Source organism: Bacillus sp. PAMC26543 (assembly GCF_014250375.1).
Classification (GTDB): Bacteria; Bacillota; Bacilli; order Bacillales; family Bacillaceae; genus Bacillus; species Bacillus halotolerans.
The window spans coordinates 180515-295857 of sequence record NZ_CP060193.1; the positions used below are offsets into that span (position 1 = coordinate 180515).

Here is a 115343-nt window from a genome sequence, read left to right on the forward strand (position 1 = left end):
GAATGCCGATTTGGTGCTCATGGCAGTACTGCGTGTACTCGTCATCTAACGGCTGAGAGGTCACAATACAGTGCAGTCTGTCAAAGGGCGCATAGGTCAGCAGCGTTGATTTTCCGAATTTTGAATGGTCGGCCAATAAATACACTTCTTTCGCTTTTTCAGAAATCCTCTTTTTAATGTCATACTCGAGCAGATCCGAATTGGTCAGTCCGTGTGTCAGTGTTGTTCCGGTTGCAGACATAAAGGCTTTATTGATATTGTACTTCTCCAAAGTGCCCGGATCATCCATGCCGACAAAGGAGCGTGTTTTTCTTTTATAGTTGTTTCCGATAATGATTAGGTTGATATTCTTCATAGCCGATGCCGCATTGATAATGTCCAAGCTGTTGGTTAAAATGGTGACATTTTTGTTGGGATCAAGCGTATCGAGAATCGACTTGGTTGTTGTTCCTGAGTCAATGAAGATTAAGTCATGGTCTTCAATAAACCGGGAAGCATAATGGGCAATTTTTGTTTTCTCATCTTGGTGCTGGATGGTGCGATTCTCAAAAGGAACAAGTGCGGTTTTCTCAATTGATGTTACGCCGCCGTATACTTTTTCGATCGCACCTTTTTCCGTCAGCTTGTTGATATCGCGTCTGACTGTGTTTTTTGAGACATTGAAAACCTGGCACAGCTCATCTAAGGAAACAGTGCCATGCGATAAAATGTACTCCTCCATTTCCTGTATCCGCATCAGTTTCATACAAAAAACTCCTTCTTGAATCTTAAAGTAATGTAAATATATAATAAAAACCAAAAGTTAATCAATAGTTGCTTAAAAAATGATAACATTGGTATGTATCTTTTGCAAGATTCGCCGGACTTCCAGGCGGTCTCTTGCATTACTGAAAGATTAGTATAATAAAAATAATGAAAAAATTTAGTGTTTGTGATTGACTTATGGGTATTATACGATTAGAATATAACCAAGAAATGACCAAGAAGTAACCTGCCGTGTGTGATTTCAGTGATGATATGGTTGCTTACATAAAAAGTGTATCTAACCATTGATTTTTTTTGTTTTTTTTGAAAGCGGTTAATTCTTATCTTATGAATCTATCCTGAACCATCCATACAAGTGTATGTGTTTACTAATGAAGGAGGCAATAAGAATGGCAGAAATCAGAAAATTAAAAAACTATATCAACGGTGAATGGGTTGAAAGCAAAACGGATCAATATGAAGACGTTATCAATCCGGCTACGAAAGAAGTGCTGTGCCAAGTGCCGATTTCTACAAAAGAAGATATTGATTACGCGGCTCAAACAGCGGGTGAGGCATTTAAAACATGGTCGAAAGTGGCGGTTCCGCGCCGTGCGAGAATTCTATTTAACTTCCAGCAGCTGCTGTCTCAGCATAAAGAAGAACTTGCTCATCTGATTACCATCGAAAACGGCAAAAACACAAAAGAAGCTCTGGGGGAAGTGGGACGCGGGATTGAAAACGTTGAGTTCGCAGCCGGTGCGCCTTCTCTGATGATGGGTGACTCACTTGCTTCTATTGCGACGGATGTGGAAGCGGCCAACTACCGCTACCCAATTGGAGTTGTCGGCGGAATCGCACCATTTAACTTCCCGATGATGGTTCCTTGCTGGATGTTCCCAATGGCCATTGCACTCGGCAACACATTTATTTTAAAACCGTCTGAGCGTACGCCGCTGTTAACGGAGAAATTGGTTGAGCTCTTCGAAAAAGCGGGCCTTCCTAAAGGTGTTTTCAACGTCGTATATGGTGCACATGATGTGGTAAACGGCATTCTGGAGCATCCTGAAATTAAAGCGATTTCATTTGTTGGCTCTAAGCCTGTTGGCGAATACGTCTACAAAAAAGGTAGCGAAAACTTAAAACGTGTTCAATCTCTGACAGGCGCGAAAAACCACACGATTGTCCTGAATGATGCGAATCTCGAAGACACGGTCACAAACATCATCGGAGCAGCCTTCGGTTCAGCTGGAGAACGCTGCATGGCTTGTGCGGTTGTGACAGTTGAAGAAGGTATCGCTGATGAATTCATAGCGAAGCTGCAGGAAAAAGTGGCTGAGATTAAAATCGGAAACGGCCTTGATGACGGCGTGTTTTTAGGACCGGTTATTCGCGAGGACAACAAGAAACGCACGCTCAGCTATATTGAAAAAGGATTGGAAGAAGGCGCGAGACTCGTTTGTGACGGACGTGAAAACGTATCTGACGACGGTTACTTTGTCGGCCCGACAATCTTCGATAACGTCACGACAGAGATGACGATCTGGAAAGATGAAATTTTCGCTCCGGTATTATCCGTCATCCGCGTGAAAAACCTGAAAGAAGCCATTGAGATTGCCAACAAGTCTGAGTTTGCGAACGGCGCCTGCTTGTTCACATCGAACTCAAATGCCATCCGCTACTTCCGTGAAAACATTGATGCGGGAATGCTCGGCATCAACCTGGGTGTGCCGGCACCGATGGCGTTCTTCCCATTCTCAGGCTGGAAATCTTCATTCTTTGGAACGCTGCATGCGAACGGAAAAGACAGCGTCGACTTCTACACGCGTAAAAAAGTGGTGACAGCAAGATACCCGGCACCCGATTTCAACTAAACGACGAACAGCCGAACGGCGTGTCTCGGCGCTGTTCGGACTCATTCTTACCATAGAAAGAGGAGGGCTTAACCATGAGTCATTTGTTGCGTAAGCCGCAGTCGAATGAAGTATCAAAAGGCGTCAAACTTGTGCATGAAGTAACGAAATCAAACTCAGATCTTACCTATGTAGAGTTTAAAGTGTTAGAACTCGCATCCGGTTCAAGCTATACAGAAGAATTGAAAAAACAAGAAATCTGCATTGTGGCAGTGACGGGAAAAATCACAGTGACGGATCATGAATCTACGTTTGAACATATCGGTACGCGTGAAAGCGTATTTGAGAGAAAACCGACAGACAGCGTCTATATCTCCAATGACCGTGCCTTTCAGATTACGGCAGAGAGTGATGCGAGAGTGGCGCTTTGTTATTCGCCATCAGAGAAACAGCTTCCGACAAAGCTGATCAAGGCGGAAGACAACGGGATTGAACATCGCGGAAAGTTTTCCAACAAACGGACCGTTCACAACATTCTTCCGGATTCAGATCCTTCAGCTAACAGCCTCTTAGTGGTTGAAGTGTATACAGACAGCGGAAACTGGTCCAGCTACCCGCCTCATAAACACGATCAAGACAACCTGCCGGAGGAGTCCTTCTTGGAAGAAACCTACTACCATGAATTAGATCCGGGCCAAGGCTTTGTATTTCAGCGCGTTTACACAGATGACCGCTCCATTGACGAGACAATGACTGTAGAAAATGAAAACGTTGTCATCGTTCCTGCGGGATATCACCCGGTAGGTGTGCCGGACGGATATACGTCCTACTATTTAAATGTCATGGCAGGACCGACACGAAAATGGAAGTTTCATAATGATCCGGCTCATGAGTGGATTTTAGAACGCTAACAAGTGAGGAGTGGCTGTTTACGATGAAGTATACATTCAACGAAGAGAAGGACTTTGATATTGTTGCCATCGGCCGGGCGTGTATTGATTTGAACGCGGTTGAATACAATCGCCCAATGGAAGAAACGATAACATTTTCGAAATACGTCGGCGGCTCGCCTGCGAATATCGCGATCGGCAGCTCAAAGCTCGGCTTAAAAGCGGGCTTTATCGGCAAAATTCCAGATGACCAGCATGGCAGATTCATAGAGTCCTATATGAGAAAAACCGGCGTAGACACAACACAAATGGTCGTTGATAAGGAAGGGCATAAAGCCGGTCTCGCATTTACTGAAATTCTGAGTCCGGAAGAATGCAGTATCTTAATGTACCGCGATGACGTGGCCGATCTTTATCTTGAGCCTTCAGAGGTAAGCGAGGACTACATCGCAAATGCGAAAATGCTGCTCGTTTCCGGGACAGCGCTCGCTAAAAGCCCGTCACGGGAAGCGGTGTTAAAAGCCGTTCAATATGCGAAAAATCACCAGGTAAAAGTCGTGTTCGAACTGGATTATCGCCCATATACATGGCAGTCAGCCGATGAAACAGCTGTTTACTATTCTTTGGTCGCTGAGCAGTCCGATATCGTCATCGGAACACGGGATGAATTCGATGTCATGGAAAACCGCACAGGCGGCAGCAATGAAGAGTCTGTCGATTATTTATTTGACCATTCAGCCGACCTCGTCGTCATCAAGCATGGTGTAGAAGGCTCGTACGCATACAGCAAATCCGGCGAAGTCTTCCGCGCCCAAGCGTACAAGACAAAAGTGCTGAAAACCTTCGGAGCCGGTGACTCGTATGCTTCGGCCTTTATCTACGGACTTGTCAGCGGCAAAGACATTGAAACGGCATTGAAATACGGAAGCGCCTCAGCCTCCATTGTTGTCAGCAAGCATAGCTCATCGGAAGCCATGCCGACAGCGGAAGAAATCGTACAGCTTATTGAAGCACAGTCATAATTGAAAAAGATCGAGTAAAGGTGGGATCGTTTGTGGGTAAGAAAATTCGCTTAACAACAGCACAAGCGCTGATTACATTCTTAAACCAGCAGTACATCCATGTTGATGGCAAGGAAGAGCCTTTCGTAGAAGGGATTTTCACGATTTTCGGTCATGGAAATGTTTTAGGGATTGGGCAGGCGCTTGAGCAGGATGCTGGCCATTTAAAAGTGTACCAAGGGAAAAATGAACAGGGAATGGCGCATGCCGCAATGGCGTACAGCAAGCAAATGCTGAGAAGAAAAATTTACGCGGTCTCAACATCTGTCGGACCGGGAGCGGCCAACTTAGTGGCGGCAGCCGGCACTGCATTGGCAAATAATATTCCTGTTCTCTTCATTCCGGCAGATACATTTGCGACAAGACAGCCCGACCCTGTACTGCAGCAAATGGAGCAAGAGTACAGTGCGGCGGTTACAACAAACGATGCATTGAAGCCTGTATCGAGATACTGGGATCGCGTTACACGCCCTGAGCAGCTGATGAGCAGCTTGCTTCGCGCTTTTGAAGTCATGACCGATCCGGCAAAAGCGGGTCCGGCGACCATTTGCATTTCTCAGGATGTGGAAGGCGAAGCGTACGATTTCGATGAAAGTTTCTTCGTCAAACGGGTTCACTATATTGATCGCATGCAGCCGAGCGAGCGTGAACTTCTAGGTGCGGCGGAGCTGATCAAAGCCAGCAAAAAACCTGTGATCCTCGTAGGCGGAGGCGCGAAATATTCCGGTGCGCGCGATGAATTAATAGCCATATCTGAGGCCTATGACATTCCGCTGGTTGAAACACAGGCAGGCAAATCGACTGTGGAAGCTGATTTTCCGAACAACTTGGGCGGAATGGGCATCACAGGAACCCTCGCGGCAAATAAGGCGGCCCGCCAAGCAGATTTGATTATCGGTATCGGCACAAGATATACGGATTTTGCGACATCCTCTAAGACCGCTTTTGATTTTGATAAAGCGAAGTTTCTGAACATCAATGTCAGCCGAATGCAGGCGTATAAACTCGATGCGTTCCAAGTGGTGGCGGATGCGAAAGTGACGCTTGGCAAACTGCACGGCCTGCTTGAAGGCTATAGGAGTGAATTCGGTTCAACGATCAAGGAGCTGAAGGACGAATGGCTCGCTGAACGCGACCGCCTCAGCAAAGTGACATTTAAGCGGGAAGCATTTGATCCGGAAATCAAACATCATTTCTCTCAAGAGATTCTAAACGAGTACGCTGACGCGTTGAATACCGAGTTTCCGCAAACAACGGCATTGCTGACGATTAACGAGACCATTCCTGAAGACAGTGTGATTATCTGTTCGGCAGGCTCTCTTCCGGGAGATTTGCAGCGTTTGTGGCACTCCAATGTCCCGAATACGTATCACCTGGAGTACGGATATTCCTGCATGGGCTATGAAGTGTCCGGCACACTGGGGCTTAAATTGGCTCACCCAGACAGAGAAGTGTATACGATTGTCGGAGACGGCAGCTTCCTGATGCTTCATTCCGAACTGATCACAGCGATTCAGTATAACAAGAAGATCAATGTGCTGCTTTTTGACAACTCAGGATTCGGATGTATCAACAACCTGCAAATGGACCACGGAAGCGGCAGCTACTACTGTGAGTTCCGCACAGATGACAACCAAATCTTGAATGTCGATTACGCGAAAGTCGCTGAGGGTTATGGCGCGAAAACGTACCGTGCTAACACAGTAGAAGAGTTAAAAGCGGCGTTAGAGGATGCGAAGAAACAAGACGTATCAACGTTGATTGAAATGAAAGTGCTGCCAAAAACAATGACTGACGGCTATGACAGCTGGTGGCATGTCGGAGTGGCTGAAGTATCTGAACAAGAAAGCGTTCAAAAAGCATATGAAGCAAAAGAGAAAATGCTCGAATCTGCAAAGCAGTATTAGAGGGGAGGCATCATGATGGGCAAACATGAAATCCTGTGGGGGATCGCTCCCATTGGGTGGCGGAATGATGATATGCCTGAAATCGGAGCGGGAAATACACTTCAGCATTTGTTAAGTGATATAGTTGTCGCGCGTTTTCAAGGTACGGAAGTCGGGGGCTTTTTCCCCGAGCCTTCCATTCTTAATAAAGAGCTTAAGCTTCGGAATTTACGCATTGCGGGAAAATGGTTCAGCAGTTTTATTTTGCGTGACGGACTTGGTGAAGCGGCGAAGGCATTTACCCTGCATTGTGAGTATTTGCAGCAAGTCAATGCGGATGTTGCAGTTGTCTCTGAACAAACCTACAGCGTGCAAAGTCTGGAGAAAAACGTGTTCACAGAGAAACCGCATTTTACTGATGAGGAATGGGAACGGCTTTGTGAAGGATTAAATCATCTTGGGAAAATTGCCGATCAGCATGGCTTAAAGCTGGTATATCATCACCATCTCGGCACCGGCGTCCAAACAGCGGCTGAAGTGGACCGCCTGATGGAGGGAACAGACCCTGCACATGTGCACCTCCTCTACGATACGGGTCATGCGTATATTTCTGACGGCGACTACATGGGCATGCTGAAAAAGCATATCGATCGCATTAAACATGTCCATTTTAAGGATGCCCGTCTGAACGTTATGGAACAATGCAAACTCGAAGGGAAATCGTTTCAGCAATCGTTTTTACAAGGCATGTTTACGGTTCCCGGTGACGGCTGCATTGATTTTAGAGACGTATATCAGCTGCTGTTAAAGCACAATTATTCCGGATGGATTGTCATTGAAGCTGAACAGGACCCCGATGTCGCAAACCCGCTTGAGTATGCATTGATCGCGAGAAACTATATTGATGAGCAGTTGCTGGATCTGGCGTAATGGGGACTGAATATATGGGCCATACCAATGCAGATTCGGCCTTCAATAAACGGACAATCGCGGCAGCATTGGCTAACTATATAGATGCCGGTTCGATTGTGGCTGGATCTGCTGGTTTATCGTTATGGGTCAGTTACCTGAAGCTGTCAGATACCCAAATCGGATTGCTCGGCGCATTGAGTGCGAATGCCATCTCTGCCGCTGTCGGTGCTTTGCTTGGGGGATTTTTGGCGGATAAAGTCGGGCGAAAAGCTGTTTATACGAACAGCATGCTGATTTATGCGCTGGGGATTTGTTTCGTCCTGTTTAGTGTTAACTTTCCCATGCTGTTAAGCGGTTACATGATTATCGGGCTATCAGTTGGCGCTGATATCACCGCCTCATGGACGATCATCGCGGAAAACGCGCCTAAGAAAAACCGGGCCCGCCACTGCGGGGTGGCACAGGTTGCGTGGGCCGCAGGGGCAGTCGCTGTTCTGCTTCTCTCTGTGTTGGTCGGTGATTTAGGTCTGTTGGGAAATAAAATCGTATTTGCCCATCTGCTTGTCATTGCGCTTATTACGTACGTCCTCAGAATCAGGCTTCCTGAGTCAGACGCGTGGCAGCAGAAAAATAAGCCCGCAGACACACAGGCGGCAGAGAAGCCGGCTGTATTACACAAAACCTCGTATTTTGATTTGCTCAAGCCTAAGTATGTAAAAAGCATCCTGTTTTTAATGGGTGTGTACTTGGTTTGGAACTTAGCCGCCGGCGTTATGGGCTTCTTTATGCCTTACATTTATCAGCAGGTCGGCGGGGTATCTGCCAACATGGCAAATCTTTTGCAAATGGGCCTGTTTATCTTTACCGGCCTGGGGGTCGCTCTGATCTTTATGCCCTTTGCAGATCAATATAGAAAAACGGTTTTTGGAATCGCTGCTTTTATGGCCGTCATCGGCTGGACGCTGTTTCTGCTCCCGGTTGAAGGACTGCCGGTCCTGCTTCTGTTTATCGTGGTGATGGGGATCAATAACGGAGCCGGCCAGCAAGCGAACTATCAATTATGGGCCAGCGAAATTTTTCCTACTCAATACCGTGCTTCCGCACAAGGACTGATGTTTTTCCTTGTTCGTATCTCAATAGGGATTTGGAGTCTGTTTGTCCCAATGATTATCAGCCATTTCGGCATTGGAACGATGGCTGCAATTCTCCTCGGGTGTGTGACGGCCAGCATGATGATCGGGCTTCTTTTCGCGCCGAATACATCTGGCAAGTCGCTTGAACAAATTCAAGAGGAACTCTACGGATCGCCTCACAATCATGTAAAGCAAGAAACTGAAAGCAAAATGATGTAACAAACAGAGGGAGTGGCTGTCAATGAGTTTACGTATTGGTGTTATTGGAACTGGAGCAATCGGAAAAGAACATATTAACCGCATCACAAACAAACTGTCCGGCGCAGAAATTGTAGCTGTAACGGATGTGAATCAAGAAGCCGCACAGAATGTCGTCGAGCACTACCAATTAAACGCAGCAGTATATCCTGATGATGACAGCCTTCTGGCAGATGAAAATGTAGACGCTGTCCTAGTGACAAGCTGGGGGCCTGCGCACGAATCGAGTGTGTTGAAAGCGATTAAAGCCCAGAAATATGTATTTTGTGAAAAGCCGCTTGCGACAACTGCTGAAGGATGCATGCGCATCGTCGAAGAGGAAATGAAAACGGGGAAACGCCTTGTTCAAGTCGGCTTTATGCGCCGTTATGACAGCGGTTACGTACAGTTGAAGGAAGCGCTCGACAACAATGTCATCGGCGAGCCGCTCATGATTCACTGCGCGCACCGCAACCCTACTGTGGGAGACAACTACACAACGGATATGGCCGTAGTCGACACGCTTGTTCATGAAATTGATGTGCTGCACTGGCTCGTCAAAGATGACTACGAGTCCGTTCAAGTTATCTATCCGAAAAAATCAAAAAATGCCCTGCCGCACTTAAAAGATCCGCAAATCGTAGTCATTGAAACAAAAGGCGGTATCGTCATCAATGCTGAAATCTATGTGAACTGTAAATACGGTTATGACATTCAATGTGAGATCGTCGGAGAAGACGGCATCATCAAGCTTCCTGAACCATCAAGCATCAGCATGAGAAAAGAAGGCAAATTCAGCACAAATATTCTGATGGATTGGCAGAGACGCTTTGTGGATGCGTACGATGTGGAAATCCAAGACTTCATTGATTCGATCCAGAAAAAAGGCGAAGTCAGCGGGCCGACGGCTTGGGACGGCTATATTGCTGCCGTTACGACTGACGCGTGTGTAAAGGCCCAGGAATCTGGACAAAAAGAAAAGGTTGATTTGAAGGAAAAACCGGAATTCTATCAATCCTTTACAACAGTGGAAAACTAGGAATATGGAGGAGTGAAAAAAATGAAATTAGCATTGGATCCATCGATGTATCGAGATGATTTAACGTTGGAGGAAATGGTCTATAAAACGGCAGAGCTTGGCTATGAATATATCGAGTTGTCGCCGCGTGAGGATTTTTGTCCATTCTATAAATATCCGAAAGTCGATTCAGCAAAGATCAAACAATTAAAGCGGCTTTTAAGGGATACAGGTGTTAAGCTTTCATCACTCCTTCCGCTTTACCACTGGGCGGGTCCTGAAGAAGACCGCCGCCAGGCTGCGGTGCGCAACTGGAAAAGGGCAATCGAAATTGCGGTTGAACTTGAAGTGGATTTGATGAACAGTGAATTCAGCGGTTCAAAATATGATCCTTTAACAAGCGAAGAAAAATTTATCAAATCCATGGATGAACTTCTGCCAGTCTTTGAAAAAGAAGGCATTAAACTCAATCTTCAAGCCCATCCGTACGATTTTATCGAAACGCACAAAGGTGCGATGGATATGATCCGCGCGCTCGACAAGGACTGGATCAACCTTGTCTACTCGACTGCGCATACGTTCTTCTATGATGACGGAAAAGGCGATATCGAGACAATGTTTGACGAAGCCGGCGACCGCCTCACACATGTTTTATTTGCAGATACCTTTAATCATAAAGCGGCTCATGGCCTGCGCTACATCGTCAATCCGCCTGACGCGAAAGTAACGGTTCACCAGCATTTGGACATTGGTCAAGGCGAGGTTGATTTTGATACGATTTTCAGAAAACTGAGAGAGATGAAGTTCGACGGAATTGCGACGAATGCCGTGTTTGCTTGGGTCGACGAAAGAGCGGATGAATCAAGCCGATTTATGCTTAAAAAAATGAAAGAAGAATTAGGTCTGGCATAAGCTGAGCATGGAGTTCGGCGGGATATGGCGAACAGCCTTCCTGCCGAACTCCCTTCATATCTAAAACGCAGATGGGGGAGTCTGACATGAAACTGTGTTTCAATGAAGCAACAACATTGGAAAACTCAAATCTTAAACAGGATTTAGAGCTATGTGAAAAGCATGGCTATGATTATATTGAAATCCGCACAATGGATAAGCTGCCGGAGTACTTAAAAGACCATTCATTGGCCGATCTTGCGGAATACTTTCAAACCCATCACATTAAACCGCTTGCCTTAAACGCACTCGTTTTCTTCAATAACCGTGATGAAAAGGGCTATCAGGAGATCATTGCTGAATTTAAGGGCATGATGGAAACCTGCAAAACCCTCGGTGTGAAATATGTGGTGGCCGTTCCGCTTGTGACGGAGCAGAAAATCTTAAAAGAAGAGATCAAAAAGAGCTGTGTAGAGGTACTGACTGAGCTTTCTGATATCGCCGAACCGTACGGCGTAAAAATCGCCCTTGAGTTTGTCGGCCATCCGCAATGTACAGTCAATACATTTGAACAGGCGTATGACATCATCAATACTGTCAGCCGCGACAATGTCGGGCTTGTCTTTGACAGCTTCCACTTCCATGCGATGGGATCAAATATTGAAAGCTTAAAGCAGGCGGACGGGAAGAAAATCTTTATTTATCATATTGACGATACGGAAGATTTCCCAATCGGCTTTTTAACGGATGAAGATCGCGTATGGCCCGGCCAAGGGGCGATTGACTTGGATGCCCACTTATCAGCCCTCAAGGAAATCGGCTTCTCTGATGTGGTATCCGTTGAGCTGTTCCGGCCTGAATACTATGAGCTAAGTGCTGAGGAAGCCATTCAAACAGCGAAAAAAACAACGGTTGATGTCGTATCGAAATACTTCAACATGTAACGGATAAAGGAGGGGTGAACATGGCTTTTGTATCGATGAAAGAGCTTCTTGAAGATGCAAAGCGGGAGCAATATGCGATTGGCCAGTTTAATATCAACGGTTTGCAGTGGACGAAGGCGATTTTGCAAGCGGCGCAAAAGGAGCAATCACCAGTCATCGCCGCGGCTTCCGATCGCCTTGTCGACTATTTAGGCGGATTTAAAACGATTGCCGCCATGGTCGGCGCGTTAATGGAGGAAATGGCGATTACCGTTCCCGTGGTGCTTCATCTTGATCACGGAAGCAGTGCGGAACGCTGCAGACAGGCCATTGATGCCGGATTCAGCTCAGTGATGATTGACGGCTCTCATCAGCCGATTGACGAGAATATCGCGATGACAAAAGAAGTCACCGATTATGCCGCAAAGCACGGCGTGTCAGTAGAAGCCGAAGTCGGCACGGTCGGAGGAATGGAAGACGGGCTGGTCGGCGGGGTCCGCTATGCCGATATCACGGAATGTGAGCGGATCGTCAAAGAAACCAATATCGACGCGCTAGCCGCTGCCCTCGGCTCTGTACACGGCAAATATCAGGGTGAGCCGAATCTCGGATTTAAGGAAATGGAGGCTATCTCCCGCATGACTGATATTCCCCTCGTTCTTCACGGGGCATCCGGGATTCCGCAGAATCAGATCAAAAAAGCCATCACGCTCGGCCACGCGAAGATCAATATCAATACGGAATGTATGGTAGCCTGGACAAACGAAACACGCCGCATGTTTCAGGAAAACAGCGATCTGTACGAACCGCGCGGCTATATGACACCCGGCATTGGAGCCGTGGAAGAGACAGTGCGAAGCAAAATGAGAGAGTTCGGATCAGCCGGTAAAGCAGCTAAGCAGCAGGTCGGCTGAAGAGACCTGAAACCGCCGAGATGGCGGTTTTTTTGTGCGGTGTTGCGTCCGTACCCCCGAAACGATTATGATGATGGCAGCAGTGTAAGAAACGGGAGTGGTTCAGTTTGAATAAAATCATGATTGTAGAAGACAGTGAAGACATTCGCGGACTATTGCAGAATTATCTTGAAAAATACGGATACCAAACCGTGGTCGCCGCGGATTTCACGGCTGTTCTTGATGTCTTTTTGCGAGAAAAGCCTGATGTGGTGCTGCTTGATATCAACCTGCCGTCCTATGACGGCTATTATTGGTGCCGCCAGATCCGCCAGCACTCCACAAGCCCGATCATTTTCATTTCAGCCAGAAACGGGGAAATGGATCAGGTGATGGCGATTGAAAACGGCGGAGACGATTATATCGAAAAACCGTTTTCCTACGATATTGTGCTGGCGAAAATCAAAAGCCAGATCCGCAGGGCATACGGAGAGTACGCCGCAAAACAGGGGGAGAAAGTGGTTGAATATGCCGGCGTGCAGCTCTTTGTGGAACGGTTTGAACTGCGCTTTCATGACGAAAAAAGCGAGCTTTCTAAAAAAGAAAGTAAGCTTTTGGAAGTGCTGCTGGAGCGGGGAGAAAAGGTGACGGGAAGAGACAGGCTCATGGAAAAAACGTGGGACACCGACATTTTCGTCGATGATAATACACTTAACGTGTATATCACGCGGCTCAGAAAAAAACTGCGGGAGCTGAATGCGCCTGTTTCGATTGAATCGGTGCGGGGCGAAGGCTACCAGCTGAGGGCGCAGTCATGAAGCTGTTTCTCCGGTCTCATACAGTGCTGATTCTGCTTTTTCTCCTTCAAGGGCTGTTTGTCTTCTTTTATTACTGGTTTGCGGGTCTTCATTCTTTTTCTCACTTGTTTTACATATTGGGCGTGCAGCTTCTTATTTTGGCGGGTTATCTTGCCTATCGCTGGTACAAAGACCGCGGCGTGTATCATTGGCTCAGCTCGGGACAGGAAGGGACGGACATCCCGTATCTCGGTTCTTCAGTGTTTTGTTCAGAGCTGTATGAAAAGCAGATGGAGCTGATCCGGCTGCAGCACCAGAAGCTCCATGAGACCGAAGCCAAGCTTGACGCGCGCGTGACGTATATGAATCAATGGGTGCACCAAGTAAAGACGCCGCTGTCGGTCATTAATTTAATCATTCAGGAAGAGGATGAGCCCGTTTTTGAACAAATCAAAAAAGAAGTCCGGCAGATTGAATTCGGGCTGGAGACGCTTCTTTATTCTTCAAGGCTCGACCTGTTTGAACGGGATTTTAAAATCGAAGCGGTTTCCCTGTCCGAGCTTCTCCAATCAGTCATTCAAAGCTATAAACGATTTTTTATTCAATACCGCGTTTATCCGAAAATGAACATTTGCGATGATCATAAGATTTACACCGATGCAAAATGGCTCAAATTTGCGATCGGCCAAGTGGTCACAAATGCGGTCAAGTATTCAGCGGGCAAGAGTGACAGAATTGAGCTGAATGTCTCCCGCGATGAAGACAGGACGGTGCTTGAAGTCAAAGATTACGGTGTCGGCATTCCCTCCCAAGACATCAAGCGGGTGTTTGACCCTTATTATACCGGTGAAAACGGACGGCGTTTCCAAGAATCTACTGGAATCGGCCTCCACCTCGTCAAAGAAATTACGGACAAGCTCAATCATACGGTGGACATCAGCTCGTCTCCCGGTAAAGGGACATCGGTTCGATTTTCATTTCTTACAAAAATGTAAGGCTGCGTTAAGAAAACAACATAGCTCGTTTTGTTTCCCCTTGATAACATGGATTTACGTCAAGGGGATTTTTATGTTAAATGCCCCGGCACTACATGAAAGCAGCCCAGACCAACAAGAATAAAACCATAAGGAGGATTTTCATGGCGAATATGCTTGAAGTCAAACATATAAATAAAACCTATAAAGGACAAGTGTCCTATCAAGCCTTAAAGCAAATTTCATTTTCAATAGAAGAAGGTGAGTTCACGGCGGTGATGGGGCCGTCCGGCTCCGGAAAAACAACTCTTTTGAATATCATTTCAACGATCGACCGTCCGGATTCAGGCGATATCCTGATTCACGGAGAAAACCCGCATCGCCTGAAGCGGACAAAGCTCGCTCATTTCCGCCGAAAGCAGCTCGGATTTGTGTTTCAGGATTTCAACCTTCTGGACACGCTGACGATCGGTGAAAATATTATGCTGCCATTAACGCTTGATAAAGAAGCGCCGTCTGTAATGGAAGAAAAACTGCAAGGCATCGCGGAAAAGCTCGGAATCGAAGACCTGCTCAACAAACGGACGTTTGAAGTGTCCGGAGGCCAGCGCCAGCGGGCCGCCATCGCAAGAGCGGTCATTCATAAGCCGTCACTCATCCTGGCCGATGAACCGACGGGAAACCTTGATTCCAAAGCGTCAAAGGACGTCATGGAAACGATGCAGAGCCTGAATCAGGATGATCATGTCACGGCTTTGATGGTGACCCACGATCCTGTTGCGGCAAGCTACTGCCGCCGCGTCATCTTTATAAAAGACGGCGAACTGTTTAATGAGATTTACCGCGGGGAAAACCGCCAAGTATTTTATGAACAAATTCTTGATGTGCTGTCTATGCTGGGGGGAAACGCAAATGACCTTTCTTCAGTTCGCTTATAAAAACGTCACGAGAAACAAAAGGGCCTATCTTGCATTCTTTTTAAGCAGCGCCTTTTCCGTTTTGATTTTCTTTACCTTTGCGATGTTCCTGTTTCATCCGGCATTAAAGGAAGGCTACCTGAATAACATCGCCAAAAAAGGATTAACCGCCGCGGAATGGATGATCTTTGTTTTTTCTTTCTTATTTGTTCTGTATTCGGTTAATGCATTTTTGAAATCGAGAAATAAAGAATTCGGCATCCTGCTCATGCAGGGCATCACGCCGGGGCAGCTAAGAAAGCTCATTACTGCGGAAAATATGATCATCGGCGTCATGTCAATTGCAGCCGGCATTATCGGAGGATTCATTTTTTCAAAGACGTTCTTTACGGTCGGCGCTTATATTTTAGAAATGGACGCGCTGCCTTTGTATATGCCTTGGAAAGCGCTCGGTATTACGGCTGGCGGATTTCTGCTCTTATTTTTCCTTTTATCGCAGTTTACGATCCTTTTTGTCAGATCAAATACGGTTATCAAATTAATAAAGGGCACTGACAAGATTAAGCCGGAGCCAAAGCCGTCCGTGCTACTGTCCTTATTCGGCATCGCCTGTCTGTGCGGCGGGTACGGCATGGTCCTTAAAGGCAATGTCCACGGGACCGAACCGTTTATCATTTTACTGCTCACCGTTATCGGAACGTATTTCTTTTTCAGCCAAAGCAGCATATGGATTCTGCGCGTGCTGAAGAAGTGGAAAACCTTTTATCTGCGCGGGAAAAATATCATTTGGGTTTCTGACCTTGTCTATCGTTTAAAAGACAACGCCCGCCTGTTCTTTATTGTCAGCATGATTTCCGCGGTTGCGTTTACGGCTACGGGCGTGCTCGTGATGTACAAATCGACCGTCGGGGCGGAAGAGTCCGCTTATGAGATGGAGTATATATCTTACAGCGGCAATCCAAAAGAACAGACTCATTTGAAAAAAATTGACCATGAACTGAAAACACACGGCTTTACGTATAAGAAAGACGAAATAGATGTTTCTTATGTTCGCTATCAGGAAGGAGAAACTGTTCCCCCTGTTTACATGATCAGCGAATCGGATGTATCAAAATACTTCCATGTCAAGCTGAACGGCCTGAAAAATGGTGAGGCTGTCTTTTTCCCGGGCACGTATGACCGCAATTTCAAAAACGAAGCGCCGGATCAGCTGAAGCTGCTGAACCAAAAAGGCAAGCCGTCTGACCAAAAACTGTCGGTAAAAGAAGTCAAAAAACCGCTGATTTCATTAAATGCCATCATCGCGGTGAACGATAAAACCTTTGATCAGCTCAAATCACTCGGTGATAAAGCGACATTATACGGCTACAGGTATGATCATTGGAAAGACGGTCTTGGGTTCAGCCAATCCTTGAAAAATGAGATTTACGGCAATTATATCGACGTGCATTCTGATTTTATGGCAAAAGCCGGGACTTACTATGATACGGTGCAGCTGCCGAGCTTAAGTTTATTCATCGGCCTGTTTATCGCGATCGTCTTCTTTATCGCGGCAGCAAGTTTCTTATATTTCAGGCTGTTCACCGATTTAGAAGAAGATCGGGAGCGTTACCGTTCGCTGGCCAAAATCGGTTTGAGTGAGCGTGAGATGTCACAAAGCGTGACGATACAATTGGCGATTCTCTTTTTCTTTCCATTTGTCATTGCTGTCATGCATACGCTGTTTGCCTTGAGAACATTGGCCGTGGATGGCTATTCCGTTGTAGCGGGACCGCTCAGTCTCACCATCGGAGGGTTTTTCCTTTTTCAGCTTCTGTTCTTCCTCGCGGTGCGGTCAAGCTATTTGAAAAAAATGAACAAGTAAGGGGAGTGCAAAGATGAAAAAAGCAATGGCATTCCTGGCCGTCTTGGCGGCTGCTGCCATAATATGCGGGCTTCTCTTTTTTCATAACGATGTTACAGACAGATTTAATCCGTTTATTCACCAGCAAGATGTCTATGTGCAGATTGATCGAGATGGCAAACATCTTAGCCCAGGCGGTACTGAGTATACATTAGACGGATATCATGCATCCGGAAAAAAAGAAGAAGTGACCTTTTTCGCCGGTAAAGACCTTCGGAAGAACGCGTATTTGAAGGTGAAGGCAAAAGGAAAGTATGTCGAGACTTGGGAAGAAGTCAGGTTTGAAGATATGCCGCACTCCGTACAGTCAGCATTAAAGTGAATCATAAAAAACGGCACAGTGTCATAACTGTGCCATTTTCTTTATTTTTTATTTTCTTCGGCCCGTTTGATCAGCATGTCGGTGATGATATCCACCTGTTTGCTGACAGAAATCGGATCGTACGGGTAGAACGTGTCAAAGTCATTGATAAACACGCGATTATGTTTCACAGCGTCTAGGTTTTTCCAAATGGAGGAGTCCTCCAGCTTGTCGAGTGTTTTGCTTTCGCCTTTCGGATTGTAGTCCGTAATGAACATATAATCTGCGGCATACTCAGGAATGACCTCTTGAGAGAGCTGTTTCATCTCTCCTTTTTTGATGACATCTTGTTCAATTTTTTCAGGCGCTTTTAACCCAAGCGCATTGTATACAGCTTGGCCGCCACGTCCGCCATTGTCATTGAAGACCCAGAATTCGCCCTTGTCCGTGTTTTCATAAATGCCGAAGGTCGCATCTTTGTCGATGACGCCGGCTATTTTCTTTTTGGCTGCTTCCGCTTTTTTGTTAAAGTCAGCCATAAATGCTTTTGCTTTATCCTTGGCACCCGCAATATCTCCGAACATTGCAACGGTATCTTCGACGTTTTTCGCGGTGTTATAAGGAACGACAACGGTTGGAGCGATTTTCTTTAATTTATCGACATTCTCTTCATTCATGACAACAATTAAGTCAGGCTGAAGCTCCATGACTTTCTCAACGCTGATCGGATCACCGACATCCTTTACATCTTTCAGCTTTGATTTTAAAAATGGATTATCAAATGACCATGAGCCCGAGCCGACCACATTTGCCCCGACAGACAGCAATTCCCCGGCATAAAAATCAGTGACGATGCGTTTCGGATGTGCAGGAATGTTGACGTTCCCTTTTGTTGATTTGTATGTTCTCATTTCTGTCTTTTCGGAAGCTGAATCACCTGAGCTTCCTTTCGAAGCCGTGCCGCTGCAAGCACTGACAAACATGAGGAGCAGCACCAGCATGCCCACGAGCAATGTGTTCTTTTTCATCAAGAACCCTCCAATATGTATTTTGATCCATTAGTAATGATTATCATTATCAATTAATAATATAGCAAGAAACCTGTGCCCCGTCTATCACTATTTTAAAAGGAGAAAGTTTTTGTTATACAAGTGACGCGGTATTCTTAATCGATTATTATAGGTAAATAGGAGGAGGAAAATATGGAAATCACAAAAAGAGGTGCCGCATGGGAATGGCTTCATAGCTGGTGGATGCTGTTTATTTTCATGCCTTTTGCCATTACCAGTTTTTTTGCCTTTTTATTTATTGGCATCAAGGTTAGAAATAAAAAGTGGATCATATACGGAATCATTTATTTTTTCGTATTTGCGTTTGCTTTCGTGCTGCCTGATCCGCCCGGATTACTTATTGTGCTCCCGTTGTGGGCTGTGACGATTATTCACGGTTTTAAAGTGCGACCGCTGTATCTGATTCAGCTGGATGTCTACAAAGACAATGTGGAGGCACGGACCTTTGCTGAGGCAAGAAGTGAAGCCGAGAGCAGATTTCATGCGCCGAAACAGTCTATTCAAGATATACATATTCGCAAAGAACGGTAAGAAAAAAGCTCAACACTAAACATTGTGTTGAGCTTTTTAAATGCTACTGCTGATAGGTATGCTGCTGGAATGGTGTGTTTTGGCCGAATGGAAGTGTAGACACATTCGTATTCATCACGCTTGATTGTCCAGTGATTTCTTGTTGCATTTGGTTGCACATGTTGACAACCTGCTGGCACTTTTGAATGGCCATGTCGTGTCCGTGCAGCGCTTGCTGAATGGTATGTGCAGCTTGTTGTTCGTGGTTTAGAATCTGTTGCAGCATTTGAATGTTTTGCTGCTCCTGATGAAGCATTTGACGATATTGGTTGCTGCTTTGCTGTGTTTGCTGAATAAGCTGCTGAGCTGTCTGGCGGCACTGGTTCAGCTGCTGCAGGCTGTGTTGCGTATTGTGCATAAATGACCCCTCCGTATGTTCAATTGACATTTGTCGGTATTATCATGCGACCCTAACCAAAAGAAATTCTGCAAAAGGGGAACTACAATTATTTTCCTTACCCCCTCTATCTTTGAATGAAATCGGCAAAGATTGTATACTTGTAAAAACCCTTTTTATGTAAATGTCCCGCTCTGCACATAAGAATAGCGGAAAACGAAACTCCGAAATCTGGAGAATCGTATTCCGCTTTTTTCTTTTCTTGCTTCAGAAACCGCCTTCGCCCGCAGTAAATGGGATGTTTAATCTGTTTTCTACGGCGCGGAGGCGCTGATTGAGACGGTTTAAGCGGCGTGTATGGCGTTCAACAGTCTGGCTTAGCTGATTGACCTGATCGGCCAATCTTGCAATTTCCCGGTTTTGACGGCGATCCTCATTCGACAGACGGGTTAATTCTCTTGTCTGCTGTTCGTTTTGCCGTTCAAGAGCAGCGACTCTTCTTTCCAATGCCGGCTGTCTGTCCGTCTGGTATGGCTGGTATACATCCTGCTGCGGATATGGATTGTATTCATATTGGCTATAGTAGGGTTCCTGCTGAGGGAGCTGCGGGCTGTAATATTGATAAGGGTTCATGTAATCAATCTCCTTAAAAAGAAATGTGGGTGAATTCCTTATAATCTATGTAGTCATTGGCACAGTGCCACGGCATTCGCCTAAAAAAGTAAGAAAGGACGGTGATGACGCTGAGCAGAAAAGGACCTGTTATTGTGTTTCTGTCTGCTGTATGTCTCATCATTTCGGGCTGCCAAAAGCCAAAAGACGAGACGCCGTTTTATTACGGAACTTGGGATGAGGGCATTATCCCCGGTCCCATGGATGGCGTGAAATCAGCAACGGTCACATTTACCAAAGACAAGGTGCTGGAGACGGAGGTGATTGAAGGGAGAGGAGAGGTGCAGCTGCCCTTTATGGAATACAAGGTGATATCTCAAAGCGCTGACGGTTCCATTGAGATCCAGTACCTTGGCTCCTATTATCCGCTCAAAAGCAAACTGAAAAGAGGGAAAGACGGGACGTTGATATGGGAGCAAAATGGTCAGGAAAAAACGATGACAAGAATCGAGTCAAAGGCCGGCAAGGAGGAGCAACATGAGAAATAAAAAAGCGGAAAGACTGGTGTTAACAGGCCTTATTTTACATATCATTCAGTGGTTGTTGGTATTATGGGCTTTTCTCAAAATCAAACATGTATTTAGTGACTATACGATCTACAATCCGAATGTCATAAACGGAACAATGCAGTCGTTATCGTTTATGCAAATGCTGCGTTCTATGATGTACTCGGGCGCCATGGTGAATTATGTTCTGTTTTTTGTGATTGCATTGCTTATCTATTGTTTAGTGCTTCATGCGGTCATGATTGTTCTGGAAATGGCTGCTTATGTGATGATCAGACGGAATCCTTCATCTTCATGGGCATATTTTTTGACGGCGGCGGGTGTGAAGCTTGCAATCTTAAATATCACGGGTATTCCATTTTTAGCTGCCGGCTTCCTGCTGATGAAACAGAAACAAGCAGAAAGCGGCGAAAAGGGTGCAGAACCAAAGCGAAAGCCGCGCACGCGGATCCGGAGACAAGGCAGACGTCTAAACAGAAACAGGAGAAAATCATCGCTTTCAGTTGAATATCAAAAAGAAAAAACGATATGATGGGACTATAGCCTGAAAACGACACGAAGGAGATGCAGGATGTACAAATTAATAGCAATTGATATGGACGGAACACTTTTAAATGATCATCATGAAGTGACGGGGGAGGTCCGCGACGCACTGCATGCCGCAAAAGCGGAAGGGGTAAAAATTGTCCTTTGCACCGGCCGGCCTATCGGAGGTGTTCGGAGATACTTAGATGAACTCAATTTAATTGAGGAAGGCGACTATGTCATTGCCTATAATGGGGCGCTTGTTCAAAATACGCATACAAAAGAAGTGGTGACGGAATTGTCTCTAGGATATGATGATTTGGCATCATTATATGATCTGAGCTTAGAGCTGAAGACACCGATGCACTTCTTCGACTCAGCCAACCTGTATACGCCTAACCGTGATATCAGCGAATTTACCGTATATGAGTCGTACGTGACACAGGTGCCGCTTCATTACCGCAAGACTGAGGAGATGCCTAAAGACATTCTCATTCCGAAAGTGATGTTTATTGATAAACCAGAGCACTTAAGCCGCGTCATTACATCGATACCGAAAGACGTGAGAGAAAAGTATACGATGGTCAGAAGCGCTCCTTTCTTTTACGAAATTCTGCATCCGGAAGCAAGCAAAGGAAACGCTGTGCGTCAGCTGGCGAATCTGCTCGGAATCGAGCAGGCTGAAGTCATGAGCATAGGCGACAACGGCAACGATCTGACAATGATCGAATGGGCCGGCTGCGGCGTTGCCATGGCAAACGCCATTCCGGAAGTGCTTGAGGCCGCAAACTTTCAAACGCGCTCCAATAATGAACATGGCGTTGCGCATGCGATTCACGAGCTTGTTTTGGCTAAATAAAAAATCCAGCCTTTTAAAGGCTGGATTTTTTCGTTTTATTGATATAATGTCAATTCTTTGACGAATCGATTTGACTTTCGTTATGCTGATAAAACCAATTCGTTCACAATATGTATGATATTAATCTGAATTGAAAAGGGGACTGATCAGATGTGCACAAGTCTTACATTGGAAACTGCTGACCGTAAACATGTATTAGCGAGAACAATGGATTTTGCATTTCAGCTGGGGACAGAGGTGATTCTCTATCCGCGCCGTTACAGTTGGAGTAGTGAAGCTGACGGAAAGGCCCATCAGACACAGTACGCTTTTATCGGTATGGGGAGAAAACTTGGTAATATTTTATTTGCAGACGGCGTTAATGAAAACGGTTTATCGTGTGCTGCACTTTATTTTCCGGGCTATGCGGAGTACGAAAAAACGATACGGGAAGACACCGTACACATTGCCCCGCATGAGTTTGTGACATGGGCGCTGTCAGTCTGTCAGTCTTTGGATGACGTGAAAGAAAAGATTCGATCTTTAACGATTGTAGAGAAAAAATTAGATCTATTGGATACGGTTTTACCGCTTCACTGGATATTGTCAGACCGGACGGGACGCAGCCTGACGATAGAACCGAGAGCAGATGGCCTCAAAGTCTATGACAATCAGCCTGGTGTCATGACGAACAGCCCCGACTTTATTTGGCATGTAACCAATCTGCAGCAATATACAGGAATCAGACCGAAGCAATTAGAGAGCAAAGAGATGGGCGGATTAGCCCTTTCCGCTTTTGGCCAAGGCTTAGGAACTGTAGGCCTGCCGGGGGACTATACACCGCCTTCCCGGTTTGTCAGAGCTGTGTATTTGAAAGAACACCTAGAGCCGGCGGCCGATGAAACGAAAGGTGTAACAGCCGCTCTTCAAATTTTGGCAAATATGACGATACCCAAGGGCGCAGTGATAACGGAAAAAGACGAAATTCATTATACGCAATATACTTCCGTGATGTGTAACGACACGGGAAACTACTATTTCCACCACTATGACAATCGGCAAATCCAAAAAGTAAATTTATTTCATGAAGACCTTGACTGTTTGGAGCCTAAAGTGTTTTCCGCTAAAGCAGAAGAAAGTATTCACGAGCTTAATTAATTCACATCAATCAGCTGATTCCGGTTTGAATCCGGAGTCAGCTGTTTTTTTATACGATCGTTACGGCGTCTGAATGGATAGGCAGTTTGCTAAAAGCGAAAGCAAAGGCAAGGAAATGGCGAAATCTTATATAAAAACTTAGTCTTTGCTTCATCAGATTCAGTTTTCTTGCCGATATAGAGGTTATTGCACTAGTTGAATGAACCAATGCCGTTCCATTATGGTTACGCAAGGGTCTTTTCAGCTTAAATAGAAAAAATTAATCTCAACTCATTGACAAACTCGCAATACAAATGTACATTTTGATTTATTCATATTAAACGACTAGGAATATAGGAGTTTATTTTTCGGACTTTTCAGCCTAAAAAACATTATAAAAGGAGTAACGTCATGACAAGCAAAAAGAAGCAAATCAAATTAGGAGTTTTTCTTGCGGGGACCGGACATCATGTTGCGTCTTGGCGGCATCCGGACGCGCCTGCGGATGCGAGTATGAACTTGGATTATTTTAAAGAGCTGGCGAGAACAGCGGAGCGGGGCAAGCTGGATATGCTGTTTTTAGCAGACAGCCTGTCAATCGACAGCAAATCTCATCCGAATGTGCTTACAAGGTTTGAGCCATTTACTTTGCTCTCAGCTTTGGCGCAGGTGACTTCAAGAATTGGCCTGACAGCGACAGCTTCTACTACTTATAGCGAGCCGTTTCACATTGCCAGACAGTTCGCCTCACTGGATCACCTGTCCAACGGCCGTGCCGGATGGAATGTCGTGACCTCATCCATTGAGTCAACAGCGCTGAATTTCAGCGGGGAAAAGCATCTCGAACACCACTTGCGCTATCAGCGGGCAGAAGAATTTGTCGAGGCCGTAAAGGGGCTTTGGGATTCATGGGAAGAGGACGCCTTTATCCGCAATAAAGAAACAGGTGAATTCTTCGATAAAGAAAAAATGCACGAGCTCAACCACAAAGGAGATTATTTCTCAGTCCGCGGGCCTCTGAACGTTTCAAGAACGCCGCAGGGCCAGCCGGTCATTATTCAGGCGGGCTCATCAGGGGATGGGAAAGCGCTGGCTGCCAAAACGGCTGAAGTGATTTTTACGGCGCAAAACCATTTAGAATCGGCACAGGAATTTTATCAATCAATTAAAAAGCAGGCAGCCGAGTTTGGCCGCGATCCTGAGAAGATCGCGATCATGCCGGGCATTTTTCCGGTCATCGCAGACACTGAAGAAGAGGCGCGGGCTAAATATCAAGAGCTTCAAGATTTAATCATTCCATCTGTCGGTCTGCAAATCCTTCAGAATTATTTAGGCGGAATTGATTTGTCTGCATATCCGCTTGACGGGCCGCTGCCAAAGCTTGACGCGGATGCATCAAACGCGGTGAAGAGCCGATTTAAGCTTGTTCAAGAAATGGCTGAACGAGACAATATGACAATACGTGAGCTTTACAAATACGTTGCAGGCTCCAGAGGCCATCACATTTTTGTCGGAACGCCGGAACAGCTTGCCGACAAGATGCAGGAATGGGTGGATCATAAAGCTTGTGACGGATTTAATATCATGCCTCCGCTCCTTCCGGAAGGAATTGAACTGTTCGTTGACAAAGTGGTTCCGATTTTACAGGAGCGCGGCGTGTTCAGAAACGAATATGAAGGCACAACATTGAGAGAGCATTTTGGTTTAGAAAAACCGGTAAACCGTTATGCGAAGTAAGGAGGAACGCTCGATGAAGACGCAATATCGCCTCGCAGCTGAACGTGATGCCGAACAGCTTCTCGAGCTGACATGGCGCGCCTACGAACCGATTCGAAAGCTCGGCATTCGTTTTGCCGCGGCCCAAGCGGATCTGGATCTGGTCTTAAACAATATCCGAAAAAACGCCTGTTACGTCATGGAAGAAGACGGGCGGATCATCGCGACCATCTCCTTACGAATGCCTTGGGGACAGCAGCCTGGACCATATGGCGTTCCTCATATCTGGTGGTTCGCTGTTGATCCTGAAACCGGGCAAAAGGGAGTCGGGACAAAGCTGCTTCAATGGCTTGAGCAGACCATCCTGCGCGATACGTTAAAGGTTCCGTTTGTATCGCTAGGAACAGCGGATAAGCACCCGTGGCTGATCGAGATGTATGAAAGAAAAGGATATGTCCGAGCAGGCGAGAAGGATCTGGGCAAAGGACATATGACAGTCTATATGAAAAAACAACTGCGACATGACCTATAAAAGATAAAAGGCGGGAAAATCAAATGAAAATGAAAAAATGGACTGTGCTGTTAGTTGCTGCGTTATTAGCCGTGCTATCAGCTTGCGGCAATGGAAACAGCAGCAGTAAAGAGGATGACAACGTACTTCATGTGGGTGCGACCGGACAGAGCTACCCGTTCGCTTATAAAGAAGACGGAAAGCTGACAGGTTTTGATGTAGAAGTAATGGAAGCTGTTGCAAAGAAAATCGGCATGAAACTGGACTGGAAGCTGCTCGAATTCAGCGGTCTGATGGGAGAGCTTCAAACAGGCAAGCTTGACACCATTTCCAATCAGGTAGCGGTGACAGATGAACGCAAGGAAATGTACAACTTCACAGAACCGTACTCTTATGCAGGAACACAGATTGTCGTCAAAAAAGACAACAACGACATCAAATCAGCAGACGATTTAAAAGGAAAGACAGTAGCTGCTGTTTTAGGTTCAAATCACGCGAAAAATCTTGAAAGCAAAGATCCTGACAAAAAAATCAATATCAAAACATACGAAACACAAGAAGGCACGCTGAAGGATGTCGCATACGGACGTGTGGACGCTTACGTAAACAGCCGAAGTGTGCTGATCGCGCAAATTAAGAAAACAGGCTTGCCGTTGAAGCTTGCCGGAGATCCGATTGTGTACGAGCAAGTCGCATTCCCATTTGCCAAGGATGACGCGCACGACAAGACCCGTAAAAAAGTCAATAAAGCGCTCGATGAACTGCGCAAAGACGGAACACTTAAAAAGCTTTCAGAAAAATATTTTAACGAAGATATCACAGCAGAACAGAAGCATTAAGAAACGGCGGTGAACCACCAGAATGAATACGATTGATTGGGAATTCATGATCTCTGCATTCCCGACTTTAATTCAGGCCCTTCCGATTACATTGTTTATGGCTGTAGCAGCTATGATTTTTGCGATTATCGGAGGACTTATTCTCGCACTCATTACAAAAAACAAAATTCCAGTGCTTCATCAGCTGTCAAAGCTGTATATCTCATTTTTCCGGGGCGTGCCGACACTTGTGCAGCTGTTCTTAATTTATTACGGGCTGCCGCAGCTGTTTCCGGAGATGAGCAAGATGACAGCTCTCACAGCTGCCATTATCGGTTTAAGTTTAAAAAACGCCGCCTATTTGGCAGAAATCTTCCGCGCCGCCCTTAACTCTGTTGATGAAGGGCAGCTGGAGGCGTGCCTGTCTGTCGGTATGACGAAACTTCAGGCTTACAGACGAATTATCCTTCCGCAAGCAGTCAGAAATGCGATACCGGCAACGGGTAATACATTTATAGGCCTCCTAAAAGAAACCTCATTGGCATTTACTTTGGGTGTCATGGAGATGTTTGCGCAAGGTAAGATGTATGCATCTGGAAATCTGAAGTATTTTGAAACCTATTTGGCGGTTGCGATTGTCTACTGGGTTCTTACAATCATTTACAGCATCCTGCAGGACTTGTTTGAACGCGCCATGAGCAAGCCATACCGGACTTAGAGGTGAAATCAGTTGATAAAAGTAAAAAATATTCGCAAAGCGTTTAAAGATCTGGTCGTGCTGGACGGAATCGACCTTGAAGTAAAACGCGGAGAAGTGGTAGCGATCATCGGTCCGTCCGGTTCCGGAAAATCAACGCTTCTTCGGTGCTTGAATCTATTGGAGCGCCCCAATCAAGGCATCATTGAAATTGGAGAAGCCAAACTGAACGCGGAAAAGTTTACACGCAAGGAAGCGTACCAGCTCCGTCAGCAAACGGCCATGGTCTTCCAAAATTACAATCTGTTCAAAAATAAAACCGCCCTGCAAAACATTACTGAGGCTTTACTCACGGCTCAAAGAAAATCACGAGATGAAGCGAACCGCATTGGGATGGAGATTCTGAGGCAGGTCGGTTTAGAGCATAAAGCTGACAGCTACCCGATCACAATGTCCGGAGGCCAGCAGCAGCGAATCGGCATCGCGCGGGCACTTGCGGTCAATCCGCATGCGATTTTGCTGGATGAACCGACTTCGGCGCTTGACCCGGAGCTCGTGGCGGGTGTGCTTCAGGTCATCAAATCGATTGCGGAAAAACAAACAACAATGATCATCGTCACCCACGAAATGGCATTTGCAAGAGAGGTTGCTGATAAAGTGATTTTTATGGCAGACGGCCATATTATCGAGCAGGGAACGCCTGAAGAACTGTTTGACCATCCGAAAAACGAACGGACGAAACGATTTATCAAGCAAGTGGGAGAGCCTGCAGAGCTTATATAGAAGGGAAGAAGAAGAATGGCCGAAGAAACGTTTCATACACGTTTAATCAATATGCGGCGTGACCTTCATGCACACCCTGAACTTTCATTTGAAGAGTTTGAAACGACAAAAAAAATCCGCCGCTGGCTCGAGGAAGAACATATAGAGATTCTTGAGGTTCCTCAATTAGAAACAGGTGTAATTGCGGAAATCAAAGGGCAGTCAGACGGACCTGTGATCGCGATACGAGCGGACATTGATGCGCTCCCGATCCAAGAACAAACGAACCTGCCGTTTGCCTCTAAGATTGACGGCGCGATGCATGCGTGCGGGCATGACTTTCATACAGCTTCCATTATGGGCACAGCCATTTTGCTGAATAAAAGAAGAGACGAGCTGAAAGGCACGGTCCGCTTTATCTTTCAGCCAGCGGAAGAAATCGCCGCAGGAGCAAGGAAAGTCATAGAAGCAGGCGTGCTGGATGATGTTTCTGCCATTTTTGGCATGCACAATAAGCCTGATTTGCCTGTCGGCACCATTGGGATAAAGGAAGGTCCGCTCATGGCAAGCGTTGACCGGTTTGAGATTGTTGTGAAAGGAAAAGGCGGACACGCCGGCATTCCCAATAACAGCATTGATCCCATAGCAGCGGCAGGCCAAATGGTCAGCGGTCTGCAATCTGTGGTCAGCCGCAACATCAGCTCACTGCAAAACGCGGTCGTCAGTATCACAAGATTACAGGCAGGCAGTTCATGGAACGTGATTCCGGACCAGGCTGAAATGGAGGGCACCGTTCGCACCTTCCAAAAAGAAGCGAGAAAGGCCGTTCCGGAGCATATGAAACGAGTGGCTGAAGGAATCGCCGCGGGCTACGGGGCACAGGCCGAATTCCGGTGGTTTCCTTATTTGCCGTCCGTTCAGAATGACGGCACGTTTTTGAACGCGGCGTCAGAAGCTGCGGCCCGGCTTGGCTATCAAACGGTTCATGCGGAGCAATCTCCGGGCGGAGAAGACTTCGCTCTGTACCAAGAGAAGATCCCGGGATTTTTTGTGTGGATGGGAACGAACGGTACAGAGGAGTGGCATCACCCGGCGTTTACATTGGATGAAGACGCACTGCAAGTTGCATCCAGCTACTTTGCTGAGCTGGCTGTTATTGTACTGGGGTCAATCAAATGATCCAAACAGAACTGACAGCAGGTCTTGCTGAGGCCGTAAGATTATCACAGCCTGAGAACGCCACTGACGCGATGCGTGAAGCCAAAAAGGGATTGCTCGATTTTACAGCCGCATCATTTGCCGGAAAAGAAGAAAACGGCATTCAAAAGCTTTTGCATCTGATCGAAGAGGAAGGCGGCACGCCCCTTGTCCCTATTATCGGACAAGGGAAAAAGGCAGCGCCATTACAATCTGCGCTGCTCAATGGATTTATCGCCCATGCGCTGGATTTCGATGATGTCCATTCCGATGTAAGGGGACATCCGAGTGCAGTTATTTTGCCGGCACTCATTGCTTCAGCTGCCGCTCGAGAAAGTGACGAGCGGCTTCTTGGCGCTTATATTGTCGGTGTGGAAGTAATGGCAAGGCTTGGGGAGTCGATTGGCAGCCCGCACTATGAAAAAGGCTGGCACAATACGGGAACGCTCGGAGCCATAGCCGCCGCCTGTGCTGTAGGATACGCGGAGGAACTCACTCAAGAAGAACTGGAAAAAGCAATCGGCTTTGCCGCAACGCAGTCTGCCGGAATGAGGGTGCAATTCGGCACAGAAATGAAACCGCTGCACGCAGGGCTGGCAGCTCAATCAGGCTTGCTTGCTGTTAAGCTGGCCCAATCTGATGTTGGAGGCTCTCGTACGGCACTGGATGGAGAAAAAGGTTTCTTCAGCCTATACGGTGATGTAGACAAGGCTCAAACCACACTGTTAAGCCATTGGGGCGAACCTTGGAGAATCGTGAAGCCAGGTTTATGGTTTAAAATCTATCCATTTTGTTCTGCGGCGCACCACGCGGCAGATGCCATTCGCGAGCTTATCTCTCAGGAAGCCATTTCTGCTGACAATACAGAACGGATTGAAGTCGTTTTTCCGCCTGGCGGAGATGCTGCATTAACGGCAAGATCACCAAAAACAGGAGAGGAAGGCCGCTTCAGCGTTGAATATGTCATTGCCCTTGCCCTGCACGGACAGAAGCTGATTGCTGACCATTTCAACAGCGAGCCAATACCAAATCATATGCAGGCCGCAATGCGTCATATTCAGCGTGTGTATGACAATCGCATTCAGCCAGCCTCTCAAGCGGTTCCGAAAGGCCGTTTCACCATTGTTCGGGCGTTTTTATCAGATGGACGCATATGTGAAGCGCGGGTGGACTGCCCGAAGGGAGCTCCCGGAAACGGTCTGTCTGAAGAAGATGTAAAAGAAAAATTAAAATCAGCGCTGCCAAGTGATGTGCAAAAAGCATCGCATATCATAGAGGCCATTGAGTGCGCTGACATGAAAGAATTTATATCGCATTTAGATTAGAACCCGCCTCTCATCCCCGCCTTCAGATGATATGATAAAGCCAAATCATACGTTTGAAAAAGGAGAAAGGCCATGACGGTAAATGATGCGGTTGTATGTATTCTGGCAGTTTTTTTATTATTGGGAGCAGCCGATTATTGCTTGGGAAACAGGTGGGGGCTTGGCGAGCGGTTTGCGGAAGGCTTTAAGGCCATGGGGCCGCTTGCGCTGTCAATGGTCGGGATTGTGTCGCTGGCGCCAGTGCTTGCGGCCATACTGATACCCGTCGTGTCTCCGGTCTATGCCGCCATTGGCGCAGACCCTTCCTCCTTTGCCAACACCATTTTGGCCATTGATATGGGGGGCTATGCGCTGGCACAAGAAATGGCGAAAGATCCGGACGCCGGCTTGTTTTCATGGGTATTTCTGGGGACAATGATGGGGCCGGCGATCGTATTCACCATTCCCGTCGCTCTTGGCATAATTGAAAAGCAGGATCACCCCTATTTTGCAAAAGGCATTTTAATCGGACTGTGCACTGTGCCGATCGGATGCTTCGCAGGCGGGTTAGCTGCGGGATTTGAGATGGGATTGATCCTGAAAAACATTCTGATTCCAAGTCTTTTTTCTGCGGTTATCGCTTTTGGACTTTGGCGCTGCACCGACAAGACAATCCGCGTATTTCACGTTTTCGGGAAGGCTGTCAGTATTGTTGCGATCATTGGGCTTGTTGCTGTCTCAATTGAAACAATGACAGGCATTGTATTAATACCTGGCCTCGAAAAGATGGAAACAGGCATACAAACCGTAGGCACCATCGCGGTTGTATTGGCGGGCGCTTTTCCGCTGACAGCTTTTATCACAAAAGCTTTTGAGAAGCCGCTCCATACATTAGGCAGGCTGTTACACTTAGATCAGGCAGCGACAGCGGGAATGGTTGCTTCTTTGGCACATCTTATCCCCATGCTCGCCTTATTAAAAGACATGACGCCGAGAGGAAAGGTTATCAATGTCGCGTTTGCGGTCAGCGCAGCCTTTGTGCTCGGCAGCCATCTCGGCTTTGTGACGGGAATGAAGAAAGAAATGGCAGCGGCCATGATCGTCGGGAAATTAGCTGGCGGCATTACGGCTGTCGCGGCAGCTGCGTGGACGACACCCGCCTATACGGCCAAAAAGCAAAGACACGATTCTCTTGAAGGATAGTCTGTTTCAATTCTCCTCATTCGGGAAATGATACAGTAACGTTTCCGGAAAGAGGGTTGGGCACATGGATGCGAAGGACCAGTGCATCTCTAAAATAAAACAGGAAACCAAGCCTTGGATACAGCGATTCGGAAGGCTTGGTTATTTTACATTCGGCGGCGTTTTTATCTTGCTCGGCATTCTGGCATTGATGACGGCTGCCGGAGCTGGCAGCGGGGCAAAGGATTCAAGCGGAGCGCTCCAAACCTTATCACGCATGCCATACGGATCGATTCTGCTTTTCTTCATCGGGATTGGACTCATCGGGTATGTCATATGGATGGTGCTGAGTGCGATTAAGGATACAGAGGGCCATGGCACGGGAAGACGGGGCCTGTCGCGAAGAACAGGAAATTTATTCAGCGCCGCCGTATACGCATCGATTGCCTGGAATGCTCTTCGGTTTGTCTTTGATCATGGAAGCGGCAGCACTTCAGAACAGACGTGGTCCGCTTATGTATTGGCGCAGCCGTTTGGCCAGTGGCTGACGGGACTCACAGGAGCGGGCTTTATCCTATTTGCGATGGTTCAATTCATGAAAGGTATCCGGGCTTCTTTTATGAGAGAATTCGATACGTCAAAAATGAGCAAAGAAATGATATGTATTGCAAAAAACACAGGACGCGCAGGCAACATCGCCCGTGCCATTATTTTTTCAGCCATTGGCTTCTTTCTCATAAAAACCGCTCTCACCTCTGATCCGGACGACACAAGAGGCTTTGACGGGGCGCTCGCCGAACTCGCGCAGCAGCCGCATGGCAGAGTGATTCTGATCTTTTTGGCGTGCGGGCTTGTGTTATATGGAATATACGCCATCATGAAAGGCATTTATCAATATATGAAGTGGGAAAAATAAGCTCTGGGCAGATCTGTGCCAGAGCGTTTTTCAGTTTCTTGCAAATCAGGTGGATGAAAGCTGTTGCCAGCCTGTATAATAAAAGCAAATCAAAAGCAGGTTCACCATGAACTGATCCAAGGGAGGTGCGGAATGGATCGGGAAAAACAACAATTAAGCATAGAAGCGGCAAGGCTTTATTATCAGTCTGACTACAGTCAGCAGCAAATCGCAGAGCAGCTCAGCATTTCGAGGCCGACCGTTTCCCGATTGCTGCAATACGCAAAAGAAAAAGGATTTGTCCAAATTCGCGTGATGGACCCTTTTGAGGATTTAGATGCGCTCGGTTCCATGCTGGAAGAGAAATACGGGCTTCTCGAAGCGCACGTTGTGTTTTCTCCGACACCGGACTATGCAGCAATCACACATGGCTTGAGCCGTTACGGTGCAGAATATATGCATGAAACGGTAAAAGACGGCGACATCGTCGGCGTCAGCTGGGGAACCACCATGTATCAGATCGCGCAAAACATGCAGCCAAAGCAGGTAAAAGGCGTAGAGGTCGTCCAGCTGAAAGGCGGCATCAGCCATTCCCGGGTAAACACCTATTCAGCTGAAACGATTCAGCTGTTTGCAGAGGCTTTTCAAACGATGCCGCGCTATCTTCCGCTTCCCGTCGTGTTTGATAATGCGGATGTGAAGAAAATGGTGGAGAAAGACCGTCATATCGAGCGGATCATTGAGATGGGCAAGCAGGCGAATATCGCTCTTTTCACGGTGGGAACAGTCCGTGACGAAGCGCTGTTATTCCGGCTCGGCTATTTTAACGAAGAAGAGAAAGCGTTGCTGAAACATCAGGCTGTCGGAGATATCTGTTCGCGTTTCTTTGACGAGGAAGGGAAGATTTGCAGCACCGCCATCAATGACCGGACCATCGGCGTCGAGCTTGAGGATCTGAGGCTGAAGGAACGCTCTATATTAGTGGCCGGCGGAAGCCGAAAAGTGTCCTCCATCCATGGTGCGTTAACAGGAAAATATGCCAATGTGTTAATCATTGACCAGCATACCGCAAGGGCACTTGTTAATGATTTGTGACACCTTCAGACCGTTCGCTGAACAAAATTTCAATTACCAATTTACATATGTTCAAAAGTCGGGTATGCTAAAAAATATCTTAACAAAAAAGGAAGTGTGCGAAGGATGACATTAGCCAATAAAATTGATCATACAGCTTTGAAACCGCATACACAAAAAGCGGATATTTTGAAATTAATAGAAGAAGCGAAAACATACAAATTCGCTTCTGTATGTGTAAACCCGACATGGGTGCAGCTGGCTGCAAAAGAGCTTGAGGGAACAGGAGTTGACGTATGTACAGTCATCGGCTTCCCGCTCGGCGCCAACACAACAGAAACAAAAGCGTTCGAAACGAAGGATGCGATTTCAAAAGGCGCCACTGAAGTGGACATGGTCATTAACATCGCTGCTTTGAAAGACAAAGAAGACGACGTGGTGGAAGCGGATATCCGCGGTGTGGTGGAAGCTGCAGCCGGAAAAGCGCTTGTCAAAGTTATTATTGAAACATGCCTGCTGACAGATGAAGAAAAAGAGCGTGCATGCCGTTTAGCGGTTTCTGCGGGAGCGGATTTCGTGAAAACCTCAACAGGCTTCTCAACAGGCGGCGCAACGAAGGAAGATATCGCTTTAATGCGCAAAACAGTAGGCCCTGATATCGGCGTAAAAGCATCCGGGGGTATCAGAACGAAAGAAGATGTAGACACGATGATCGAAGCAGGTGCAAGCCGCATTGGCGCAAGCGCAGGTGTTTCCATTGTAAAAGGAGAGAACGGAGCCGGCGGAGACGATTATTAAGAAGCAGACGGAAGGCAATACGCTTTCCGTGCCCTTCTTTTCTTTCCGGGGAAATAATAATGTAAGCGAATACAAATAAAGGAGAAACACATATGAAGTATTTGATTGGGATTATCGGTTTAATCGTGTTTTTAGGCCTTGCGTGGATCGCGAGCAGCGGCAAAAAAAGAATTAAGATCCGCCCAATTATTGTCATGCTCATTTTGCAGTTTATTCTCGGTTACATTCTCCTTAATACGGGGATCGGGAATTTTCTCGTAGGAGGATTTGCACAAGGATTCAGCTACCTGCTTGGCTATGCGGCAGAAGGAATCAACTTTGTGTTTGGCGGTTTGGTGAATGCGGATCAATCGACATTCTTTATGAACGTTCTCTTGCCGATTGTATTTATTTCAGCACTCATCGGGATTCTGCAAAAATGGAAGATCCTCCCGTTTATTATTAAATACATCGGCCTTGCCCTCAGCAAGGTTAACGGGATGGGAAGACTGGAGTCGTACAATGCTGTTGCATCTGCGATTTTAGGGCAATCAGAAGTATTTATCTCCTTAAAGAAAGAACTCGGTTTACTGTCACAGCAGCGGTTGTATACGCTTTGCGCTTCTGCGATGTCAACCGTATCCATGTCAATCGTCGGCGCTTACATGACGATGCTGAAGCCTGAATACGTCGTAACGGCTCTTGTATTGAACTTATTTGGCGGTTTTATCATTGCCTCTATTATTAATCCTTACGAGGTCGCAAAAGATGAGGATATGCTCCGTGTAGAAAATGAAGAAAAACAATCCTTCTTCGAAGTGCTCGGAGAATACATCTTAGATGGTTTCAAAGTAGCGGTTGTTGTCGCAGCGATGCTGATCGGATTTGTCGCGATTATTGCTTTGATCAATGGTATTTTTAACGCTGTACTCGGTATTTCCTTCCAAGACCTGCTTGGATATGTGTTTGCTCCATTCGCTTTTCTTGTCGGTATTCCATGGAATGAAGCTGTTAACGCCGGAAGCATTATGGCAACAAAAATGGTATCGAACGAATTTGTCGCCATGACGTCTCTTTCGCAAAACGGTTTTCATTTCAGCGGCCGTACAACAGCGATTGTCTCAGTATTCCTCGTTTCGTTCGCGAACTTCTCTTCCATCGGTATCATTGCCGGTGCTGTAAAGGGTCTGAATGAAAAGCAAGGAAACGTCGTTGCTCGTTTCGGTCTGAAATTATTATACGGTGCCACGCTGGTCAGCTTTTTAACAGCGGCAGTTGTAGGTCTGATTTACTGAACATAATCGAAAAGGATCGGTGACTATAATGAGAATGGTAGATATTATCATCAAAAAACAAAACGGAAAAGAACTCACCACAGAAGAAATCCAGTTTTTCGTGAACGGCTATACGGACGGAAGCATTCCTGATTATCAGGCAAGCGCACTTGCCATGGCGATTTTCTTCCAGGATATGAGTGATCGTGAACGTGCGGACTTAACAATGGCTATGGTGAACTCCGGTGAAACGATTGATCTTTCTGCCATTGAAGGAATTAAAGTGGATAAACATTCAACCGGCGGCGTCGGCGACACGACAACACTCGTGCTTGCACCGCTTGTCGCGGCTCTTGATGTGCCAGTTGCCAAAATGTCCGGCCGCGGCCTCGGCCATACGGGCGGAACAATTGATAAATTAGAGGCGATCGACGGGTTTCACGTGGAACTGTCAAAGGAAGAATTTATTAAGCTAGTGAACCGCGACAAGGTTGCCGTCATTGGCCAAAGCGGCAACTTAACGCCAGCGGATAAAAAACTGTACGCCCTGCGTGATGTAACGGGCACGGTGAATTCCATCCCGCTTATTGCTAGCTCCATTATGAGCAAAAAAATCGCTGCCGGAGCGGACGCGATCGTGCTTGACGTAAAAACGGGAGCGGGCGCCTTCATGAAAACAGAGGAAGATGCGGCTGAACTCGCGAAAGCAATGGTACGAATCGGCAACAAAGTCGGCCGCCAAACGATGGCTGTCATCTCCGACATGTCCCAGCCGCTCGGCTTTGCGATCGGAAATGCGCTTGAAGTGAAAGAAGCGATTGACACGCTCAAAGGCGAAGGCCCTGAAGACCTGCACGAGCTAGTCTTAACACTCGGCAGCCAGATGGTCGTGCTTGCGAAAAAAGCAGGTACATTAGACGAAGCAAGAGCAAAGCTTGAAGAGGTCATGAAAAACGGCAAAGCGCTTGAGAAATTCAAAGATTTCTTGAAAAACCAAGGCGGTGACAGCTCGATTGTTGATGATCCGTCTAAGCTTCCGCAAGCGGCTTATCACATTGATGTGCCAGCCAAAGAAGCGGGTGTCGTCTCCGAAATTGTCGCAGACGAAATCGGCGTCGCAGCCATGCTGTTAGGTGCCGGACGCGCCACAAAAGAAGACGAAATCGATTTAGCCGTCGGCATCATGCTCCGCAAAAAGGTCGGCGACAAGGTTGAAAAAGGCGAACCTCTCGTTACGCTCTATGCCAACCGGGAAAATGTCGATGAAGTCATCGCGAAAGTATATGACAATATCCGTATCGCAGCGGAGGCGAAGGCGCCGAAGCTGATTCATACGTTAATTACAGAATAAAAATAAAGCACATCCCATCCTGAGTGGGGTGTGCTGTTTTGATTAAAGGATGTGATCAATCGGATATTCCTCTTGTCCGATTTTTTTTGCTTTCGTAAGATTTCTTCTGAAATAGAAGATGAGATAGCATAGGATGATACAAGGGATTCCGCAGAAGAGAGCGATTCTTTGATTGGGATCAAAAGCGAGACCGATACAAGAAGCTGAACATAATAAAAGAGCGGCTATAGGCAGAAGAGGATAAAGCGGTGTGCGAAATGTCAGATCTTTTACATTCCCCCCTTTTTTAAGAAATCTCTTTCGGAACAAGAGTTGAGACAGCGCAATGCTCATCCAGACCACGACCCCTGCAAATCCAGCAATCGCTACCATCACCACATAAACAGTTCCAGGCGCCACAATACTGGAAACGAGAGATAAACAAGATACAGCCATACTGATGATTAAGGCATTTAGTGGAATGCCTTTAGATGTGACTTTTTTAAAACGAGCGCTGATCATGTTTTCATTTGCTAACGACCACAGCATACGGGTTGAGGCATATAGGCCTGAATTGGCAACGGACAGCAAGGCTGTTAATATAACAAAATTCATAATATCTGCGGCGTACGGGATACCGATTTCTGCAAATACTGCTACAAAGGGACTTTCAATTACTCCTGCTTCTTTCCATGAAATCAGTCCGGATAATACGAAGACGGCACCGATGAAAAAAATGACTGTCCGCCATGCGACATTACGGATGGAACGCGGAATATCCTTTTGAGGATTTGCGGATTCTCCTGCTGTGACTCCGATTAATTCTGTTCCGGAAAAGGCAAAACTCACAGATATCATGGCGATAAATACAGCGAGAAAGCCGTTCGGAAACAATCCTCCATGACCTGTGAAATTTGAAAACATAGGGGCATCAGCCGTCCCGTTTAAAGAGATCAAGCCAAACATGGCGGCGCCTCCTAAAATGATAAATAAAATGATGGTGACAATCTTCACGCTCGAAAACCAAAATTCAGTTTCCGCAAATAATTTGACTGAAAATGCGTTGCATACGAAAAGGAGAGCTGCAAAAATCGCACTCCACATCCATACGCTGCTGTCAGGAAACCAGCGCTGCATGAGAATACCGGATGCGGTAAATTCTGAACCTACCGTCACCACCCAATTCACCCAGTACATGATGCCGACCATAAAACCGGTAGATGGCCCGATGAATGTTGTGGCGTATTTTTGAAAGGAACCGGTCACCGGCATGGCGACCGACAATTCACCGAGACATTGCATGACGAGGTACATCATCAATCCGCCGATTAAATAAGCGAGTATCGTACCGCCGGGACCGGCTTGGCTGAGCGTATAGCCCGTACTGAGGAAAAGCCCTGTTCCTATGACGCCTCCCAATGAAATCATAAATAAGTGCCTGCTTTTCATTGTCCGTTTTAGCTGATGGCCGCTTTTCTCTTGAAGACCCACCGTTTCGTCCTCCTTTTAGCTGCCGTTTATCAGGCAGATGAGTTTTCTTGTAACCAAAATACAACCTGCCGGAAGATCACTTGAATCGGGAGCGTTTCATTCCTTTTAATGCGTGTAACAGAACGTGAGCTGCGGCTCTGCTTGTCATATCTCGAAAATCGAGGGTGGGATCAACTTCAACGATTTCGATCCCTGCGACATTGGGCTCTTGTGCGATGTACTTGATTGCTTCGAGTAATTCGTCTGTATAGAGGCCGCCCGGGCCAATCGCTGGACAGCCGGGGGCATGGGACTGATCTAAGACATCCATATCAACAGATATGAAAATGAAGTCTGTTCTAGTTTGAACGGCAGGCAGGATCTCTTTAATGGTCGGGATCAGTCCTTTTTCACGAATCATTCCCATCGTGCGGATGTCCACGTGATGATTTTTCGCGTATGTTTCATAAGCCAGGCTGTTGCTGAATTCTCTGATACCCAGTTGAATCAAATGCTGGCCTTCTATGATCTCTTCATCCAAAAGGCGGCGGAAGGGGGTGCCGTTTGTCGGCCCTCCGTCCTCCGTGTTCCGCACATCATGATGGGCATCAAATTGAATAACGGCTGTCGTTCCTTTCGTTTGCGCAATCGCTTTTATGGTGGAGTAGCTGATGGAGTTATCTCCCCCGAGTATGAGCGGTACCCAATCTGGGTGATCTGAAAGCAGAGCATGCATGGTTTGGAAGATTTGATCATGTGATTTCACGATATCAGTCACATGAATATCGACATCCCCCAGATCATAAAGAAAATCTGATACGACATGTTCCCCAAGCTCCGCAGAATAAGCCGATGAATGCTTTAGAGCCTGGCGGATTGTTCCGGGGGCAAAGGAAGCGCCGGAATGACTGATGGATGATTTTGATAAGGGGACACCTATCAGCGCCGGCCCCTTAATGCCTTGGCCGTCCCATTTTTCTATCAGATCGCTCATTTTCGTTACATCCCGGTCTTTAAACGATGAACCGGCCTCTCTGAGAAAAGGGTATTTATCCAAGAATGGCTCCCTCCCTGTTGACAACAATTGTTCCGTTTTTCATGACTTGATGTACATGATTGACGCCGTAGTGATACGGAATATACATGTAATTCGAGGCTTGCCAAATGACAAGATCAGCTGAGCGTCCAGCTTTGAGCTGCCCTGCTTCTTCGCCTTTTCCTATGGCATATGCGGCATTGACTGTGACCGCGTGCCATATTTCTTCTGCTGTCATTTTCAGATGAAGCGCGGCAATCGACATGATCAGCTGAATATTTTCAGTTGGGGAGCTGCCCGGGTTAAAGTCCGTTGCCAGGCTCACACGTACGCCCGCATCAATCATGTCTCTTGCCCTGGCATATGTGTGTTTGCCGAGATAAAATGTCGTGCCCGGCAAGAGGACGGCGATGGTTCCTGATTCAGCCATTTGCTGTATGCCTTCATCTGAGGCGCCCACCAAATGATCGGCTGAGACAGCTCTTAGCTCAGCCGCTAATTCAGCTCCTCCAAGAGGATCAATTTCATCAGCGTGGATTTTTAATCCGAATCCCGCCTCAGCCGCTTTTTTTAAGTAACGTCGGGATTGACTGACTGTAAAAACGCCTGTTTCTGTAAAAATATCTGCAAAGGCTGCGAGCTCTTCCTCTTTTATTTCTGGCAAGAGATCCAGCATGCGATCTAAATATTCATCGGGGCTGTCCTTATCTTCAGGAGGAATGGCATGAGCTCCCATGAAAGTGGAGACAAGGTCAATGGGCTGGCTCTCATGCAGTTTTTTCACGACACGCAATTGTTTCAGCTCTGTATCTTTATCTAAGCCGTAGCCGCTCTTCACTTCAGCCGTGGTCGTGCCGTATGACAGCATTCTTTGCAGATGAAAACGGCCTTTTTGCAGCAGCTCTTCTTCTGAGGCGGCCCGGGTGTCTTTGACAGTGGACAAAATACCGCCTCCCTGCGCCAGAATATCTAAATAGGGGATGCCCTGAAGCTTTAGATTCATCTCCTTTTCCCGAGATCCGCCAAATACAAGATGGGTATGCGGATCGACGAGGCCCGGCGTTACAAGCCGTCCCGAACAGTCAATGATGTCGTCTGCCTCGTAATCGGCTTCAGTCCCTTTTTTTCCGGCGAACACAATCTTCTGTTCGTGGATTCCGACAACAGCGTCTTCGATCACATGAAGATCCTGCATGCTTTTGCCCGCGCGCGGGCCGCTGCTTTCCATCGTCAAAAGCTGACCGATGTTGATGAGAATCGTATCAATTTGTTTCGGCATGTTATCACTCCCTTATTTTTGCATCGGCACGATAATGTCCTGCTTCTTCGCTACTTCAACGGCACGTTCATAACCCGCATCCGCATGGCGGATAATGCCCATCCCTGGATCGCTCGTTAAGACCCTGGCGAGCCGTTCGTCAGCCAGCTCACTTCCATCGGCAACGGCGACCATACCGGCATGCAGAGAATAGCCCATTCCGACGCCGCCGCCATGGTGGAAGGAAACCCAGCTTGCACCCGCGGCCGTGTTGACAAGCGCATTGAGCACAGCCCAATCGCCGACAGCGTCACTTCCATCCTTCATCGCTTCAGTTTCCCGGTTTGGAGAGGCGACAGACCCGCAGTCCAAATGATCTCTCCCAATCACGACAGGCGCTTTTAGCTCCCCGTTTCGGACCAATTCGTTAATGGCAAGGCCCATCTTTTTTCGTTCTCCATATCCAAGCCAGCAAATGCGGGACGGCAAGCCTTGGAACGTGACTTTTTCCTGCGCCATATCGATCCAGCGGTGAAGGGCCTTGTTTGCCGGGAACAGTTCTTTTAATAACGCATCCGTACGGTAAATATCTGCCGGATCACCGGAAAGCGCCGCCCAGCGGAATGGTCCTTTTCCTTCACAAAATAAGGGACGGATGTAAGCAGGGACAAACCCCGGAAAATCGAAGGCATTCTCCAGGCCTTCATCTTTAGCAACTTGCCGGATATTGTTGCCGTAGTCAAATACAATTGAGCCCTTTTGTTGAAATGCCAGCATGGCTTCCACATGTTTTTTCATGCTTTGTTTCGCAAGGCGCACATAAAGGTCTGGATTGTCTTGGCGCAAGCGATCGGCTTCATCAAGTGAATAGCCCTCGGGAACGTAACCGATTAATGGGTCATGGGCAGACGTCTGATCGGTGACGATATCAATGGTGACGCCGCGGTTCAGAAGGGTATGGTGAACCTCTGAAGCGTTTCCGAGAAGAGCGATGGAGAGAGGTTTTCCTGCCAGCTTTGCCTCTTCAGCCCACGCTAAGGCTTCCTCAATCGACGCAGTTTTACGGTCACAGTATTTCGTTTCAATTCGTTTGTCGATTCGTTTTTCATCAACCTCGACGGCAATCACAACTCCGTCATTCATCGTGACAGACAGCGGCTGGGCGCCTCCCATTCCGCCGAGACCTGCTGTCAGCGTCAATGTCCCTTTTAAGGTTCCTCCGAAATGCTGTCTCGCGAGCTCAGCGAAGGTTTCATACGTTCCTTGCAAAATGCCTTGTGAGCCAATGTAAATCCAGCTGCCAGCTGTCATTTGCCCGTACATCATTAACCCTTTTTTCTCAAGCTCGTGGAAATGCTCCCAGTTCGCCCACTTTGGAACAAGAACAGAGTTTGCTAAAAGCACGCGCGGTGCCTGCGGGTGCGTACGGAACATGCCAACGGGTTTTCCGGATTGCACGAGCAATGTTTCATCATTTTTTAATGTTTTCAAGGAATGCTCAATGGCGCGAAATGCACCCCAATCCCGAGCGGCTTTGCCAATCCCGCCGTATACGATTAGGTCCTCGGGCTTCTCGGCGACATCTGGGTCAAGGTTGTTGCGAAGCATCCGAAGCACCGCCTCTTGTTCCCACCCTAAACATTCAAGCTCTGTCCCCCGGTTGGCACGGATTGATTTTTTTACATCAGTCATATGTTCATCCCCCTCAATTCTTCGTTCTGTTGATATGGTAATAAAGATTCCTTCTTCAGCCAGGCAGTCAAGCGTTCGATGTCATAGGAAAAAACGCGGTCCTGCTGAATGGACGGCACGACTTTTCTCATTTCTTGAAAAAGCTGTTTGGTGTAGGACGCTGCATGTTTTATGCCTCTGTATTCAACAGCCTGCAATGCGCAAATCGCTTCAATCGCAATGACTCTTCTCGTATTCGCGATCACCTGATAAGCATGCCGAGCGGCGATGGTTCCCATGCTGACATGGTCTTCTTGGTTGGCGGATGACGGAATAGAATCCACACTTGCGGGATGGGCCAGTGTTTTATTTTCAGAAACAAGCGAGGCAGCGGCATACTGCATGATCATTGCACCGGATTGCAGACCGGGATGAGGGCTTAGGAACGGCGGCAGGTCATTCAGCTGCGGGTTCACAAGGCGCTCTATCCTGCGCTCTGCGATATTCGCAAGCTCTGATACTGCGATTTTTAGAAAATCCATGGCAAAGGCGATCGGCTGCCCGTGAAAGTTTCCGCCAGAGATGACTTTGTCACCGTCATTGAAAATAAGAGGATTGTCTGTAGCTGCGTTCATCTCAATCTCTAATTTTTCCTTCACGTAGCCTAACGTCTGCCAGGTCGCACCGTGCACTTGCGGAATACAGCGCAATGAATATGCATCCTGGACACGCAGTTCTCCTTGAGAGGTCGTCAGGCTGCTGTCAGATAGATAAAAACGGATTCGTTCTGCGACATCGATCTGCTCCTGATAGCCGCGGGCGGAGTGAATATCCTCGTCAAACGCATCGATAATCCCGCGGAGCCCTTCAATCGTTAAGCTGGCAATGCGCTCTGTTTGGTAGGCTAGTTTTTCCGCTTCAATGTATGCGACCACACCCATAGCGGTCATAGCCTGTGTGCCGTTAATCAGGGCAAGCCCTTCCTTGGATGTCAGCGCTACCGGCTGAATGCCGGCTTTTTTCAAGCCTTTCATTGCCGGCATCCTTTCTCCCTCAAAAAAGACTTCTCCTTGCCCGATCAGTGCAAGCGCCAGATGGGAGAGCGGCGCCAGATCCCCGCTTGCACCAAGTGATCCCTGCTGGGGAATGACAGGATGGACACGTTTATTTAAAAAAGCAAGCAATTGCTCAATCAGCTCAGCACGTACACCGGAAAACCCTTTTAACAGCGCATTGGCGCGCAAAAGCAGCATTGCCCTGGAAACACACTCAGGAAAAGGATCGCCGACTCCGCAGGCATGAGAAAGAATTAAATTCAGCTGCAGCGCCGCCGAGTCTTCCTTCTGAATCAGGACATCACTGAATTTGCCAAATCCAGTTGTAATGCCGTATATTGTCTTCTCTTCGTGAACAATCCGCTCCACTGCCGCTCTGCTTTTTTTCACACGCTCCATACTTTCTTCGGAAGCCGCTGTCTCTTCAAAATCAAACAGCACTCGCGCGACGTCGGCTGTTGTCAATGAAGAACCGTCTAATGTCACCATAAGCCCAACTCCTTTGTCTTTACTTTGGTAAAGCGCCCATACAAAAAGGGGGCTATGCTGTGAAAATCTGATTTCACGCATAGCCCCCTATCGTCTAAGATCTATGGGCTGTTTCATATGTGATTAATTCCAACGCCGAATGTTTCATGCTCAAGTCCTTTAATCGGCGCCCCGATTGTTCCGTAAAGCGAGACAGCAATCCAATCGCCTTCCGCTTCGCTTTCATAAGGATTTCCCCTCAAAACGGCGAACCTCAGGCCAACCGTCCGAAGCAGTGATCCAAGCAGCATTTCACCTCTGGTCACGCCATGTAAAGCCTCCATCGTCGCATGATAAAGCGCATGTGACTCACGGTAACCCTCGGATTGAATGACTCCGCTCTTTTTGGAAGCGGTTTCAATTGCGGCTACTACTTTATGCGCGTCCATTGATCCTACCTTGCCGAGACAGACCTTCCATCCATCTCGCTCCAGCTCCTCGACCTGTGAACGTTCTTCAGCTTCATGAAGCAGCAGAAGAACAGACAGCCGGCCGATCCGGCGCTCTTTGTGCAGTGTCATATGAATCACTCAATTCCTAAAAATTCTGATAACTATTAACTGAGTATTATATTAATTGTTTCAGCAATAGAAGTCAAAAGTTTTTTTACAGTCTTTAACAAGTTAGATTGGTATTGTGATATCGTGACGCAGAAATCTAGCACATTGCACACCATAGCCAGACAGGTGTGCGGGCGGCTGCTGTCGTACTCTAGATATGAGTTCAAATAGAAGGGGAGCGAAGTGCAGTGAAGAGCTTACATTGGGGAATCATCGGCCTTGGCGCAATCGCCTCAGATTTCGCCAAAGCGCTGAGAGAAGTAAACGGAACGGTCTATGCTGCAGGGTCACGAAGCTTGGATAAAGCCAAGGCGTTCGCCAAGGAGCATCATGTGGAAAAAGCCTATGGCAGCTACGAAGAACTGCTGCTAGATGAGAGTGTTGATATTGTCTACATTGCCACTCCGCATTCAAACCACTATGAATATATGATGAAAAGCCTTCAGCATCACAAGCATGTTCTTTGTGAGAAGGCCATTACCGTCAATGCGAGACAGCTAAAGGAGATCATCGGTTTGGCTAAAGAAAAACAGCTTATTGTATCTGAAGCGATGACCATCTACCATATGCCGCTGTATAAAAAACTCCGGGAGATCGTAAAGGCGGGTCGCATCGGGCCCCTTAAAATGGTTCAAGTCTCCTTTGGAACGTGCAAGCCATACGACGTCACAAACCGGTTCTTTAATCAGGAACTGGCTGGCGGCGCACTCTTAGACACAGGAGCCTATGCGCTCTCGTTCGCAAGATATTTTCTCACGAGCCAGCCGAATGAGATCCTCAGCACGGCCAAGCCTGCTGATACAGGTGTAGACGAGCAGTCAGGCATCATCCTAAAAAACACCGACAATGAAATGGCCGTCATATCGCTGACCATGCGCGCAAAAATGCCAAAAAGAGGCGTAGTCGCTGGAGAAAACGGCTTTATCACAGTCGACGATTTTACAAGGCCGGACAAAGCACTCATTACGTACGCCAATGGAAAAACAGAGGTGATTGAAGAAGGAGAAACTGCAAAAGGGTTGAACTATGAAGTAGAGGATATGCAAAATGCAATCCTGCATCAAACAGGCAGCCAAACCATCAGTCTCTCCCTGGATGTCATGAGCATCATGGACAATGTAAGACAACAGTGGGGAATCACCTACCCGTTTGAATATGAAAACATCCGGCCTTCCTAAAGAGCCGGTGTTCCTTCATAAAATGTAAACGCTTAAAAATTTAATAAAAAAGAGAGGCGAACTGTACAGATGTTCAACCGATTGTTCCGTGTATGTTTTCTTGCAGCTCTTATCATGGCCTTAACCCTGCCAAACGATATCCATGCACAAAAGGCAGAAAAACCCGTCTTTAAAGAAGTCAGCGTCCATGATCCTTCCATCATTGAGACGAACGGCAGCTTTTACGTTTTCGGATCTCATTTAGCTTCAGCGAAAACAAATGACCTCATGCAATGGCAGCAGCTGACTGGCAGTGTCAGCAACAATAACCCTCTTATCCCCAATGTCTATGAAGAATTAAAAGATACCTTCGAATGGGCGCAATCCGATACCCTGTGGGCGGCTGATGTCGCGCAGCTGGCGGACGGCAAATACTATATGTACTACAACGCCTGCCGCGGTGACTCACCAAGATCCGCCATGGGAGTGGCCGTCGCTGACAACATCGAAGGGCCCTATAAAAACAAGGGCATCTTTTTGAAATCAGGCATGGAAGGCACAAGCAATGACGGAACACCGTATGACGCAACAAAACACCCGAACGTCGTAGACCCGCACACCTTTTTTGATAAAAACGGCAAGCTGTGGATGGTGTACGGTTCATATTCAGGCGGCATTTTCATCCTGGAAATGAATCCGAAAACGGGCTTCCCGCTCCCTGGACAGGGGTACGGCAAAAAACTGCTCGGCGGCAACCACAGCAGAATCGAAGGCCCATATATCCTCTACAATCCAGACACCAACTACTACTACTTATACCTATCATATGGCGGTCTAGACGCAACAGGCGGCTACAACATCCGTGTCGCCCGCTCCAAAAAACCAGATGGCCCGTATTATGACGCAGAGGGCAATCCAATGATTGATGTCAAAGGCAAAGAAGGCACATTCTTCGATGACCGCTCCATTGAGCCGTACGGCGTCAAACTCATGGGCAGCTATTCATTTGAAACAGAAACTGAAAAAGGAGCCGGATACGTCTCACCGGGCCACAACTCAGCCTATTATGACGAAAAAACCGGCCGTTCCTATTTAATCTTCCACACCCGCTTCCCGGGCAGAGGTGAAGAACACGAAGTCAGGGTCCACCAGATGTTCATGAACAAAGACGGCTGGCCGGTAGCAGCGCCATATCGATACGCAGGTGAAACACTGAAAAAAGTAAAGCAAAAAGACATCACAGGAACATACAAACTCATCCAGCACGGAAAAGACATCTCAGCCGACATCAAAAAAACCATCAACATTCAGCTCAACAAAGACCACACCATTTCCGGGGAAATGACCGGAACGTGGAATAAAACTGGAAATGACGCAGCCGAAATCACGTTAGCCGGCAAGACGTATAATGGCGTATTTTTACGCCAGTGGGATTCGGTGAGAGAGAAGAACGTGATGACGTTTAGTGTGTTGAATGGCAGTGGTGAGGCTGTATGGGGAGTAAAATTATAAGTTAAATTATGTTTGAGAACCTTTTCTTGATTTAAGAAAAGGTTCTTTTCTTACTTACTACTCTAATAGGTATTTTGATAATCTCTTATTAATTTTGTATACTATAACAAAAAATAACAATTTTATATAGATAAATAAGATGTTTTTGGAGGGAATAATTTGTCGGGTGTAAGCATTGAGGTAGGTAATACAACATATTCTGAGCAAATTAAAGAATGGCGATTATCTAAACGTGATAATGCTAAAATAATTGTTCATATTACATTGAAAAGTGGAATGAAGAAAAGTGAAGAGTTAGATAGGTGTATAATTAGACCTGTTCGAGAAATGGCCATTAACAAACAAGAACGACTTGTTTTAAAGGGAAATGTAAAAGCGAATATTGAAAACGTTATAATATATGGAGATAAATATGCCGTTTTGAATTTTAGTGGAAATGATCAGAAATATATTTATAAAGAAAAAGATATTGAAAAGATTACTTTGGGTAATGCAAAGTTTAAACATTTATTAGATTATTTTGGATATATAGCAGCTGTTAAAGATAAAACACAAAATGATATCCCACCTATTTTGGAAGGTGAAATTCAGCGTATGCCATTGAGAATAGAAAGTGCTCTCTATGCTTATTTTTCGAAGGAAAGTCGAGCATATAAGGATTCAGAGACACTCCTTTTTCCTTTTGGTTTAAACCTAAGTCAGATCCAGGCAGTTCAATCTGCTTTTTCTTCTCAAATAAGTGTAATTGAAGGCCCTCCTGGTACGGGAAAAACACAAACTATTTTAAATCTAATCACTAATTTAATGATGAAAGGAAAGAATGCTGCGATTGTCTCAAGTAATAACTCTGCAGTTGACAATGTTAGAGAAAAAATGAAGAAAGCAGGCTACGATTTTCTTCTTGCATCATTAGGTAGCCAAGATAATCAAAAAAAATTCTTTGAGAAACTTCCGGAATCTCCTCAAAATATAGCCGAATGGAAGATTGAGAATGAGAGAGAATCAGAGTTACTGAAAAGCCTCTTAAATGATGTAGAATCTATTAAAGAACTATTAAAGTTACAAAACAGACAAGCAGTAATAAAACAGCAAATAAAAGACCTAGAAACAGAGGAAAAATATTATAAACAACATTTTGATTCATTAGAAACAATAAAGCCAAAGCTTTTACCCTTTTATAAGTTTAATAATTCTAAGATTCTAAATTTTATGGTTGATGAAGTACTCAACAAACAAAACCGTATGAACTTCTTTAAGAAAACAAAATATCTTTTCTACTATGGATTATATGACTTCAAACAAATAGGGGACAGTTTAAATAAAGAGAAAATGCTTTCTCAACTCCAATATCAATTCTATAAGCAAAAACTAATTGAATTAAATACCGAGTTAAGTAAAATAAATCAAATGCTACATGCCAAAAATTTTGACGCGCTAAGTAATCGAATTCAAAATTACTCTACATTAATTTTCAAAAATTATATACATAATAAACAAAAAACGATTAAGAAAGAGATTTTTGAGCACAAGAAATATAAAGATGCAAAGCAGTTTGATCGATTTATAAATCGATATCCTATTATTCTGAGTACTGCATTCTCTTTAATGAAATCAATTCCAGATGGTTTCTTATTTGATTACTTAATTGTAGATGAAGCCTCACAGTTAGAATTGATGCCAGGTATCCTTGCTCTAGGTTGTGCTAAAAATGTAATTATTGTTGGAGATACAAAACAACTACCTCACATACCAGATAAGAACATATCAAAGGGAGAAATGGGAATCGAACCTTGCTTTGATTATGTAGAAAATAGCCTGCTACATTCAATTTTAAAAGTATATGAGAATAAAATTCCCGTTACTTTGTTAAAGGAGCACTATCGTTGCCACCCTATGATCATCAAATTTTGTAATGAACAATATTATGAAGGCAATCTCATTCCGTTGACTAAATATGATGAAGTAGAGGATTCTTCAATTATTTTAATAAAAACCGTTAAAGGAAATCATATGAGGTTCCAAGGCGGACGACACAATGTTCGTGAATTGGATTCTCTTGAAGAGGCAACGATTAGAGAGAAGGTTTTCCCACATGATTTTGATGATATTGGATTTATTGCTCCTTATAGAGCCCAGATACAAGCAGCTAATCGTTATATGAGAGAAGAAATTATTAAAGATACTGTACATAAGTTTCAAGGAAGAGAATGTGATGGGATTATTTTCTCCACAGTACTTGATGATAAGGGTGGTAAAAAGGATATTGAATTTGTTGATAGTGCCACTTTAATAAATGTAGCTATATCGAGAGCAAAAAAAACGTTTTGTTTTAGTATCTGCCGTCGATATTTTCAAGAGAAGTAACAAAGAAATCTCCGAGTTAATACGTTATATGGAATATTATACAGAAGCTAGTTTATATCATGAAAGTCAGGTCATTTCTGTGTTCGATTTACTATATAAAGAATTCTCCGAAGTTTTAGTGCAACGAGAAAATAAACTGCGAGAGAGTGACTCAAAGTATAAATCTGAAAGGATTATTGCGAGTTTACTCAGAGATATTCTTAAAGAAGAAGCCTATAAAAAAATTGAGTTTAGAAGGGAGTACCGTTTAAAGGACTTATTTAATGATACCTCTCATTTAAATCAAGAGGAACAAAAGTTCGTTAAAACAGTAGCTCGATTTGATTTTTTGCTTTATTACAAAATGGGGAATGAACCTGCTGGTGTAATAGAGGTAGACGGTACTGCTTATCATTATTCAAATGACCAGAAAAGACGGGATCAATTAAAAGATTCTATTCTGAAGAAATCGGGGATACCTTTTACTAGATTAAGGACAAATGAGAGTGGCGAGACTGAAAAAATAAAAGTACTGCTAAATTCTATTTTAAAACGAATAAGTTAAAGAATGATTAAAATACTAGCAAGGGATAAGTGAATATTGCTTAAATAGTTTTTCGTCTAACTATTTAGCTCTATAGGGTTTTATTTTGGTGAGTGAAAATAACTCTATATAGTCAAAAAATTATGTTGTTGTCCCACAACCTATTCAGTATGATAAAGTTTAACTAAAAATGAAGATCAGATCACTAAATGTAATATTAAATATAGGTTTGTGACTTAATAAGAAATGAAAGGAAAAAATAAAATGAAAAAAACAATCAAAGTAGCTGCAGCAGTAATTCAAAACGATAATGATATGATATTATGTGCACTTCGTTCGCCAACCATGTCTTTGGCCAATCTATGGGAATTCCCAGGAGGGAAACTTGAAGAGGGAGAGAATGCACGAGAAGCTCTTGTCAGAGAAATTCATGAGGAGCTTGGTTGTAAGATTGAAGCAGGTGAAATTATCGCTGACATTCATCACGAATATGAGAAAGTCATTGTTAATTTGATTTCTATTCAAGCGAAAATTGTTGAGGGTGAACCTGTTGCCAAAGAACATGCGGAACTCAGATGGGTGCCCGTGAGTGAACTTGAGTCACTTGAATGGGCACCTGCTGATCTTCCAACTGTAAATGCACTAGTTAATTAAATCAACATACAAGTTTTCTGGGACAGGCTGATGAAGCTGCCATATTACATTCATAGGTTTGTCCCCATTGCTTGATACGTAATCTACTTTACCTAGATAAATAAAAGGTAAGGTGATGTCATGCATTTCGTTAAATTTACGTACGAATAGATGTATTTTATATTCTCTTTGTCTATGGTTAATAAAATTCTGACCTACAGTAGAATCATGTGATGTTTGATTTTGACTTTGCCAATGAAAATGATAGGGATCCATAAAGTAATCTTTATATAACAAATGGTCCTCAACTTTTTCAGACTTATTTAATGTAATAAAAATTAAGTAATTATTGTTAACTCTCCTTACACCTTCTCGCCACGTCCCCTCTTGATCAGTTGATTGAAATAAATGTATGAGTTCATTTCTAGTATATGTTTGATACAAGGTGAGTTGTAGTTCACTAGATAAAAGTGCTTCTATATTATTCATACGTCTAAATTCAGTTAAACCATATTGGATACGCTCCTTAATATAAGGACCAAACTGAGGATGGCATAAACGTTCAATAATATCTGATTGTAGTATGAACGTATTTTCCTCTATTACACCAAAACACCATTGTTGTTTTGGTGTGGCTAAGCGCTCCATAGATCGTTTAATCAAGTTGTCGTGTATATTCGTGTTTTTGATTTGTAAATGAAATGTATCTTTTAAAGATTTTTTAACATCATCGACAGTGATTCTTCTTGTATTAAATCCACATTGCAACACTAATAAATCATAAGGCCACTTGATAGGAAACTGTTGCTCTAACCAGGATACCATTCTTAAAACTAACGAATCATTTAATATTTCTTTATCTAACGAATGAAGGTCATCCATTTTTCTTTTCGTTTCAACCCAAGACTTATATTTTTTTATAAAAAAGGTAAGCCCTGGAGCTTGATCTGAATAAAGAAAATCAAGTAGCTCTGGGGAACGCCCAATATCTCGTTTAAATTGATAATATAATGTTTTTAGCATGGCAGTTGAATTTAGTTTAATACTATCTATTTTATGTAAAATTTCTTTCTTCGTTACAGATGAAAGATCTACATAAGACCCACCAGGTAAGTCTGCAAACTCATGGGTAACTGCAACTCGCAACGAATCTTTATCAAACGATTTTTGACTTGTTTGTCCAGAAAGGGCTAGCGGTATGACAAATGATTTTTGATAGTTTCCTATAAAATCAAGTACCGTTACAAACTCTTTATCATCAGCCTTCCTTAATCCTCTTCCTAACTGTTGAATAAATATGGTAGGTGATTCAGTTGGCCTCAAAAAAAGCAGTAAGTTTAATTTTGGTATATCAATGCCTTCATTAAAAATATCTACTGTGAAAATCAGTTCTAAACTATGATGCGGATCTTCAAGTTCTCTAATCACTTTCTGACGTTGTGCTGAGGAATCCTGCCCTGTTAAATATGTTGTATGGAATCCTAATTGATTAAATTCTTGGCTCATATATTGGGCATGTTCAACGTTAGTACAGAAGCCCAACCCACACATTTTTTCTCCGTGGAAACCGTACATATTTATCATCTTTATTACATAATCGACTCGCTCATGGTTTTTCAAGTGGTTGACCAGGGAGCGTTCATCATAGACCCCATTTGTTATTTTTACTTTATCGTAATCAACAGTATGATCCGGAATACCAAAGTAATGAAATGGGGCGAGCAATTCAGCTTCTAACGCATCTCGAAGGCGAATTTCATAGACAACATTATGATTGCAGATCTCAAGCACATCTTTACCGTCTAAACGTTCTGGAGTTGCAGTTAAACCTAATAAGAATTCAGGTTTAAAGTAATTCAACACTGATTGATAGGTAGAGGCTTCTGCATGATGAAATTCATCAATGACAATGTAATCAAATTCATTTGGTGCAAACCGTTTCAATGTTTCTTCTTTATGCAAGGTTTGAACTGTGCTAAATAAAAACCTTTTATTCCATTCTTTTTTCGATCCAGTTAACAATCCAAAGTTATCAGGGTCATTTGTGACTTTTTCAAATGTTTCAATAGCTTTAGTTAGTAACTCCTCACGATGAGCGATAAAAAGATATTTTTTTGGTTGATATTCGGAAAAATCAAATGCTGCAAGATATGTTTTTCCTGTACCAGTTGCAGCGATAATAACAGCCTTTTCCTCACCTTGTTCTCTCGTTTTCTTGAGGTTTTTAAGAGCTATTTCTTGCATGGCATTAGGTTGTATTTTTGTTTGATAAAGAGAGTTTTGAGAGACGAGAGACGCGCTCATTTTGTGGTTAGCTGCTTGAAATTCTTCATAAGCTTTTAAGAACTGGTCATCGACCGGTTGTGTTTTTTCGAGCCATACTTTATTAAAGACATCTTTTGTTTGTTGAAAAATAGGAAGATATTTTGTATCAGGTATTCTCGCATTTAGCTCATACCCAGTGGTCAGAGCGGATTGCGAAAGATTTGATGATCCAATAATGACACTATGTTGCCCTGAAAGACGTTCAAATAAGTAAGCTTTTGTATGAAAAGATTGACGGTAATCATTTACAATTCTCAAGTCGACATTTTGAAATTGCATGAGTTGTTTAAGTGCTTTAGGTTCAGTAATTCCCATATATGTTGATGTGATAATACGTACTGGCACATTACGTTTATTGAGCTCTTGTAATGGTGGAATAAGAAGTTGGACACCAGACCACCTTGTAAAACTGACCATAAAATCCACACGATCAGCAGTTAACATTTCATTCTTTAATGTTTTAAAAAAATTATCATCCGCTCTATGGTTTCCGAGCAGATTCAACCGTGATAGTGAAAAATGCTCCGATAAAGGAAGACCCATGTCATCTAAATGATAAAGAACTGTAGAAAGTGGAATTGCAAAGGCAGTATCATTACCAAGATCAGAAGATATTTTTTGGGTTAATTCAACCGCCTGATGATATTGTCCATGTTGAACAAGCGTTTTGATTTTCTCGCCAAATTGTTTAGCTATATGTAAAGTTAAAATTTCTGTATATTCTTTCGGTAAAACAGGTTGAAATTGATGTTCTGCGGGATAAAGCTTGTTTTTTTCTTGCAATTCTTCATGAAAACCACTGTTTTTTGTCATTATTTGCTCCCCATATTTAGATAGATATCCTAATTTTATCATTATTATTGACTATAGGTAACAGGGGTTTGCAAATGGCATTGCGAATCAAATGAGGATAATTGTACCTGCGCTTATAGTCCTGTGTAAGTTGAATAACATTCGCGAGAAAGTGAAATGGAGAGGATGATAGATAAATATACTTATTTACACTCTCTATAAGACAAACCCTTTTACCTATTTATCCAATATGACCCATCATGTAATATGAAAATAGTCTGTATTGTAAAGAATTTACACAGTTTGATAGAAACACGAGGTGTTGCGGCATGCATAGTGAAATGTTGTTACATTCGGTAAAAGCCGACTTACATGAAAAACAGGAACAGATCCATCAGTTAAAACGAGTGCTGCACGAAATCAGGCAAATCAAACACGAATTTTCCGAGGCCCAGCATCTCATTCATCGGCCTCATCTTAACCGAGAGGCATGGAGAGGAACACATGCGGAGCGATTTGAAGATATTCGTGAAGGAATGAACAAAGCATATCGTCAAATCAAAAGCGAACAAGTCAACGGAATCATCGAAAGTATAGATGAAAAAATTCACTCTCTAGAGGGTGACGTCTATTCCATGAGACGCCAAATCACGAGAATAGAGCATGAAATAGAGAAGGAAAAACATAAAAAGTGAGGTGAGCGCAAATGGCACAGGAAATCAAAATGGTCTATGGAACCGTCAAACAGGGACTTTCTCAGCTTAAGAACTCAGCTGAACTCAAGTCCTCCTTGCCCGGCCATATCTCAGGACGAAACCATTTGAATGTTGTAAAGTCCATCGAGCAATTAAATGAGGACATCAAAGAACTCACTGAAGCATATGCGTCCGTTCTGGCCAAGCATATCGCACAAACGGAAAGCGCGGTAAACGCCATGAAGGAAACGGACGAAAACATATCATCTTCCATGAAATAAAGCGCGGGAGGACAAGGGATTGAAAACATTAGATGTCCACGCTCTTCACGAGGGCATTCAGCATACGATTGAGAAACTGGACAAGCAAAAACAGCAACTGGAGAAGCTGGAAAAAAGTGTTGAGCATCTGGCAGGCATGAAGGATGCGTTAAAAGGAAAAGGCGGAGATGCCATCCGGACCTTTTACGAGGAGTGCCACAAGCCTTTTCTCCTTTTCTTTGGCATGTTTATCGACGAATACAAAAAAGTGCTGAAACAAACACAGCAAGCGATTTCCTCTGTAGAATCTGACTCCCACGGCATGATTGCAGAGGCTTTTCTCTCACACGACGCGAGACACGGGGTCAAGCATGCACGAGAAGTGACAGAGCAGCTCACAGACGCAGTCAATCACCAGACATCAACCGTTGATTACATCGTCAGCCTGCCGACAGTCAATGACTCCTTTTTTCGGTTGGAAACAGAACAGGCTGAGCGGCTGATTACAGACACCCTGAATAAGCTCTTTCAATTTGACGGCCAACAAACCCAAGCTCTAGAAACGGCAAAATCAGATTTTCAAACGATGAAAAACTATATCGATCAGCTCGAAACCATGTACACCGGTCCGAAAATTGAGATCACAGGCTACAAAAGCGGCTCCATCTTGAAATCACAGGAAGAAGAAAAGATCAACCAAACATTTGGCGCCATCAATCCGCAAATGAAACAGCCGGATGAATCACCGATGGAGATGATGTTGAAGAAACTGGAGAAACATAAGCAATCAAACGTTGATTCTGTGATAATGGATGACAAACAACAAAAGATCGAGCGTGAGATTTATGGTGATGACAGTAACTTGACGGTACTGCAGAAAGAAGCAGCAGCCCACCCGAAAGTCTATGGAGACATACGGGTGATAAATGATAAACTATATAATCATAAAGGATTAAAAAAGATAGATACGATAGAAGTGATTGACGAACTAACTCGTGATACTGCAAGCATCGACTACGTCGGCGGCAAATATTATGTATATGAAAACGGCCAAATTGTGAGAGAACTCTACGCTGGAGGGAAAAAGCGGCTAGAAGAAGTGTCTTACATTCCAGAGGATAAAGTAGGCGGAGCTAAGCCAATTGATTCGTTTCTTGCCGGAACTCAATATGAATTTATTGAGTGGGTAAGCCCTCAGGGTGCTGTTAAAAAATTGGCGGTCCGAGGCGGGAAGCGTGTTGTCACAGATGTGGCTAAACATGTAGTGGAGAAGGATATAAAGGGAGACGTAAAAAAGAAACCTTCTAAAGGCAGTGTTAATAGTAAGTGGTGGCATCCTGGATATGTAGATAATTTAAGCTCTTCCCAAACGGTTATAGGAATAAAAAATTCCCCTAAAGGTTTATCAACTCTTGGTAGCTCAACACGTCAGAATGCACTAGATGCAGGAAAAGGCTGGGTTGGTCAAGGAGCGGAAAAAATGTATGATAAAGCAGGAAATTTTTTAGGGTACAAAAGTGTAGATAAAATGAGAGCTTTCAGATTGCAATATAAACCAAAGGAAAAAATGTGGAGAGCGAACTTCACTGAAAATGAAATTACTGTTGTAGGATCAAAAACAGAATTAAGAAATGTACATGTTGATATTTTAGATTAAAAGGTGGGATATAATTATGTTAGAAATTAAAGCTTTAACTAAAGACTATGAAAATTGGGGTGAGGACGCTGATGATTTCTACGTTTCATTTGAACTTGACGTAGGATTGCCTGATATACCAGGTGCTTCTGATTTATTTACTTTTAATATTATTAGCCCTAAAAGATTGGATAAGATACTTGAAAGTACAAAAATTGAATTAGGTCATGGATATCTCATAATGAGAGATTTTAATATAAAAACTGTCAATTCTACTGTAGAGACTATCATGAATAAATGTAAAGACGATGACTATGATAAGTATATGAATAATTTAGCTCAATACTTTAAATTACAAGGATAACACCAAAAGAGTTGTTGGCTAGTCGCTTATAGTTATACTAAAAGAATATGAATATATCGGAACTGTAATCAATTTCGGATTTAATACACATGTTATATGATAAACAACTAGAGGTTTTTCATGTTAGAAGAGATTCCTGGTTATAAAAGTCTCACGTCATAACTATTTTAATTAAATGGTTTTGAGGGCCCTCTGGTTTGCTTCCTAGTGAGTAGCTTTAGAGTAGTGTAGTGGTAACTGTTTTACCTTGATTGGCAAAGTGCCTTTCAAGGTTTTTTAATAAAAATAATCTTTTATAAAGCTAATTCATAAACCCTTTCTCCTTTTCTCTGGCATGTTTATCGACGAATACAAAAAAGTGCTGAAACAAACACAGCATGCGATTTCCTCTGTAGAATCTGACTCCAACGGCATGATCGCAGAGGCTTTTCTCTCACACGACGCGAGACACGGGGTCAAGCATGCACGAGAAGTGACAGAACAGCTCACTGACGCAGTGAATCGCCAGACATCAGCTATCGACCACATCGTCAGCCTGCCGACAGTCAATGACTCCTTTTTCCGGATGGAAACAGAACAGGCTGAGCGACTGATTTCGGACACCCTGAATAAGATCTTTCAATTTGACGGCCAGCAAACTCAAGCACTAGAAACGGCAAAATCAGATTTTCAAACGATGAAAAAATATATAGACCAGCTCGAAACCATGTACACCGGTCCGAAAATTGAAATCACAGGATACAAAACCGGCTCCATCTTGAAATCACAGGAAGAAGAAAACATCAACCAAACCTTCGGCGCGATTAACCCGCAAATGAAACAGCCGGATGAATCACCGATGGAGTTGATGTTGAAGAAATTAGCCGAGAAAGAAAAGTCTAAAGTCGATTCAGTTGTCAAAACGCCTCATTCTAAAAAGGTAAATAAAAATATCATTCATCAGAAGATTTTAATTTCGGATTATGTATAGAACGCACAGAATATCACTATGAATTTTGTGTCTGGGGATTATCAGAAAAAAAACAAAAAATGTAGGAGACCTTGATTGGCATTAGCCTTTCAAGGCTTTTAAATATTGAGCCATAGCCTAAAGAAATCGGACTTTTGAGTTTAAGGTGATAATAGAGTGAAGAAAATAGATGAGAAATTTTTATTGAGAAAAATAAATGAATCGTTATTAATCATTCAGATTGTTTTGCCGCTAGCAGGAATATTTTTATAAATCATGACAGCCTGGTTAGCAAAGGTCAATCAAGTTCACGATATAGAGTTATATGTGATTGCTGGTTTTTCATATGGTGTATTTTTCTTTTTGTTCCCTTTAGATATTTATATATTCAGGAAAAGAATACTTATAAAAAAAATCAAATAATATAGAGGGATATAAATAGAGTTTCTAAAGGGTGAGCATACACTTGAAGAACCAGGATCTTCTATGATTTATTAGATGATGAATGATTTAAAGATTTACCCCAAAATGAAATATCTATCAGGATTATTATTCCGTTACCTCTCCCTTAAAGGAGCAAGATGACATGTTATCGATCAATAAACAAGAGGACCCTGTTTTTCAGTTTTTAGCTGGACCATTTCATCAGGATATTGAATCTCCCGATGATGCTTTACAAGAGTTATTAGCAGAGGAAAGTAAGGAATATTTGGAGGATGCTATTGTCTTTTTAATGGATTTTATAGAAAGTGAGCATTCAGATAATGAGAAAAATGATTACATTCAATCTTGTGCAGATGGCGTGTATTTTCCTGCGTTTAATTTAGAACCAATTGATTGGCTAAAAAATGTAATAGTGCAAATAAAGAAGTCTTTAAATAAAATTTAAACGATAACAATTCTTAACCTTGATTGGAAAAATGCCTTTCAAGGTTTTTTAATAACAATAATTTTTTATTGGAGTTAATAATAAGGTTAAATCTTTATAATTACCTTTGTACTAGAATCGATACTCTTAGTCAATACTAAAAATGAAAGCGTTGACATCACATAAATCTAGTGCTAAAGTATACCTACAAAACAAATACAGCGACCGTCAGGATTGTTACTGCGAAAGCAGGCAAAACCTAAATGGTACAGGTGCAGGAGGAGACTCTCGCAATCTGTGTCATTTAGGTTTTTTTTATTCTCATTTTGGAGGTGATGCAGCATTAAATACAAAAAAGCTGGAGAAAGGCGGCCACCTTTCATCCAGCCGGTTCCCCCAAAAAAAGGAGGTATACACATGGATTATGATAAATTATCGAGAGACATATTACAACTCGTAGGCGGTGAAGAAAACGTTCAGCGCGTGATTCATTGCATGACGAGACTGCGTTTTAATCTTTATGACAATTCGAAAGCGGACCGGAGTCAATTGGAGCAGCTGCCGGGTGTGATGGGCACCAATATCAGCGGCGAGCAGTTTCAAATTATCATCGGAAATGATGTGCCGAAGGTGTATCAGGCGATTTTGCAAAACAGCAGCCTCAGTGATGAAAAGAGCGCCGGGACATCTGGCCAGAAAAAGAATGTGCTGAGTGCGGTCTTTGATGTGATTTCTGGTGTGTTTACACCGATCCTGCCCGCGATTGCTGGTGCAGGTATGATCAAAGGGCTTGTTGCGCTAGCGGTCACATTCGGCTGGATGGCGGAGGAAAGCCAGGTCCATGTCATTCTGTCAGCTGTTGGTGACGGTGCGTTCTACTTTCTTCCGCTCCTGCTTGCGATGAGTGCGGCGAGAAAGTTTGGAAGCAATCCGTATGTAGCGGCGGCGATTGCAGCGGCGATTCTGCATCCGGATCTGACGGCGCTGCTCAGTTCAGGGAAAAGCATTTCCTTTATCGGGCTTCCTGTAACCGCTGCCACTTATTCATCAACGGTCATCCCGATTTTGCTTGCGATTTGGATCGCATCGTATGTGGAAAAGTGGATTGACCGAATCACGCATTCTTCTCTCAAATTGATTGTCGTTCCGACCCTGACATTATTGATTGTCGTGCCGCTGACATTGATTACAGTTGGTCCGCTGGGTGCTATTTTAGGAGAATACTTGTCTGTCGGCGTAAACTATTTATTTGATCATGCCGGGCTTGTGGCGATGATTTTGCTTGCGGGAACGTTCTCTTTGATCATTATGACGGGCATGCATTATGCATTGGTGCCGATTATGATTAACAACATCGCGCAAAACGGCCACGATTATTTGCTGCCCGCCATGTTTTTGGCGAATATGGGGCAGGCCGGCGCATCTTTTGCGGTTTTTCTTCGCTCCAGAAATAAGAAATTTAAATCGCTTGCGCTTACCACAAGTGTGACGGCGCTGATGGGAATTACAGAACCCGCGATGTACGGCGTGAATATGCGTTTGAAGAAACCGTTTGCGGCCGCTTTGCTTGGCGGTGCGGCTGGCGGCGCATTTTACGGCGTTACGGGTGTCGCTTCCTACATTGTCGGAGGCAACGCAGGGCTGCCGAGTATCCCGGTCTTTATCGGCCCAACGTTTATTTACGCGATAATTGGTCTTGTGATTGCGTTTGTTGCGGGAACAGCGGCAGCTTATCTTATTGGATTCGAGGATATACCGTCTGAAAGTAATCAGCAGCCTTCTGTGACAAATGGTCATCAGGGCAGCGGAGAAATCATTCACAGTCCGATTAAAGGGGAAGTGAAAGCATTAAGCGAAGTCAATGACGGAGTGTTTTCTGCCGGGATTATGGGAAAAGGATTTGCTATTGAGCCTGAAGAAGGAGAAGTGGTTTCACCTGTGTATGGAAGCGTTACCACCGTTTTTAAAACAAAGCACGCCATTGGCATTACGAGTGATCAGGGAGCTGAAATCCTCATACACATTGGATTGGACACTGTCAAACTGGAGGGCCAATGGTTCACGGCTCATGTCAAAGAAGGCGACAAGGTCGCGCCTGGAGATCCTCTCGTTTCCTTTGATCTGGAACAGATTAAAGCAGCTGGATATGACGTGATCACCCCGGTTATCGTCACTAACACAGACCGATATTCATTTTCGCCGGTAAAAGAAATCGGCAGGGTTCAAACAAAAGAAGCGCTGCTTGCTTTATCTTAAAAAATAAACTGATGAGGTGAACTGTAATGAGTGCAAATGCAAAACGATTTCCAGAAGGATTTTTATGGGGCGGCGCGGTCGCTGCCAACCAAGTTGAGGGTGCTTATAACGAGGGCGGCAAGGGACTTTCGACAGCTGATGTATCACCGAACGGCATCATGTCTCCATTTGATGAATCGATGACTTCTTTAAATCTGTATCATACCGGAATTGATTTTTATCATCGTTATAAAGAGGATATTGCCTTATTTGCAGAAATGGGTTTCAAAGCGTTCCGGACTTCGATTGCGTGGACAAGAATTTTTCCGAATGGCGATGAAGAGGAGCCAAATGAAGAAGGCCTCAAATTTTATGATGATCTGTTTGATGAGCTGTTAAAGCATCATATTGAGCCAGTCGTGACCATCTCTCATTATGAAATGCCGCTCGGTCTTGTGAAACATTATGGCGGCTGGAAGAACCGCAAAGTCATAGAATTTTATGAACGCTATGCCAGAACTGTTTTCAAACGCTATCAACACAAAGTGAAGTACTGGATGACATTCAACGAAATTAATGTGGTCCTCCATGCACCGTTTACAGGCGGCGGTCTTGTTTTTGAAGAAGGAGAACATCAATTGAACGCGATGTACCAGGCCGCACATCACCAGTTTGTCGCCAGCGCCCTTGCCGTTAAAGCGGGGCATGAGATCATTCCCGACTCAAAAATTGGCTGTATGATCGCCGCGACAACAACCTATCCGATGACCTCTAAGCCGGAGGATGTCTTCGCGGCAATGGAGAATGAGCGCAAAACACTTTTCTTCTCAGATGTGCAGGCAAGAGGTGCGTACCCGGGATATATGAAACGCTATCTGGCAGAAAACAATATTGAAATTGAAATGGCTGAAGGCGATGAGGAATTGTTGAAAAAACATACGGTCGATTACATCGGATTTAGCTACTACATGTCCATGGCGGCGAGCACCGATCCTGAAGATCTTGCGAAATCAGGGGGCAATCTGCTGGGCGGTGTGAAAAATCCATATCTTAAATCATCAGAATGGGGCTGGCAGATTGACCCGAAAGGCTTGCGCATCACGCTCAACACGTTATACGACCGCTATCAGAAGCCGCTGTTTATCGTGGAAAACGGCCTTGGCGCGGCAGACAAAGTTGAGGAGGACGGCTCCATTCACGATGATTACAGAATTGACTATCTGCGGGACCACTTAATGGAAGCGCGTGAAGCGATTGCTGACGGTGTTGAGCTGATCGGATACACATCATGGGGACCGATTGACCTTGTCAGCGCGTCCACTGCCGAAATGAAAAAACGCTATGGCTACATTTATGTTGATCGAGACAATGAGGGGAACGGAACATTGAATCGCATCAAGAAAAAAAGCTTCGGCTGGTATCAGCAGGTCATTGCCACAAACGGAGAAAGTCTCTGACAACTTTATGAATAAACATACACCCCAATTGACAATAACAGACAGCAGGCGGACAATAAAAGAGAAAGATGAACCACCCACAGTCCGAAAGGCGGGAAGCGTATGTTTAACAAAATGTTAGTTGCGATTGACGGGTCAGAAATGAGTGCAAAAGCCCTTGATGCCGCAGTGCATCTGGCAAAAGAACAGCAGGCAGAACTAAGCATCCTTCATGTGGGGAGAGAAGCCGTCGTAGCGACTTCTTCTCTGACCGGGATTGTCTATGTACCAGAACATTTTATTGATGAAATCAGGCAAGAAGTGAAAAAAGAAGGCTTACACATCCTTGAGAACGCGAAAGCGAAAGCGGCCGAGAGCGGCGTTCAAGCCGACATCATTTACGCACAGGGAGAGCCGGCACACGAAATTTTAAATACCGCAAAAGAGAAAGGCGTCAGCCTGATCGTGGTCGGAAGCCGGGGCATCAGCGGCCTGAAAGAAATGATGCTTGGAAGCGTCAGCCATAAAGTGTCTCAATTATCAACTTGTCCTGTATTAATTGTTCGATAGATAAGAAGAAAAAAGCGCCTACAAGGCGCTTTTTTTATGTATAGATTCGTAAAATAACTCTGGGTGATTTATGGAACTGCTTCCTTTATAATAGTATCAATATGTAAAAAAGAGGATTTTCTCTTATATCTGCAGATAGCTATACTGGGGGGCATTTGATGCAGCAAAATCTCATATTACAAAAACAAAAATCAACAGCCGTGCTGAAAATGGTCATTTCCATGGTGATTTTCGGTTCCATTGGCTTTTTCTCTGAGCATACCAATCTGCCGTCGTTTGAATTGGTATTCGTTCGCTGTCTGTGCGCGACATTATTTTTAAGCTTTTGCTGGCTGGCGTCCGGTCAGTATAAAACTGAAAAATGGAGCAAGCGGGAAGTCCTTCAAACATTAGCATGCGGTTTCTTTCTGGTATTCAATTGGGTCTTCTTATTTAAGTCTTTTGAAGAAACGTCAGTTACAATTGCCATCTCTGTATACCACCTTGCACCTGTGCTTGTTCTTCTCCTGGGGAGTATTATCTATAGAGAAAAATTAAATGTGATCTCCGTCAGCTCCATTATCATCTGCTTTCTTGGAACGGCGCTGATTTCCGGGATTAACGGCAGCACTTCATTGACACAGCTGATGGGATCAGGGATCATATGGGCAGTTCTCGCCGCACTGTTTTATGCGTTCACCACTTTATTGGGAAAAGGCATTCACAACCTCAGTCCTTACACGACCACCTTCCTGCAAACCGGTTTAGGGGTTATCATCCTGATTCCGTTTATTCACTTCGGCGCTTTTGCAAACCTGTCTCAGGGAAACTGGATCATGGTCGTCTCCACTGGTATTATTCATACAGGTATTGTGTATTTGCTGTTTTTTGACAGTTTGCGATTTTTATCAACGAAATTTATTTCGGTCATTGTCTTCCTCGACCCCGCTGTCGCGATCGTGCTCGATACCGTGTTTACGGGTTTCCGCCCAGACCTCTATCAAACACTAGGCATCGTAATGATCTTTGCGGGCATGGCTTTGACGCTTGTCAGGAGGCAGGGGAAGGCGGATGCAGCTGCTGAAGAAAAGGATTTAGAACAATTTCAATCATGATAGAAAAAAGTGTAAAGGCCTTAAATGGGCCTTTTTTTGGTTTTTTGGGTCTTTTTGCTCTGTTTAAATCTTAAAATAAGATAAATTTTCTAGAAAAATATTGTAATAATATTTCAGTGACGTTAACATTGTTGAGTAAATATTACTTTTATTACAAAAGGAGAGAGAAAATGAAAAAAAGAAAGAGGCGGAACGTTAAGAGATTCATTGCCGTATGTTTAGTGTTGGCGCTAATGATTTCATTATTGCCAGTAGATGTACTGGCAAAAACTTCAGAAGAAGAGTCCGGAAATCGTGTCGCAACTGCTGATCCGGAAGAAACCCTTCAGAATGATCAAACAGAGAAAGCTGTACCATTTAATGAGAAGGATATAAACAAAGAGGGAGAAATCACCTCAGAAAGAACGGAAAACACAAAGCTTTATTATGAAGGGGACGGTGTTTATAAACAGGAAGTATACCTTGATCCTATTCATACAAAGGAAACATCGAATGCAGACTGGGAGGAGATTTCTCCTGAATTAAAAGAAACGACAAGCAAACAAGTTGAAACTGAAAATGCTGTTTTGAATTCAGATTTTCAAAAGCAAATGAAGAACGGACTTTATGCGACTTTTGAGCACAATGATCACAAGCTTACATATTCACTTGTAGAAGCAAAAGGTCCAAATAAAACTTCACTTACTCCGAAAGATACTCCAGCAGATTATAAGACTGATGGTAATGAGATTGTTTATCCGGATGTTTTTCCGAACATTGATCTTCAGACTTTCACATTCAACGAAAACATAAAAGAAGATTTAGTCCTTCATCAGTATGACGGATACAACACATTTTCATTTCAGGTGAAAACCGATTTGCAGGCAAAAGAACAAGAGGATGGATCAATAGATTTTTCTGATGAAAAAGGAAAAGTTGTTTTTTCTGTGCCTAAACCTTTTATGACTGATTCAAAACTGGATGAACTTTCCGGCGAGGTGGGACGATCAGAAAAAGTCAGCTATAAGCTGGAAAAGAATAAAGAAGGGTATTTGCTTCATCTCACGGCAGACGAGAACTGGCTGAAAGACCCTGAACGCGTGTATCCAGTGTCTATCGACCCGTCAACGTCTTTATCTGTTTCATCAGATACGTTTGTCATGAGTGCCTACCCGACGACCAACTATTCGGCATCTTCGCAGAAATGGGATGCTAATCTGAAGGCCTATGTGCTGAAAACGGGTTATTACGACAAAACAACAGGCACCAATTATGCGTTTATGAAATTTAACAATTTAAAACCGATTCAAAATATGACAGTCAGCAAAGCTACATTAAAAACATACGTAGCCCATTCCTATTATGGAACAAAGGCAACTGGTCTTTGGCTGGATACAGTCAACAGCAATTATGATCATGCAAAAGTAACATGGAACACCAAACCGGCATCTAAAAATATCGGAAAAGCCGACGTCCATAAAGGACAGTGGGCGAGTTACGATGTGACCGCCGCTGTAAAGTCATGGAACTCCGGCGGGGCCAATTATGGATTTAAGCTTCATGCAAACGGAAACGGTAAGGAATATTGGAAAAAACTAATTTCCTCAGCGAACTCAAACAATAAGCCTTATATTGAAGTGACATACACCATCCCGAAGGCGAGCACACCTGCTGTTAAGGCATACAATAACGGGAACGGCACTGGTTTTTTCAATATCAGTTGGAAAAAGGCCGAGGGTGCAAAAGGCTATAAGGTATGGATTTATAATGGTAAAGAATATCAAGCGATCTCAGTCGGCAACACGACATCCTGGAGCACAAAAGGGAAAAACATTTGGCCGACAAGTGCAGAAATTTCATCCGGTAAGTACAAGCTTCACCTTGATGGAAAAGGCGGAACTGAATTAGCGCTAGATCCATCTCCAGTGTATAAGAACTCCGGCGGAACCTATGCCACAAGTAAAAACTATTGGATCGGCGTCAGCGCGATCTTTGATCAGGGAGAAGGAGCGATGTCCGCACCGGCAAAGCCTGTTATCCCTAATGTAGGAAAAGCACAAGCACCGTCAACCAAGGGCTATAATAATGGGAATGCCACAGGATACTTAGATCTTTCTTGGAAAGCTGTATCAGGAGCCACCGGCTATAAAGTTCAGGTATTCAATGGGAAAGGCTTTGAGACACTTGATCTGGGAAATCAGACGTCTTGGACCACCAAGGGGAAAAAGATCTGGTCGACAAGTGCAGAAATTAAAGCGGGAAAATATGCTCTTCACCTAAAGGATGGAAACGGAGCAGAGCTGCCGATCAATCCCGGACCAACCTATAAAAACGCCGGTGGGGATGCAGCCAAAAAAAATTACTCATTTAAAATAATCGCCTATAACAAAGATGGCGAAGCCATTGCATCACCGGCTGCCAACCCGACACTTCCTGATATCGCTAAACCAAAGAACTTATCCGGTTATGTGTATACAAACACAAAATCAAGCCAAACCGGTTATGTGAATTTGATATGGGAAAAGGTTCAAAATGCGAAAGGCTATAAAATTAATATCTATAACGGAAAAGAATATCAGTCCTATGATGTTGGGGACGTGGATCATTGGACAACCCAAAATAAAAACATTTGGCCGACTTCTGAGGAAATAAAAGCCGGAAGCTACAAGCTGCATACAGACGGAAAAGGCCGTGAATTGGCACTTGACCCGTCACCTGTCTATAACAATGCAAATGGAAATTACAAAGGGAAGAAGAATTATTCCTTCACTCTTTCCGCCTATGATGCGAATGGTGAAACGATTCCGACAGCACCCTTTAACCCAACGTTCCATGAAGGCGCAGAATTCCTTGGAACAGAAGAATACTGGTCTATCATTGATATCCCAAGCGGCCAGTTAAACGGTGCGACAGGCAATGTTATTGTGAATGAAGAGGATCTGTCAATTGACGGGCGCGGACCGGGACTTGGCTTATCGAGAACCTACAACAGTCTTGACAGCTCCGATCACTTATTTGGACAAGGCTGGTATGCTGATGCAGAAACATCTGTCATCTCGACGGACGGCGGGGCAATGTATATTGATGAAGACGCTACTACTCATCGCTTTACTAAAAAAGCCGATGGCACGTATCAGCCGCCGACCGGTGTCTATCTTGAATTAACAGAAACAGCTGATCAGTTCATATTAAAAACAAAGGATCAAACAAACGCTTATTTCAATAAAAAAGGCGGCAAGCTTCAAAAGATAGTGGATGGCCACAACAATGCAACCGTCTACACTTACAATGACAAGAATCAACTGACAGCCATTACAGATGCATCGGGCCGCAAGCTCACATTCACATATGATGAAAATGGCCATGTGACTTCCATCACCGGACCTAAGAATAAGAAAGTCACCTACTCATATGAGAATGATTTGCTGAAGAAAGTCACGGATACAGATGGGACTGTCACAAGCTATGACTACGATGGTGAAGGACGCCTTGTTAAACAATATTCAGCCAACAGTACCGAAGCAAAGCCTGTCTTTACCGAATATCAGTATAGCGGGCACCGTCTCGATAAAGCGATTAACGCTAAGAAAGAAACATATGTCTATAGCTATGATGCTGATAAAAAGACGCTTCTCATGACACAGCCGAATGGCCGGAAAGTGCAGTACGGCTATAATGAAGCGGGAAATCCCATTCAGGTTATTGATGATGCGGAAGGGCTAAAAATTACAACAAATACAAAATATGAAGGCAATAATGTCGTAGAAGATGTAGATCCAAACGACGTCGGAACCGGAAAAGCAACGGAAAGCTATCAATATGACAAAGATGGCAACGTTATATCCGTTAAAGACGCATATGGAACTGAGACATACGAATACAACAAAAACAACGACGTCACAAAGATGAAGGATACCGAGGGGAATGTCACGGATATTGCCTATGACGGACTGGATGCTGTATCCGAAACCGATCAGAGCGGAAAATCATCTTCAGCAGCTGTTTATGATAAATATGGAAACCAGATTCAATCCAGCATAGATTTATCAGCTTCAACTAATATTTTGAAAGATGGAAACTTTGAAGCACAAAAATCCGGCTGGAATCTGACTGCTTCTAAAGACAGCGGCAAAATCTCAGTGATTGCCGATAAAAGCGGGGTTCTTTCCGGATCAAAGGCTTTGGAAGTCTTGAGCCAATCAACGTCTGCCGGAACAGAACTCGGGTATTCGTCAGCGACACAAACAGTGGAACTGGAGCCGAATACTACCTATACATTAAGCGGGAAAATCAAAACAGATCTAGCGAAATCAAGAGCCTACTTTAACATTGATTTGCGAGACAAAGATCAAAAACGAATTCAATGGATTCACAATGAATACAGTGCATTAGCCGGAAAAAATGACTGGACAAAACGGCAAATCACTTTTACGACTCCAGCAAATGCAGGAAAAGCTGTTGTGTATATGGAAGTCGATCATAGAGATAAAGATGGCAAAGGAAAAGCATGGTTTGATGAAGTCCAGCTGGAAAAAGGCGAAGTATCGTCAAGCTATAACCCAGTTCAAAACAGCAGTTTCACAGCAGCAACGGAAAACTGGAATGTAAGCGGGGCCTCCGTTGATTCTGAGGAAGGCTTTAATGATGACGTATCATTAAAAGCAGCCCGGACCAGTGCGTCCCAAGCCGGATCAGTAACAAAACAAACCGTTGTCTTAGGGCAAAGCGCAAACGACAAACCAGTTTATCTCACACTGACAGGAATGTCGAAAGCCAGCAGCGTCAAATTTTCAGATGAAAAAGACTATTCTCTGCAGGCTAATGTCACTTACGCGGACGGCAGCACAGGTGTATACAATGCCAAATTCCCTTCTGGAACACAGGAATGGAACCGGGCAGCTGTCGTTATACCAAAAACAAAGCCGATCAATAAAGTCGATATCAGCATTTTGTTCCAAAAGAGTGCGACAGGAACAGTCTGGTTTGATGATATCCGTCTGATTGAAGGAAGCCTTCTAACAAAAAGCACGTATGACAGCAATGGAAGCTATGTGACCAAGGAAGAAGATGAACTAGGATACTCTACTTCAACTGATTACGATGAAACGGGTAAGAAAACGTCTGAAACGGATGCAAAAGGTGAAAAAACAACCTATACGTATGATCAGGCAGACCAACTGACAAACATGACGCTCTCTAACGGCACGTCTATCCTTCACAGCTATGATAAGGAAGGCAATGAGATAAGCAAAACCATCCGGGCGGGAGCAGATCAAACCTATCAATACGAATATGATGTCATGGGCAAGCTTGTCAAAACAACTGACCCTCTCGGCAATGTGCTAGCAAGTGAATATGATGCCAACAGCAACCTGACCAAAACCATTTCACCAAATGGCAACGAAGTGTCTCTTTCTTATGATGGAACAGATCGGGTGAAATCAAAGTCGTATAACGGTACAGAAAAGTACAATTTCACGTATGACAAAAATGGAAATGAAACGTCGGTCGTCAATAAAGAGCAGAACACCACAAAGAAACGGACATTTGACAACAAAAACCGCTTAACCGAACTGACAGACCGCGGCGGCAGCCAAACTTGGACATATCCTAGTGACTCCGATAAGCTGAAAACCTTCTCGTGGGCTCATGGGGACCTAAAAGGAACGAATCAATTTACGTATAACAAACTTGATCAAATGGTTGAGATGAAAGACAGCACATCTTCCTATTCATTTGATTATGACGAAAATGGCAACGTCCAAACCTTTATTACGGGCAACGGCGGCGGAACAAGTTTTTCATATGACGAAAGAAACCTTGTAAGTTCGCTGCATATCGGCGACAAAAACGGCGGAAGCATTCTGACGGAAAGCTATGAATACGATGCAAACGGCAACCGCACCACGATAAACAGCTCAGCAAGCGGCAAGGTGAAATATGAGTATGGAAAGCTGAATCAGCTTGTCAAAGAAACCCATGAAGACGGAACTGTCATTGAATACACATATGACGGATTCGGCAACCGGAAAACCGTTACAACTGTAAAAGACGGTTCAAGCAAAACGGTGAACGCTTCCTTCAACATCATGAACCAGCTGACAAAAGTCAATGATGAAAGCATCTCTTACGATAAAAACGGCAACCGCACATCCGACGGCAAATTCACATATACGTGGGATGCAGAGGATAACCTGACCGCCGTTACAAAAAAAGGTGAAGACAAGCCATTCGCAACATATAAGTATGACGAAAAAGGAAACAGAATCCAAAAAACCGTCAACGGAAACGTCACGAACTACTTCTACGATGGAGACAGCTTGAACGTCTTGTATGAAACAGACGCGGACAACAAAGTCACAAAATCATACACGTACGGAGACAGCGGCCAGCTGTTATCCTACACAGAAAATGGCAAGAAATATTTCTATCACTACAACGCTCACGGCGACGTCATCGCGATCTCAGACAGCTCTGGAAAAACTGTTGCCAAATATCAGTACGACGCATGGGGAAACCCAACAAAAACCGAAGCAAGCGACGAAGTGAAAGACAACCGCTACCGCTACGCAGGCTACCAATACGACGAAGAAACCGGTCTGTACTATCTCATGGCCCGCTACTACGAGCCAAGAAACGGCGTGTTCCTATCGCTCGACCCAGACCCGGGCAGCGACGGAGATTCATTGGATCAGAATGGATATGCTTACGGAAATAATAACCCGGTGATGAATGTTGATCCGGATGGGCATTGGGTATGGCTTGTGGTTAATGCTGGATTTGCAGCCTATGATGGGTATAAGGCATATAAATCAGGTAAAGGATGGAAAGGTGCTGCTTGGGCAGCTGCTTCTAACTTTGGGCCTGGGAAAATATTCAAGGGCGCTAAGAGAGTTTATAGATTTGCAAAATCAGGTAAAAATTTCAACTGGAAACATATCAAAAAAGATCATGGTCCTAAGTCGAAGGCACGAATGCCAAATGGGCAACCAAAAAGCAAGTTTAGAAGTGCTAAAACTTTAAGGAGAACAACTAAGGCAACAGCAAGAACTAGACCTGCATACATCCAGAAAGATGGTAGAACAGTACACTTTAAGAAGTTTAAAAAGCCTATTGGAAGAAAAACGAATGGTCGGCATACTTATACTGTAAAGGTTGTTAAATCTGGAAGGTATGTTGTAACAAGTTACCCTTATTAAAAAGTGAATAAAAGGAAGAGGGAAAATTCTTTCTTCCTTTTTAAAAATAGAAAGGATGTCATCTATGCATGAACTAAAATTTAGAGATTTGAATGTCGAAGTAAATGAGGAAGATACAGTATTACTATCAATGACTGAATCAGAAATAATTGTATTGACTATAAAAGAAATCGATTATGGTGCTAAATATATAAATCATATTGTTCTCTACTGTAACACTGATGGACGATTCTTAAATAGCTATAGCATACAAACAAACGAACAAGTCATAAATGTACAAAAAGTTGATGATTCATTCTTGTTTTTAATTGATAAAGAGTACGAGGATAGTGTTAGAGACGTTGAACCCAATATATATTTGTGGAATCCGCTTGAAGGATTCCATCAATCTTTTTATGCGGGGCGATACATTAATTCAATGATGATAGATCAAAATAAGAGTTTATGGGTCGGCTATGATGAAACGGGCATATTTTCATGCGTTGATCAGGAAATAAGTACGAGAGGGATTAATAAATTTGTTTTGAAAAATGGAAAATATGAATTGTATTCCCATGGTGTTAGTTCTTATGTGATTGACCAATATTATTCTACTTTTGTAAGTGAGGATGCCATCTATTTGTATTACAGATCGATGGGTGAAGATTATTTACAAAAATTGAATTTACTTGGAGAAACATTAGAAAGAGTTGAGGTTGAAATAGAGTGTAGTTCATGCATCAAAAATGGATCATCAATTTATCTTTTCAGTCGTGATGATGACTCTTACACTATTGAAAAAGTATTCAAGACGAATGACATGCAAAGTTATGTAGAACAAGAAATTTCAAATGAAAACAATGGAGAAAGTCTATGTTTTACACAAGTAGCTTCCTATAAAGATAAGGTTGCAGGAATTGATCATAATAATAAGCTTTTTCTGTTAAATAATCAAAGCTTATAAAAGGGGACGCTTAACAAGTAGACTCATCAAAATTGGTAAGCAGTGAAAGTGAGAAAGCTAGATGAAACGTAGGAGGAATCCATATGAATATCACACAATACGAGAAAATGAAACAGCATCTTTCTGATGCGGATACAGGCCCATTTACATTCAACGAGTTTTCTTTCTATATGAAAGAAGATGATCGTTATATTCAAATTCCTGTGTTTGAATTAAAACTATCTGCTCAAACCTGTGACATTCATTTGCGGTTTGAAGACATCAGTGCATCGAGACTGGATGATCTTGAATCCATCGATAGGATTGAATTGGAGATTTTACCGACTGATGATCAATGGGAAAGGCTCCGTTATTATGTGTATGATCAAGAAAACCAAATGAGTTTCTATTGCGGAGGGTGGGATGTAATCAAGTGTGACAAGAAGTCACACTGATTTTCCCCACTTTCCAAGCGTTCTTGCTTTTGTTGCCGCATATGTCACGAGAAACGGGATAGTCACAATCAGAAAAAACAAAGGCACCCAATTTGATAATCCGGTTACATAATGGATTGTAATGGACAAGAGAGTCAGGAAGCTCAAGGTGCAGGTGACGTTTCGAACGTCTTTTTCGCTTCTTTTATATTTCTCTCTCAAGGTGGATTGATCACTGTATATCGGCGAAGTCCCGGGCACAGCCGAAAAGATATGCATACCTTGTGAAGAGCAAACACGTTCCCACCCGGCCGCTTCAAACATCTCGGTGTATTCCTCTAAGTTTTCTTTCTCAACATCATGATAGTCAATGCTGTATATCAACTTCCGCGGCTCAGCTTTTCTAAGCTTATACCCCATAAACGCAAAAGAATCGAGCACCCATCCTTTGCTGGCCATATCACTTAGTCTCTTCATATCCTTTTCTTCTGAAAACGCCAATCCTTCAGACATCATATATTTTTTCTGTTTCATGATGAATCCCCTTTCAATTGTTGAAAAGCGCGTTCGCCGTGTTCCGCCATCATTTTTCTGCGCTGCATTTCTTTTTTGAGTAATTCTTGGCCGTGCAGGGTGGTCTGGTACACTTTGCGGCGCGGGTTGTCGTTGTTGACAAGCTCAATGATCTCTTCCTGCAATAATTTCTTTAACAATGTATATAAGGTAGCTGGGCCGATCGTAAAGGAGGCATCGGTCATGTCTTCAATCTCCTGCATGATCGAATAGCCGTGTTTTGGCTCCAGCAAGGTTAAGACAATATAATAGGCTGGATCGGTAAGCTGATCCATTTCCTCCGGACGTTGCTTTGGCAAACGGTCACCTCATTTCTTATATCAACTAATGATATATCAATAATTGATATAATAAAATCTTCCTTTTCCTTTGTCAATGCAATTTTTTTCTGCATTCAGTCATCATAAAGAAACAATCACCGAGTATGCATTAATGAATGCGTTTTCATAGAGGGGGATTCTTAATGAAAAAATGGATAACGGCGGGTTTTGTGATGATGTTAATGTTGGGTTTCAGCGGGGCGGAGAGTTTGAAGGCGTCAGAGCCGAAGGTATATCAGTTTGACTTTGGAAGCGGTTCGGTTGAGCCTGATTACATTGGGGTAAGGGCGTCTGACCGTTATAACCCGTCAAGGGGCTACGGTTTTCAAACGCCGGAACATATGAAGGATGTGGCGGCATCCGGGACGGGCGTGAAAAGTGACGCGGTTCAATTTTTGGCGAATGGGACGAAAAGCGACAACACGTTTAATGTGGATCTTCCGAAGGGTCTTTATGAGGTGAAGGTGACGCTGGGCAATACGGCGAGGGCAAGTGTGGCGGCGGAGGGTGTGTTTCAGGTCATCAATATGACGGGAGACGGTGCGGAGGATACGTTTCAAATTCCTGTCACCGACGGGCAACTGAATCTGCTGGTGACTGAAGGCAAGGCGGGTACCGCTTTTACGCTCAGCGCCCTAAAAATCAAGAAATTGTCTGATCAGCCGGTGACAAACCGAACGATCTATATCGGCGGCGATTCGACGGTGTGCAATTATTATCCGCTCAACAGCAGCAAGCAGGCGGGCTGGGGGCAGATGCTGCCTCACTATGTCGACAAGCGTACCTTTCAAGTGAGAAACATGGCGTCAGGCGGGCAGATTGCGAGAGGGTTTCGAAATGACGGACAGCTTGAGGCGATCTTGAAGTACATCAAACCGGGTGATTACTTTATTTTGCAGCTCGGCATTAACGATACAAATCCGAAGCATAATGAATCTGAAGCGGAATTTAAGGAGATTATGCGTGATATGATCCGGCAGGTGAAAGCAAAGGGCGCGGAAGTCATCCTTTCAACACCGCAGGGCCGGGCGACAGACTTTACTTCTGAAGGCATCCATTCCTCTGTAAACCGATGGTACAGGGCTTCTATTTTGGCTTTGGCCGATGAAGAAAAAACAAGGCTTATTGACCTGAATGTCCTCAGTTCATCTTGCTTTACATCGATCGGTCCGGAAAAAACGCTTGCCCTTTATATGAATGGAGATACGCTGCATCCGAACCGCGCGGGTGCCGATGTACTGGCGCGATTGGCCGTTCAGGAACTAAAAAGACAGGGGATTGATGGCTTCTAAAACGTCATTTTTCAGCAAAACACATACACCGCCGTTAATTAGAGTATAATGAGAACATCTGCAAGAGACAGGAGTTTATACATGAGTCATTTTAAAAACTATCAAATCAGTCACGACATTTTACGAGCATTGGAAGGACTGGGGTATACAGAACCGACCGAGGTGCAGCGAAACGTGATTCCGGCAGCCCTTGAACGAAAAGATCTTGTCGTCAAATCACAGACGGGAAGCGGGAAAACGGCTGCGTTTGGCATTCCTCTCTGCGAGCTGGCGGATTGGGACGAAAACAAACCGCAGGCACTGGTGCTGACGCCGACCCGTGAGCTTGCCGTGCAAGTAAAAGAGGATATCACGAACATCGGAAGATTTAAACGAATCAAAGCGACAGCTGTGTTTGGAAAATCATCTTTTGATAAACAAAAAGCCGAGCTGAAGCAAAAAAGCCATATCGTTGTCGGCACACCGGGACGCGTCCTGGATCATATTGAAAAAGGCACGCTGCCGCTGGATCGCCTTTCCTATCTGGTCATTGATGAAGCGGATGAGATGCTGAATATGGGCTTCATCGATCAGGTGGAGGCGATTATCAAGCATCTCCCGACCGAGCGTACGACGATGCTGTTTTCTGCGACACTGCCAGAGGATATTGAGAAATTAAGCCGTCAATATATGCAAAACCCAGAGCATATCGAAATCAAAGCGGCCGGCCTCACCACAAGGAATATTGAACATGCGGTGATTCAAGTCAGAGAAGAGAATAAGTTTTCTTTGCTGAAGGATGTACTTATCACTGAGAACCCGGACAGCTGCATCATTTTCTGCCGGACGAAAGAGCATGTCAATCAGCTGACTGATGAATTGGATGACTTAGGGTATCCATGTGATAAAATTCACGGCGGGATGATCCAGGAAGACCGCTTTGACGTTATGAATGAATTTAAGAGAGGCGAGTACCGGTATCTAGTCGCGACAGACGTCGCCGCACGGGGGATCGATATAGAGAATATCGCCCTTGTCATCAACTATGATCTGCCCCTTGAGAAAGAAAGCTACGTACACCGTACAGGACGGACAGGCCGAGCCGGAAATCAGGGAAAAGCGATTTCATTTGTGGCGCCGTTTGAAAAGCGGTTCCTGACTGAAATAGAAGACTATATCGGATTTGGGATTCAGAAATTAGAAGCCCCATCCCAAGAGGAAATCGCAAAAAAGAAACCGGATTTTCTCGCTAAACTGAAGGACCGTCCGGCGATCAAAAAAGACAAGAGCGAAGAGCTGAATAAAGACATCATGAAGCTGTACTTTAACGGCGGAAAGAAAAAGAAAATCAGAGCCGTTGATTTTGTCGGAACGATCGCTAAAATCGACGGGGTTTCTGCTGATGACATTGGCATCATTACGATCATGGATAACGCCTCGTACGTGGAAATTTTAAACGGAAAAGGCCCACATGTTCTCAAAGCCATGAAGGATACAACCGTCAAAGGGAAAAAGCTTAAGGTGAATAAAGCGAATAAATGATGAATGACCTGCTCCCAGTTAAAGGGGCAGGTCATTTTCGTGATGGCTGATATTGGTGCTGTTTTCTTCCGGCACAAAGGCGAGGATGACAATTCCGATCACAAACAAAATGATCAGGCTGAACACCGCGGTCGATGATTTTCCGGTAAGCTGGGCGGTAACGGCGATGAGCAGCGGCCCCATAATTGAGGCGAATTTTCCGAAAATGTTGTAGAAGCCGAAGAATTCATTTGCATGGTGTTTCGGGACGAGCTTGGCAAAATAGGAGCGGCTTAATGCTTGAATGCCGCCCTGCGAGGTGGCGACAAGCATGGCTAGAATCCAGAAATCAAACGTCGTTTCCAGAAAATACGCATATACGCAGACAATCATATATATGACGATGCCAACGTACAGCATTGTTTTCCCTGTGAAGCGTTCCGCCAGTCTTCCGTATAAAATGGCAAACGGCGCGGCGACGACCTGAGTGACAAACAGGATGATCAGAAGACTTGTGGAGCTGATGCCCAAATCTGACCCGTAAGAGGTCGACATCGTAATAATGGTGCCGACTCCATCGATATAAAAGAAATAAGCGAGCAGAAAGAGGAACAGCGCCCGGTACTGCCGGATCCGTTTCAACGTTTGTCCGAGGCGTTTAAAGCTGTTGGCTATGATGCGGGGTTCTCTTTTGATGTAATAGCGCTGATGAACGTGTTTCAGCATCGGAATGGTAAACAGTCCCCACCAAGCGGCCGTTATAAAAAAGGACAGCTGGCTTGCGCCAGACACAGACATCGGAATCGTTTCTGCTTGTGCGAGCAGGATGACGGCGATGCTGAGGATAAATGGGATCGTGCTGCCGATATAGCCTAAGCCAAAGCCGCGGGCGGAGACGAGATTCATCCGTTCCTCAGGCGTGACGTCAACGAGGAAGGCGTCGTAGAATACATTGGCGCCGGAAAAAACCGACAGCCGATATGGTGTAGAACAGCAGCAATAGCAGCCAATGTTCACTTGGAATAAATGCAAGCGCCGCGGTACAGGCGACACCGGCTGACACAAAGAAACCGAAGAACTTTTTTTTGCAGCCTTCATAGTCGGCGATGGTTCCTAAAATCGGGCCGAGCATGGCGAGAATAAAGGTAGAAATCGCTATCGTATAACCTAAATAAGCAGTTGATTGAGCAGCGCTGACACCGCCTTCCGCAGCGGCTGATTTATAAAACAACGGAAATACCGCGGTTGTGACGACAATGGAATAAGCAGAGTTTGCCCAGTCATATACAACCCAGCTGTTTTCTTGTTTCGTAAAACGTTTCATCTGCAGAGCCCCTCCCCAGTAACGATACTTCTATTGTACGAGAAACCGCATAGAAAAGGATGGAACCGTGGTCAATTTTTACAAAATGTTTATGTTCTATATAGGTCAAATAATACTTTTGGTTTATTGCTGACACATCATATATCTGGTACGATTTAACTATATTTTGCCGCATTTTCCAGAAGGGTTTCAGCAGAGAGGAGACAGAGCATGAGGCGAATAGGCTTGTTGATAAGCCTGCTGGTTGCTGTTCTTGCGATGAGCGCATGTGAAAGCGAAAGCGATGTTCAGAACGCTGCCCAACATGATCAAAAGACGATCAAACAAAGCATGATAAAATCACTGGGCAGCAAGAAAAAGCAAGACTTTCAGACCCTATCAAACGATATGCAGCTGGCGGTTGTTTTCAGTTCTATGGTACACGTAAGCGAGACGTTTGATTATGGGATCGGCAACCCTGAATATTTCATTCGCAGCAGCATGACAGAAGAGGAAGCAGATATAGCGAAGAAAAATCTTGAATCAATTAAACTCGAAAACGGCCGGCTCAAAAAACAAAACAGCGAGGCATTCGCAATGCTTCAAAAAACCCGCAATCAAGAAAAGAGCCGCAATGAGAATCAGCAGCTTAAAGTCAATAGAGACACCTTTTTTGAGATTACCGGCAGCATGATCGCGCTCATCAATCAGGTCACCCCGAAAAACGCTAAACAAACAAGAAAACAGCTGGATCAGCTGAAAAAACAATATACGAAATACAATGCCGAAAGCATCAACTTAATGAATGGCATAGTCAAGAAGCAGGGGGCAGATAAGGAATCCTATGAACGCCAACTTGAGGCGCTGCTTCAGAAACAGAGCGGGCAGACGGTGCTGAGTGAAGTATATTGACCGGATCGCTGCTCTTTCCCTGAAGATATTGACCTAGTACAAAAAGAATGTACAATCAAGGTGTAGTCTGTTCTTAGCTGATTGGAGGGACATGTCATGAAGATTGCGAAGGTGATCAACAATAACGTGATCAGTGTGGTCAATGAACAAGGGAACGAATTGGTCATCATGGGCAGAGGGCTCGCATTCCAAAAAAAGTCCGGCGACGAGGTCGATGAAGCACGCATTGAGAAGGTGTTCACTCTCGATAACAAGGATGTATCAGAGAAATTTAAAACCCTTTTGTATGAAATACCGCTCGAGTGTATGGAAGTGTGTGAGGACATTATCAGCTATGCGAAGTTACAGCTTGGCAAAAAGCTGAACGACAGCATCTACGTGTCGCTGACCGATCATATTAACTTTGCCATACAGCGCAATAAAAAGGGCCTTGATATCAAAAATGCTTTGCTGTGGGAAACCAAACGGCTGTACAAAGATGAGTTTGCCATTGGCAAAGAAGCGCTGCATATGGTAAAAAACAAGACAGGTGTTTCCCTGCCGGAGGATGAAGCAGGTTTTATTGCCCTCCATATCGTGAATGCCGAACTCAATGAAGAGATGCCCAATATTATTAACATTACAAAAGTGATGCAAGAGATTTTAAGTATTGTAAAATATCATTTTAATATTGAATTTGATGAAGAATCGCTGCATTATTACCGGTTTGTCACTCACCTGAAGTTTTTCGCACAGCGTCTTTTTAACGGAACCTACCTGGAAAGCCAGGACGATTTTTTGCTGGAAACGGTGAAAGAAAAATATCATCGCGCGTATGACTGCACGAAGAAAATCAAAGCGTATATGGAACAAGAATATGAACACAAACTCACCAGGGACGAGCTGCTGTACTTAACGATTCATATTGAAAGGGTCGTCAAACAAACATGATGAAAGCGTTGACATTTTTGTTTTCGTGTGTTAATTTTTTCTCACATCAATATATTATGATTTTAGGATTGTTACTGATAAGCAGGCAAAACCTAAATTACGATGAGTGCGGAGGATCTCTGTCTGTGCTGGTGGTAATTTAGGTTTTTATTTTTTTCAGGGGATGGTGATGGTGCAAAATTGAAGAAAAATCGAATGATGAAGTTTTATAGGATTGTTACTGGTCAGCAGGCAAAACCTAAACTACTTGTTCCTATTGTGGCAGGGGTAGTTTAGGTTTTTTATTTTTCAGCGGAAGGGATGAGGGGAAATGGGGATTCAGGCAGCAGCCAGAGACATTTTACAATTGGTCGGCGGGGAAGAAAATGTGCGTTCACTTGTACATTGTGCGACGCGCTTGCGTTTTACGCTGAACGACCGCTCAAAAGCAGACAAAGACAAAATAGAAGCTTTAGACGATGTCGTGACTGTTGTGGAAAGCGGCGGGCAGTTTCAGGTGGTCATCGGTAATCATGTTTCCGAAGTGTATCGCGAGATTGGAAAGATATCAAGTGTGCTGCAGGATGACCAAACAGAGCGTTATGCTCAGAAAGGGAATCTGTTCGGCCGGCTGGTTGATATCGTATCGAGCATTTTTACGCCTTTGCTTGGCGTGATGGCGGGAGCGGGAATTTTAAAGGGCCTGCTTATGATCTGTACAAATGCCGGCTGGCTCAAAACTGAGGATACAACTTACACGATTTTGTATGCCGCCGCAGACAGCCTGTTTTATTTTCTGCCATTGCTGCTTGCCATTACAGCTGCCCGAAAATTCGGCGCAAACGTGTTTGTGTCTGTCACGGTTGCGGGGGCGCTCATCTATCCAACCATTATTGAACTGAAGAATGGCAATGCGGATACCGATTTTTTTGGCATTCCTGTTGTTTTAATGAATTACACATCAACCGTTATACCGATCATCCTGGCGATTTTCGTGATGAGCTGCATGGAGAAGTTTCTAAACAGGCTGATTCATGACAGTGTAAAAACCTTCATTACGCCGCTGATCTGTTTAGTGACGGTCGTGCCGCTCACATTAATCGTGTTCGGGCCGATTGGCGTAAATGCCGGGAATGGCATCGCGGCTGTGATTCTGGCGATCTTTCATTTTAATCCGATGCTGGCCGGTGCCGTAATCGCAGCCCTTTGGCAGATCCTTGTCATCTTCGGCATTCACTGGGGTATCGTGCCGGTTATTTTAAACAATATTGCGGTCAACGGGCAGGATTCTATCAAACCGGCTACAGCAGCTGCTGTGTTTGCCCAAACAGGTGCCGCCATCGGAGTCATGTTAAAAACGAAAAATAAAAAATTGAAGGCGCTTGCGGGCTCCGCCGCTGTCACCGGAATTTTCGGCATTACGGAACCTGCCGTTTATGGGGTGACGCTCCGACTGAAAAAACCTTTTGTATGCGGTGTCATCAGTGCGGCTGTTGGCGGCGCGATTATCGGGCAGGCTCACAGTGTGGCCATCGCTTCAGGTGCGCCGGGTCTATTGACCATCCCGATTTTCTACGGACAGGGGTTTGCAGGCTTTATCTTGGGAATCTCGGTATCTTTTATTCTCTCAATTATCCTAACGTACATTGTCGCTTTTGAAGATCCCGCGGAAAAAGCAGATGCCAAAACGGAACCGCCAGCACCTGCCACACATCATGAACAGATCAGCAGTCCATTAGAAGGAAGCGTGATTCCGTTAGCGGAAGTGAAGGATAAGGTGTTCGCATCGGAGATGCTTGGAAAGGGGATTGCGATTTTGCCGGAGAAAGGCCGGCTGGTGGCTCCGGCAGATGGCGTGATATCGACCGTTTTCCCGACTGGCCATGCATTCGGCATGATCACCCATCAGGAAACAGAAATCCTGATTCACCTCGGATTTGATACGGTGAAGCTGGAAGGAAAACACTTTTATCCTAAAGTGGTGCAGGGGCAAGCCGTCAAACAAGGCGATCTGCTGGCTGAATTTGATTTAGAGGAGTTAATAAAAGCAGGGTTTGATATGAACACGCCGATCATCATCACAAACACAGATCAATATACCGACGTCATTCAAACTGATCAAAAGCAAGTCAAAACAGAAGATAGAATTCTTTCTTTAATCTAAAACATTGGAGGAACAAACGATGAACTATAACAAACTTGCGGCATTTCCGGAGAACTTTTTGTGGGGAGCATCAACTTCTGCTTATCAGGTTGAAGGCGCGTGGAACGAAGATGGAAAGGGACCTTCAGTGATTGACGCCCGCGACAGCTATCCTGAGGGAACGACTGATTTTAAGGTAGCCAGCGACCATTATCACCGTTATAAAGAAGACGTTGCGCTGTTTGCTGAAATGGGCTTTAAAGCATACCGTTTTTCTATCGCCTGGACGCGCATTATTCCTGATGGCGACGGAGACATCAATCCAAAGGGGATTGAATTTTACAGCAATCTGATTGATGAGCTGCTCAAATATAAGATTGAACCGATCGTCACGATGTATCACTTTGATCTGCCGAATGCATTGCAGGAAAAAGGAGGCTGGTCAAAGCGATCTGCAATTGACGCTTTTGAACGGTATTCGAAGGTGCTGTTTGAACACTTCGGTGACCGTGTCAAGTACTGGCTGACGATCAATGAACAAAACATGATGATCCTGCATGGAAGTGCGCTGGGCACACTTGATCCGAATCTGAAAAACCCGAAAAAAGAACTGTATCAGCAAAATCACCACATGCTGGTGGCACAGGCGAAGGCTATGAATCTATGCCATGAGATGCTGCCGGAAGCCAAGATCGGCCCAGCTCCAAACATTGCGCTGATTTACCCGGCATCTTCAAAACCGGAAGATGTTGTCGCAGCCTTCAACTACAATGCAATCCGCAACTGGCTCTATTTAGATATGGCGGTTCACGGGCGTTATAACACGACAGCTTGGGCATATATGAAAGAAAAAGGCTATACGCCAGTCATTGAAGATGGTGATATGGAGATTCTGCGATCTGCGAAGCCTGATTTTATCGCATTTAACTACTACACGTCTCAAACGGCGGAAGCAAGCAAAGGCGACGGCTCGGACGAAGCAGCGCGCGGAGGAGACCAGCATTTGAAAACGGGGGAAGACGGCGTCTACCGCGGCAGCGCCAACCCGAACCTGAAGAAAAACGATTTCGGCTGGGAAATTGATCCGGTTGGCTTCCGTTCCACACTTCGTGAAATCTATGACCGCTACCAGCTGCCATTGATCATCACAGAAAACGGGTTAGGCGCTTTCGATCAACTGGAAGAAAATGATACGGTTAATGACGATTACCGGATTGATTATGTAAAGCAGCACATTGAACAAATTCAATGGGCGATTACAGACGGCGTTGACGTATTCGGCTACTCACCGTGGTCTGCGATTGACTTAATTTCCACGCACCAGGGCTGTTCTAAACGCTACGGCTTCATCTATGTCAATCGTGATGAATTCGATCTGAAAGACCTGCGCCGTATTCGCAAGAAAAGCTTTTATTGGTATAAAGAGCTGATTGCTTCGAATGGCGCGTCAATGAACCGATAGAAAAAATAAACAATTTATGAAAATAAATATATTTATGTAAATGATCCGAGCTCCTTGCCGATATGTATAGTATAAAATTGGAAAGGGGTTTGTATATGAAGAACAAAAAAATTGTTTCACTGCCTTTTTTGTGTACTGTGTTGCTTGTTGTTTTTAGTTTATGTATGAGTTCAAATGCTGCCTCAGCGCAAAGTGTGTTAAAAGATAAACCAATCATGGAGCAGCAGGAAAAACTGAAAAAACAAAAGGAAACTGAGGATGTTTCATTAAATCAAGCGAAGCAAGTAAGCCTTAAAACGGACAATAAAACAGAAAAGATGAAAGTGAAGAAGCCTTCGAATGAGAATGTTTTTAAAACAAGTTCCATGTACAACTCCGATGACCAGGTTTTCAATACAACCTCTGTCCTTGATGAAAATAATCCTGATGATATGTACTTTTTCAGTACTTCGTCAGATCGAACCCTTATCACAAGAATTCTTTCAGACAACAGCGATTACCATCTGAAATTGTATGTTGTCAATTGGGATACAGGAGAAGCTCAGCCGTCTAATATATCAATGGCAGCAGGGAACTTAGTGCTTTTAAAAGAGCTTCCCGCTGGCGATTATATGATCCGGGTTTACTCTGAAGGAACGACGGGAGATTCATATAACATTCAGTTAAATGCGAAAAACCCTTCAAATTATTCAAGTGTAAAATCGGTAACGTCTAATTTACAAGCCTTTGTTGCTGAGTATGGAGACGGTTCCGTTTATGCTAATGGTACACTGCTGTACAATTCTAATACGAAAACATCTTCATTAGACTGGGAAAGAGAATATTATTTTTCCTATGGAGGCGGGTATAATCAGCGCACCCATTCCATTTCTGATGTGAAGGTTAAAAATATTTCTGACCCTGTCACTTATCGTTCGAGTTATGCAAGTTCAAGCTCAGCCATCATGGTTTACTTAGACACAGGCACGCTTTTTATGCATCATGTATCAGCTTATCAGTCCGGGGTAGGTTATGATGATTCTTTCCTTGATACGTTAGGTAAAAAAACACCTAGAAGGCTTGATGCGGATGACCAGAACTATGGGGACCATATATTGATCGTTGATCTGAAAACCGGCAAAGCGATAGACTTTTTCAGTGTTTTAAATTACTACTATGCTTCAGGTGCTGAAAGCTTGCCTGTCATAAAATTTATCAATTAAATTACCAAAAAAGGATTTCCGGCAGCGGAAATCCTTTTCTCACGTTAAAACGAAATAATCCCAATCAGCAGTGCCGCAATCGTCATCACAATGGTTGTTCCCACGGCCCATTTGATCGTGAATTTTTGATGCTCGCCAAAGCTGACGCCCGCCATTCCGACCAATAAATAAGTGGAAGGAACGAGAGGACTGAGCAAATGCACAGGCTGGCCCAGCAAAGAGGCTCTGCCGATTTCTGCGGCATCTATTCCGTAAGCAGCTGCGGCTTCTGTGATGATCGGCAGAACACCGAAGTAAAAGGCGTCATTTGACATAAAAAAGGTAAATGGCATGCTGACGATGGCTGTAATCAAGGGCAGGTGCGGGCCCATGGCGTCAGGGATGAGTGATACGAGAGAATGCGCCATGGCGTTTACCATTTTTGTGCCCGACAAAATGCCTGTGAAAATGCCGGCGGCAAATACCATGGAGACAACGTTTAACGCATTTCCTGCATGCGCTGAGATTCGCTTTTGCTGCTCTTTTACATTCGGATAGTTCACCATCAAGGCGATAGCAAATGCGATCATAAAAAGAACAGGAAGCGGGAGCAGGCTGGTGATCAGAGCGGCCATCAGCACGACAGTCAGCAGCAGATTAAACCACTGGAGAGCGGGGCGTTTGAGCGGCGCTGTATCCGGATCGGAGGCGTGCTGGTGTTCAATTGAGATGACGCCGAGCCGTTTCCGTTCTTTTTTTCCTAGAATATAGGCTACGGCAAGCACCCAAAGAATGCCGGCAATCATAGCAGGAATCAGCGGAGTGAAGACTTCTGACGTGTCCAATTTGAGAGAAGCCAAAACCCTTGCAGTCGGCCCTCCCCACGGAATAATATTCATGACTCCCGACCCGAGCATTGCAATTCCCGCCAACACCAGCCGGTTCATGCCGAGCCGTTTGTATAGCGGAAGCATCGCAGCAATGGTAATCATATACGTTGTTGTCCCATCTCCGTCCAGCGAAATGGTCATCGTCAACACCGCTGTGCCGACAGCGATTTTTAATGGATCTCCTCTGACAAGGGATAAGATTTTGGCAATAAGCGGATCGAACAAACCTGAATCAATCATGATGCCGAAATACAGGATTGCAAATAATAGCATGATGCCTGTCGGAGCGAGGCCTGTTACACCCTGAAGCATCATATCGCCCAGGTCTTTGCCGAATCCGCTGATCAGGGCAAACACAACAGGAACGACAATCAAGGCAATAAGAGCGGAAAGCCGGTTAGACATAATAAGATACATGAAGACAATGATCATCACAAAACCAAGTATGGCAAGCACGATATGACCTCCCCCATTCAACAGCACAATTTTAGTAAGCGCTTCCACACTTCGAGAAGGCTTATTTCAAATATTTATGACCTCATGTTGACAAGTAGACCTAAAAACCTAGAGAGCAGATGAGCAGTTTATATGCAGATCGCCACGGGTAAATGTGCTGTAGAATGTTTATTTTTGAGATCTGGAATAGGAAAAGGGGGAGCAGACATGAGTGATGATCAAAACAAACGAGTCAATGAACACTCAAAAGACGAGCAGCTCGAACAGTACAGGGTCGATAACAGCGGAAAGAAAATGACGACAAACCAAGGTGTACGGGTGTCTGAGGACGAACATTCGTTAAAAGCCGGAGTTCGCGGCCCGACATTGATGGAGGATTTTCACTTTCGGGAGAAGATGACCCATTTTGACCATGAGAGAATCCCTGAACGGATCGTGCATGCGCGCGGGTATGGCGTGCATGGCTTTTTTCAGGTTTACGAGCCGATGACAGAATTCACCCGGGCGAAATTTCTTCAGGACCCTTCGGTGAAGACACCGGTATTTGTCCGGTTTTCAACAGTTGCGGGCTCCAAAGGCTCCGCTGACACGGTGCGTGACGCCAGAGGCTTTGCGACGAAATTCTACACCGAAGAAGGAAACTATGATCTAGTAGGCAATAATATTCCGGTTTTCTTTATTCAGGATGCGATCAAATTCCCGGATTTGGTGCATGCGTTTAAGCCTGAGCCGCACAATGAAATGCCTCAGGCCGCGACAGCTCATGATACGTTTTGGGACTTTGTCGCCAATAATCCAGAGTCGGCTCACATGGTGATGTGGACGATGTCTGACAGAGGCATTCCCCGCAGCTACCGGATGATGGAGGGCTTTGGCGTTCACACGTTCCGTTTTGTGAACGAACAAGGAAAGGCGCGTTTCGTGAAATTCCATTGGAAGCCGGTGCTCGGCGTGCATTCTCTCGTATGGGATGAAGCGCAGAAAATTGCCGGAAAAGACCCTGATTTCCACCGCCGCGACCTGTGGGAAACGATTGAAAACGGCGACGTTGTTGAATATGAGCTAGGCGTGCAGATGATAGATGAAGAAGATGAATTCAAATTTGACTTTGATATTCTTGATCCGACGAAGCTTTGGCCGGAAGAGCTTGTGCCGGTGAAGATCATTGGGAAAATGACGCTGAACCGCAATCAGGATAATGTATTTGCTGAAACTGAGCAAGTCGCATTCCACCCGGGAAATGTGGTGCCGGGCATTGACTTCACAAATGATCCGCTGCTGCAGGGACGGCTTTTCTCTTATACGGATACACAGCTGATCCGTCTTGGCGGTCCGAACTTCCACGAGATTCCGATTAACCGCCCGGTATGTCCGTTCCATAACAACCAGTACGACGGTTATCACCGGATGACCATCAACAAGGGGCCGGTCGCTTATCATAAAAACTCTCTGCAGAACAATGACCCGTCTCCTGCGTCAGCCGAAGAAGGCGGTTACGTCCACTATCAGGAGAAAGTAGAGGGCAGAAAAATCCGCCAGCGGAGCGACAGTTTCAATAATTACTACTCACAGGCAAAACTGTTCTGGAACAGCATGTCACCGGTTGAGAAAAAGCACATCATTTCTGCCTTTTGCTTCGAGGTCGGGAAGGTCAAAAGCAAAGATGTGCAGCGGCAGGTCGTAGATGTCTTCAGCAACGTAGATACTGTCTTGGCAGAAGAAATCGCCAAAGGAGTAGGTGTGGCGCCGCCGGCGAAACGCAAAGCATCAAAAGAAATCCTTACCTCACCTGCATTAAGCCAAGCCCGTACAGTGAAAACAGCGTCAACGAGAAAAGTCGCGGTTCTCGCCGGCAATGGTTTTGATGAAAAAGAACTGCAAACAGTGCTTGATACCTTAAAACAAGAAGGGATCATAGCGGATATCATCAGTCAAACGCTGGGGTACATCACAAGCGGCGCCGGACAGCAGCTTGAGGTCAGCGGCACATTCCTGACGACAGACTCTGTTCTGTATGACGCGGTTTATGCCGCAGGAGGACCTGAATTAAAAGAAGATAAACAAGCGATGGCGTTTATCAGAGAAGCCTACAATCACTATAAGGCGGTCGGCGCGGCAAACGAAGGAGTTGGCCTCCTCAAATCAGCTGTCGGCACAACAGAGGGGCCGGGCGTTGTGACAACAAAAGACGAAGATGATTACACCGGCTTTAGCAAAGCGTTTATCGAAGCAGTTGCCGCCCACCGCCATTGGGATAGACGAATTTGATTCGCTCCTGTATCTTAGAGGAAGATACTTTTCATAAGGAGCATGACATATGAACGAAAAACAGCTCGCAGAGGCTTACGAGCGCGACGAAAATATGATGATATTAGTGTTCGCCCAATGGTGTGTGAACCATGATCTTGATCCGTTGGAGCTATATGCCAAAGCATATCCGCAGCAAAAGCTGAATGAAAGCTTGAAAAAAACAGTGGAAGAACTGATCGTGCCGAAGAACGAATCAGAACACATACCTGACCAGACCGTCATCGCGGTGTTGGAGATGTTTGGGAATATTGATTTGGCACAAGCGGTTCACGAAGTGATTGCTGAGCGTAAACAGTAAAAAAGAGACAGTATGTTGTCTCTTTTTTATTTGGGAAAAATCGAGCAGATCGACCTAGAAACTTCTTTTCACTTCATCAGTCTATAAAAGTGTGCGTTACAGAAAAAAGGGAATGATAAACGAAGAAAATCAAAGGAGGAAATTGTATGAAATGGAATAGAATGATGAGACTCGCCGTTGCTGCTGCTGTCTTGCTTTTTAGTGTATTTGCATATGCGGCCCCATCTTTAAAAGCGGTTCAAGCGAAAACGCCGACTGTAAGCAGCCATACGTACAAAAAGATCAAGGAATTAAAGTATCCTCAGGTGCATCACATCGGGAATGCCGCGTTTGAAAAGAACATCAATCAAGAGCTGAAAGCCTACATTGAACAATCGTATCAGGAATATCTGAAAAACAAAAAAGCAGGCGAACAGCAGGGCTTCAACGCGGAATATCAAACATCCTTCAGCGTCAAATATAATGCGGCTGGCAAGCTCAGCATACAAACGCTCAATTATATCTATTCAGGCGGCGCCCATGGTTTAACGTCTGTTCAGTCCTTCAACTATGACTTGAACACACACAAGCGGGTGACACTGAATCAGATTCTGAATACCAAAACAAAAGTCAGCAAAACGAAAGATTACCTATACAGCTATATCAAAAAACATGACACGCTGTTTTTCCCTGATGTAAAGAAAGAGGATATTACCCTTAACCAAGACACAACGTTTTACTTTACGAAAAACGGAATCGCCATCGTCTTCGGCCAGTATGACTTAGGACCATATGCAGCCGGAATCCGGGATGTACAGGTACCTTCCTCTATTTATCAATAATCAAAAGAGCCATATCCTTAAAAGGGATATGGCTCAATGTTTCTACCACACAAACAGGCCGACAATCGCAGCACTTAGTAAAGATACCGCAATTCCGCTGACGAGCAGCTTCCACACGTTTCTCCCGATCACGGTTGACTTTTCGCCGTCAAGGATCGAGTTATACGTTCCGTAAATCATGCCGACAGTACTGAAGTTGGCAAATGACGTCAGGAATGTCGTTGCTACCGCAACTGTGTGAGGCGGTAGTGTTTTCAGATTGTTTTTCAAGTCAAGCATTGCAACAAACTCGTTCGTCGCCAATTTCATTCCCATCAGCTGCGCAACATACATCGCGTCGTGTACCGGCAGCCCAAGCAGGAATGCGAACGGACTGAAGAGATAAGCAAAAATCGTCTGGATGGTCAGGCCGTGTACGAAAACGCCAAGAATGCCATTGACTGCTGACGTTAACGCCACATATCCAATCACCATTGCCAAAATAACGATCACCATGTTCATGCCGACAAGCATACTGTTAGAAATCGTAGAGAAAAAGTCTTTTTTCTCTTCTTTAGGCGGTGTATAGATGATGTCTTCATCCTCCGGCACATGCACTGGATTCAGCAGGTTTGCGATAATCAGCGCGTTTAAGCAGTTTAAAGGAATGGCTGTAAACACGTATGTCGCCGGCACCATTGACAGGTAAGATCCAATAATGGAGCCGCTGATGCTGCTCATGCTCATTAAGCCGAATGTGAGCAGGCGGTTGTTGTTTAATACTGTGAGCTGCTGGCGAATGACTGCCAGAGCTTCTGTATTTCCCAAGAACATCATTTGAATAGAGAAAAAGCTTTCTAATTTCGGCAAGCGGGAAGCCTTTGAGATCACCCAGCCGATTTTATCAATCAGCCATGGCAAAATGCCGAAATATGTTAAGATGTCAAAGAATGTGACGATGAAAATAATTGGAAGAAGTGCGCTGAAGAAAAAGTCTACCGTTTCATTTGCCATCACAGAAGGGAAGGCAAACGCGATCCCGTCACTGGCACAAGCAATCAGCCAAGTGAAGAAATTTCCAATTTGTCCGATGGCCCAGCTGCCAATTTTTGTCCCCAGCATAAACCACGTAATCAAAAGCTCCAGAACAATTAACGTAATGATTGGACGCCACTGGATTTTCTTTTTCTGCGGGGAGCATAGGAACACAACTGCCATAATCACAATGAGACCGACAAGGTTTAATAAAAAGTACATGATAGCAACTCCTATGAGGTTTATTATGGAAATGAAAAAAGCCCTTATCCTTCACAAATTCTGGAAGTGCAGAAAGTGTGAAAAATAAGAGCAAACAGAAAAGAACTTGTCCTTTTCAACTCGTTCAAATTTATTCAAACTTTCTTGTAGTCTAGTTTTTTACGGTTACTAGGTAGAAACAATCAGACCTTATTACTGATTATATACAAGAATGTCTTTTTTCTAAGATAATAGCAGTATTTTATCCTTTCACTTTTTGAAAATCAACCTTTTTAACTATTTTCAAAATAATAAATTTATATTTCGAAGTCGAGAAAATAAAGGAAAATCACATTGGATTGTTATGCTGAAATTGTGATCAGGAATGAAGCATTTCATCATCACAGGCACGTCAAGAGGAATTGGTGAAGAAATGAATACATGCTGACCATCGGCTGTACTGTATGTCAAGACAGCCTAATCAAAGGCTGATCAAACAATATGAAGCGGAGGAGATGATACAAATACCTGCAGATCAATTGCACCTATGGTGACCACCTCCATTTTATGAAGCGCAACAAGCACATCAAAACGGATAAGCGAATCATGAATATCTCGTCAGCTTCCAGCTAAATATCTGCTGCCTTCACAAAGCTGCTGCAGCACGTCAAAAGCGGGCAGGGTTCATTTTCTAAAAGCATCAGTCTGGAGCAGGCGGATCAGCTGTATCCCGGATTGATTGATACCCGGCTGCAAACTGAAATCCGATCCGTTCGTAAAGAGGATTTTCCTGATGCTGATCAATTCATTCAGTTAGAGAAAGAAGGAAGATTGCAGTCTGCTTATTAATTGACCTTCTGAACAGTGAGGAGTTCGGGCAGCCGCCTCTCGGTGAGAATCTTGTTCCTATTTCTGGATGATTGTTGTATCATAATAGCGGGGAAACCCTCTATGCAGCAAAAAGGAGTTCTTTTTTATGATTATTCAATTCATTCGTTATAGATAATGACAGGTATAGACGACGTTCCAGACCTGGCCAAAAAGTTAGATAGGCCCAGGTTTATTTGTCTATGCCTTTTTCATTTATTTAAAAACGAATGAATGAGGTGTTTTTTGTGTCAAACATAAAGAAGCATGCTGCTTATATGAATCAATTTGTCTCTCAATTTCGATGCCCGATTTGCGATTCTTCAATGAAGGTCACATCTTGGAAAAGTTTGGTTTGTTTCAAGAGCGGGCATACGTTTGATATATCCCGGCATGGGTACGTAAATTTCCTGACAAAGCCGGTCAAAAGCAGCTATCGGGCGGGGCTTTTCGAAGCAAGAAGCCGGCTGATGGCAGAGTATCATTTTTTTGCACCGCTTCATCAGGCAATAGCTGACTTGATCAGTGACCGTAAGTCTGAAAAAGAGACGTTAACCATTTTAGACTGCGGATGCGGTGAGGGGACCCACTTGAAAGCGGTGTGCGATCTGCTTCAAGAAAAGAAAACAGTTCGCGGAATTGGGATTGATATTGCCAAGGATGGCATTTTACGAGCTTCAAAAAATAGTGGCGGAAAGCTGTGGGCCGTAGCCGATGTAGCTAATGCGCCCTTTCAAGACCGGCAATTTGATGTCATTCTATCGATTTTCTCACCTTCAAATTATGCAGAGTTTCACAGACTGCTGAAAAAAGATGGTTTGGTTATAAAGGTAGTTCCTCAAAGAGATTATTTAACAGAACTAAGGCAGGTTTTATACGCAGATTCAGAAAGACGAACCTATTCCAATACACCTGCAATTGAGCGCTTTACCACACATTTTCAGCTCGATCATCTGATGAGGCTGCGCTATACCAAAACGCTTCATCAGCAAGGCGTAGAATGGCTTCTGAACATGACACCGTTAGCCTGGTCCGCATCGGATGAAAACATCAACCGGTTTAGAAAAATGGAATCGGCTCAGCTGACAGTTGATGTCGATGTATTAATCGGAACGAAATGAGTGAAAGAGGAAAGCTCCCAAAAAGGAGCTTTCCTTTCTTGTTTTCCGCAAAAACGGAATTTTCCACCGGATTGGAATAGTTATCTCGCATTTTCCGTAAATATGGAAGGGGAGAGGCTTGAAATGGTGTTCTGGCAACTGGCACAGAACTTGCATTAGAAATGACGGAAAGGGAGGGGATATTTTGTAAACGCTTTCCTTTTCTCAGACAAGCGGAAAAGAGGGATGTTTGTGGACATTATTATTATTCTTTTGGCTTTGGGTTTGCTGATGTTTGTCGCCTATCGGGGATTTTCAGTCATTTTGTTTGCTCCGATTTGCGCCTTATTTGCTGTGCTGCTGACAGATCCAAGCTTTGTGCTTCCTTTTTTCTCAACCATATTTATGGAAAAGATGGCGGGGTTTATTAAGCTGTACTTTCCGGTATTTCTGCTTGGCGCCATTTTCGGAAAGGTTGTCGAGATGTCCGGCTTGGCGGCTTCCATTGCGAAGACAATTGTCAGACTGGTCGGGGCGAAACGAGCAACACTCGCTATCGTATTGATGGGCGCCATTTTAACGTACAGCGGAGTCAGCCTGTTTGTTGTCGTCTTTGCTGTATACCCCTTTGCGAAAAATATGTTCAAAGAAGCTGACATCCCGAAGCGCCTCATACCGGGGACGATTGCTCTCGGGGCATTTACTTTTACAATGGACGCACTGCCGGGTACACCGCAAATCCAAAATGTAATTCCTACGACGTTTTTCAAAACAGACATTTACGCCGCCCCTTGGCTTGGTATGATCGGTGCGGTGTTTGTGCTGGCGGCGGGTATGTTCTACTTGGAATCGAGGCGCAAAAAAGCAGAGAAAACGGGCGAAGGCTACGCCGGTTTTCAATCGGAGATTTCTGCCGCGCGTGAGCCATCTGATCTTGCCCCGGAACAAAGCCCGCCGGTCTTAGAGCCTGACACAAGTAAGGTCCGGCACGCACTCGCTTTTGTTCCTCTTATTCTCGTTGGTGTGATGAACAAATGTTTCACCACGTTCCTTCCCAAATGGTATCCGAATGAATTTGATTTTTCCGCCATAGGATTGGGAGAGTTCGGGAAACTTGATATCTCCTCCGCGGTTGCCATTTGGTCAGTGGAGCTGGCCCTCCTGATCGGAATCATCGCAACCATTTTGTTTGATTGGAGAAAAGTGTTTGGACAGCTAAAGGAAGGACTGAATGAAGGGATCGGCGGCGCTTTGCTTGCATCGATGAATACAGGCGCCGAGTATGGTTTCGGCGGTGTCATTGCTGCGCTGCCGGGGTTTCATAAGCTGAGCAGCGGCATTTCACATACGTTTACGGATCCGCTTGTAAACGGAGCTGTGACGACAACAACGCTGGCAGGGATCACCGGATCGGCCTCAGGGGGAATGGGAATCGCGTTAAGTGCGATGTCTGATCAATATTTGAAAGCGATTCAGACCTATCACATACCGCCTGAAGTGATGCACCGGGTCATTTCAATGGCGTCAGGAGGCATGGATACGCTTCCGCATAATGGGGCGGTGATCACCCTGCTGGCTGTGACGGGTCTGACCCATCGCCAATCGTATCGGGATATTTTTGCGATTACTCTCATCAAAACCGCCGCCGTATTTGTGATTATCGCGATTTACAGTTTGACGGGCCTTGTATAGGACAAAACGAAAGGGGAATCAGATATGGGAAAAGTGCTGTCATCAAGTAAGGAAGCCGCAGAACTTATTCGGGAGGGGGATACACTGATCGCGGGCGGATTCGGCCTGTGCGGAATTCCCGAGCAGCTCATTCTGGCGATAAGGGATAAAGGGGTAAAAGATTTAACCGTCGTCAGCAATAATTGCGGAGTTGATGATTGGGGGCTCGGCCTTCTGTTGGCAAACAAGCAAATCAAAAAAATGATCGCCTCCTACGTTGGTGAAAACAAAATTTTTGAAAAGCAATTTTTAAGCGGAGAATTGGAAGTGGAATTGGTTCCCCAAGGGACGCTCGCTGAAAGAATCCGAGCAGGAGGAGCAGGCATACCTGGATTTTATACAGCCACAGGCGCCGGAACCACCATCGCTGACGGGAAAGAGCATAAAACCTTTGACGGACGCACATATGTGTTAGAAAAAGGAATTACTGGGGACGTCGCCATTGTAAAAGCGTGGAAAGCGGACACCATGGGAAATTTAGTTTTTCGGAAAACGGCTAGAAACTTCAATCCGGTTGCCGCCATGGCGGGAAAGATCACAATTGCCGAGGCAGAAGAAATTGTTGAGGCTGGAGAACTCGATCCCGACCACATCCACACGCCTGGTATTTACGTACAGCATGTTGTGCTCGGCACACATGAAAAGCGGATTGAAAAACGAACCGTTCGGCAAGCGAAGGGAAAGGAGGCGGCACAATGAAGGAAGCCAGAAAACGAATGGTCAAACGTGCTGTAAAGGAAATAAAAGACGGTATGAACGTCAATCTTGGGATAGGGATGCCGACACTTGTCGCAAATGAGATACCCGAGGGCGTGCATGTGATGCTTCAATCAGAAAACGGTTTGCTCGGGATCGGCCCGTATCCGCTGGAAGGAACGGAAGACCCGGATCTGATAAATGCGGGGAAAGAAACGATCACCGCCGTAACAGGCGCATCCTATTTTGACAGCGCGGAATCCTTTGCGATGATACGAGGCGGGCATATCGACCTGGCCATCCTTGGGGGCATGGAGGTTTCTGAGCAAGGGGATTTGGCGAACTGGATGATTCCGGGGAAAATGGTGAAGGGAATGGGCGGCGCTATGGACTTGGTCAACGGGGCTAAGCGAATCGTCGTCATCATGGAGCACGTCAATAAACATGGGGAATCGAAGGTGAAAAAACAATGCTCCCTCCCGCTGACAGGACAGAAAGTCGTTCATCGGCTGATTACTGATTTAGCTGTTTTTGATTTTGATAATGGACATATGACATTGACTGAGCTCCAGGACGGTGTCACGCTGGAAGAGGTATATGAGAAAACTGAAGCTGACTTCGCCGTAAGCCAGTCAGTCATCCGGCAAAAATCTTGAGCAGGAAGGTGTATGTCATGAAAAAACAAGTCGCTCTTGTGACAGGCGCAGCCGGCGGAATCGGATTTGAAATCGCAAAGGAATTCGCCCGGGAAGGCGCCGATGTCATTATTTCAGATGTAAATCAAAAAGCGTGCGGTGAGGCCGCCGCCAAGCTGAATGAGGAAGGCTTTAGCGCCACGGGCATTCCATGTGACGTAACAAAGGAAGAGCAAATCTCTGATATCGTCCATACTATCAAGACCCGATACGGACGTTTGGATACTTTGGTGAATAACGCAGGCATGCAGCATGTCGCGCCGATTGAAGAGTTTCCGACAGAACGGTTTGAACAGCTTATTCGCGTCATGCTGACCGCGCCATTCATCGCAATGAAACATGTCTTTCCCCTTATGAAAAAACAGCAGTTCGGCAGGATCATCAATATCGCGTCTGTGAACGGACTGGTGGGGTTTGCGGGAAAAGCCGCTTATAACAGCGCAAAGCATGGCGTCATTGGGCTGACAAAGGTGGGGGCGCTGGAAGGCGCGCCCCACGGGATTACGGTGAATGCACTCTGCCCGGGATATGTGGACACACAGCTTGTCCGCAATCAGCTGAGCGATCTTTCTAAAACAAGAAATGTTCCCTATGAATCGGTTCTGGAAGAGGTGATTTTTCCGCTTGTGCCGCAAAAACGTCTTCTCTCGGTTAAAGAAATTGCTGATTATGCCGTATTTTTGGCGAGTGAAAAGGCGAAAGGCGTCACAGGGCAGGCGGTCGTGCTGGATGGAGGCTACACAGCTCAATAATAGATTCTTGTATTCATAGGAGGCTCTCGTTTATCATAAGGTTGAAAGCGATTACAAAATGTGACGGGAGCGACAGGGAGATGAAACATTCTATTAAAAGATTACCCTTTGAATGGCTGGATGAAATCATCAACCTTGCGGCGGAATGTATTGTTGTGGTTGATCATGAGGGGAAAATTCTCTATATCAATCCGGCGTACTGTGACTTTCTAAAAAAAACAGAGGAAGAAGCGATAGGGAAACCCGTTCAGGACGTGATTGAAAACTCGAGAATGCACATCGTGGCGAAGACGGGGCGGACAGAGGCTGCCGCTATTCATCCGATTAACGGCAGCGAAATGATCGCCAACCGGTATCCGCTCTATGTGAACCAGCAGCTTGTAGGAGCGGTCGGAACCGTTATGTTTCGCAATCCGCAGGAATGGATGGATTATTCAAGAAAAATTAAACCCCTCCTCAATGAACTCAATTACTACAAAAATAGATACGAAAAAGAGCTTTTCAGTAAATACCACTTTGGCGACTTGATCGGAAACAGTCCTCTTTTTATGGAAGCGAAACGGCTGGCTGAACGGGTATCTGACAGCCAATCGGCCGTTTTGCTTTTAGGAGAATCAGGCACGGGAAAAGAGCTGTTTGCACACGCCATCCATCAGAACAGCCGCCGCCGGTATGCTCCCTTTCTGCGCGTCAACTGCGCCTCGATCCCAGAGCATTTGTTTGAATCAGAAATGTTCGGATACGAAGACGGCGCTTTTACGGGGGCAAAAAAAGGCGGGAAAAAAGGAAAATTCGAACTTGCGCATCAAGGAACCATTTTCCTTGATGAAGTAGGTGATATGCCGTTACATATGCAAAGCAAAATCCTTCGCGTACTGCAGGAGAAAGAGATAGAGCGGATCGGCGCAAGAAGCCCGGTCCCAATAGATGTACGAGTGATTGCGGCGACACACCGAAATCTCGAAGAAATGGTCCGGGAAGGAGACTTCCGGCAAGACCTCTATTACCGACTGAATGTGATCAACATTCAAATCCCGTCCTTAAGAGAGCGCATAGAGGATGTAGTGCCGATCGCGGGGCTTCTATTAAAAAAACTTGAACGGAAATTTGGCTTTGATGGCTTGGAGCTTTCTAAAGAAGCAATTGCAGTGCTTCAGAGCTATTCTTGGCCGGGAAACATACGAGAATTGGAAAATGTCCTAGAACGGGCTGTCAACGTCCTCGACGGCAAACGAATCGAACCGAAACACCTGAATCTCACTTCTGAAGATCAACCCATCCAAAGAACAATCAAAATCCGGGAATATCAATCTATACAGCCATTAAAAGAGACAATCGCTGAGGCGGAAAAAAACGCGATCATCGAGGCGCTTGCCGCAGCAGACGGCAATAAAATAAAGGCAGCAAAGCTATTAGGCATAGGAAAAACAAGCTTATATGAAAAATGCAAAGCCTATCAAATTGAGCAGGCATAAAAAAACACACTTGCCCCGCCAGGGAATCAAGTGTGTTTTTCTGTTCCTTATTTCCAAACATCGTTAGCGATCTCAACAACATGGCGCAGCTTCGCCCATTGCTGTTCCTCGGTCAGCTTGTTGCCTTCCTCAGTTGAAGCGAATCCGCATTGCGGGCTCAGGCACAACTGATCTAGGCTGACATAACGGGACGCCTCTTCGATACGGCGTTTCACGTCATCAGGATGTTCAAGCTCACCGAATTTAGATGTCACCAAGCCTAGGACAAGCTGAAGATCAGAGCGTTTCACGTAACGAAGCGGTTCGAATCCGCCTGAGCGTGAATCATCATACTCTAAGAAAAGCCCATCCAGATTCAAGCCGTCAAAAATGGTTTCCGCCGCCGCATCATAACCGCCTTCAGCTGTCCAAGTGGACTGGAAGTTGCCGCGGCAAATATGCATGGTAATGGTCATATCATCCGGACGGTCGGCAATTGCGTCATTGATCGACTTCGCAAACAGCTGGCGAAGCTCGTCAGGCGTTGTTCCGAATGCTTCCACTTGTTTCAAGCCTTTTTCAGATAAGAAAACAGCCCATGCTGTATCATCAAGCTGGAGGTAACGGCAGCCTCTGTCATAAAACGCTTGAATCGCTTTTTTATACGCTTTTGATACATCATGCTGGAAAAGAGCATAATCGTTTTTGTATGCATCCTTTTCCAATCTGCCGCGGAAAAAGAGCATATTCGGACTTGGAATTGTCATTTTTGGCGTTGCATCACCAGCGATGCCATGTAAAAATGAGTAATCTTCGAGCATTGGGTGATTTGAGAAATCAATATCGCCTGTCACTTTGATGCCGCGTGCTTTTGTCTGTACATTATGGAACTGGATACCCTGTTCAGGTATAAACGGCTCAACGCCATCCAGATTTTCAAGGAAATCAAAATGCCACCACGCTCTGCGGAATTCCCCGTCTGTCACGACGTTCAGGCCGGTTTCTTTTTGTTTTTCCACAATGCGGATGATTTCATCGTTTTCAATCTGGCGAAGCTGTTCGGCAGTGATTTCGCCGGCCGCCTTTTGCAGCCGCGCTTTTTTGACGGGCTCAGATCTCAGCAGGCTTCCGACTTGATCCGCGCGAAACGGCGTTTTTTTTCTCTGAAGCGATTGTTTTTGTTCTGCGGGTGTTGTTTGCTGTGACATGTTGTTCATTCCTTCTTTCCATTCGAATATAAAAAAGCTCTTCCTTTGGATAAGGAAGAGCTTGCGTGAACAATCTCAACCTTATCTTCTAGAGCAAAAATCTGCTCTAAAGGATTTAGCACCATTCTGTTAAACAGCGGTTGCCGGGTATCGCAGGGCCAGTCCCTCCACCTCTCTTGATAAGGAAAACCTTTTTATGAAATTTTCTGATAGTATCTATTATTCACACATTTCTCTTTTCTGTCAATGATAGATTATTTCCACACATCATTGGCAATGTCGACCACATGACGGAGCTTCGCCCACTGCTGCTCCTCAGTCAAAAGGTTTCCTTCTTCTGTTGAAGCGAAACCGCACTGCGGGCTCAAGCAAAGCTGATCTAAGCTGACAAAGCGCGCAGCTTCGCTGATTCGGCGTTTGACATCCTCTGGGTCCTCAAGTTCTCCGTATTTGGATGTAATCAAGCCTAAGACAATTTGCAGATCCTTGCGTTTGACAAAACGAAGCGGGTCAAAGTTTCCGGAGCGGTCATCATCGTATTCCAAGAACAAGCCGTCAAGGTCTAAACCGTCAAGAATCGTTTCCGCTACAGCGTCGTAGCCTCCAGATGCCGCCCAAGTTGAACGGAAGTTGCCGCGGCAAATGTGCATCGTGACCGTTAAGTCGTCAGGACGGTCCGCCACTGCATCGTTAATCGTTTTGGCAAACAACGCAGGCAATGTTTCCGGATCACCGCCGAGGGCTCGGACAACCTCTCTGCCTTTTTCTTCAAAGAAGAGAGACCATGACGTATCATCGAGCTGAAGATAGCGGCAGCCCGCATCATAGAAAGCGTTAATCGCTTTTTTGTACGCCTGGGCCAGATCATGAAAATATTCCTCCTGATCGGGATATACGCCTTGATCAGCTTTTTCACCGAAAAACAGCATATTCGGACTTGGAATTGTCAGTTTTGCTGTCGCATCTCCGGCAATGCTGTGTAAAAATTGATAATCGGCAAGCGCCGGATGGCTGGTGAAATCCAGTTTTCCCGTCACCTTAATGCTGCGGGCTTTTGTTTTCGCGTTATGGAACTGAATTCCTTCAGCCGGGATGAACGGTTCCACTCCGTCGAGCCCTTCCAGGAAATCGTAATGCCACCACGAACGGCGGAACTCTCCGTCGGTTACAACGTTTAGGCCGATTTCCTTTTGCTTTTCGACAATGCGGGTGATTTCTTTATTTTCAATATCACGAAGCTGTTCTGCCGTGATCTCGCCGGCCGCTTGTTTTTGCCGCGCCTCTTTTACTGGGGCGGATCGTAATAAACTGCCGACATGATCGGCGCGGAAAGGGGCTTTCTTTTGTTTTTCTGATTTCTGTGCTGCAAGGTTTACTTGTTGAGCCATATCATTCGCCTCTTTTCTAAAATGTTTGCTGCATGAAAAAAGCTCTTCCTTTGTGTAAGGAAGAGCTTGAACGATCAAATCTCTGCCTCATCTGCAAGAACGCGATGTTCTTAAGGATTTAGCACCATTCTGTGTAAAACAGCGGTTGCCGGGTATCATAGGGCCAGTCCCTCCACCTCTCTTGATAAGGTATGTCTTCATATTCAGATTTCAATTATCTTAATATTATTACTTTTGGATCAATTGTCAACACTTTTTAGAAAATACTTTCATCTTCATCGTCATATAATACCATATCCAGTATGATAGCAATGGCCGTGCAAATCAGCACATCTTCATCGTTTGCAATCTGCAAGTGATAGGAATCACCCCAGCTCAGCCACTTCTTGCTCACCGACATCCGGACATTCTTTCCGTCCGTCAGCTGGAATTCATCCTTCCACAAGTCACCGTCAATTTCCCAGTTAAGCTTAGAAATTTCAAATTTTGGTTTGAAAAATGTTAGTTTCTTCGTCACCTCACAAACTGTTTCCCCGCCAATTGAAATCACATATCGCGGCAATAAAGACATTACTTTTTGTTCTATGGAAACGAGTGTTTTTCCGGATGAATCTGTCATTTGCAGCGAGTCCCCTAACGAAAAGAACCGGCCCTCGACCTTGAATGTCTCTTGTTCATCCCGGTCATAAATGTGAAATGCATCTTTAAACGAGAACATCTTTTGTTTCATAAATAATTCGATCATTGCTGAAGTCTCCTTTTGATTTGCCTTGTAAGAGATTACGGACAGGGGGGCAAAAAGGTTTCAAGTTCCAAATCTAGTAACCAGAAACGCTCTGGCCGTTTTTTACAAGTGATTAATGTTTCTAAATTAAAAAAAGGCTGCATCGTTCAGCAGCCTTTCTTTTGAAATATAGTATTAGGAAAGATGCATCCGGCGTTTTTGGCGGATGGCGTCAAGGTCGATTAGGTTATTATGATGAGGAACGGGTGCAGGAAGAGGGCTTGTCTTTTGCGGTTTTCGTCTATTGTCTTTGCTGAATGAAAAGAGAAGATAGCCACATAATGCGATGATAATAAATAGGATCATTTTACATACCTCCCAAAAAAAGTTTTGGTATTCTCTATTGTACGGATAAAACGTCTAAAAGTATTCAAAAAATTCTAAATCAACTAATAATAAATGCGTATCCCTCAAAAATCCTTTTCTCCGATGACCTGAAAATAGTCTTGCATTAAGCCTGTGTTTTTCCTTTTTATTGGTTCTATAGTTACTATCGACGTTAAAATGAATTCCTTTATATAACTTTTAACCTAAATTTCTGTAATTCAAATTAACTATATATGGATAATGTGTTCTTCTTTGTTTGATGTATACCCTATTTTGAGGAATTGAACACAAAAAACCCAAATTACGGAGCATTTGGGCGGAAAATTGGAATGGTTGGCTGATTTGAGGGGAGTCCGGCGAAGGGTCAGAAAAAGCGTTTGAACATTCTTCTTATTTTTTTAAATGGGTTTGATCGTTTTGTTTGCATTTTGAGCGGGCGGGAAATCATCCATTTTTTGAACAGGCTTTTTGCGGCAATTGTGTTCTTCATCTTTGCATTTCCTCCTCATCCGTTGATAGTTGTTTTACGGACAGAGCTTTTAAAATGTTTCATTTTCACGCAAAAAAACCAGTCCTTTTTTGGACTGGTTTCTCAGCTTACGCCTGTTCTTCAAACAGCTTTGCAATCTCAACGATGACATTTACGGCTTTGACCATGTTGTCGGCTGAGATGTATTCAAATTTGCCGTGGAAGTTTTCCCCGCCGGTAAAGATGTTCGGCGTTGGGAGTCCCATATAGGAAAGCTGCGAACCGTCCGTGCCGCCGCGGATCGGAGAGATGTTCGGTTCGATGCCGAGGTTTTCCATCGCTTGTTTGGCAATGTTGACAATTTCGATGACAGGCTCAATTTTTTCTCTCATGTTGTAGTATTGATCGTTCATATCAAGCTGAATGCGATTTTGTCCGTATTCGTTCTGGAGCTCTTCAACGATGCGCTGCATGGTTTCTTTTCTGTTTTGGAAGATGTTTTTGTCAAAGTCTCTGATAATGTAGTGGAGTTTGGTCTCTTCTACATCTCCCTGAATGGAAAGCAGGTGATAGAAGCCTTCGTAGCCCTCTGTATACTCAGGTGCCTCATCTGCCGGCAGCATGCTGTTCAGCTTCATTGCGATCTTCGCAGAGTTGACCATTTTGCCCTTTGCCGTGCCGGGATGTACATTGTTGCCTTTGATCGTGATTTTCGCCGCGGCAGCATTGAAGCTTTCATATTCAAGCTCACCGAGCGGGCCGCCGTCAACGGTATAGGCAAAGGAGGCATTGAATCGCCCAACATCAAATTTGTGCGGGCCTCTGCCGATTTCTTCATCAGGTGTAAATGCAACTCTGATGGTGCCGTGCTTGATTTCAGGATGTTTGATGAGATAATCCATGGCTGTCATGATTTCGGCGATGCCAGCCTTATTGTCAGCGCCGAGAAGGGTTGTACCGTCTGTGGTGATCAGGGTGTGGCCTTTGTAGCCCGACAGTTCAGGGAATTGATCAGGCGATAGGATGACCTGCAGCTTTTCGTTGAGCGTGATGTCTTTTCCATCGTAGCTTTCAACGATTTGCGGATTCACATTTTTGCCGGTAAAGTCTGTGGCGGTGTCGACGTGGGCGAGAAAGCCGATCGTCGGCACGTCTTTGTCAGTATTGGAAGGAAGGGTTGCCATGACATAGCCGTTTTCATCAATGGCTGCGTCTTCCATGCCGATTGACTTTAATTCCTCAACAAGCATGTTTCCTAACGTCAATTGGCTGGGTGTGGAAGGGCAGGCGTCGACTGATTCATCGGACTGCGTGTCGACTTTTACGTATGTAGTAAACCGTTCAATGATGTCTTGTTTCATTTCCAATCATCTCCTTTGTTTTATTCTACCATGCCGGGATGAGAGATATCTATTTCACAATGCCGTTTCGAATGGCAAAAACGACTGCCTGAGTCCGGTCTTGGGCATTGCATTTTTGCAGAATTCGATGCACGTGGGTTTTGACGGTGCTTTCACTGACAAAAAGCTTTTCGGCAATATCCTCATTTCTCAAGCCATAGGCCATTTGCTGAAGAACCTCAAGCTCTCTTTTGGTAAATGGCTCTGCCAGCTCTTCAGCATGAGGCTGTTGCTTTGCGCGGAATGTCTCAGTGATGATTTTAGCGGCTGTGACTGTGCGGAAAATCGCTTTGCCTCTGAAGGCAGCCCGAATGGCGTCTATCAGTTCTTCAGGAAGCGTGTCCTTCAGCAGGTAACCGACTGCGCCTGCAGTTTCCCGGGCTTTACAGTTCTTTCCCGGTACATCGATAAGATAATAAGTATAAATACAATAAAAAAATATGGGCTCATCGCCATATCATCAAATCCTTTCTGCCATAAGTATAACGATTCTAGGAAAAGAAAACGTCAACCGGCAGATTGATTTTAGACCTGTTCGGACTGCATGAAGTCCTGCAGCATGGCGTGAAAATGCTGAATGTCCTCACTATTTCTTTTCCACATCATAAATGTCCGGGACGCCGGCAATTCAAGATGCGGCGGCGTGTTTACAGCCATCAGCTTTTTTTCGTCTTCTTCCTGTTTGATGATGTAGGTGGGGAGGAAAGAGGCACCCATTCCCGCTTTCGTCATATGAACAGCCGTATCAGTCTGCCCGACAGCCATCGTTTGAAGATGCGGGTAATGTGAACGGATCCGGTCTGAAAAGGCATCCCCATATGACGGATGCTCATGCGTAAGCAGCCGATAGCGGCTAAAGACAGATGCAGCATCCGCAGGCCTGCTTTCTTGGAAAGGAGCAGCCAGACACAGCGTGCCTTCGCATATGTGCTGATAATAAAGAGTGCCGGAGTTCGGGTCTTTTCGCGACAAACCAATATCAGCTTCATTGTGTTCTACCGCTAGTTTGATATCGTCAGATTCAGCTACATGAGTTGAAAGCTCGACATGCGGATGTTTTTGGATATAGGCGGGCAGAAAGCGAGGCAATATATAGGACGCGATGTAGGGGTGTACGGCCAGTGTAAGTGCCCGGCTGTACCCCTGCTTCCATTGGCTGACTTTGTGCTTTCCGGCTTGGTATGCATTGATCATTTCTTTGGCATAAGGCAAAAACAGCCTGCCTTCGTCAGTGAGGACAACTCTTCTTCCGCTATGCAAAAACAGCTGCATGTCCAGTTCATCTTCCAATTTCCTCATATGCTGAGAAACAGCCGGCTGTGTGAGATATAGACACTCAGCCGTCTCCCTGAAGTTTTCTGATTCTGCTGCGGCAATAAAGGTTTGCAGCCATTTTAAATCCATGAAATACCTCCTTCATTGCAAGTAATTGATAACAAATTGTTAAGTGAAAATGCGTATTTGCTTATCACTGATTATACATCCATTCGTTTAGTATACCTATAGAACGAAAAAAGAGAGAGGGAATCACATGAACATATACGTAGAAGCAAATCCATATTTACATGACAAGTACTCAAAATACGCAGAAGAAAAATGGAAGAGGGAGGGGAATCCATTTGTATCCTTTCCGATTCGTTTTGAGGACATCCCGCCTGGCGCAAAGACACTCGCACTGACTTTCATCGATCATGACGCCATTCCCGTATGCGGATTCAGCTGGATTCACTGGGTAGCGGCGAACATTCCGGCGCACATCGGAGAGCTTCCTGAACATGCGAGCGAGGAAAGACAGGACTTGATGGTACAAGGGCAAAACAGCTTTGCTTCACCGCTTGCGGGAAGCATCAATCCAAAGGTGATTCATCAGTATTGCGGGCCGACGCCTCCTGACGAGGATCATACATATACGCTGACGGTTTATGCTTTAGATACTGAGCTGAATCTTCAGACGGGCTTTTATATGAACCAGCTCTATAAAAAAATGAAAGGGCATATTCTCGCTGAAAGATCTATCAAATTAATCGCAAGGGTTTAAGATGAAATATGAAAAAACCATTAATAAACGATTAAACTTCTTAAAAATGGATGTAGCCCGGTTCTAAACACTATATAATAAAATCAGGTCATTTTTTAGGAGGGTTTACATCATGGCAATACTTGTTACAGGCGGCGCCGGATACATCGGAAGCCACACATGTGTGGAGTTATTGAACAGCGGCTATGAGATTGTCGTTCTCGATAATTTGTCCAACAGTTCAGCTGAGGCGCTGAATCGTGTCAAAGAGATTACGGGAAAAGAGTTAACGTTCTATGAAGCGGATCTATTGGATCGGGAAGCGGTAGATTCGGTTTTTGCAGAAAACGAGATTGAGGCTGTGATTCATTTTGCAGGGTTAAAAGCAGTCGGAGAGTCTGTTGCGATTCCGCTCAAATATTATCATAACAATCTCACGGGAACCTTTATTTTATGTGAAATCATGGAGAAATACGGCGTTAAGAAAATCGTATTCAGTTCATCCGCCACGGTATACGGCATTCCGGAAACGTCACCGATTACGGAGGACTTTCCATTAGGTGCAACAAACCCTTATGGACAGACGAAGCTAATGCTTGAACAAATTTTGCGTGATGTGCATACGGCTGACAATGAGTGGAGCGTTGCCCTGCTGCGCTACTTTAATCCATTCGGCGCGCATCCGAGCGGACGAATCGGTGAAGATCCGAACGGCATTCCAAATAACCTGATGCCATATGTGGCGCAGGTAGCCGTCGGCAAGCTGGAGCAGTTAAGCGTATTCGGAAATGATTATCCGACCAAAGACGGGACAGGCGTGCGCGATTATATTCATGTCGTCGATCTCGCAGAAGGCCACGTCAAAGCGCTGGAAAAAGTATTGAACTCCACCGGAGCTGATGCATACAACCTCGGAACAGGCACGGGCTACAGTGTGCTTGAAATGGTCAAAGCCTTTGAAAAAGTATCAGGGAAAGAGGTTCCGTATCAATTTGCGGACCGCCGCCCCGGAGACATTGCAACCTGCTTCGCAGATCCTGCAAAAGCCAAGCGGGAACTGGGCTGGGAAGCAAAAAGAGGCCTTGAAGAAATGTGTGCCGATTCTTGGAGATGGCAGTCTTCTAATGTGAATGGGTATAAGAGTATGGAATAAGAATGGAGGCCTTCTCAACAGAGAAGGCCTTTTTTAGAGAAAAAGGGTGCCTGTTAAGGCACCCTTGTCTGCTATTATTTGATTTTCACAATCACATCATTGCTGAATTTGAGTTTCCAAGTTCCTTTTGCATAAGCTTCCTTGTCGACTTCAAAAGCTTTCACATCTGTTACTTTAATATTAGGATTTAGATCACTCAATATTTTAGAGTTATCAACTTTTGTCTCAGTTGCATAGGTTGAAGAAGCATCAATATCAGAATCATAAGAAGTGCCATCACCATCAACCAATTTAACAGTTGGAATTGAAAAAGAACTTATCGGCTTTTTGGATACGTTTTTAATTGTATATTGAACAGCTACAATAGTACCTCCATCAGATGCTTTCTTTTCAATATATTGAGTGCCAACAGAATCTCTGTCTTCTACTTTTGTAACTGTCACTTCAGTTTTCTCAGTCTTAACAGTATCACCGATATTGTATGTTTTTTCAGTTTCAGCTTTGCTGCTGCTTGATGTTTTGGAAGTGGCTTCTGAATCGCCTCCGCCGCCAATAACATTACCGATAATAATGATGACAACAACTGCCAGAATAAACGTAATAATTTTATGTCTCATAAAAAAGTTACGCTGGTCCTTACCACAGTTAGGACATTTTTTTACACCTTTTGCAATTTCTTGACCGCAAGCTTTACAAGGGACTAGTTTTCCTGCCATTATATTTCCTCCTATGTAATTAAATACACAAAACATATGTACTATAATGCCTATATTATTTCACTTAGTCAATACAAAATTATGAATTTATTATATTATTTATCATTGTTAGTTATATTTTCTTATGAAAATACATGCTTATTTTCTTATCGTCTATATCATTCATATGTTAATAGCTAATTTGTATTTTCTTGAATTTTAACTTGCACTTAAATCTCCGCAAATACCCCTTGAACCTATTTGCTCAGTCCCTTATAATGCTAATATTGGAAAGTGAAAAGGATATGCTAAAACATTGGTTTTCTAGGGTTCCGCAATGCATATTGGCCTGTGACCGAGAGAAAACACATAACAGTCTGGCTGTTATGACACGGTGGGATAAAAGCCCAGGAGTTTCTGCTCTTTTGCGAGAGCGTACTCCTGGGCTTTTTTGTTGATACTATCTGAAGAAGGAGTGTTCTGTGATGAAAAAGAAAATGCTTGATGTGCTGATGCTTGTGATTGGCGCTTTTTTCTTCGCGCTTGCTGTGAATTTATTCGCGATTCCCAATGATCTTGGGGAAGGCGGCGTTACGGGGATTACGCTGATTTTGTATTATGTGTTTCAATGGTCTCCCGGGGTGACAAACTTTATATTAAACGCTTTTCTGCTATTGATCGGATATAAATTTCTCGACGGGAAAACCACGGTTTATACGATTATCGCCGTGGCAGCAAACTCGCTTTTTCTGCATTTGACACACGGGTGGAGCACACCGTCTGATGAGCTGATCATTAACACGATTTTCGCAGGGGTGTTTGCGGGTGTCGGGATCGGCATGATCATTCGGGTCGGCGGCACAACAGCCGGTTCCGCCATTCTGGCCAGAATTGCCAATAAATATTTAGATTGGAATATCAGTTACGCCCTGCTCTTTTTTGATTTAATTGTTGTCTTCAGCTCTTATTTTATTATTGGTGCGGAAAAAATGATGTTTACGATTGTGATGCTGTATATCGGAACAAAAGTGATGGACTTCATTATTGAAGGATTGAATACGAAAAAAGCGATTACTGTCATATCGGAAAATAAAGGTGAAATTGCCGAGCAGGTTAATACGCTAATGGACCGGGGCGTCACCATTTTATCAGGAAAGGGAAACTATACGGGCGAGTCAAAAGAGATTTTGTATATCGTCATTAACAAACAGGAGCTTTCTATGCTGAAGAAAATCATCAGAAGCTGTGACAAAAAAGCGTTTGTGATCGTTCATGATGTGCGCGATGTGTTTGGTGAAGGGTTTGTGGATATTTCAAAATAAGGAGGTCCCTCTGCGCAGATGCAGAGGGATCTATTTGTTTAGAACCATTGCTTCTGTATCGCGTCTCAGTTCATGCATATCCTCTTGATTGCCGTTGCTGTAAACGAAAGAGGGCCATCTAATACGAAAAGAAGCTGGAGAACATGTGCATTTCGCCTTATACTGAAAATACATATCCTTACATAGGAGAGGAGACCATATGAAGTCGCTGCTGGCTATTTATCCCGGTTCGATTGTGTCTGACAAGCTTTGTCCAAAGGAAGACTGCTTGTGTTTTTTTGATGAAAACAGTCAGAAATATATCTCGATCCCAAAAACGGAGATCAGCCAAAAGGAGAAAATGCTGCTCCAGTCATTTTTAACGTTAGCGGAAGAGGCGGATCACATGTCTCTCAAATCGCCGGAAGAAAACAGGTGGTTTGCGTTTCTATTCTCGAAAGGAGAAGTCCCGCCGAATATCAAGAAGAGGACAAGGTTCATTCATTTTCATTTGATCGGCAAAACTGAACGGGCATCATTTGCGGAAGCGATGCGCCATTTTTGGCCGGTGTCTTTTGTGATCGTTTGGATGCATGAGGACAGAGGCGTGATTGTCGAGCAGGAAAGTGAAGCGGCAGCCGAGAAAGACGAATTGGAATCGCTCGCTAGGGTTCTTGAAAGTGATTTCTACTTCAGTGTCCGTTTTTACGCCGGAAGGTTTTATGAAACGGATGAGCGCTTACGGAAACATTATGCCCGTGAACAAACGTATTTTCTATTTGCTGAAAAGCGGCTGCCGCAGGTTCAGCGTGTGACGTTTGATATCATGTTCCCTTTTTTATTATTGGAGGAAGAAAAGGAACAGCTGAAATCACTGCTTAGTGAAGAAGCCGAGCTATTATTTGAAAATGAACCTGAGCTGAGAAAAACAATCAAGCTGTTTATTGAAAACAACTCAAACGTGACATTAACAGCGAAAAAACTGCATCTGCACCGCAACAGCCTGCAGTACCGGATTGATAAATTTATCGAGCGGTCAGGAATAGACATTAAAACGTATACAGGCGCTCTGCTTGCGTATTTTATCTGCCTGCAAAGCGAAGGTTCAGAATAAACTGGAAATATGCATGAAAACGGCCGTGTGATTTTATGAATGCTGCCCATTTCAGTGTCGGATAAATGCTGATACACTTGATTTAAGAAAGCGTTTACAATAACAAAGGGGGATGTTAGATGGCTGAATTGCGGATGGAGCACATTTATAAATATTATGATCAGAAGGAAGCGGCGGTAGACGACTTTAATCTTCACATTGCGGATAAGGAATTTATCGTATTTGTCGGCCCGTCCGGCTGCGGAAAATCAACGACACTGCGGATGGTCGCAGGACTTGAGGAAATTTCGAAAGGCGATTTTTATATTGAAGGAAAACGGGTAAATGATGTGGCGCCAAAGGACAGGGATATCGCGATGGTGTTCCAAAACTACGCGCTCTATCCGCATATGACGGTATACGATAATATCGCATTCGGGCTGAAGCTTCGCAAAATGCCGAAGCCTGAAATCAAAAAAAGAGTGGAGGAAGCCGCTAAAATTCTCGGATTGGAAGAATATTTGCACCGCAAACCTAAAGCGCTCTCAGGCGGGCAGAGACAGCGGGTTGCACTGGGAAGGGCGATCGTGCGGGATGCAAAGGTATTCTTAATGGATGAGCCTTTGTCGAACCTGGATGCAAAGCTTCGGGTGCAAATGAGAGCGGAAATTATTAAACTCCACCAGAGGCTGCAAACCACCACGATTTATGTCACGCATGATCAGACAGAAGCATTGACGATGGCGACTCGGATTGTGGTCATGAAGGACGGCAAAATCCAGCAGATCGGGACGCCGAAGGATGTATACGAATTCCCTGAAAATGTATTCGTTGGCGGTTTTATCGGGTCACCAGCGATGAACTTTTTCAAAGGGAAGCTGTCTGACGGCACAATCAAAATCGGTTCTTCGGTGTTGAGCGTGCCGGAGGGGAAAATGAAGGTGCTTCGTGAAAAAGGCTACATTGGCAAAGAGGTCATTTTCGGCATCCGCCCTGAGGATATTCATGATGAATTGATTGTCGTGGAATCGTATAAGAGCTCTTCAATTAAAGCGAAAATCAATGTTGCGGAGCTGCTGGGGTCTGAGATCATGATTTATTCGCAAATCGATAACCAGGATTTTATTGCGAGGATCGACGCCCGTCTCGATATTCAGTCAGGGGATGAGCTGACAGTTGCGTTTGATATGAATAAAGGCCATTTCTTTGACAGTGAAACTGAAATCAGAATCCGTTAAGCTGGAGAACCGGACATGGAGCGATGTCCGGTTTTTTGCATTCCCTCTCTATCTCAAGGTTTACAGCAAAAACCGCGGCGGGTAGTGGTTTGTAGAAAGGAGAGATAGAAATGTGGAATGCGGCGATGTGGGGCGGGATTTCCGGCTCTGCTGTTTTGCTGGGTGCGCTGGCGTCTATGTTTCTCCCGATTCGCAAGCGTATCATCGGTTATATCATGGCTTTTGGCACAGGGGTATTAATCGGCGCTGCCGCCTATGAACTTCTTGAGGACGCGGTGAAGAATGGCGGAATTGTCTCGACAGGAGCCGGATTTATAGCAGGCGCTGTCGTGTTTACCCTATTTGATTACGCGATTTCGAAAAGAGGCGCGTCTCAAAGAAAAAGATCGGGACAAGCAGCTGCAGGCAGCGGGGGGATCGCGATTTTTATCGGCACCATCATGGATGCTGTCCCCGAATCTATTATGATTGGAGCCAGCCTTCTTGAAAAACAATCCGTCAGCTTCCTTTTGGTGATTGCGATTTTTATCAGCAATATACCTGAAGGGCTGTCCAGCACGGCAGGCATGAAGAACAGCGGATATTCAAAGGCGAAAATCTTGCTGCTCTGGGCGGCGGTACTGATGATTTCTATTTTTGCCTCATGGTCAGGATATTACTTCCTCGATGGCGCTCCTGAGGAGATGATGTCGGCAATCGCCGCTTTTGCGGGCGGAGGAATCATCGCAATGATTGCATCCACGATGATGCCCGAAGCGTATGAAGACAGCGGTCCGATGACAGGGTTAATTGCTGCTCTTGGTCTTTTAACGTCTTTGATTTTGAATCAGTTTTCCTAATTTGCACCGGACATGGCTACATGTCTGGTTTTTTCACTTGAAAATTCCGCAAATCAACCGATGAAAAGGAGGAAGAAATAGACAGAAAGCAGGAAACCGATGAAACGTTTTATCTTAAGCAGTTTTCTTTTGGCTAGTTGTTTGACTCTTGCCGCTTGCGCTGAAAAAGAAGCAATCGCAGAGCAGCAGATGCCAAAAGCGGAACAAAAGAAACCGGAAGAAAAGACAATACATGTGCAGAAAAAAGAAGATGATATATCCGCATGGATCAAAACAGAGAAACCGGCAAAGCTGCCGATTTTGATGTACCACAGCATCTCTTCAGGCAACAGTCTCCGTGTGCCAAAGAAAGAATTTGAGGCACATATGAAATGGCTGCACGATAACGGCTACCAGACATTAACCCCAAAAGAGGCGTATCTCATGCTGACTCAGGATAAGAAGCCGAGTGAGAAATGTGTGCTCATCACGTTTGATGACGGATACACCGATAATTACAAAGACGCGTATCCGGTATTAAAGAAGTATGGCATGAAGGCGACGATTTTTATGATCGGCAAATCGATTGGACATAAACATCATCTGACAGAGGATCAAATGAAGGAAATGTCACAGCATGGCATATCGATTGAAAGCCATACGATTGACCACCTTGAGCTGAACGGTTTAACGCCAGAGCAGCAGCATAGCGAAATGGCAGATTCAAAAAAGCTGTTTGACAGGATGTTCGATCAGCAAACCGCCATCATCAGCTATCCGGTTGGGCGCTACAACGAAGCTACGCTGAAGGCCGCTGAAAAAACCGGTTATCAAATGGGAGTAACGACTGAACCGGGAGCAGCCTCCAGAGATCAGGGGATGTACGCCCTCCATCGCGTACGTGTATCCCCGGGAATGTCAGGGGCGTCATTTGGCGCGTACATCGAGTCGATGAAATAAAAAATGGCGGCGATTAATCGCCGCCGCCCCCTCCGCCGTCACAGCCGGAATCCCCGAAGCCTCCGTCACTGCCGCATCCATCATGGCGGGAATCGCCATCGGAAAATCCGAAAAAACCGCTGTCCGCCCGCTGGCGTCCTTTGTTTTCTGAAGCGGTTGATCGAGCCGATTGATAAATGACGATCATACCGAAGATCAAAGCGATAAGAATCACAATCATATGGCGTCCCCCTTTAAACAGTTATTTTTCATACGTTTTGAAGCCTGAAAAGTTTCATTTAAGGGAGATGGATTCTTTCAGCCGATCTCTCAGCCAGCGCTTGACCATGCCGTGTCCTTTGTTTGAAAGCAATGCGCTGACACGCCAATACATAGGCGGATGAGGAGAAAACTGAAAATCTATGATTCTGAAAAGCCAGCTGTTATCGCGGGTGAGAGAGTTCACCTTAACTTCGTCTTCATCTATATCAGAGCAGTAGGTGTTTTGTTTTTGCAGATCTTCATCCTGGCGAACCGCCAGGATCTTTAAGGATTCGGCCATCTGCCTGTATCCGCCCTCCAGCAATGAAGCGCCAATGTGATCGGCGCGCACCTCCATCCATTGGGAACAAAATGACTGATAAAGCTGAAATAGAATGATGATTCCCATGATCAGCGCCCAAAGTGCGATTTTGTAAGCGCCGGGATGAGCGATGTAATGCTCAAGTAAAAGAATGATCCCGATGACTGCCCCAAGGTATAAAAAGCGCAACAGCTGCATGGACAGCACATCACGTTTTTTAATATGAACAGCTTCATGAGCAAGAATACCCTCAATGACATGCGGCGGAAGGGTTAATGTAGCGCTTGTCAGAATCACCATTGATCTACCTACATTCATTCCGACTGCCATGCCGTTGTATTCATCGCTATCCGTTTCGTATATCTCCACATGCGAAATGCCTGCTTTTCTAAAAATCTTATCTGCCGCTGCCTGAACGTCTGAATTCAGACAAGGCCTGGCATCCATTGCCGTCCGCAGCACCCGGTCAGATAGATACATATTCAAAACCCAGTACAACATCACGGCACCAGCCATAACCCAAGGGGAGGCGTGTAAGGCATATAAACCGAGCACCAATATGGCGTAAGCAGATATCCCTTTTACGCTTACAGCAAAATAAAATTTACCTAAAAGCCGTTTCACATTTTTTCGATGATAAATCGGCAGGACAGTAATAACAGTTTCCTCTTTGGTTTCGGAATCTAGAAATTCCCCGAGAATCGCTTTCCACTTTTCAGGATCTTTCACGGTCAGAAACAGCGTTTCTCCGGGAAGAGAGAGCCTTATGACTTGCTGAAAGCTTGTTGTCATATCGAGCCGGGACGAATACATGGTCAAAAGCGGATGAAGCTTTAATAAATCTGCCGTCGATTCAAGCCGGATGTCTTTCAGGTCTGAAAGCGGGTAGGTGCGGCTTTCATATCGTGAACTGATATGCCATGTTTCTAAAGGCGATGAATAAAAGACTTTTACACTTAGAAAATTTAATATGCGTTTTACCAGTGCCGCGCCGCCCGAGATGAAACCGAACAGGATTACATATTTTAGAACACTGGTGTCAGGCCCGTAAATGAAGAAAACAATAGCGCCCGCAAACACAATGACAGTCAGAGCAATGTCTGAGAGGAGGCGTGTGTGGTCTCTTGCAAGCTCAATTTCCTGCCAATCGACTGATGGTTTTTCAACACGGCTGGGCACAGTCAGATCCAATGCGGTCCAGTAGCTGGTGAACATCAATGCCAGAGAGACGATGCCATCTAAGAAAGGCTGTTGAGAGAAGATAAAGCTAGCAGCACCGATCCAAAGAACAATATCAATCCAGAGTTCTAATGCCGGAAGAAGCTTTGCTGCAAGGGCTGATATCAGCTGAATGCCCAGCCCGAGAATGATAAAGAGAAAAAGACTGGTTCCCATAGGCATGCTAGAGTCCTTTCTATCGTAATCTTTCCAACTATTACTATAGCATGCGGCAGGAACTTGTAAAAACACGGAAGTGCAAAAAAGCAAGCTCTTTCGTTATACGAAGAACTTGCTTGCAGCGTATCAATAAAACTGGTGTAACAGCAATAAGGTCAAGGACACTGTGATGGCCCCGCCGATTCTAGTGGACACCTGGGCAAAAGGCATCAGCTCAAGCCTTTCAGCGGCACTTAATATCGCAACGTCACCGGTGCCTCCTTGCCCTGAATGGCACGCATTAATAATGGCTGTTTCGATCGGATACATGTTCAGCCATTTTCCTGTGAAAAAGCCGACCGTCATCATTGTGACTACGACAGACAGAATCGTAATGATATTGCTGAGATTAAAGGCGGCAACAAGCTTGTCCCATGGCGTCATAGACACGCCGATTGCAAAGAGCAGCGGATAGGTGACTGCCGTTGAAAAGAAGCGGGACACGCCAAACGCGCCGTTTTCAATTGAGGCAGGGACCAGTCTGAACAGCTTGATCAAAACAGCTAACAGCAGCATGGCAACAGGGGCCGGAAAACCGAAAAAATCGTGGGCGAGCATACCGACCAAATACAAGGAAACGGCAAGGATTCCGCCGGACGCAAACAGAGAAAGGTTGAACATGTGCTGGCCGTTTTGCGATTCCTCCAGCGCAGGTGAATCTTCTGAACGGTCAACTTTACCGTTGCCGGTCCATTCCGGTTTTTTTTTGCCGATTCTGTTGAGCAGGCCCGCTAAGATGATCGCACACAGGCTGCCGAGCATGATCGATGGAAGAACAAGTGCAAACGCTTCCCCTTGAGACATCGGCATGATATCGGAATAACCGATGGACAGAGGGATGGCGCCTTCTCCAACGCCGCCAGCCATTATAGGAATCACGACGTACAGAAGGGTGTGCTGAAATCCGAGGCCGAGCAATGTACCGACAGCCAGTCCCACAATGGCGGCCGCGACAGAACCGGCGATAAGCGGTATAAAAATTTTCATAAATGCTTTTACAAGTGTTTCTCTTTTCATGCCGAGGATGCTTCCGACAACAATTCCGGCAATAAACAAATAAAGAAAGTTTGAGTTTTCTGTAAATTCCGTGGTGGGTTTGACAATATCATTTGGCAGCAGGTGATAGTAGACGACAGCAGATGGAATAAAAGTAGCAAGGATGGCCGGGCCGCCGATAGAGCGCACAATCGGTATCGATTTTCCGATTTGGGCAAAGGTAAATCCGAAAAACGCCATAACGGCAATGGATGTCAAGATGTCGCTTTTCACATCGTGATGCAATACAAAAATAGTAATTAATATAAACAGCAGGGCATATACAGGAAGCGGTATGATGCCTACTTTTATATTCATAGCTTTCGCAAACCAATTCTCTTTTCGAACCCCTTCGTGAATTGTATCCGTTTGCATTTGCAATTGAGTTTGAAGCTCTCCCATTGAAAAACCTCCCCTATTCTTGTTGCAGTGAAATTGTTCACTATGTTAAGTATACTAAAAAATTGAAATTATTAATATATTAAAAATTTACTATTCAAACTGTTTCTTCTTTATGATTCAGATGAA

97 protein-coding genes, 7 pseudogenes and 4 riboswitches (1 of these 108 cut by a window edge) are annotated in these 115343 nt (G+C 44.7%); of the genes and pseudogenes, 75 read left to right on the forward strand and 29 right to left on the reverse strand.

Annotation, left to right across the window (positions count from 1 at the left end; genetic code table 11):
• A protein-coding gene (iolR, locus tag H7F27_RS00955; RefSeq protein ID WP_024123450.1) for a myo-inositol utilization transcriptional regulator IolR crosses the window boundary here: on the reverse strand, positions 1-745 show its 5' portion. Its footprint begins 11 nt before the window's first position; 745 of the gene's 756 nt are visible here — the first part of the coding sequence; its start codon is at positions 743-745; its stop codon lies beyond the left edge, outside the window.
• Between the two features lie 409 nt (positions 746-1154).
• On the opposite strand from iolR, the gene iolA reads away from it, so the two are divergent.
• The 15 genes from iolA to H7F27_RS01030 all read left to right on the forward strand — a co-directional run bounded on the left by iolA (position 1155) and on the right by H7F27_RS01030 (position 17354).
• Positions 1155-2618 carry a methylmalonate-semialdehyde dehydrogenase gene (gene iolA / locus H7F27_RS00960; protein ID WP_024123449.1) on the forward strand — a complete coding sequence of 488 codons (1464 nt, stop codon included), beginning with the start codon at positions 1155-1157 and terminating at the stop codon, positions 2616-2618.
• Positions 2619-2692: 74 nt separating this feature from the next.
• A complete protein-coding gene (gene iolB, locus H7F27_RS00965; RefSeq protein ID WP_024123448.1) occupies positions 2693-3508 on the forward strand; it encodes a 5-deoxy-glucuronate isomerase in 816 nt (271 codons plus the stop codon).
• Between the two features lie 23 nt (positions 3509-3531).
• A complete protein-coding gene (gene iolC, locus H7F27_RS00970; protein WP_185848422.1) occupies positions 3532-4509 on the forward strand; it encodes a 5-dehydro-2-deoxygluconokinase in 978 nt (325 codons plus the stop codon).
• A 32-nt stretch (positions 4510-4541) separates the two neighbouring features.
• A complete protein-coding gene (gene iolD / locus H7F27_RS00975) occupies positions 4542-6455 on the forward strand; it encodes a 3D-(3,5/4)-trihydroxycyclohexane-1,2-dione acylhydrolase (decyclizing) (RefSeq protein WP_185848423.1) in 1914 nt (637 codons plus the stop codon).
• 15 nt (positions 6456-6470) lie between these two features.
• Complete coding sequence (gene iolE, locus H7F27_RS00980; RefSeq protein ID WP_024123445.1) at positions 6471-7364, forward strand: myo-inosose-2 dehydratase; 894 nt, start codon at positions 6471-6473, stop codon at positions 7362-7364.
• Between the two features lie 14 nt (positions 7365-7378).
• A complete protein-coding gene (locus tag H7F27_RS00985; protein ID WP_185848424.1) occupies positions 7379-8698 on the forward strand; it encodes an MFS transporter in 1320 nt (439 codons plus the stop codon).
• A 22-nt stretch (positions 8699-8720) separates the two neighbouring features.
• Entirely contained in the window at positions 8721-9755 is a 1035-nt protein-coding gene (iolG, locus tag H7F27_RS00990; protein ID WP_101859692.1) for a bifunctional inositol 2-dehydrogenase/D-chiro-inositol 1-dehydrogenase, read from the forward strand.
• 21 nt (positions 9756-9776) lie between these two features.
• A complete protein-coding gene (locus H7F27_RS00995) occupies positions 9777-10646 on the forward strand; it encodes a sugar phosphate isomerase/epimerase family protein (RefSeq protein WP_101859693.1) in 870 nt (289 codons plus the stop codon).
• 86 nt (positions 10647-10732) lie between these two features.
• The gene (gene iolI, locus H7F27_RS01000; RefSeq protein WP_101859694.1) at positions 10733-11569 is read left to right on the forward strand and encodes a 2-keto-myo-inositol isomerase; all 837 of its coding nucleotides are present in this window, start codon (positions 10733-10735) and stop codon (positions 11567-11569) included.
• A gap of 20 nt (positions 11570-11589) precedes the next feature.
• Positions 11590-12462, forward strand: a complete 873-nt coding sequence (iolJ, locus tag H7F27_RS01005) for a 6-phospho-5-dehydro-2-deoxy-D-gluconate aldolase (RefSeq protein WP_024123440.1) — start codon at positions 11590-11592, stop codon at positions 12460-12462.
• 107 nt (positions 12463-12569) lie between these two features.
• Positions 12570-13259: a two-component system response regulator YxdJ gene (gene yxdJ, locus H7F27_RS01010; protein WP_024123439.1), complete on the forward strand. Its 690-nt coding sequence runs from the start codon at positions 12570-12572 to the stop codon at positions 13257-13259.
• On the forward strand, positions 13256-14233 hold the full coding sequence (yxdK, locus tag H7F27_RS01015; protein WP_185848425.1) for a two-component system sensor histidine kinase YxdK: 978 nt from the start codon (positions 13256-13258) through the stop codon (positions 14231-14233). The genes yxdJ and yxdK overlap by 4 nt, the downstream gene beginning before the upstream one ends.
• Before the next feature lie 143 nt (positions 14234-14376).
• A complete protein-coding gene (gene yxdL, locus H7F27_RS01020) occupies positions 14377-15150 on the forward strand; it encodes an ABC transporter ATP-binding protein YxdL (RefSeq protein WP_185848426.1) in 774 nt (257 codons plus the stop codon).
• Entirely contained in the window at positions 15125-16993 is a 1869-nt protein-coding gene (yxdM, locus tag H7F27_RS01025) for an ABC transporter permease YxdM (protein ID WP_185848427.1), read from the forward strand. The genes yxdL and yxdM overlap by 26 nt, the downstream gene beginning before the upstream one ends.
• Before the next feature lie 13 nt (positions 16994-17006).
• The gene (locus tag H7F27_RS01030; RefSeq protein ID WP_185848428.1) at positions 17007-17354 is read left to right on the forward strand and encodes a YxeA family protein; all 348 of its coding nucleotides are present in this window, start codon (positions 17007-17009) and stop codon (positions 17352-17354) included.
• 41 nt (positions 17355-17395) lie between these two features.
• On the opposite strand, the gene H7F27_RS01035 is transcribed toward H7F27_RS01030, so the two are convergent.
• Positions 17396-18361, reverse strand: a complete 966-nt coding sequence (locus tag H7F27_RS01035; protein ID WP_103672017.1) for an iron-hydroxamate ABC transporter substrate-binding protein — start codon at positions 18359-18361, stop codon at positions 17396-17398.
• A 174-nt stretch (positions 18362-18535) separates the two neighbouring features.
• Between H7F27_RS01035 and H7F27_RS01040 the strand changes: the two genes are divergently transcribed.
• Positions 18536-18934, forward strand: coding sequence for a hypothetical protein (locus H7F27_RS01040; RefSeq protein WP_103672016.1), 399 nt, complete (start codon positions 18536-18538; stop codon positions 18932-18934).
• Between the two features lie 43 nt (positions 18935-18977).
• Here H7F27_RS01040 and H7F27_RS01045 read toward each other — a convergent pair whose 3' ends face one another.
• Positions 18978-19331 carry a hypothetical protein gene (locus H7F27_RS01045; RefSeq protein WP_103672015.1) on the reverse strand — a complete coding sequence of 118 codons (354 nt, stop codon included), beginning with the start codon at positions 19329-19331 and terminating at the stop codon, positions 18978-18980.
• A gap of 246 nt (positions 19332-19577) precedes the next feature.
• A complete protein-coding gene (gene cotNE / locus H7F27_RS01050; RefSeq protein WP_103672014.1) occupies positions 19578-19943 on the reverse strand; it encodes an inner spore coat protein CotNE in 366 nt (121 codons plus the stop codon).
• 104 nt (positions 19944-20047) lie between these two features.
• On the opposite strand from cotNE, the gene H7F27_RS01055 reads away from it, so the two are divergent.
• The 18 genes and pseudogenes from H7F27_RS01055 to H7F27_RS01140 all read left to right on the forward strand — a co-directional run bounded on the left by H7F27_RS01055 (position 20048) and on the right by H7F27_RS01140 (position 36546).
• Positions 20048-20470 (forward strand): DUF3255 family protein, encoded by a 423-nt coding sequence (locus tag H7F27_RS01055; protein ID WP_185848429.1) that lies wholly within the window; start codon positions 20048-20050, stop codon positions 20468-20470.
• The gene (locus tag H7F27_RS01060) at positions 20460-21020 is read left to right on the forward strand and encodes a hypothetical protein (protein ID WP_101859701.1); all 561 of its coding nucleotides are present in this window, start codon (positions 20460-20462) and stop codon (positions 21018-21020) included. The genes H7F27_RS01055 and H7F27_RS01060 overlap by 11 nt, the downstream gene beginning before the upstream one ends.
• 39 nt (positions 21021-21059) lie before the next feature.
• The gene (gene yidA, locus H7F27_RS01065; protein WP_185848430.1) at positions 21060-21872 is read left to right on the forward strand and encodes a sugar-phosphatase; all 813 of its coding nucleotides are present in this window, start codon (positions 21060-21062) and stop codon (positions 21870-21872) included.
• Between the two features lie 150 nt (positions 21873-22022).
• Positions 22023-23009, forward strand: a complete 987-nt coding sequence (gene yxeI, locus H7F27_RS01070; protein WP_024123427.1) for a penicillin V amidase — start codon at positions 22023-22025, stop codon at positions 23007-23009.
• A pseudogene (locus H7F27_RS01075) lies at positions 23005-23212 on the forward strand (hypothetical protein). The gene yxeI and the pseudogene H7F27_RS01075 overlap by 5 nt, the downstream one beginning before the upstream one ends.
• Before the next feature lie 187 nt (positions 23213-23399).
• Positions 23400-24725, forward strand: coding sequence for an LLM class flavin-dependent oxidoreductase (locus tag H7F27_RS01080; protein ID WP_024123426.1), 1326 nt, complete (start codon positions 23400-23402; stop codon positions 24723-24725).
• Between the two features lie 13 nt (positions 24726-24738).
• Positions 24739-25236, forward strand: a complete 498-nt coding sequence (locus H7F27_RS01085) for a GNAT family N-acetyltransferase (RefSeq protein WP_095712643.1) — start codon at positions 24739-24741, stop codon at positions 25234-25236.
• A gap of 23 nt (positions 25237-25259) precedes the next feature.
• Positions 25260-26054 carry an amino acid ABC transporter substrate-binding protein gene (locus H7F27_RS01090; RefSeq protein WP_095712644.1) on the forward strand — a complete coding sequence of 265 codons (795 nt, stop codon included), beginning with the start codon at positions 25260-25262 and terminating at the stop codon, positions 26052-26054.
• Between the two features lie 22 nt (positions 26055-26076).
• Positions 26077-26751, forward strand: a complete 675-nt coding sequence (locus H7F27_RS01095) for an amino acid ABC transporter permease (protein WP_024123423.1) — start codon at positions 26077-26079, stop codon at positions 26749-26751.
• A gap of 12 nt (positions 26752-26763) precedes the next feature.
• Positions 26764-27513, forward strand: coding sequence for an amino acid ABC transporter ATP-binding protein (locus H7F27_RS01100; RefSeq protein ID WP_024123422.1), 750 nt, complete (start codon positions 26764-26766; stop codon positions 27511-27513).
• 15 nt (positions 27514-27528) lie between these two features.
• On the forward strand, positions 27529-28671 hold the full coding sequence (locus H7F27_RS01105; RefSeq protein WP_185848431.1) for a M20 peptidase aminoacylase family protein: 1143 nt from the start codon (positions 27529-27531) through the stop codon (positions 28669-28671).
• Complete coding sequence (locus H7F27_RS01110; protein WP_185848432.1) at positions 28668-30014, forward strand: MmgE/PrpD family protein; 1347 nt, start codon at positions 28668-28670, stop codon at positions 30012-30014. Before H7F27_RS01105 ends, H7F27_RS01110 begins: the two co-directional genes overlap by 4 nt.
• Positions 30015-30086: 72 nt before the next feature.
• Complete coding sequence (eutH, locus tag H7F27_RS01115; RefSeq protein WP_095712648.1) at positions 30087-31196, forward strand: ethanolamine utilization protein EutH; 1110 nt, start codon at positions 30087-30089, stop codon at positions 31194-31196.
• A gap of 64 nt (positions 31197-31260) precedes the next feature.
• Positions 31261-32091, forward strand: coding sequence for a DUF1206 domain-containing protein (locus H7F27_RS01120; protein ID WP_024123418.1), 831 nt, complete (start codon positions 31261-31263; stop codon positions 32089-32091).
• 132 nt (positions 32092-32223) lie between these two features.
• Positions 32224-33165, forward strand: a complete 942-nt coding sequence (gene deoR / locus H7F27_RS01125; protein ID WP_024123417.1) for a DNA-binding transcriptional repressor DeoR — start codon at positions 32224-32226, stop codon at positions 33163-33165.
• Positions 33166-33270: 105 nt separating this feature from the next.
• Positions 33271-33942: a deoxyribose-phosphate aldolase gene (gene deoC / locus H7F27_RS01130; protein WP_024123415.1), complete on the forward strand. Its 672-nt coding sequence runs from the start codon at positions 33271-33273 to the stop codon at positions 33940-33942.
• A gap of 92 nt (positions 33943-34034) precedes the next feature.
• Positions 34035-35216: a nucleoside permease NupC gene (gene nupC / locus H7F27_RS01135; protein WP_024123414.1), complete on the forward strand. Its 1182-nt coding sequence runs from the start codon at positions 34035-34037 to the stop codon at positions 35214-35216.
• Between the two features lie 28 nt (positions 35217-35244).
• The gene (locus H7F27_RS01140; RefSeq protein WP_024123413.1) at positions 35245-36546 is read left to right on the forward strand and encodes a pyrimidine-nucleoside phosphorylase; all 1302 of its coding nucleotides are present in this window, start codon (positions 35245-35247) and stop codon (positions 36544-36546) included.
• Between the two features lie 42 nt (positions 36547-36588).
• On the opposite strand, the gene H7F27_RS01145 is transcribed toward H7F27_RS01140, so the two are convergent.
• The 6 genes from H7F27_RS01145 to hutP form a co-directional block, all read right to left on the reverse strand.
• Entirely contained in the window at positions 36589-38016 is a 1428-nt protein-coding gene (locus tag H7F27_RS01145; RefSeq protein WP_101859715.1) for an amino acid permease, read from the reverse strand.
• 76 nt (positions 38017-38092) lie between these two features.
• The gene (hutG, locus tag H7F27_RS01150; RefSeq protein WP_024123411.1) at positions 38093-39052 is read right to left on the reverse strand and encodes a formimidoylglutamase; all 960 of its coding nucleotides are present in this window, start codon (positions 39050-39052) and stop codon (positions 38093-38095) included.
• Positions 39045-40310, reverse strand: a complete 1266-nt coding sequence (gene hutI / locus H7F27_RS01155; RefSeq protein WP_185848433.1) for an imidazolonepropionase — start codon at positions 40308-40310, stop codon at positions 39045-39047. Before hutI ends, hutG begins: the two co-directional genes overlap by 8 nt.
• Before the next feature lie 12 nt (positions 40311-40322).
• Positions 40323-41981, reverse strand: a complete 1659-nt coding sequence (hutU, locus tag H7F27_RS01160; RefSeq protein ID WP_185848434.1) for a urocanate hydratase — start codon at positions 41979-41981, stop codon at positions 40323-40325.
• Positions 41978-43504, reverse strand: coding sequence for a histidine ammonia-lyase (gene hutH / locus H7F27_RS01165; protein WP_185848435.1), 1527 nt, complete (start codon positions 43502-43504; stop codon positions 41978-41980). The genes hutU and hutH overlap by 4 nt, the downstream gene beginning before the upstream one ends.
• 113 nt (positions 43505-43617) lie before the next feature.
• Positions 43618-44064, reverse strand: coding sequence for a histidine utilization transcription antiterminator HutP (hutP, locus tag H7F27_RS01170; RefSeq protein ID WP_127696305.1), 447 nt, complete (start codon positions 44062-44064; stop codon positions 43618-43620).
• Between the two features lie 227 nt (positions 44065-44291).
• Between hutP and H7F27_RS01175 the strand changes: the two genes are divergently transcribed.
• The 5 genes from H7F27_RS01175 (at position 44292) to mutT (ending at position 50313) form a co-directional block, all read left to right on the forward strand.
• Positions 44292-45281, forward strand: a complete 990-nt coding sequence (locus H7F27_RS01175; protein WP_185848436.1) for a Gfo/Idh/MocA family protein — start codon at positions 44292-44294, stop codon at positions 45279-45281.
• 69 nt (positions 45282-45350) lie between these two features.
• Positions 45351-46772: an arabinan endo-1,5-alpha-L-arabinosidase AbnB gene (locus H7F27_RS01180; protein WP_185848437.1), complete on the forward strand. Its 1422-nt coding sequence runs from the start codon at positions 45351-45353 to the stop codon at positions 46770-46772.
• 159 nt (positions 46773-46931) lie between these two features.
• A complete protein-coding gene (locus H7F27_RS01185; RefSeq protein ID WP_260627311.1) occupies positions 46932-49136 on the forward strand; it encodes an AAA domain-containing protein in 2205 nt (734 codons plus the stop codon).
• A 28-nt stretch (positions 49137-49164) separates the two neighbouring features.
• Entirely contained in the window at positions 49165-49680 is a 516-nt protein-coding gene (locus H7F27_RS20735; RefSeq protein ID WP_260627312.1) for a DUF2726 domain-containing protein, read from the forward strand.
• 243 nt (positions 49681-49923) lie between these two features.
• Positions 49924-50313, forward strand: a complete 390-nt coding sequence (gene mutT / locus H7F27_RS01190; RefSeq protein WP_095712660.1) for an 8-oxo-dGTP diphosphatase MutT — start codon at positions 49924-49926, stop codon at positions 50311-50313.
• Here the strand turns inward: mutT and H7F27_RS01195 are convergent.
• Complete coding sequence (locus H7F27_RS01195; RefSeq protein WP_185848438.1) at positions 50302-53430, reverse strand: DUF3427 domain-containing protein; 3129 nt, start codon at positions 53428-53430, stop codon at positions 50302-50304. The two genes, mutT and H7F27_RS01195, sit on opposite strands and share 12 nt — an antisense overlap.
• 308 nt (positions 53431-53738) lie before the next feature.
• On the opposite strand from H7F27_RS01195, the gene H7F27_RS01200 reads away from it, so the two are divergent.
• The 13 genes and pseudogenes from H7F27_RS01200 to H7F27_RS20740 form a co-directional block, all read left to right on the forward strand.
• Positions 53739-54104, forward strand: a complete 366-nt coding sequence (locus tag H7F27_RS01200; protein WP_185848439.1) for a YwqH-like family protein — start codon at positions 53739-53741, stop codon at positions 54102-54104.
• 11 nt (positions 54105-54115) lie between these two features.
• The gene (locus H7F27_RS01205) at positions 54116-54385 is read left to right on the forward strand and encodes a YwqI/YxiC family protein (protein WP_010332483.1); all 270 of its coding nucleotides are present in this window, start codon (positions 54116-54118) and stop codon (positions 54383-54385) included.
• A 19-nt stretch (positions 54386-54404) separates the two neighbouring features.
• Entirely contained in the window at positions 54405-56021 is a 1617-nt protein-coding gene (locus tag H7F27_RS01210; RefSeq protein ID WP_185848440.1) for a ribonuclease YeeF family protein, read from the forward strand.
• Between the two features lie 16 nt (positions 56022-56037).
• Positions 56038-56364 carry an Imm8 family immunity protein gene (locus H7F27_RS01215; RefSeq protein WP_014481380.1) on the forward strand — a complete coding sequence of 109 codons (327 nt, stop codon included), beginning with the start codon at positions 56038-56040 and terminating at the stop codon, positions 56362-56364.
• Between the two features lie 301 nt (positions 56365-56665).
• Positions 56666-57301 (forward strand): annotated as a pseudogene (locus tag H7F27_RS01220) (T7SS effector LXG polymorphic toxin); the annotation flags it as partial.
• 598 nt (positions 57302-57899) lie between these two features.
• On the forward strand, positions 57900-58202 hold the full coding sequence (locus H7F27_RS01225; RefSeq protein WP_185848441.1) for a contact-dependent growth inhibition system immunity protein: 303 nt from the start codon (positions 57900-57902) through the stop codon (positions 58200-58202).
• Positions 58203-58598: 396 nt separating this feature from the next.
• Positions 58599-60437: a beta-glucoside-specific PTS transporter subunit IIABC gene (locus H7F27_RS01230; protein ID WP_185848442.1), complete on the forward strand. Its 1839-nt coding sequence runs from the start codon at positions 58599-58601 to the stop codon at positions 60435-60437.
• A gap of 26 nt (positions 60438-60463) precedes the next feature.
• On the forward strand, positions 60464-61873 hold the full coding sequence (gene bglH, locus H7F27_RS01235; RefSeq protein WP_095712664.1) for an aryl-phospho-beta-d-glucosidase: 1410 nt from the start codon (positions 60464-60466) through the stop codon (positions 61871-61873).
• A gap of 102 nt (positions 61874-61975) precedes the next feature.
• Positions 61976-62422, forward strand: coding sequence for a universal stress protein (locus tag H7F27_RS01240; RefSeq protein WP_024123397.1), 447 nt, complete (start codon positions 61976-61978; stop codon positions 62420-62422).
• 158 nt (positions 62423-62580) lie between these two features.
• On the forward strand, positions 62581-63516 hold the full coding sequence (locus tag H7F27_RS01245) for a DMT family transporter (RefSeq protein WP_101859725.1): 936 nt from the start codon (positions 62581-62583) through the stop codon (positions 63514-63516).
• A 170-nt stretch (positions 63517-63686) separates the two neighbouring features.
• On the forward strand, positions 63687-70694 hold the full coding sequence (wapA, locus tag H7F27_RS01250) for a tRNA nuclease WapA (protein ID WP_185848443.1): 7008 nt from the start codon (positions 63687-63689) through the stop codon (positions 70692-70694).
• Positions 70695-70758: 64 nt separating this feature from the next.
• Positions 70759-71637: an immunity protein WapI gene (wapI, locus tag H7F27_RS01255; RefSeq protein WP_101859727.1), complete on the forward strand. Its 879-nt coding sequence runs from the start codon at positions 70759-70761 to the stop codon at positions 71635-71637.
• A gap of 83 nt (positions 71638-71720) precedes the next feature.
• Positions 71721-71849, forward strand: a pseudogene (locus H7F27_RS20740) (hypothetical protein); the annotation flags it as partial.
• Positions 71850-72062: 213 nt separating this feature from the next.
• Here H7F27_RS20740 and H7F27_RS01265 read toward each other — a convergent pair.
• Both H7F27_RS01265 and H7F27_RS01270 read right to left on the reverse strand, forming a co-directional pair.
• A complete protein-coding gene (locus H7F27_RS01265; RefSeq protein WP_101859729.1) occupies positions 72063-72584 on the reverse strand; it encodes a DUF2812 domain-containing protein in 522 nt (173 codons plus the stop codon).
• A complete protein-coding gene (locus tag H7F27_RS01270; RefSeq protein ID WP_024123387.1) occupies positions 72581-72922 on the reverse strand; it encodes a PadR family transcriptional regulator in 342 nt (113 codons plus the stop codon). Before H7F27_RS01270 ends, H7F27_RS01265 begins: the two co-directional genes overlap by 4 nt.
• Before the next feature lie 164 nt (positions 72923-73086).
• Here H7F27_RS01270 and H7F27_RS01275 point away from each other — a divergent pair, with 164 nt between their 5' ends.
• Both H7F27_RS01275 and dbpA read left to right on the forward strand, forming a co-directional pair.
• Complete coding sequence (locus H7F27_RS01275) at positions 73087-74235, forward strand: rhamnogalacturonan acetylesterase (RefSeq protein WP_185848445.1); 1149 nt, start codon at positions 73087-73089, stop codon at positions 74233-74235.
• 81 nt (positions 74236-74316) lie between these two features.
• The gene (gene dbpA / locus H7F27_RS01280) at positions 74317-75756 is read left to right on the forward strand and encodes an ATP-dependent RNA helicase DbpA (RefSeq protein WP_185848446.1); all 1440 of its coding nucleotides are present in this window, start codon (positions 74317-74319) and stop codon (positions 75754-75756) included.
• An 18-nt stretch (positions 75757-75774) separates the two neighbouring features.
• Here dbpA and H7F27_RS01285 read toward each other — a convergent pair.
• Positions 75775-77059 (reverse strand): annotated as a pseudogene (locus H7F27_RS01285) (MFS transporter).
• A 210-nt stretch (positions 77060-77269) separates the two neighbouring features.
• Here H7F27_RS01285 and H7F27_RS01290 point away from each other — a divergent pair.
• The 5 genes from H7F27_RS01290 to H7F27_RS01310 all read left to right on the forward strand — a co-directional run bounded on the left by H7F27_RS01290 (position 77270) and on the right by H7F27_RS01310 (position 83666).
• Positions 77270-77950 carry a hypothetical protein gene (locus tag H7F27_RS01290; RefSeq protein ID WP_185848447.1) on the forward strand — a complete coding sequence of 227 codons (681 nt, stop codon included), beginning with the start codon at positions 77270-77272 and terminating at the stop codon, positions 77948-77950.
• Positions 77951-78046: 96 nt separating this feature from the next.
• Positions 78047-78880 carry a BglG family transcription antiterminator LicT gene (gene licT, locus H7F27_RS01295; protein WP_185848448.1) on the forward strand — a complete coding sequence of 278 codons (834 nt, stop codon included), beginning with the start codon at positions 78047-78049 and terminating at the stop codon, positions 78878-78880.
• Between the two features lie 310 nt (positions 78881-79190).
• Complete coding sequence (locus tag H7F27_RS01300) at positions 79191-81023, forward strand: beta-glucoside-specific PTS transporter subunit IIABC (RefSeq protein WP_185848449.1); 1833 nt, start codon at positions 79191-79193, stop codon at positions 81021-81023.
• Positions 81024-81042: 19 nt separating this feature from the next.
• The gene (locus H7F27_RS01305; RefSeq protein WP_095712680.1) at positions 81043-82464 is read left to right on the forward strand and encodes a glycoside hydrolase family 1 protein; all 1422 of its coding nucleotides are present in this window, start codon (positions 81043-81045) and stop codon (positions 82462-82464) included.
• A 95-nt stretch (positions 82465-82559) separates the two neighbouring features.
• On the forward strand, positions 82560-83666 hold the full coding sequence (locus tag H7F27_RS01310; protein ID WP_095712681.1) for a hypothetical protein: 1107 nt from the start codon (positions 82560-82562) through the stop codon (positions 83664-83666).
• Between the two features lie 44 nt (positions 83667-83710).
• Here the strand turns inward: H7F27_RS01310 and citH are convergent, their stop codons facing one another.
• A complete protein-coding gene (gene citH, locus H7F27_RS01315; protein ID WP_185848450.1) occupies positions 83711-84991 on the reverse strand; it encodes a citrate transporter CitH in 1281 nt (426 codons plus the stop codon).
• 207 nt (positions 84992-85198) lie between these two features.
• Between citH and H7F27_RS01320 the strand changes: the two genes are divergently transcribed.
• The 3 genes from H7F27_RS01320 (at position 85199) to H7F27_RS01330 (ending at position 88420) form a co-directional block, all read left to right on the forward strand.
• A complete protein-coding gene (locus tag H7F27_RS01320; RefSeq protein ID WP_185848451.1) occupies positions 85199-87259 on the forward strand; it encodes a catalase in 2061 nt (686 codons plus the stop codon).
• Positions 87260-87308: 49 nt separating this feature from the next.
• Complete coding sequence (locus tag H7F27_RS01325) at positions 87309-87599, forward strand: hypothetical protein (protein ID WP_024123376.1); 291 nt, start codon at positions 87309-87311, stop codon at positions 87597-87599.
• Between the two features lie 146 nt (positions 87600-87745).
• Positions 87746-88420: a DUF3298 and DUF4163 domain-containing protein gene (locus H7F27_RS01330; protein WP_185848452.1), complete on the forward strand. Its 675-nt coding sequence runs from the start codon at positions 87746-87748 to the stop codon at positions 88418-88420.
• Positions 88421-88462: 42 nt separating this feature from the next.
• On the opposite strand, the gene H7F27_RS01335 is transcribed toward H7F27_RS01330, so the two are convergent.
• Positions 88463-89656 (reverse strand): NupC/NupG family nucleoside CNT transporter, encoded by a 1194-nt coding sequence (locus H7F27_RS01335; RefSeq protein ID WP_095712686.1) that lies wholly within the window; start codon positions 89654-89656, stop codon positions 88463-88465.
• 127 nt (positions 89657-89783) lie between these two features.
• Positions 89784-89885, reverse strand: a riboswitch (purine riboswitch).
• 895 nt (positions 89886-90780) lie between these two features.
• Here H7F27_RS01335 and H7F27_RS01340 point away from each other — a divergent pair.
• The 6 genes from H7F27_RS01340 to H7F27_RS01365 all read left to right on the forward strand — a co-directional run bounded on the left by H7F27_RS01340 (position 90781) and on the right by H7F27_RS01365 (position 96951).
• A complete protein-coding gene (locus tag H7F27_RS01340) occupies positions 90781-91623 on the forward strand; it encodes a methyltransferase domain-containing protein (protein ID WP_038954317.1) in 843 nt (280 codons plus the stop codon).
• Positions 91624-91854: 231 nt separating this feature from the next.
• Entirely contained in the window at positions 91855-93294 is a 1440-nt protein-coding gene (locus H7F27_RS01345; RefSeq protein ID WP_095712687.1) for a GntP family permease, read from the forward strand.
• Positions 93295-93318: 24 nt separating this feature from the next.
• Positions 93319-94032, forward strand: a complete 714-nt coding sequence (locus H7F27_RS01350; protein ID WP_095712688.1) for a CoA transferase subunit A — start codon at positions 93319-93321, stop codon at positions 94030-94032.
• Positions 94029-94685, forward strand: a complete 657-nt coding sequence (locus tag H7F27_RS01355; RefSeq protein ID WP_024123370.1) for a CoA transferase subunit B — start codon at positions 94029-94031, stop codon at positions 94683-94685. Before H7F27_RS01350 ends, H7F27_RS01355 begins: the two co-directional genes overlap by 4 nt.
• Positions 94686-94702: 17 nt before the next feature.
• Positions 94703-95476 carry a 3-hydroxybutyrate dehydrogenase gene (locus tag H7F27_RS01360; protein ID WP_095712689.1) on the forward strand — a complete coding sequence of 258 codons (774 nt, stop codon included), beginning with the start codon at positions 94703-94705 and terminating at the stop codon, positions 95474-95476.
• 80 nt (positions 95477-95556) lie between these two features.
• Complete coding sequence (locus H7F27_RS01365; protein ID WP_095712772.1) at positions 95557-96951, forward strand: sigma-54 interaction domain-containing protein; 1395 nt, start codon at positions 95557-95559, stop codon at positions 96949-96951.
• Between the two features lie 47 nt (positions 96952-96998).
• On the opposite strand, the gene H7F27_RS01370 is transcribed toward H7F27_RS01365, so the two are convergent.
• From H7F27_RS01370 to H7F27_RS01400, 9 genes and pseudogenes are all read right to left on the reverse strand, one after another.
• Positions 96999-98138, reverse strand: coding sequence for a 5-methyltetrahydropteroyltriglutamate--homocysteine S-methyltransferase (locus H7F27_RS01370; RefSeq protein ID WP_059335375.1), 1140 nt, complete (start codon positions 98136-98138; stop codon positions 96999-97001).
• A gap of 78 nt (positions 98139-98216) precedes the next feature.
• A riboswitch (SAM riboswitch) is annotated at positions 98217-98324 on the reverse strand.
• Positions 98325-98392: 68 nt separating this feature from the next.
• A complete protein-coding gene (locus H7F27_RS01375) occupies positions 98393-99526 on the reverse strand; it encodes a 5-methyltetrahydropteroyltriglutamate--homocysteine S-methyltransferase (protein WP_185848453.1) in 1134 nt (377 codons plus the stop codon).
• Between the two features lie 84 nt (positions 99527-99610).
• Positions 99611-99717: riboswitch (SAM riboswitch) on the reverse strand.
• 65 nt (positions 99718-99782) lie between these two features.
• Entirely contained in the window at positions 99783-100271 is a 489-nt protein-coding gene (locus H7F27_RS01380) for an LURP-one-related/scramblase family protein (protein ID WP_185848454.1), read from the reverse strand.
• Between the two features lie 174 nt (positions 100272-100445).
• Positions 100446-100724, reverse strand: a pseudogene (locus H7F27_RS20745) (hypothetical protein).
• A 277-nt stretch (positions 100725-101001) separates the two neighbouring features.
• Complete coding sequence (locus H7F27_RS20750) at positions 101002-101127, reverse strand: hypothetical protein (protein WP_010332428.1); 126 nt, start codon at positions 101125-101127, stop codon at positions 101002-101004.
• A 107-nt stretch (positions 101128-101234) separates the two neighbouring features.
• Positions 101235-102467: a peptidase T gene (gene pepT / locus H7F27_RS01390; protein WP_185848455.1), complete on the reverse strand. Its 1233-nt coding sequence runs from the start codon at positions 102465-102467 to the stop codon at positions 101235-101237.
• Between the two features lie 49 nt (positions 102468-102516).
• Positions 102517-102876, reverse strand: a pseudogene (locus H7F27_RS01395) (DNA-binding response regulator); the annotation flags it as partial.
• A pseudogene (locus H7F27_RS21100) lies at positions 102876-102962 on the reverse strand (DUF1453 domain-containing protein); the annotation flags it as partial. The pseudogenes H7F27_RS21100 and H7F27_RS01395, both read right to left, overlap by 1 nt.
• A gap of 69 nt (positions 102963-103031) precedes the next feature.
• Positions 103032-103910, reverse strand: coding sequence for a LysR family transcriptional regulator (locus H7F27_RS01400; protein ID WP_185848456.1), 879 nt, complete (start codon positions 103908-103910; stop codon positions 103032-103034).
• A 127-nt stretch (positions 103911-104037) separates the two neighbouring features.
• On the opposite strand from H7F27_RS01400, the gene H7F27_RS01405 reads away from it, so the two are divergent.
• Both H7F27_RS01405 and galE read left to right on the forward strand, forming a co-directional pair.
• Positions 104038-104544: a YbhB/YbcL family Raf kinase inhibitor-like protein gene (locus H7F27_RS01405; protein WP_101859742.1), complete on the forward strand. Its 507-nt coding sequence runs from the start codon at positions 104038-104040 to the stop codon at positions 104542-104544.
• A gap of 112 nt (positions 104545-104656) precedes the next feature.
• A complete protein-coding gene (galE, locus tag H7F27_RS01410) occupies positions 104657-105676 on the forward strand; it encodes a UDP-glucose 4-epimerase GalE (protein ID WP_185848457.1) in 1020 nt (339 codons plus the stop codon).
• Between the two features lie 74 nt (positions 105677-105750).
• On the opposite strand, the gene H7F27_RS01415 is transcribed toward galE, so the two are convergent.
• On the reverse strand, positions 105751-106293 hold the full coding sequence (locus H7F27_RS01415) for a DUF4352 domain-containing protein (RefSeq protein ID WP_142367090.1): 543 nt from the start codon (positions 106291-106293) through the stop codon (positions 105751-105753).
• Positions 106294-106684: 391 nt separating this feature from the next.
• Positions 106685-106787, forward strand: a riboswitch (guanidine-I (ykkC/yxkD leader).
• 69 nt (positions 106788-106856) lie between these two features.
• Here H7F27_RS01415 and H7F27_RS01420 point away from each other — a divergent pair.
• From H7F27_RS01420 to H7F27_RS01440, 5 genes are all read left to right on the forward strand, one after another.
• The gene (locus H7F27_RS01420; protein ID WP_003218811.1) at positions 106857-107693 is read left to right on the forward strand and encodes a YitT family protein; all 837 of its coding nucleotides are present in this window, start codon (positions 106857-106859) and stop codon (positions 107691-107693) included.
• 199 nt (positions 107694-107892) lie between these two features.
• Complete coding sequence (locus H7F27_RS01425; RefSeq protein WP_185848458.1) at positions 107893-108786, forward strand: PucR family transcriptional regulator; 894 nt, start codon at positions 107893-107895, stop codon at positions 108784-108786.
• A gap of 119 nt (positions 108787-108905) precedes the next feature.
• The gene (gene msmX / locus H7F27_RS01430; RefSeq protein WP_010332420.1) at positions 108906-110003 is read left to right on the forward strand and encodes a maltodextrin ABC transporter ATP-binding protein MsmX; all 1098 of its coding nucleotides are present in this window, start codon (positions 108906-108908) and stop codon (positions 110001-110003) included.
• 110 nt (positions 110004-110113) lie between these two features.
• Entirely contained in the window at positions 110114-110842 is a 729-nt protein-coding gene (locus tag H7F27_RS01435; protein WP_185848459.1) for a ZIP family metal transporter, read from the forward strand.
• Positions 110843-110941: 99 nt separating this feature from the next.
• A complete protein-coding gene (locus tag H7F27_RS01440; RefSeq protein WP_185848460.1) occupies positions 110942-111781 on the forward strand; it encodes a polysaccharide deacetylase family protein in 840 nt (279 codons plus the stop codon).
• 13 nt (positions 111782-111794) lie between these two features.
• Here H7F27_RS01440 and H7F27_RS01445 read toward each other — a convergent pair whose 3' ends face one another.
• The 3 genes from H7F27_RS01445 to cimH all read right to left on the reverse strand — a co-directional run bounded on the left by H7F27_RS01445 (position 111795) and on the right by cimH (position 115217).
• Positions 111795-111998, reverse strand: a complete 204-nt coding sequence (locus tag H7F27_RS01445) for a hypothetical protein (RefSeq protein WP_044160384.1) — start codon at positions 111996-111998, stop codon at positions 111795-111797.
• Between the two features lie 57 nt (positions 111999-112055).
• Entirely contained in the window at positions 112056-113744 is a 1689-nt protein-coding gene (locus H7F27_RS01450; protein ID WP_185848461.1) for a M56 family metallopeptidase, read from the reverse strand.
• 123 nt (positions 113745-113867) lie between these two features.
• Positions 113868-115217 (reverse strand): citrate/malate transporter CimH, encoded by a 1350-nt coding sequence (gene cimH / locus H7F27_RS01455; protein ID WP_185848462.1) that lies wholly within the window; start codon positions 115215-115217, stop codon positions 113868-113870.
• Between the last annotated feature and the right edge of the window lie 126 nt (positions 115218-115343).

Excerpts from the sequence above, each read along its gene's own strand:
- H7F27_RS01120 (WP_024123418.1), top strand. The coding sequence starts at position 31,261 with ATGGATGCGAAGGACCAGTGCATCTCTAAAATAAAACAGGAAACCAAG.
- H7F27_RS01095 (WP_024123423.1), top strand. The coding sequence starts at position 26,077 with ATGAATACGATTGATTGGGAATTCATGATCTCTGCATTCCCGACTTTA.
- H7F27_RS01365 (WP_095712772.1), top strand. The coding sequence starts at position 95,557 with ATGAAACATTCTATTAAAAGATTACCCTTTGAATGGCTGGATGAAATC.
- H7F27_RS01080 (WP_024123426.1), top strand. The coding sequence starts at position 23,400 with ATGACAAGCAAAAAGAAGCAAATCAAATTAGGAGTTTTTCTTGCGGGG.
- deoR (WP_024123417.1), top strand. The coding sequence starts at position 32,224 with ATGGATCGGGAAAAACAACAATTAAGCATAGAAGCGGCAAGGCTTTAT.
- hutP (WP_127696305.1), bottom strand. The coding sequence starts at position 44,064 with ATGACACTGCACAAAGAGCGCCGGATCGGCCGGCTGTCTGTTCTTCTG.
- H7F27_RS01085 (WP_095712643.1), top strand. The coding sequence starts at position 24,739 with ATGAAGACGCAATATCGCCTCGCAGCTGAACGTGATGCCGAACAGCTT.
- hutH (WP_185848435.1), bottom strand. The coding sequence starts at position 43,504 with ATGGTGACATTAGACGGTTCTTCATTGACAACAGCCGACGTCGCGCGA.
- H7F27_RS01090 (WP_095712644.1), top strand. The coding sequence starts at position 25,260 with ATGAAAATGAAAAAATGGACTGTGCTGTTAGTTGCTGCGTTATTAGCC.
- H7F27_RS01405 (WP_101859742.1), top strand. The coding sequence starts at position 104,038 with ATGAACATATACGTAGAAGCAAATCCATATTTACATGACAAGTACTCA.
- H7F27_RS01335 (WP_095712686.1), bottom strand. The coding sequence starts at position 89,656 with ATGTACTTTTTATTAAACCTTGTCGGTCTCATTGTGATTATGGCAGTT.
- H7F27_RS20735 (WP_260627312.1), top strand. The coding sequence starts at position 49,165 with ATGGAATATTATACAGAAGCTAGTTTATATCATGAAAGTCAGGTCATT.
- yxdK (WP_185848425.1), top strand. The coding sequence starts at position 13,256 with ATGAAGCTGTTTCTCCGGTCTCATACAGTGCTGATTCTGCTTTTTCTC.
- H7F27_RS01325 (WP_024123376.1), top strand. The coding sequence starts at position 87,309 with ATGAACGAAAAACAGCTCGCAGAGGCTTACGAGCGCGACGAAAATATG.
- H7F27_RS01060 (WP_101859701.1), top strand. The coding sequence starts at position 20,460 with ATGAGAAATAAAAAAGCGGAAAGACTGGTGTTAACAGGCCTTATTTTA.
- H7F27_RS01450 (WP_185848461.1), bottom strand. The coding sequence starts at position 113,744 with ATGCCTATGGGAACCAGTCTTTTTCTCTTTATCATTCTCGGGCTGGGC.
- H7F27_RS01195 (WP_185848438.1), bottom strand. The coding sequence starts at position 53,430 with ATGACAAAAAACAGTGGTTTTCATGAAGAATTGCAAGAAAAAAACAAG.
- H7F27_RS01230 (WP_185848442.1), top strand. The coding sequence starts at position 58,599 with ATGGATTATGATAAATTATCGAGAGACATATTACAACTCGTAGGCGGT.
- cimH (WP_185848462.1), bottom strand. The coding sequence starts at position 115,217 with ATGGGAGAGCTTCAAACTCAATTGCAAATGCAAACGGATACAATTCAC.
- H7F27_RS01180 (WP_185848437.1), top strand. The coding sequence starts at position 45,351 with ATGTTCAACCGATTGTTCCGTGTATGTTTTCTTGCAGCTCTTATCATG.
- H7F27_RS01215 (WP_014481380.1), top strand. The coding sequence starts at position 56,038 with ATGTTAGAAATTAAAGCTTTAACTAAAGACTATGAAAATTGGGGTGAG.
- H7F27_RS01340 (WP_038954317.1), top strand. The coding sequence starts at position 90,781 with ATGAATCAATTTGTCTCTCAATTTCGATGCCCGATTTGCGATTCTTCA.
- wapI (WP_101859727.1), top strand. The coding sequence starts at position 70,759 with ATGCATGAACTAAAATTTAGAGATTTGAATGTCGAAGTAAATGAGGAA.
- H7F27_RS01360 (WP_095712689.1), top strand. The coding sequence starts at position 94,703 with ATGAAAAAACAAGTCGCTCTTGTGACAGGCGCAGCCGGCGGAATCGGA.
- H7F27_RS01105 (WP_185848431.1), top strand. The coding sequence starts at position 27,529 with ATGGCCGAAGAAACGTTTCATACACGTTTAATCAATATGCGGCGTGAC.
- H7F27_RS01245 (WP_101859725.1), top strand. The coding sequence starts at position 62,581 with ATGCAGCAAAATCTCATATTACAAAAACAAAAATCAACAGCCGTGCTG.
- H7F27_RS01350 (WP_095712688.1), top strand. The coding sequence starts at position 93,319 with ATGGGAAAAGTGCTGTCATCAAGTAAGGAAGCCGCAGAACTTATTCGG.
- pepT (WP_185848455.1), bottom strand. The coding sequence starts at position 102,467 with ATGAAACAAGACATCATTGAACGGTTTACTACATACGTAAAAGTCGAC.
- H7F27_RS01030 (WP_185848428.1), top strand. The coding sequence starts at position 17,007 with ATGAAAAAAGCAATGGCATTCCTGGCCGTCTTGGCGGCTGCTGCCATA.
- cotNE (WP_103672014.1), bottom strand. The coding sequence starts at position 19,943 with ATGAACCCTTATCAATATTACAGCCCGCAGCTCCCTCAGCAGGAACCC.
- eutH (WP_095712648.1), top strand. The coding sequence starts at position 30,087 with ATGACGGTAAATGATGCGGTTGTATGTATTCTGGCAGTTTTTTTATTA.
- H7F27_RS01375 (WP_185848453.1), bottom strand. The coding sequence starts at position 99,526 with ATGGCTCAACAAGTAAACCTTGCAGCACAGAAATCAGAAAAACAAAAG.
- H7F27_RS01040 (WP_103672016.1), top strand. The coding sequence starts at position 18,536 with ATGGAAATCACAAAAAGAGGTGCCGCATGGGAATGGCTTCATAGCTGG.
- mutT (WP_095712660.1), top strand. The coding sequence starts at position 49,924 with ATGAAAAAAACAATCAAAGTAGCTGCAGCAGTAATTCAAAACGATAAT.
- bglH (WP_095712664.1), top strand. The coding sequence starts at position 60,464 with ATGAGTGCAAATGCAAAACGATTTCCAGAAGGATTTTTATGGGGCGGC.
- iolC (WP_185848422.1), top strand. The coding sequence starts at position 3,532 with ATGAAGTATACATTCAACGAAGAGAAGGACTTTGATATTGTTGCCATC.
- H7F27_RS01305 (WP_095712680.1), top strand. The coding sequence starts at position 81,043 with ATGAACTATAACAAACTTGCGGCATTTCCGGAGAACTTTTTGTGGGGA.
- yxdL (WP_185848426.1), top strand. The coding sequence starts at position 14,377 with ATGGCGAATATGCTTGAAGTCAAACATATAAATAAAACCTATAAAGGA.
- licT (WP_185848448.1), top strand. The coding sequence starts at position 78,047 with ATGAAGATTGCGAAGGTGATCAACAATAACGTGATCAGTGTGGTCAAT.
- H7F27_RS01045 (WP_103672015.1), bottom strand. The coding sequence starts at position 19,331 with ATGCACAATACGCAACACAGCCTGCAGCAGCTGAACCAGTGCCGCCAG.
- H7F27_RS01110 (WP_185848432.1), top strand. The coding sequence starts at position 28,668 with ATGATCCAAACAGAACTGACAGCAGGTCTTGCTGAGGCCGTAAGATTA.
- H7F27_RS01265 (WP_101859729.1), bottom strand. The coding sequence starts at position 72,584 with ATGAAACAGAAAAAATATATGATGTCTGAAGGATTGGCGTTTTCAGAA.
- deoC (WP_024123415.1), top strand. The coding sequence starts at position 33,271 with ATGACATTAGCCAATAAAATTGATCATACAGCTTTGAAACCGCATACA.
- yxeI (WP_024123427.1), top strand. The coding sequence starts at position 22,023 with ATGTGCACAAGTCTTACATTGGAAACTGCTGACCGTAAACATGTATTA.
- iolE (WP_024123445.1), top strand. The coding sequence starts at position 6,471 with ATGGGCAAACATGAAATCCTGTGGGGGATCGCTCCCATTGGGTGGCGG.
- iolJ (WP_024123440.1), top strand. The coding sequence starts at position 11,590 with ATGGCTTTTGTATCGATGAAAGAGCTTCTTGAAGATGCAAAGCGGGAG.
- H7F27_RS01320 (WP_185848451.1), top strand. The coding sequence starts at position 85,199 with ATGAGTGATGATCAAAACAAACGAGTCAATGAACACTCAAAAGACGAG.
- H7F27_RS01310 (WP_095712681.1), top strand. The coding sequence starts at position 82,560 with ATGAAGAACAAAAAAATTGTTTCACTGCCTTTTTTGTGTACTGTGTTG.
- iolI (WP_101859694.1), top strand. The coding sequence starts at position 10,733 with ATGAAACTGTGTTTCAATGAAGCAACAACATTGGAAAACTCAAATCTT.
- H7F27_RS20750 (WP_010332428.1), bottom strand. The coding sequence starts at position 101,127 with ATGAAGAACACAATTGCCGCAAAAAGCCTGTTCAAAAAATGGATGATT.
- H7F27_RS01200 (WP_185848439.1), top strand. The coding sequence starts at position 53,739 with ATGCATAGTGAAATGTTGTTACATTCGGTAAAAGCCGACTTACATGAA.
- H7F27_RS01240 (WP_024123397.1), top strand. The coding sequence starts at position 61,976 with ATGTTTAACAAAATGTTAGTTGCGATTGACGGGTCAGAAATGAGTGCA.
- H7F27_RS01420 (WP_003218811.1), top strand. The coding sequence starts at position 106,857 with ATGAAAAAGAAAATGCTTGATGTGCTGATGCTTGTGATTGGCGCTTTT.
- msmX (WP_010332420.1), top strand. The coding sequence starts at position 108,906 with ATGGCTGAATTGCGGATGGAGCACATTTATAAATATTATGATCAGAAG.
- H7F27_RS01275 (WP_185848445.1), top strand. The coding sequence starts at position 73,087 with ATGAAAAAATGGATAACGGCGGGTTTTGTGATGATGTTAATGTTGGGT.
- H7F27_RS01425 (WP_185848458.1), top strand. The coding sequence starts at position 107,893 with ATGAAGTCGCTGCTGGCTATTTATCCCGGTTCGATTGTGTCTGACAAG.
- H7F27_RS01435 (WP_185848459.1), top strand. The coding sequence starts at position 110,114 with ATGTGGAATGCGGCGATGTGGGGCGGGATTTCCGGCTCTGCTGTTTTG.
- hutI (WP_185848433.1), bottom strand. The coding sequence starts at position 40,310 with ATGCCGAAACAAATTGATACGATTCTCATCAACATCGGTCAGCTTTTG.
- yidA (WP_185848430.1), top strand. The coding sequence starts at position 21,060 with ATGTACAAATTAATAGCAATTGATATGGACGGAACACTTTTAAATGAT.
- dbpA (WP_185848446.1), top strand. The coding sequence starts at position 74,317 with ATGAGTCATTTTAAAAACTATCAAATCAGTCACGACATTTTACGAGCA.
- H7F27_RS01415 (WP_142367090.1), bottom strand. The coding sequence starts at position 106,293 with ATGAGACATAAAATTATTACGTTTATTCTGGCAGTTGTTGTCATCATT.
- H7F27_RS01330 (WP_185848452.1), top strand. The coding sequence starts at position 87,746 with ATGAAATGGAATAGAATGATGAGACTCGCCGTTGCTGCTGCTGTCTTG.
- iolA (WP_024123449.1), top strand. The coding sequence starts at position 1,155 with ATGGCAGAAATCAGAAAATTAAAAAACTATATCAACGGTGAATGGGTT.
- H7F27_RS00985 (WP_185848424.1), top strand. The coding sequence starts at position 7,379 with ATGGGCCATACCAATGCAGATTCGGCCTTCAATAAACGGACAATCGCG.
- hutU (WP_185848434.1), bottom strand. The coding sequence starts at position 41,981 with ATGACTGATGTAAAAAAATCAATCCGTGCCAACCGGGGGACAGAGCTT.
- H7F27_RS01035 (WP_103672017.1), bottom strand. The coding sequence starts at position 18,361 with ATGAAAAAGAACACATTGCTCGTGGGCATGCTGGTGCTGCTCCTCATG.
- wapA (WP_185848443.1), top strand. The coding sequence starts at position 63,687 with ATGAAAAAAAGAAAGAGGCGGAACGTTAAGAGATTCATTGCCGTATGT.
- H7F27_RS00995 (WP_101859693.1), top strand. The coding sequence starts at position 9,777 with ATGAAATTAGCATTGGATCCATCGATGTATCGAGATGATTTAACGTTG.
- nupC (WP_024123414.1), top strand. The coding sequence starts at position 34,035 with ATGAAGTATTTGATTGGGATTATCGGTTTAATCGTGTTTTTAGGCCTT.
- H7F27_RS01140 (WP_024123413.1), top strand. The coding sequence starts at position 35,245 with ATGAGAATGGTAGATATTATCATCAAAAAACAAAACGGAAAAGAACTC.
- H7F27_RS01355 (WP_024123370.1), top strand. The coding sequence starts at position 94,029 with ATGAAGGAAGCCAGAAAACGAATGGTCAAACGTGCTGTAAAGGAAATA.
- galE (WP_185848457.1), top strand. The coding sequence starts at position 104,657 with ATGGCAATACTTGTTACAGGCGGCGCCGGATACATCGGAAGCCACACA.
- H7F27_RS01370 (WP_059335375.1), bottom strand. The coding sequence starts at position 98,138 with ATGTCACAGCAAACAACACCCGCAGAACAAAAACAATCGCTTCAGAGA.
- H7F27_RS01290 (WP_185848447.1), top strand. The coding sequence starts at position 77,270 with ATGAGGCGAATAGGCTTGTTGATAAGCCTGCTGGTTGCTGTTCTTGCG.
- H7F27_RS01380 (WP_185848454.1), bottom strand. The coding sequence starts at position 100,271 with ATGATCGAATTATTTATGAAACAAAAGATGTTCTCGTTTAAAGATGCA.
- H7F27_RS01300 (WP_185848449.1), top strand. The coding sequence starts at position 79,191 with ATGGGGATTCAGGCAGCAGCCAGAGACATTTTACAATTGGTCGGCGGG.
- yxdM (WP_185848427.1), top strand. The coding sequence starts at position 15,125 with ATGACCTTTCTTCAGTTCGCTTATAAAAACGTCACGAGAAACAAAAGG.
- H7F27_RS01205 (WP_010332483.1), top strand. The coding sequence starts at position 54,116 with ATGGCACAGGAAATCAAAATGGTCTATGGAACCGTCAAACAGGGACTT.
- H7F27_RS01400 (WP_185848456.1), bottom strand. The coding sequence starts at position 103,910 with ATGGATTTAAAATGGCTGCAAACCTTTATTGCCGCAGCAGAATCAGAA.
- H7F27_RS01440 (WP_185848460.1), top strand. The coding sequence starts at position 110,942 with ATGAAACGTTTTATCTTAAGCAGTTTTCTTTTGGCTAGTTGTTTGACT.
- iolG (WP_101859692.1), top strand. The coding sequence starts at position 8,721 with ATGAGTTTACGTATTGGTGTTATTGGAACTGGAGCAATCGGAAAAGAA.
- H7F27_RS01055 (WP_185848429.1), top strand. The coding sequence starts at position 20,048 with ATGACGCTGAGCAGAAAAGGACCTGTTATTGTGTTTCTGTCTGCTGTA.
- H7F27_RS01225 (WP_185848441.1), top strand. The coding sequence starts at position 57,900 with ATGTTATCGATCAATAAACAAGAGGACCCTGTTTTTCAGTTTTTAGCT.
- iolB (WP_024123448.1), top strand. The coding sequence starts at position 2,693 with ATGAGTCATTTGTTGCGTAAGCCGCAGTCGAATGAAGTATCAAAAGGC.